117 protein-coding genes (2 of these 117 running past the window's edge) are annotated in these 115,343 nt (G+C 41.7%); 66 read left to right on the forward strand and 51 right to left on the reverse strand.

The window, feature by feature from the left end; genetic code table 11:
* From LDO37_RS29365 to LDO37_RS29400, 8 genes are all read right to left on the reverse strand, one after another.
* Positions 1-938: the 5' portion of a methyl-accepting chemotaxis protein gene (locus tag LDO37_RS29365; RefSeq protein ID WP_126607544.1), read on the reverse strand. It extends 934 nt beyond the left edge of the window; 938 of the gene's 1,872 nt are visible here — the first part of the coding sequence; it begins with the start codon at positions 936-938; the stop codon falls past the left edge of the window.
* Between the two features lie 453 nt (positions 939-1,391).
* Entirely contained in the window at positions 1,392-3,221 is a 1,830-nt protein-coding gene (locus LDO37_RS29370; protein WP_224056095.1) for a polysaccharide lyase family 7 protein, read from the reverse strand.
* A 305-nt stretch (positions 3,222-3,526) separates the two neighbouring features.
* Entirely contained in the window at positions 3,527-5,017 is a 1,491-nt protein-coding gene (locus LDO37_RS29375; protein ID WP_126607457.1) for a tripartite tricarboxylate transporter permease, read from the reverse strand.
* Positions 5,018-5,026: 9 nt separating this feature from the next.
* Positions 5,027-5,470 carry a tripartite tricarboxylate transporter TctB family protein gene (locus LDO37_RS29380; RefSeq protein WP_126607456.1) on the reverse strand — a complete coding sequence of 148 codons (444 nt, stop codon included), beginning with the start codon at positions 5,468-5,470 and terminating at the stop codon, positions 5,027-5,029.
* Positions 5,471-5,532: 62 nt separating this feature from the next.
* Entirely contained in the window at positions 5,533-6,459 is a 927-nt protein-coding gene (locus LDO37_RS29385) for a tripartite tricarboxylate transporter substrate binding protein (protein ID WP_126607455.1), read from the reverse strand.
* Between the two features lie 21 nt (positions 6,460-6,480).
* The gene (locus LDO37_RS29390) at positions 6,481-6,954 is read right to left on the reverse strand and encodes a hypothetical protein (protein ID WP_126607454.1); all 474 of its coding nucleotides are present in this window, start codon (positions 6,952-6,954) and stop codon (positions 6,481-6,483) included.
* Positions 6,955-7,311: 357 nt separating this feature from the next.
* Positions 7,312-9,495 (reverse strand): heparinase II/III domain-containing protein, encoded by a 2,184-nt coding sequence (locus tag LDO37_RS29395; RefSeq protein WP_126607453.1) that lies wholly within the window; start codon positions 9,493-9,495, stop codon positions 7,312-7,314.
* A 2-nt stretch (positions 9,496-9,497) separates the two neighbouring features.
* A complete protein-coding gene (locus LDO37_RS29400) occupies positions 9,498-11,666 on the reverse strand; it encodes a heparinase II/III domain-containing protein (RefSeq protein ID WP_126607452.1) in 2,169 nt (722 codons plus the stop codon).
* 372 nt (positions 11,667-12,038) lie between these two features.
* Here LDO37_RS29400 and LDO37_RS29405 point away from each other — a divergent pair, with 372 nt between their 5' ends.
* From LDO37_RS29405 to LDO37_RS29415, 3 genes are all read left to right on the forward strand, one after another.
* Positions 12,039-12,374 (forward strand): cupin domain-containing protein, encoded by a 336-nt coding sequence (locus tag LDO37_RS29405; RefSeq protein ID WP_118120545.1) that lies wholly within the window; start codon positions 12,039-12,041, stop codon positions 12,372-12,374.
* A gap of 12 nt (positions 12,375-12,386) precedes the next feature.
* Positions 12,387-13,319, forward strand: coding sequence for a 2-dehydro-3-deoxygluconokinase (locus tag LDO37_RS29410; RefSeq protein WP_126607451.1), 933 nt, complete (start codon positions 12,387-12,389; stop codon positions 13,317-13,319).
* 88 nt (positions 13,320-13,407) lie between these two features.
* Positions 13,408-14,031, forward strand: coding sequence for a bifunctional 4-hydroxy-2-oxoglutarate aldolase/2-dehydro-3-deoxy-phosphogluconate aldolase (locus LDO37_RS29415; protein ID WP_126607450.1), 624 nt, complete (start codon positions 13,408-13,410; stop codon positions 14,029-14,031).
* Between the two features lie 328 nt (positions 14,032-14,359).
* On the opposite strand, the gene LDO37_RS29420 is transcribed toward LDO37_RS29415, so the two are convergent.
* A complete protein-coding gene (locus LDO37_RS29420) occupies positions 14,360-15,241 on the reverse strand; it encodes an NAD(P)-dependent oxidoreductase (RefSeq protein WP_126607449.1) in 882 nt (293 codons plus the stop codon).
* Between the two features lie 304 nt (positions 15,242-15,545).
* Between LDO37_RS29420 and LDO37_RS29425 the strand changes: the two genes are divergently transcribed.
* Positions 15,546-16,013, forward strand: coding sequence for a YhcH/YjgK/YiaL family protein (locus LDO37_RS29425; protein WP_126607448.1), 468 nt, complete (start codon positions 15,546-15,548; stop codon positions 16,011-16,013).
* A gap of 72 nt (positions 16,014-16,085) precedes the next feature.
* Here the strand turns inward: LDO37_RS29425 and fbp are convergent, their stop codons facing one another.
* On the reverse strand, positions 16,086-17,096 hold the full coding sequence (fbp, locus tag LDO37_RS29430; RefSeq protein WP_126607447.1) for a class 1 fructose-bisphosphatase: 1,011 nt from the start codon (positions 17,094-17,096) through the stop codon (positions 16,086-16,088).
* Positions 17,097-17,262: 166 nt separating this feature from the next.
* The gene (locus LDO37_RS29435) at positions 17,263-18,018 is read right to left on the reverse strand and encodes an SDR family NAD(P)-dependent oxidoreductase (protein WP_126607446.1); all 756 of its coding nucleotides are present in this window, start codon (positions 18,016-18,018) and stop codon (positions 17,263-17,265) included.
* Positions 18,019-18,449: 431 nt separating this feature from the next.
* Here LDO37_RS29435 and LDO37_RS29440 point away from each other — a divergent pair, with 431 nt between their 5' ends.
* Entirely contained in the window at positions 18,450-20,531 is a 2,082-nt protein-coding gene (locus LDO37_RS29440) for a DUF4962 domain-containing protein (protein WP_126607445.1), read from the forward strand.
* An 82-nt stretch (positions 20,532-20,613) separates the two neighbouring features.
* On the opposite strand, the gene LDO37_RS29445 is transcribed toward LDO37_RS29440, so the two are convergent.
* The 3 genes from LDO37_RS29445 to LDO37_RS29455 all read right to left on the reverse strand — a co-directional run bounded on the left by LDO37_RS29445 (position 20,614) and on the right by LDO37_RS29455 (position 22,977).
* Entirely contained in the window at positions 20,614-20,856 is a 243-nt protein-coding gene (locus LDO37_RS29445) for a PAS factor family protein (protein ID WP_126607444.1), read from the reverse strand.
* Between the two features lie 674 nt (positions 20,857-21,530).
* Entirely contained in the window at positions 21,531-21,803 is a 273-nt protein-coding gene (locus LDO37_RS29450; RefSeq protein ID WP_126607443.1) for a hypothetical protein, read from the reverse strand.
* 52 nt (positions 21,804-21,855) lie between these two features.
* Complete coding sequence (locus tag LDO37_RS29455; protein ID WP_126607442.1) at positions 21,856-22,977, reverse strand: hypothetical protein; 1,122 nt, start codon at positions 22,975-22,977, stop codon at positions 21,856-21,858.
* Positions 22,978-23,063: 86 nt separating this feature from the next.
* Between LDO37_RS29455 and LDO37_RS29460 the strand changes: the two genes are divergently transcribed.
* The 4 genes from LDO37_RS29460 to LDO37_RS29475 all read left to right on the forward strand — a co-directional run bounded on the left by LDO37_RS29460 (position 23,064) and on the right by LDO37_RS29475 (position 24,932).
* Positions 23,064-23,411 carry a hypothetical protein gene (locus LDO37_RS29460; protein ID WP_126607441.1) on the forward strand — a complete coding sequence of 116 codons (348 nt, stop codon included), beginning with the start codon at positions 23,064-23,066 and terminating at the stop codon, positions 23,409-23,411.
* Between the two features lie 191 nt (positions 23,412-23,602).
* Positions 23,603-23,875 (forward strand): hypothetical protein, encoded by a 273-nt coding sequence (locus tag LDO37_RS29465; protein WP_126607440.1) that lies wholly within the window; start codon positions 23,603-23,605, stop codon positions 23,873-23,875.
* A gap of 2 nt (positions 23,876-23,877) precedes the next feature.
* Entirely contained in the window at positions 23,878-24,105 is a 228-nt protein-coding gene (locus LDO37_RS29470; RefSeq protein ID WP_126607439.1) for a hypothetical protein, read from the forward strand.
* 89 nt (positions 24,106-24,194) lie between these two features.
* Entirely contained in the window at positions 24,195-24,932 is a 738-nt protein-coding gene (locus tag LDO37_RS29475; protein ID WP_126607438.1) for a 3'-5' exonuclease family protein, read from the forward strand.
* Positions 24,933-24,988: 56 nt separating this feature from the next.
* Here LDO37_RS29475 and LDO37_RS29480 read toward each other — a convergent pair whose 3' ends face one another.
* Complete coding sequence (locus LDO37_RS29480) at positions 24,989-26,038, reverse strand: hypothetical protein (protein WP_126607437.1); 1,050 nt, start codon at positions 26,036-26,038, stop codon at positions 24,989-24,991.
* A gap of 107 nt (positions 26,039-26,145) precedes the next feature.
* Between LDO37_RS29480 and LDO37_RS29485 the strand changes: the two genes are divergently transcribed.
* Positions 26,146-26,787 (forward strand): hypothetical protein, encoded by a 642-nt coding sequence (locus LDO37_RS29485; RefSeq protein WP_126607436.1) that lies wholly within the window; start codon positions 26,146-26,148, stop codon positions 26,785-26,787.
* Between the two features lie 120 nt (positions 26,788-26,907).
* Here LDO37_RS29485 and LDO37_RS29490 read toward each other — a convergent pair whose 3' ends face one another.
* The gene (locus LDO37_RS29490) at positions 26,908-27,723 is read right to left on the reverse strand and encodes a hypothetical protein (RefSeq protein ID WP_126607435.1); all 816 of its coding nucleotides are present in this window, start codon (positions 27,721-27,723) and stop codon (positions 26,908-26,910) included.
* Positions 27,724-27,883: 160 nt separating this feature from the next.
* On the opposite strand from LDO37_RS29490, the gene LDO37_RS29495 reads away from it, so the two are divergent.
* From LDO37_RS29495 to LDO37_RS29505, 3 genes are read left to right on the forward strand one after another with little or no spacing between them, the layout of a single operon-like run.
* The gene (locus LDO37_RS29495) at positions 27,884-28,831 is read left to right on the forward strand and encodes an SPFH domain-containing protein (protein ID WP_126607432.1); all 948 of its coding nucleotides are present in this window, start codon (positions 27,884-27,886) and stop codon (positions 28,829-28,831) included.
* A gap of 8 nt (positions 28,832-28,839) precedes the next feature.
* Positions 28,840-29,424 carry an NfeD family protein gene (locus tag LDO37_RS29500; protein ID WP_126607431.1) on the forward strand — a complete coding sequence of 195 codons (585 nt, stop codon included), beginning with the start codon at positions 28,840-28,842 and terminating at the stop codon, positions 29,422-29,424.
* A 2-nt stretch (positions 29,425-29,426) separates the two neighbouring features.
* Positions 29,427-29,630 (forward strand): hypothetical protein, encoded by a 204-nt coding sequence (locus tag LDO37_RS29505; RefSeq protein WP_022614977.1) that lies wholly within the window; start codon positions 29,427-29,429, stop codon positions 29,628-29,630.
* Between the two features lie 81 nt (positions 29,631-29,711).
* On the opposite strand, the gene LDO37_RS29510 is transcribed toward LDO37_RS29505, so the two are convergent.
* A complete protein-coding gene (locus tag LDO37_RS29510; protein WP_126607430.1) occupies positions 29,712-30,287 on the reverse strand; it encodes a hypothetical protein in 576 nt (191 codons plus the stop codon).
* A gap of 259 nt (positions 30,288-30,546) precedes the next feature.
* On the opposite strand from LDO37_RS29510, the gene LDO37_RS29515 reads away from it, so the two are divergent.
* Both LDO37_RS29515 and ppl read left to right on the forward strand, forming a co-directional pair.
* Entirely contained in the window at positions 30,547-31,011 is a 465-nt protein-coding gene (locus LDO37_RS29515; RefSeq protein WP_126607428.1) for a hypothetical protein, read from the forward strand.
* Positions 31,012-31,364: 353 nt separating this feature from the next.
* Positions 31,365-34,073, forward strand: a complete 2,709-nt coding sequence (ppl, locus tag LDO37_RS29520; protein ID WP_126607427.1) for an anti-phage protein Ppl — start codon at positions 31,365-31,367, stop codon at positions 34,071-34,073.
* 116 nt (positions 34,074-34,189) lie between these two features.
* Here ppl and LDO37_RS29525 read toward each other — a convergent pair whose 3' ends face one another.
* The 9 genes from LDO37_RS29525 to traF all read right to left on the reverse strand — a co-directional run bounded on the left by LDO37_RS29525 (position 34,190) and on the right by traF (position 45,999).
* Positions 34,190-35,455 (reverse strand): hypothetical protein, encoded by a 1,266-nt coding sequence (locus tag LDO37_RS29525; protein ID WP_126607425.1) that lies wholly within the window; start codon positions 35,453-35,455, stop codon positions 34,190-34,192.
* Positions 35,442-36,446 carry a hypothetical protein gene (locus LDO37_RS29530; RefSeq protein ID WP_126607424.1) on the reverse strand — a complete coding sequence of 335 codons (1,005 nt, stop codon included), beginning with the start codon at positions 36,444-36,446 and terminating at the stop codon, positions 35,442-35,444. The genes LDO37_RS29525 and LDO37_RS29530 overlap by 14 nt, the downstream gene beginning before the upstream one ends.
* A complete protein-coding gene (locus LDO37_RS29535) occupies positions 36,433-37,668 on the reverse strand; it encodes a hypothetical protein (RefSeq protein ID WP_126607423.1) in 1,236 nt (411 codons plus the stop codon). The genes LDO37_RS29530 and LDO37_RS29535 overlap by 14 nt, the downstream gene beginning before the upstream one ends.
* A 59-nt stretch (positions 37,669-37,727) precedes the next feature.
* A complete protein-coding gene (locus LDO37_RS29540; protein WP_126607421.1) occupies positions 37,728-38,192 on the reverse strand; it encodes a hypothetical protein in 465 nt (154 codons plus the stop codon).
* A 60-nt stretch (positions 38,193-38,252) separates the two neighbouring features.
* The gene (locus LDO37_RS29545) at positions 38,253-38,747 is read right to left on the reverse strand and encodes a hypothetical protein (RefSeq protein WP_126607419.1); all 495 of its coding nucleotides are present in this window, start codon (positions 38,745-38,747) and stop codon (positions 38,253-38,255) included.
* Positions 38,744-39,364, reverse strand: coding sequence for a hypothetical protein (locus tag LDO37_RS29550; protein WP_126607418.1), 621 nt, complete (start codon positions 39,362-39,364; stop codon positions 38,744-38,746). The genes LDO37_RS29545 and LDO37_RS29550 overlap by 4 nt, the downstream gene beginning before the upstream one ends.
* A gap of 163 nt (positions 39,365-39,527) precedes the next feature.
* A complete protein-coding gene (locus LDO37_RS29555) occupies positions 39,528-43,490 on the reverse strand; it encodes a conjugal transfer protein TraG N-terminal domain-containing protein (RefSeq protein WP_126607417.1) in 3,963 nt (1,320 codons plus the stop codon).
* A gap of 12 nt (positions 43,491-43,502) precedes the next feature.
* Positions 43,503-44,969, reverse strand: a complete 1,467-nt coding sequence (locus tag LDO37_RS29560; RefSeq protein WP_185829774.1) for a conjugal transfer protein TraH — start codon at positions 44,967-44,969, stop codon at positions 43,503-43,505.
* Entirely contained in the window at positions 44,959-45,999 is a 1,041-nt protein-coding gene (gene traF / locus LDO37_RS29565; RefSeq protein WP_126607415.1) for a conjugal transfer protein TraF, read from the reverse strand. Before traF ends, LDO37_RS29560 begins: the two co-directional genes overlap by 11 nt.
* 133 nt (positions 46,000-46,132) lie before the next feature.
* Here traF and LDO37_RS29570 point away from each other — a divergent pair, with 133 nt between their 5' ends.
* The 3 genes from LDO37_RS29570 to LDO37_RS29580 all read left to right on the forward strand — a co-directional run bounded on the left by LDO37_RS29570 (position 46,133) and on the right by LDO37_RS29580 (position 49,228).
* Complete coding sequence (locus LDO37_RS29570; RefSeq protein WP_126607413.1) at positions 46,133-47,719, forward strand: hypothetical protein; 1,587 nt, start codon at positions 46,133-46,135, stop codon at positions 47,717-47,719.
* Positions 47,720-47,796: 77 nt separating this feature from the next.
* On the forward strand, positions 47,797-48,840 hold the full coding sequence (locus LDO37_RS29575; protein WP_126607412.1) for a ParM/StbA family protein: 1,044 nt from the start codon (positions 47,797-47,799) through the stop codon (positions 48,838-48,840).
* Positions 48,841-48,856: 16 nt separating this feature from the next.
* Positions 48,857-49,228: a hypothetical protein gene (locus LDO37_RS29580; protein ID WP_126607410.1), complete on the forward strand. Its 372-nt coding sequence runs from the start codon at positions 48,857-48,859 to the stop codon at positions 49,226-49,228.
* On the opposite strand, the gene LDO37_RS29585 is transcribed toward LDO37_RS29580, so the two are convergent.
* The 5 genes from LDO37_RS29585 to LDO37_RS29605 form a co-directional block, all read right to left on the reverse strand.
* Positions 49,225-49,815, reverse strand: coding sequence for a hypothetical protein (locus tag LDO37_RS29585; protein WP_126607408.1), 591 nt, complete (start codon positions 49,813-49,815; stop codon positions 49,225-49,227). The genes LDO37_RS29580 and LDO37_RS29585 overlap by 4 nt on opposite strands.
* Positions 49,816-50,057: 242 nt before the next feature.
* The gene (gene traL, locus LDO37_RS29590; protein ID WP_022614994.1) at positions 50,058-50,339 is read right to left on the reverse strand and encodes a type IV conjugative transfer system protein TraL; all 282 of its coding nucleotides are present in this window, start codon (positions 50,337-50,339) and stop codon (positions 50,058-50,060) included.
* A 9-nt stretch (positions 50,340-50,348) separates the two neighbouring features.
* Positions 50,349-50,966 carry a hypothetical protein gene (locus LDO37_RS29595; RefSeq protein WP_126607407.1) on the reverse strand — a complete coding sequence of 206 codons (618 nt, stop codon included), beginning with the start codon at positions 50,964-50,966 and terminating at the stop codon, positions 50,349-50,351.
* Between the two features lie 10 nt (positions 50,967-50,976).
* Positions 50,977-51,789 carry a transglycosylase SLT domain-containing protein gene (locus LDO37_RS29600; RefSeq protein ID WP_126607406.1) on the reverse strand — a complete coding sequence of 271 codons (813 nt, stop codon included), beginning with the start codon at positions 51,787-51,789 and terminating at the stop codon, positions 50,977-50,979.
* Positions 51,782-52,207, reverse strand: a complete 426-nt coding sequence (locus LDO37_RS29605) for a hypothetical protein (protein ID WP_126607404.1) — start codon at positions 52,205-52,207, stop codon at positions 51,782-51,784. Before LDO37_RS29605 ends, LDO37_RS29600 begins: the two co-directional genes overlap by 8 nt.
* Before the next feature lie 102 nt (positions 52,208-52,309).
* Here LDO37_RS29605 and LDO37_RS29610 point away from each other — a divergent pair, with 102 nt between their 5' ends.
* The 18 genes from LDO37_RS29610 (at position 52,310) to LDO37_RS29690 (ending at position 63,170) form a co-directional block, all read left to right on the forward strand.
* Positions 52,310-54,040, forward strand: a complete 1,731-nt coding sequence (locus LDO37_RS29610) for a 3'-5' exonuclease (protein WP_126607403.1) — start codon at positions 52,310-52,312, stop codon at positions 54,038-54,040.
* 57 nt (positions 54,041-54,097) lie between these two features.
* Positions 54,098-55,195: a hypothetical protein gene (locus LDO37_RS29615; RefSeq protein ID WP_126607402.1), complete on the forward strand. Its 1,098-nt coding sequence runs from the start codon at positions 54,098-54,100 to the stop codon at positions 55,193-55,195.
* A 175-nt stretch (positions 55,196-55,370) separates the two neighbouring features.
* On the forward strand, positions 55,371-56,009 hold the full coding sequence (locus tag LDO37_RS29620; protein ID WP_126607401.1) for a DUF4400 domain-containing protein: 639 nt from the start codon (positions 55,371-55,373) through the stop codon (positions 56,007-56,009).
* A gap of 11 nt (positions 56,010-56,020) precedes the next feature.
* Positions 56,021-56,731 (forward strand): DsbA family protein, encoded by a 711-nt coding sequence (locus LDO37_RS29625; RefSeq protein WP_126607400.1) that lies wholly within the window; start codon positions 56,021-56,023, stop codon positions 56,729-56,731.
* An 11-nt stretch (positions 56,732-56,742) separates the two neighbouring features.
* Positions 56,743-57,135: a hypothetical protein gene (locus tag LDO37_RS29630; RefSeq protein ID WP_126607399.1), complete on the forward strand. Its 393-nt coding sequence runs from the start codon at positions 56,743-56,745 to the stop codon at positions 57,133-57,135.
* Positions 57,136-57,204: 69 nt separating this feature from the next.
* A complete protein-coding gene (locus tag LDO37_RS29635; RefSeq protein ID WP_126607398.1) occupies positions 57,205-58,047 on the forward strand; it encodes a thioredoxin domain-containing protein in 843 nt (280 codons plus the stop codon).
* A gap of 219 nt (positions 58,048-58,266) precedes the next feature.
* Positions 58,267-58,620 carry a hypothetical protein gene (locus LDO37_RS29640; RefSeq protein ID WP_126607397.1) on the forward strand — a complete coding sequence of 118 codons (354 nt, stop codon included), beginning with the start codon at positions 58,267-58,269 and terminating at the stop codon, positions 58,618-58,620.
* Positions 58,601-58,774 carry a hypothetical protein gene (locus LDO37_RS29645; RefSeq protein WP_172622618.1) on the forward strand — a complete coding sequence of 58 codons (174 nt, stop codon included), beginning with the start codon at positions 58,601-58,603 and terminating at the stop codon, positions 58,772-58,774. The genes LDO37_RS29640 and LDO37_RS29645 overlap by 20 nt, the downstream gene beginning before the upstream one ends.
* Positions 58,775-58,783: 9 nt before the next feature.
* Positions 58,784-59,182 carry a hypothetical protein gene (locus tag LDO37_RS29650; protein WP_126607396.1) on the forward strand — a complete coding sequence of 133 codons (399 nt, stop codon included), beginning with the start codon at positions 58,784-58,786 and terminating at the stop codon, positions 59,180-59,182.
* Positions 59,183-59,195: 13 nt separating this feature from the next.
* The gene (locus LDO37_RS29655; protein ID WP_126607395.1) at positions 59,196-59,417 is read left to right on the forward strand and encodes a 2Fe-2S iron-sulfur cluster-binding protein; all 222 of its coding nucleotides are present in this window, start codon (positions 59,196-59,198) and stop codon (positions 59,415-59,417) included.
* A gap of 15 nt (positions 59,418-59,432) precedes the next feature.
* Complete coding sequence (locus LDO37_RS29660) at positions 59,433-59,933, forward strand: hypothetical protein (RefSeq protein ID WP_126607394.1); 501 nt, start codon at positions 59,433-59,435, stop codon at positions 59,931-59,933.
* 45 nt (positions 59,934-59,978) lie between these two features.
* Positions 59,979-60,203: a hypothetical protein gene (locus LDO37_RS29665; RefSeq protein ID WP_126607393.1), complete on the forward strand. Its 225-nt coding sequence runs from the start codon at positions 59,979-59,981 to the stop codon at positions 60,201-60,203.
* Positions 60,197-60,787, forward strand: a complete 591-nt coding sequence (locus LDO37_RS29670) for a hypothetical protein (protein ID WP_126607392.1) — start codon at positions 60,197-60,199, stop codon at positions 60,785-60,787. Before LDO37_RS29665 ends, LDO37_RS29670 begins: the two co-directional genes overlap by 7 nt.
* Positions 60,788-61,084: 297 nt before the next feature.
* Complete coding sequence (locus tag LDO37_RS30260; protein WP_263422466.1) at positions 61,085-61,216, forward strand: hypothetical protein; 132 nt, start codon at positions 61,085-61,087, stop codon at positions 61,214-61,216.
* Positions 61,217-61,307: 91 nt separating this feature from the next.
* Entirely contained in the window at positions 61,308-61,493 is a 186-nt protein-coding gene (locus tag LDO37_RS29675) for a hypothetical protein (RefSeq protein WP_126606179.1), read from the forward strand.
* A 25-nt stretch (positions 61,494-61,518) separates the two neighbouring features.
* Positions 61,519-62,004 carry a hypothetical protein gene (locus tag LDO37_RS29680; protein WP_126606180.1) on the forward strand — a complete coding sequence of 162 codons (486 nt, stop codon included), beginning with the start codon at positions 61,519-61,521 and terminating at the stop codon, positions 62,002-62,004.
* Positions 62,005-62,092: 88 nt separating this feature from the next.
* Positions 62,093-62,281 (forward strand): hypothetical protein, encoded by a 189-nt coding sequence (locus LDO37_RS29685; protein WP_126606181.1) that lies wholly within the window; start codon positions 62,093-62,095, stop codon positions 62,279-62,281.
* A gap of 46 nt (positions 62,282-62,327) precedes the next feature.
* A complete protein-coding gene (locus LDO37_RS29690; RefSeq protein WP_126606182.1) occupies positions 62,328-63,170 on the forward strand; it encodes a CPBP family intramembrane glutamic endopeptidase in 843 nt (280 codons plus the stop codon).
* A 378-nt stretch (positions 63,171-63,548) separates the two neighbouring features.
* On the opposite strand, the gene LDO37_RS29695 is transcribed toward LDO37_RS29690, so the two are convergent.
* From LDO37_RS29695 to priA, 7 genes are all read right to left on the reverse strand, one after another.
* Positions 63,549-63,845, reverse strand: coding sequence for a hypothetical protein (locus LDO37_RS29695; RefSeq protein WP_126606131.1), 297 nt, complete (start codon positions 63,843-63,845; stop codon positions 63,549-63,551).
* Positions 63,846-64,700: 855 nt separating this feature from the next.
* Positions 64,701-65,216, reverse strand: coding sequence for a hypothetical protein (locus tag LDO37_RS29700; protein ID WP_126606132.1), 516 nt, complete (start codon positions 65,214-65,216; stop codon positions 64,701-64,703).
* Between the two features lie 57 nt (positions 65,217-65,273).
* Positions 65,274-65,798 (reverse strand): outer membrane beta-barrel protein, encoded by a 525-nt coding sequence (locus LDO37_RS29705; RefSeq protein ID WP_126606133.1) that lies wholly within the window; start codon positions 65,796-65,798, stop codon positions 65,274-65,276.
* Positions 65,799-65,863: 65 nt separating this feature from the next.
* Entirely contained in the window at positions 65,864-66,673 is an 810-nt protein-coding gene (locus tag LDO37_RS29710) for a hypothetical protein (protein WP_224056089.1), read from the reverse strand.
* Complete coding sequence (locus tag LDO37_RS29715) at positions 66,670-67,416, reverse strand: hypothetical protein (protein ID WP_126606135.1); 747 nt, start codon at positions 67,414-67,416, stop codon at positions 66,670-66,672. Before LDO37_RS29715 ends, LDO37_RS29710 begins: the two co-directional genes overlap by 4 nt.
* Before the next feature lie 3 nt (positions 67,417-67,419).
* The gene (locus tag LDO37_RS29720; RefSeq protein ID WP_126606136.1) at positions 67,420-67,959 is read right to left on the reverse strand and encodes a hypothetical protein; all 540 of its coding nucleotides are present in this window, start codon (positions 67,957-67,959) and stop codon (positions 67,420-67,422) included.
* 108 nt (positions 67,960-68,067) lie between these two features.
* A complete protein-coding gene (priA, locus tag LDO37_RS29725; protein ID WP_126606137.1) occupies positions 68,068-70,296 on the reverse strand; it encodes a replication restart helicase PriA in 2,229 nt (742 codons plus the stop codon).
* 100 nt (positions 70,297-70,396) lie between these two features.
* Here priA and LDO37_RS29730 point away from each other — a divergent pair, with 100 nt between their 5' ends.
* The 10 genes from LDO37_RS29730 (at position 70,397) to LDO37_RS29775 (ending at position 80,413) form a co-directional block, all read left to right on the forward strand.
* Positions 70,397-70,759: a hypothetical protein gene (locus tag LDO37_RS29730; RefSeq protein ID WP_126606138.1), complete on the forward strand. Its 363-nt coding sequence runs from the start codon at positions 70,397-70,399 to the stop codon at positions 70,757-70,759.
* Complete coding sequence (locus LDO37_RS29735) at positions 70,752-71,399, forward strand: hypothetical protein (RefSeq protein WP_126606139.1); 648 nt, start codon at positions 70,752-70,754, stop codon at positions 71,397-71,399. The genes LDO37_RS29730 and LDO37_RS29735 overlap by 8 nt, the downstream gene beginning before the upstream one ends.
* 56 nt (positions 71,400-71,455) lie before the next feature.
* On the forward strand, positions 71,456-72,526 hold the full coding sequence (locus LDO37_RS29740) for a beta clamp domain-containing protein (protein ID WP_126606140.1): 1,071 nt from the start codon (positions 71,456-71,458) through the stop codon (positions 72,524-72,526).
* Between the two features lie 149 nt (positions 72,527-72,675).
* Complete coding sequence (locus tag LDO37_RS29745; RefSeq protein WP_126606141.1) at positions 72,676-72,864, forward strand: hypothetical protein; 189 nt, start codon at positions 72,676-72,678, stop codon at positions 72,862-72,864.
* A gap of 44 nt (positions 72,865-72,908) precedes the next feature.
* On the forward strand, positions 72,909-73,448 hold the full coding sequence (locus tag LDO37_RS29750; protein WP_126606142.1) for a hypothetical protein: 540 nt from the start codon (positions 72,909-72,911) through the stop codon (positions 73,446-73,448).
* A 148-nt stretch (positions 73,449-73,596) separates the two neighbouring features.
* The gene (locus tag LDO37_RS29755; RefSeq protein ID WP_126606143.1) at positions 73,597-76,935 is read left to right on the forward strand and encodes an ATP-binding protein; all 3,339 of its coding nucleotides are present in this window, start codon (positions 73,597-73,599) and stop codon (positions 76,933-76,935) included.
* A gap of 75 nt (positions 76,936-77,010) precedes the next feature.
* A complete protein-coding gene (locus LDO37_RS29760) occupies positions 77,011-77,580 on the forward strand; it encodes a TraE/TraK family type IV conjugative transfer system protein (protein WP_126606144.1) in 570 nt (189 codons plus the stop codon).
* Entirely contained in the window at positions 77,570-78,340 is a 771-nt protein-coding gene (locus tag LDO37_RS29765; protein ID WP_126606145.1) for a hypothetical protein, read from the forward strand. The genes LDO37_RS29760 and LDO37_RS29765 overlap by 11 nt, the downstream gene beginning before the upstream one ends.
* Positions 78,337-79,755: a TraB/VirB10 family protein gene (locus LDO37_RS29770; RefSeq protein ID WP_126606146.1), complete on the forward strand. Its 1,419-nt coding sequence runs from the start codon at positions 78,337-78,339 to the stop codon at positions 79,753-79,755. Before LDO37_RS29765 ends, LDO37_RS29770 begins: the two co-directional genes overlap by 4 nt.
* A 4-nt stretch (positions 79,756-79,759) precedes the next feature.
* Positions 79,760-80,413 (forward strand): hypothetical protein, encoded by a 654-nt coding sequence (locus LDO37_RS29775; protein ID WP_126606147.1) that lies wholly within the window; start codon positions 79,760-79,762, stop codon positions 80,411-80,413.
* Positions 80,414-80,481: 68 nt separating this feature from the next.
* On the opposite strand, the gene LDO37_RS29780 is transcribed toward LDO37_RS29775, so the two are convergent.
* Positions 80,482-81,561 (reverse strand): DUF7146 domain-containing protein, encoded by a 1,080-nt coding sequence (locus tag LDO37_RS29780; RefSeq protein WP_126606148.1) that lies wholly within the window; start codon positions 81,559-81,561, stop codon positions 80,482-80,484.
* The gene (locus LDO37_RS29785; RefSeq protein ID WP_126606149.1) at positions 81,558-82,451 is read right to left on the reverse strand and encodes a hypothetical protein; all 894 of its coding nucleotides are present in this window, start codon (positions 82,449-82,451) and stop codon (positions 81,558-81,560) included. The genes LDO37_RS29780 and LDO37_RS29785 overlap by 4 nt, the downstream gene beginning before the upstream one ends.
* Before the next feature lie 260 nt (positions 82,452-82,711).
* Between LDO37_RS29785 and LDO37_RS29790 the strand changes: the two genes are divergently transcribed.
* From LDO37_RS29790 to lepB, 18 genes are all read left to right on the forward strand, one after another.
* Positions 82,712-84,304, forward strand: a complete 1,593-nt coding sequence (locus tag LDO37_RS29790; protein WP_126606150.1) for a hypothetical protein — start codon at positions 82,712-82,714, stop codon at positions 84,302-84,304.
* Positions 84,267-84,539 carry a hypothetical protein gene (locus tag LDO37_RS29795; RefSeq protein ID WP_126606151.1) on the forward strand — a complete coding sequence of 91 codons (273 nt, stop codon included), beginning with the start codon at positions 84,267-84,269 and terminating at the stop codon, positions 84,537-84,539. The genes LDO37_RS29790 and LDO37_RS29795 overlap by 38 nt, the downstream gene beginning before the upstream one ends.
* A complete protein-coding gene (locus tag LDO37_RS29800; protein ID WP_126606152.1) occupies positions 84,536-85,033 on the forward strand; it encodes a hypothetical protein in 498 nt (165 codons plus the stop codon). The genes LDO37_RS29795 and LDO37_RS29800 overlap by 4 nt, the downstream gene beginning before the upstream one ends.
* Positions 85,034-85,199: 166 nt before the next feature.
* Positions 85,200-86,540, forward strand: coding sequence for a hypothetical protein (locus LDO37_RS29805; RefSeq protein ID WP_126606153.1), 1,341 nt, complete (start codon positions 85,200-85,202; stop codon positions 86,538-86,540).
* A 10-nt stretch (positions 86,541-86,550) separates the two neighbouring features.
* The gene (locus LDO37_RS29810) at positions 86,551-87,456 is read left to right on the forward strand and encodes a PD-(D/E)XK nuclease family protein (RefSeq protein WP_126606154.1); all 906 of its coding nucleotides are present in this window, start codon (positions 86,551-86,553) and stop codon (positions 87,454-87,456) included.
* A gap of 84 nt (positions 87,457-87,540) precedes the next feature.
* Positions 87,541-88,536, forward strand: coding sequence for an AAA family ATPase (locus LDO37_RS29815; RefSeq protein WP_126606155.1), 996 nt, complete (start codon positions 87,541-87,543; stop codon positions 88,534-88,536).
* Positions 88,533-89,129, forward strand: coding sequence for a hypothetical protein (locus LDO37_RS29820; protein ID WP_126606156.1), 597 nt, complete (start codon positions 88,533-88,535; stop codon positions 89,127-89,129). Before LDO37_RS29815 ends, LDO37_RS29820 begins: the two co-directional genes overlap by 4 nt.
* Positions 89,130-89,206: 77 nt before the next feature.
* Positions 89,207-90,256 carry a DUF3150 domain-containing protein gene (locus LDO37_RS29825; protein WP_126606157.1) on the forward strand — a complete coding sequence of 350 codons (1,050 nt, stop codon included), beginning with the start codon at positions 89,207-89,209 and terminating at the stop codon, positions 90,254-90,256.
* Positions 90,257-90,329: 73 nt separating this feature from the next.
* Positions 90,330-92,012, forward strand: coding sequence for a vWA domain-containing protein (locus LDO37_RS29830; protein WP_126606158.1), 1,683 nt, complete (start codon positions 90,330-90,332; stop codon positions 92,010-92,012).
* A gap of 13 nt (positions 92,013-92,025) precedes the next feature.
* Positions 92,026-92,610 (forward strand): hypothetical protein, encoded by a 585-nt coding sequence (locus LDO37_RS29835; RefSeq protein ID WP_126606159.1) that lies wholly within the window; start codon positions 92,026-92,028, stop codon positions 92,608-92,610.
* Positions 92,607-92,999, forward strand: a complete 393-nt coding sequence (locus LDO37_RS29840) for a hypothetical protein (protein ID WP_126606160.1) — start codon at positions 92,607-92,609, stop codon at positions 92,997-92,999. The genes LDO37_RS29835 and LDO37_RS29840 overlap by 4 nt, the downstream gene beginning before the upstream one ends.
* Positions 92,989-93,816, forward strand: coding sequence for a hypothetical protein (locus LDO37_RS29845; RefSeq protein WP_126606161.1), 828 nt, complete (start codon positions 92,989-92,991; stop codon positions 93,814-93,816). The genes LDO37_RS29840 and LDO37_RS29845 overlap by 11 nt, the downstream gene beginning before the upstream one ends.
* A 124-nt stretch (positions 93,817-93,940) precedes the next feature.
* A complete protein-coding gene (locus tag LDO37_RS29850; protein WP_126606162.1) occupies positions 93,941-96,001 on the forward strand; it encodes a TraI domain-containing protein in 2,061 nt (686 codons plus the stop codon).
* A 5-nt stretch (positions 96,002-96,006) separates the two neighbouring features.
* Positions 96,007-97,977, forward strand: coding sequence for a conjugative transfer system coupling protein TraD (gene traD, locus LDO37_RS29855; RefSeq protein WP_126606163.1), 1,971 nt, complete (start codon positions 96,007-96,009; stop codon positions 97,975-97,977).
* Complete coding sequence (locus LDO37_RS29860; protein ID WP_126606164.1) at positions 97,977-99,056, forward strand: hypothetical protein; 1,080 nt, start codon at positions 97,977-97,979, stop codon at positions 99,054-99,056. The genes traD and LDO37_RS29860 overlap by 1 nt, the downstream gene beginning before the upstream one ends.
* Positions 99,037-100,029 carry a hypothetical protein gene (locus tag LDO37_RS29865; RefSeq protein WP_126606165.1) on the forward strand — a complete coding sequence of 331 codons (993 nt, stop codon included), beginning with the start codon at positions 99,037-99,039 and terminating at the stop codon, positions 100,027-100,029. The genes LDO37_RS29860 and LDO37_RS29865 overlap by 20 nt, the downstream gene beginning before the upstream one ends.
* Before the next feature lie 10 nt (positions 100,030-100,039).
* Positions 100,040-100,411, forward strand: a complete 372-nt coding sequence (locus LDO37_RS29870) for a hypothetical protein (protein WP_126606166.1) — start codon at positions 100,040-100,042, stop codon at positions 100,409-100,411.
* On the forward strand, positions 100,411-101,091 hold the full coding sequence (gene lepB, locus LDO37_RS29875) for a signal peptidase I (RefSeq protein WP_126606167.1): 681 nt from the start codon (positions 100,411-100,413) through the stop codon (positions 101,089-101,091). Before LDO37_RS29870 ends, lepB begins: the two co-directional genes overlap by 1 nt.
* 165 nt (positions 101,092-101,256) lie before the next feature.
* Here lepB and LDO37_RS29880 read toward each other — a convergent pair whose 3' ends face one another.
* From LDO37_RS29880 to LDO37_RS29920, 9 genes are all read right to left on the reverse strand, one after another.
* Positions 101,257-102,483: a hypothetical protein gene (locus LDO37_RS29880; protein WP_126606168.1), complete on the reverse strand. Its 1,227-nt coding sequence runs from the start codon at positions 102,481-102,483 to the stop codon at positions 101,257-101,259.
* Positions 102,484-102,514: 31 nt separating this feature from the next.
* Positions 102,515-102,988, reverse strand: coding sequence for an ECF-type sigma factor (locus tag LDO37_RS29885; protein ID WP_126606169.1), 474 nt, complete (start codon positions 102,986-102,988; stop codon positions 102,515-102,517).
* 313 nt (positions 102,989-103,301) lie between these two features.
* Positions 103,302-104,504 carry a TraU family protein gene (locus LDO37_RS29890; protein WP_126606170.1) on the reverse strand — a complete coding sequence of 401 codons (1,203 nt, stop codon included), beginning with the start codon at positions 104,502-104,504 and terminating at the stop codon, positions 103,302-103,304.
* The gene (locus LDO37_RS29895) at positions 104,501-105,805 is read right to left on the reverse strand and encodes a TrbC family F-type conjugative pilus assembly protein (RefSeq protein WP_126606171.1); all 1,305 of its coding nucleotides are present in this window, start codon (positions 105,803-105,805) and stop codon (positions 104,501-104,503) included. The genes LDO37_RS29890 and LDO37_RS29895 overlap by 4 nt, the downstream gene beginning before the upstream one ends.
* An 11-nt stretch (positions 105,806-105,816) precedes the next feature.
* Positions 105,817-106,338 (reverse strand): S26 family signal peptidase, encoded by a 522-nt coding sequence (locus LDO37_RS29900; protein WP_126606172.1) that lies wholly within the window; start codon positions 106,336-106,338, stop codon positions 105,817-105,819.
* A gap of 2 nt (positions 106,339-106,340) precedes the next feature.
* On the reverse strand, positions 106,341-106,760 hold the full coding sequence (locus LDO37_RS29905; protein WP_126606173.1) for a hypothetical protein: 420 nt from the start codon (positions 106,758-106,760) through the stop codon (positions 106,341-106,343).
* Between the two features lie 125 nt (positions 106,761-106,885).
* A complete protein-coding gene (locus LDO37_RS29910) occupies positions 106,886-109,417 on the reverse strand; it encodes a TraC family protein (RefSeq protein ID WP_126606174.1) in 2,532 nt (843 codons plus the stop codon).
* Between the two features lie 74 nt (positions 109,418-109,491).
* Positions 109,492-109,824 (reverse strand): TraA family conjugative transfer protein, encoded by a 333-nt coding sequence (gene traA / locus LDO37_RS29915; RefSeq protein WP_126606175.1) that lies wholly within the window; start codon positions 109,822-109,824, stop codon positions 109,492-109,494.
* A gap of 28 nt (positions 109,825-109,852) precedes the next feature.
* Positions 109,853-110,338 (reverse strand): hypothetical protein, encoded by a 486-nt coding sequence (locus LDO37_RS29920; protein ID WP_022615063.1) that lies wholly within the window; start codon positions 110,336-110,338, stop codon positions 109,853-109,855.
* Between the two features lie 417 nt (positions 110,339-110,755).
* Between LDO37_RS29920 and LDO37_RS29925 the strand changes: the two genes are divergently transcribed.
* Entirely contained in the window at positions 110,756-111,712 is a 957-nt protein-coding gene (locus LDO37_RS29925) for a hypothetical protein (RefSeq protein ID WP_126606176.1), read from the forward strand.
* Between the two features lie 92 nt (positions 111,713-111,804).
* Here the strand turns inward: LDO37_RS29925 and LDO37_RS29930 are convergent, their stop codons facing one another.
* Positions 111,805-112,506 (reverse strand): hypothetical protein, encoded by a 702-nt coding sequence (locus LDO37_RS29930; RefSeq protein WP_126606177.1) that lies wholly within the window; start codon positions 112,504-112,506, stop codon positions 111,805-111,807.
* A gap of 223 nt (positions 112,507-112,729) precedes the next feature.
* On the reverse strand, positions 112,730-114,352 hold the full coding sequence (locus tag LDO37_RS29935; protein WP_126606178.1) for a hypothetical protein: 1,623 nt from the start codon (positions 114,350-114,352) through the stop codon (positions 112,730-112,732).
* An 860-nt stretch (positions 114,353-115,212) separates the two neighbouring features.
* Here LDO37_RS29935 and LDO37_RS29940 point away from each other — a divergent pair.
* Positions 115,213-115,343 carry the start of a hypothetical protein gene (locus LDO37_RS29940; RefSeq protein WP_126609576.1) on the forward strand. 421 nt of this gene lie beyond the right edge of the window, so the window shows 131 of its 552 coding nt (coding positions 1-131); the start codon lies at positions 115,213-115,215; its stop codon lies off the right edge, out of view.

The following is a 115,343-nucleotide window of genomic DNA, read 5'->3' on the forward strand; positions in this document are numbered from 1 at the left end:
CCATCGCCACGCGAAAGATCATGGACGACTTTTTTCAAAGAAAGAATAGGTTGGTACAGTTTGTTCAATACAAAAATCATCAAGATAATTGATGCGATAATAGTGCAAAAGATAACGGTGCGAGCATGAGACATCACCTTGTCTAACTTGGCTAATGCAACATTCGGATCCATCGCAGAAATCATAAACCACTGTTTTTTGGCCCCAATGTGTACGATTTTCGCCATCAGCAATACATTTTGGCCATTTAAGGTTCCGTTAATAAATTGTTCCGGATGCTGCGTAGCCTCATCTGCATTGATGCTTGCTTCAAGCGAAGAAAACTCAGTTTGAGCTTCAATACCTTCTATAGTCGAGGCGACAATCATCCCTCTGTCGTCGACTAAGATTCCTTTAGCCTGGTGGATTTTTTCTAGTTCCAGAAGTTGGGTTTCTAATTCATCAAAGCGAATATCTGCCATGATCACTTTATCCGAGTACGCATACATTACGCCCATCATCGGGGTGTTGGTGCTGCGGGTGAAAAAAACATCGCTGAATGAGAGCCCCATATGCTGTTTGGCCTGTTTGTACCAAGGCCGTGTGGTTGGATTGTATTTTTCGGGTATACCAATACCGTTAGGGAAAGATTCAGAAGGTCGAGAAGTATATGTCCGACCATCGTCATGCCCGATGACGATTTTGTCGATGCCACCAAGTGAGGCTGCATAGTGCATCAATACTTGATTTTCGGTTGTGTATTGGTTTGCAGAGATCTCCGTCGCGACTGCATTGACGGTATCTATAGTGCGCAGCACATCATTCTCAATTTTCCTTGCTTCGAGGGTAAGTGAGTGCTTGATTTCATTAAGGACGTTCTGCTGGATTTGTTCTTTGGCTAATTCTAAAGAGAACCAGTTCGATCCAATCAATGACAGCGAACTTACAATTGTAACCAATAAGATGAGTTTGGTTTTAAACCCAAGGTGAAAAGCGTACTTTTTGTTATTCATAATTCCATTCACATAGCAAATTTTGACGACTTAACAGGCTTGCTTTCGAGGCAATGTTCTTCCCGCAATAATGTGAATTGTATGATTTATTGAATTTGTGTTTTGTGATGCTGTTTGTTTTGTATGATTTATTGTTGTGACGTGACCGTCATATTAGTGAGTTTTTATAACCAGATTGAATAGCTGTAACAACGATTTGTATTGTTTTTTATATCAAAAATGGCAGTTAGAGTTGAATCTAATGTGAAAATTAGTACGTTTCATATGCTGATTTGTAGTATTAGTTGATGGCATTTTACGGGGTAAGCCACGAGAAAATAAACTTCCCGTGGCGGTAGTGCGAGCTTTGTTTGTTACTTTTACGGAAGTAGTAAATTTAACACTTAGAGGTAGAAATGATTATTGGTGACGGGTGCTCAATGCACTAAAGCTCACATCAAATTGCTGGCCTTTATATGAGTCACTCGGTTTGAACTGCGGGTAAATACCTGCTTTGAAGTAGAAAGCAATGTCTGGCGATGCCCAATCCTCAGTTAGTGTGTAGGAGCCGCCGTCAGTGGTGTCTGAGTATGTCTCTCCCCATTTCAATGTATGTGCAACCATATTGTTACCATCTTCATCATAGGTTGCTAAAAATAGCCCTTCCTGATCGGCACGAATCGTATATTGCCATTCTTCATGTGCTGCGTAAGTACCAAGCTTGACACTGAACGAGTTACAGTCAGTACAGTCTTTATCATTATTGAGTGCATAGTTATCGTTCATAATGACTCGGACTGGTTTATTATCGCCTTCCCAAAGTAACTTCACGAGTGCCTGGCTTATTTCCCAACCATGTATCTGACCCAGCACGACTTTTGGAAGCTGACCGCTGATTTCTGGGTAGTCGTTGATTTTGAGCGTTGCTTGGATGGTATGCGATGTCGCACCAGTACGGCTATCGTTGATGTACCAGCTTGTATCTTCATCACTGGTGCTACAATCTGGGTCTTCAGTGCTAATGTAAAGCTCCCGCAACTCTGAGCGAATGTAGCTAGAGTTGGCTGTTGAGGTGCCGTAACCCATATCCGCTCGGAAATGCATACTGCCGTCGATAACGTTAAAGTATGACAAGTCAGTTGTATCATCGTAGACATTGCTATCACTAGATAGAAGATCTTTGCTTGAGTTACAACGTTCGGGCTCTAATTCGGCAGCACCGTCTCCACCCGTCCCATACCAAGAATCTTTACTTGCTGGGATCGTTAATTTCCAGTCGTCAATGTTCCATGCGATTGAATCTGTGTATTCGATTTTGCTTAGGCTCAATTGTTTAAATTGCACCTCCGCCTCGCCATTTTCAAATTGGTTGTAGACGCCAGCTTTAAAGTAGCTCAGAAGATGCTGCCAGTAAGAGACATCAACATCCACCTTTTGCTCATCGTTGACCTTAATGGTTAATGCATTTTCACCGATTTTCACTTCGAATCGAGTAAAGTTGTCGAGGTCAGCTTCACCTAAATCATAACGATCGTATGATGTGGCGTAACAATCTGATGAGCTCGAAGATAAGCTACAATCTAAGGCATTGTTTTTAACAACTGCCCAGTAGTGGCCAGTGATGCTGTTTCTCTCTTGTTCCCAAACCACACGTAACAAAGGGTGAGGGATTGAGTTAGTGCCAGAAGTGTCAGTACCCTTGTTGTGAATTTGCAGGAAAGTTACTTCATCGTGATCTGCTGGTGAGCTGGCCATTGCTAGGTCGATTTCAGGTAAACGCACTTCTGCAAACAAAGTCCGGCTTATGCCCGCCTCAGATATGTCAAAATTTTCCAGCTCACGAACTTCGGAGCGCATTTTGTAATTCGACATCTTAAATACGAGGTAACTGGTGTCACTTTCTGCATAAAAATGGTCAGTTTTGTAACCAGAAAATGCTCCATTTTTAACTTCGCTGGTCTTATTACCTTCGGTACCGTCAGGGTTTGATACTTGCAGGTCTGAATTGTCTAAAATGTCTTGAAATTTCGTTATTGAATACGGTGCTATAGTATCAGGTGTATCAGGTGTATCAGGTGTATCAGGTGTATCAGGTGTATCAGGTGTATCAGGTGTATCAGGTGTATCAGGTGTATCAGGCGTATCAGGAACGGTGGTATCTGGATCTGAACTTGCTGAAGAGCCGCTGCCGCCACATCCAACTAGTCCAAGCCCCAAAAGACTTAACAAAATGAGTTCTGCTGATTTCATATTATTTTTATCGCTTATTTAGTGAGTTGCAAAAAGGTTTTTATATCGGTATTCAAAGAGTTACTTATTGGAGAGGCCAATGAGAATTACAAGTTAATTTGTAATACAATAGCATTTTATTTTGTGTGGGAATAGCGCGGTAGTGAAAGAGATAATAAAAGTGTTAGTTAAATCTCAATACAGCGCAGTTACAGCGGATGATGAAGAGTTGTCTGAAGTTATTGGTAGTCAGTAAGCAGCAGATGAAACAAGGGGTAAGCCTGATTTTCATCAAGCTCACCCCTCAATAGTTATTAAAACGTTACTTAAGATACTTCCTTGGGTTTAGCCTTGTTTTTCATTTTGATTGTTGAGAATACGGAAAAGATCGCCAGTGCAACAAACCCTAGCGCAATAGGCCGTTCATAGAGAAATGACCAAGAATTGTCATACATTAGTAGTGCTTTTCTTAGGTTTGTTTCAGCCATCGGGCCCAGAATGATGGCTAAGAGAATAGGTGATGAAGGGATATCCATCTTACCTAAAATAAATCCTAATACACCGAATGCAATTGCAATCCCAACATCAAACATCGAGTTATTAATAGCATAAGCGCCAACAACCGAAAGGAAGATGATGATAGGGATCATCAATAGTTTTGGTACTTCGATAATTCGGCAAAAAAAGCGAATACCAATCAGGCCGACAATGAGCATCACAACATTAGCAACCAGCATGGAACTGAAAACCCCGTACACAACATCTGGGTTTTGTGCGAAAAGTAGTGGCCCTGGTGTGAGTCCCTGAACGATTAGCGCGCCTAATAAAACTGCCGCAACAGCGTCGCCCGGTACGCCAAGTGTGAGCAGTGGAACCAATGAACCACCAGTGACGCCGTTATTTCCTGCTTCTGCAGCAGCTAAGCCTTTTACTGATCCTTGGCCAAATTCGTCTGGATTTTTAGATGCGCGTTTGGCTTCGTTGTAGCAAACGAAAGCGGATATATCTGCACCGGCACCAGGTACGGAGCCGATAGAAGTGCCGAGTAGGCCGCTCTTGATAGCGGTTGGCATCATCTCTTTAAGATCATGCTTACTCAATAACTTATGGTCGAACTCAGGAATCTTAGCGCGTTTTTCACTGAGCAACTTTTCTATTTGATTAATGGCCTCAGATAACGCGAACAGCCCGATAAGAACCGGGATTACGTTTATGCCGCTGTACAAATCCATAACCCCAAACGTGAAGCGTGGCACGCTGCTTATCGGATCAAGACCAACGGTTGAGACTAACAACCCAATGGTACCTGCCAACAAGCCTTTGAGGATATTTTGCGCTGATACGCTTGCGATGATAGTCAGTCCAAAAAGAGCTAGAGCAAAATATTCTGGAGCGTTAAAGCGTAATGCAAAGTTGGCAAGTAGTGGCGCGATAGCGATGAGTACAATCGTACTGATCAACCCACCGACAAAAGAAGCGACCGCAGAAATACTCAGTGCTCGTGCAGCCTGGCCTTTGGCTGCGAGTGTATGGCCATCAAGTACGGTTGCTGCTGATGCAGGGGTTCCCGGTGTTTTGAGCAGTATTGCAGCAATAGACCCTCCGTAAATACCACCGATATAGACACCAATTAACATGACTAATGCAGGAGTGGATTCCATACCGAATGTGAAAGGCAGTAAAATTGCTACGCCCATTGTTGCAGTAAGCCCGGGCAAAGCACCAAGGACAATGCCGCCTATGACACCAAAAATGAGAACAGGCAGAACTGAGGGGCTAAAAGCGGTGAAAAGGCCGTTAATCAAATGCTCTAACATCGTGCCTCCTTAGTAGAACTGACCATCTGGCAGTGCGATGTAAAATACCTCGCCAAACAGATAGTAAATAGAGAAAACAAACACCCAGGCAATGATGTAGTAAAGCGGTCTTTTCACTTTGAAATACATCAGGTATGCAGTAAAAGCAACTAGGCTCGCATACAGATAGCCAATTGCGCTAATAAGTAGTGCATAGAAGCAAAGAAAAATAACGCCAAATAGAGCCATTTTGGAAAAAATCGGAAGTGTATTTGTGGCTGTTTTTTTAAGTTTGTGCTGAATTATCAGAGCAATACAAATGACTATTTGCATTATCACTATAACGGTAGGAAAGAACTGAGCATTGACGCTCGCATCTTGGAATCTTGGTTGCTCAAAATGAGCAATTACCGGGAGGATTAGCGCACTAAGCGCAATGATTAGGCAAGGGAAGATCACGTTACGGCTGACCATAATGGCACCTCGATACATCAAAAAATGGGAGTACGAATGTAGTACTCCCAATTTAGTTTAAATCAGTTTATTAGCGTGCTTAGCGCTTTAGTATCTTGCTCGACAAACTTAGTAAATTCTTCTGCATTCATGTTATGAATAGTCATTGCGCCTTTCTCCATGAATTGTTTGAATTCAGTTGACGCCATCGCCTCATCAAATGCTTTACCCAGAATCTCGATGATTTCATCAGGTGTATTTTTTGGGGCTCCAATACCACGCCATGTACCGGTAACAACATCTACACCCTGTTCTTTAAGCGTCGGTACATCTGGTATGTAAGAAATACGCTCTTCAGACATCACGCCAAGTGCTTTTAACTGGCCTGAACGCAATTGGGAAATAGCTTCACCCGGGGTAACCATCGTCACATCGGTATGTTTGCCTAATACAGACGGAATCGCTTCAGAAGCACCATTGTAAGGGATCGCATTCAGTTTGATTTTTTGGTCTTTCTCTAGTGCCATCAAATAGAAATTAGGTGCCGCAGTAGAGGCAAACTTAACGATGCCATCACCTTTTTTCGCTTCAGCGATCAGATCATTGATAGTGTTATATGGGCTGTCCTTATGTACTAAAACCACTGCCGGGTCCAAGTTGACGAGCCGGATTAGTTTGAAATCTTTCGCATCGTGCTGCATCAATCCCATTTGAGGCAGAGACGCAATTTCGCGAGTAACAACGGTGAGTGTATAGCCATCTGGGCGTTGCTGAGCACCAAAACTCATTCCGACTGCTCCCGCTCCGCCTGTGCGGTTCATTACCGCAATATTTTGACCAAGGATATCTTTTGCAGAGTTAGCTAAAGTTCGACCAACTGCATCTGTACCGCCGCCGGCACCAAAAGGAACAACGAGGCGAATATTTTTACTAGGGTAGTCAGCAGCGACAGAAGTTGCAGAAACGAGAATACCTGCCGAGAAGAGTAGAGACTTAAGACGTTTATTCATAGTATCGACCTTTTGTTTCATTTAGTTTTTAAAAGATTGGGTAGGGTTGTCGGTTTTATTTTTTTGATATTCACTCATGCAGAGTTGCTCGAACGCAACGGCAATCCAGCCTGAAATAAGCATGTCATACCATTGCTCTACACCACTACAGGCGACGACGATATCTCCGTGGACAAATGAGCCAAAGAACAGTAAATCGCCTTCTCGCAGAGAAGAGGTTTGGGTAGTTTGGTTATGAATATTTGGTCTGGCGTTACGCCATGCTTGCTGAGCTTTGTTTCTGGCAAACTCGTCGAATGGAATTGTCCATTCCTCGGGAGTACCTAAAGAGGTCTGAAAAAGAATCGCTTGGTCAAAAGAGCACTCCCAAGGCTTTAGCCTGGGATCCATTATGACAATATGTAATTCCTTTCTGTTGGTTCGTTCAAACAGCTTTTTTACTGAAGGGAGCACTAACTCGACAGCGTCCTTCGCAATTTCGATATGGCTTTTCATTATTAATTTTCCTTGTTCGTACAGAACTTCATTTGATATATTATTGTATGATAAATGTTTTTGGTATGTAGAGTTTGGTAATCTGGTGTGTAGATCACTCATCCGCATATAGAATAGTGCGAGGCATCTAATTTAGAGAGTCAAAAGCGATGAAGTGCGAGGTGTTGGCCAAGTTTTTGAATAAGAATAATTTGAAAAATATTATTTAATACCACAGAGTGATGCATAAAGTTGCTTGATGTTATGATTTGATTGTCTCAGCTTGTTCTAGGGCAGGCAGATAAAAAAAACCGGACATGACGTCCGGCTTTGTCTTATTTCCCGATGTTTTTACATTAATTAGTCCGTATATACGAGCTAGCTAATTTGTGCGAATGCGCCTTCCCAAGTGTAAGTCACACCACCGAACTCTACGCTGTGCGTCGTGTTCTGTTTATCTTCATCCAGGTTACAAACCGCGAAGTGGTAAGCGTTGCCTGTCGTGGTTTGTAGACGGATTACCGTGGCGACCTCGTTGCTACCAACAACCGTGACCGATTCAATTAAGCCACGTGCGCCAACGGAGGCTTCGATAGATTCATTAAAGTAACCGTGTGTTTCCAACACAGAAGCAAATACGTGATTCTGTCCTGACTGGCGAATGATCAGTGCAGGCTCACTCTTTAGGTTGAAGTCTGGATCGTTCGCGCCTGTGCGAGTGAAGAAGATTTCTCCTCCATTGGTAGCGCTTGTGATCAATGAGTAATAGCTGCTGTCGTGTAACCAGCTTACTAGTGAACTCGTTCTTTCTGATGAATAAGGGACTTTTCCGGAACCCAAGTTCCACAAATGCTGGTAACCGTTACCTTCACCCATAGGGCGCAGTGTGCTCTCGATATCGTATTCGAAATCAGTTCGCATGATCTGGCCAGAGTAGTGCACGGGTAAATCGTACTGATGTTCTTGCTCTGCTTCGATACGGTAAATATCGATGACCAGTGGTTTCTCGAATTCAGGCAGCTCAGCCAGAATGATGCTGCGTTGCATGTCTACGTTATCATAGTAGCCAGATATGCGCGCGCTCATGCCTTGTAGCTTTTCATCATCTACGTTAAAGAAGTGCTTTGAACCAAACTTTGATTCTGCACGCGCTGTGTCGAAGTTATTTTGGGTCTTTTGGTCAACGGTTACTGTGTTGTGAGCAACTGTCTGTTTACAGTAAGACTTGTTCTCTGGAATGTAACGACCGCCAAATTTAGGCTCTACGTTTACCCAGCGACCAAAACCGTAATCGTGCAGTACTTCATGGCCTCGGTTAAACACGCTGAGGTGTAGACCGTCATAGTGGCCGTGATCCAATGCCGAGTGGTACTGATGGTCTGAGCCGTGCTGACCGAACCAGATCAGTGCCATGGTGTCATCATTTTGTTCGTCGCGGTGACGAAGAATACTCACGCCGCCTTTTTCACCGAGTGGTCCATCTGTTACGAACAGGCTACCCCAGTTGAATGGTTTAATATCATCAGCGGCTTCTACTGCGTCAGAGAGAGTTTTTCCTGAGATATGAACCCAGACGTTTTGCTGGTGGTCTGCCATTCCAAGTAACGTTTCAGACTGTTCATAACGGTGGAAACAGACCGATGTTGCCATGATCACGCCTTCATCATTAATAGAAATCGTCTTTGATGAATCGTTGAGTGCAGGCAGGGTACCGTCTGGGAATGCGGTTTTAAATACCGCATAAGACGTCGTTTTGATGACTGAATCGTTAAATTCGTAGATCTTAAGTTCTGGCTGACGACGTTCAATCGCTTCTGCGAACAGGTAAATTGGACGCAGTGAAAAGCGGTGATAGTACGGGCCTTCCATGTAGTAGCCATCTGGCGAGAACAGCTGGTCTAGCTGAGCAAGGAAACCTCCGCTGACTTTGTCTAGCTTCAAACCGTAAAGGGCTTTGTCTACGGATTCCTGATCGTTAATCGCGTAACCACAGATACCGACTGCTGCTACCGCCCACAAGCCGTGGTTGTGAACGATGTCGAAGTCATGCCCGTAAGTCACCACAAACAGGTCAATCATCTGTTTGAACAGATCGTTTTCGATCAGTGATTTCTGATCTTCTGCTAATGTGTGGTAAATACAGCTGTACGCACATGATGCATACAGCATCCACATGTTTTCGTTAAGGGTCTGATGGAAGATCTTACCCGGAGGGTTGGTATCGCGGCTGGTGTTGCTTTCTAGCGTTGGATAGATCTTTGCGTACGCAGTTAACATTTCCACAATGTAGTCACGGTATTTTTGCTCACCAGTAATTAGGAACAGGCGACCTGCCAGATCAATGTGGATGTAGTTCTGTTTGTGGCGGTTATGCTCGTAACCACCACCTTCACCATGTCCCGGAACTTCGACTCCAACTTCTGCCATGTAAGCATCGGTTTGTTTGATGTCATGTTCTAACGCTTTTCCTAACAGGCTATCCGTGCCGAGTGCTTTGCTAAGCTCCGCAGCTTCTTCAAAGTTTAATAGCAGTGGCTGGTAAGACTGGGTTTGATGGCTCATTGTTACTTCTCCTGCTCGAATGCATGGCTTTCTACTTCGGTCACTTCTAGCGAGTAGAAACCATTCCAGCTGTATGTTTTACCGTTAAGTTCCACTTGGTGTGGGGTTTGGTCATTCGCACCCAGCACATTGCTGATCATCAAAGTTACCAGTGACTTTTCAGTTGTGATCTCTATGATACTACCAATGGCACTGTAGCCGACGATGCGGATATCTTTTACTTTTCCACGTGCGTTGACTGACTGTTCAAACTCTTCGTTGAAGTAACCATGTGTTTCCAATACAGAAGCAAATAGGCTGGAACCGCCCTTGCTACGAAGGATGAATGCAGGTTCACTGCGTAAGTTAAAGCTAGGGTCATTTGCGCCAGTACGAGTGAAGATCACTTCGTTGTCGCTGTTGGAGCTGGTGCCTAACCAAGTGTAGTAGGTGTTATTTTGTAGCCAGCTAACCAGTGCAGTGTCTTGCACTTGACCACTCGCCACTTTCCAAAGGTGTTGGTAACCGAAGTTATCACCAAGTGTGGTTAGTTCAGCATAACTTTGATAGTCAAAGTTAGTACGCACTATTTGCCCATCATATTGATGCGAGTAGTCATATTGGTGTTCGCCTTCTCCGTGAATACGGTACAAGTCCAGCAGTAAAGGGGCTTCTAGCTCTTCGATATTGAGCATGAATACACTGCGTTGCATTTCAGTATTTGGGTAGTGATCACTGGCAAATGCGCTCATGCCATTGATATCAGTATCTTCAACTTTGAAGAAGTGAGGTAAACCGTGTACTGAATCAGCACGATCGACATCAAAGCCATTCTGGCATTGTTCATCGATAGTAATCGCGTTGTGAGCGATGGTTTGACGTGCGTAGGACTTATTTTCGTCTAGGTAGCGGCCGCCAAATTTTGGCTCTACGTTTACCCAGCGACAGAAGCCGTATTCACGCAGCACTTCTTGACCGCGGTTAAAGAAAGTAATACCGAGGGTATCGAAGTTGCCATGGCCCATACCGTGTTGACCGTAGTTCATGACTAGCTGGGAGACATCACCGGTTTTGTCCTGCATACGGATAAAACCTTGTGCGCCGTTGTTGCCTTCTGGGCCTTCGTTCAGTTCAACGCTTGGCCAGAAAGGCATACCAATTTCACGCTCCGCGGATGCACTGTCATAAGCCTCCGAAAGCTCTAGACCGCAAGGATGCATCCATACTGCATCTTGGATTTTCGCCATACCCAGGATATTGTCGTTTAATCCGTAGTGCTTGCTATAAACACTTACTGCCACCTGAACACCCATATCCGTAATACCCATAGTGCGTGAAGCATCATTCAATGCCGGGAACTCGCCGTTAGGGTAAGCAGTAGATAGTAATGCTTGTACGGTATTACCAATTACCTTGCCTTTGTAATTGAAAATGTCGACTTCAGGCATATGGCGGTGAATCACCTCTGCGAATACACAAAGTGGACGTATAGCATAACGATGGTAGTACGGGCCTTCCATGTAGTAACCAGAGGGGGCAAACAGTTGAGAAATTTGCGCAAGGAAACCACCCGTATCGTTACGGTCAATACCATAAACGGACATTTCCAGATATTCACGCTTGCCGATGGCTAAGCCGCAAATACCGACAGCTGCTACTGCCCAGATACCGTGGTTGTGAATACGGTCAAAGTCGTGTGCGTATTTTACGGTGAACATTTCCAGCATGGGTTCGAAGACACGTTCTACAACAGCATTACGTTCTTCTTCGGTCATTTCAGATGCTACGTAAGAATAGGCGAGGCTGGTAAACATTAACCAGCAATGTTCGTTCAGGATCTGGTGGAAAAGGCGCCCCGTTGGGTTAGTGTTTTTCTGGACATGAAAATCGAACTTAAGATATTTGTCTGCGTAAAGGGCAAGCAAGTCTTTTACAAACTGAGCGTACTTTTGTTCTTGAGTGATTAAGAACAAGCGGCCAGCTAAGTTCATGTAAGTATAGTTTTGTTTATGACGATTGTGCTCGTAGCCACCTGCCTCACCATGTCCGGGGACATCTAGTGGTAAACGCATGAACGCGTCTACCTGTTTGCGGTGTGCTTCTATCGTTTTGCCCATCAAGCTTGGCTTTCCGACTTCTTTTCTCAAAAGTTCGATTTCAGCTTCAGTCAACAAAATCGGTTGTGTCGTCATTTCTTTACCACCATCAAATGAAGTGTATTTGTAATTCCAGTTCACTATAAAGTAATACAATATTAGGTTTATTTGTAGGGCTTATAGTAAAAAGGTAGATTAAAATCACGTAGTGATATTTAACCTGTTGTTTTTTATATCTATTGATTGCTGTTGTTTGAAGTTGTTATTACTTATTTGGTTTCTTACAAGGTGATAGGTAGTCATTTTCGTATGATGGATATCACATAAATTTAGATATATTGTATTACAAATTGGGGTGCTGGGATATGCTCATGTCAAATCACAGCTGATCACTTCACTCTAAGTATTCCTTTTGGTCTAAAGAGTAGGGTGGGATTGGCGTCCATAGAAACTTTTAGGAGTATGACAATGAATTCTTTCTTTGTATTAGACGAACACCCTTGGGAAGAGCTTGGTGGTGGTATTAAACGTAAAATCGTAGCGTACACTGATGATCTGATGGCCGTACATTTATGTTTCGATAAAGGTGCAATCGGTGCGCCTCACACCCATGAAATCCACGACCAAATTGGTTATGTGGTTCGCGGAAGCTTTGAAGCGGAGATCGAAGGTGAGAAAAAAATCCTTAAAGAGGGAGACGCCTACTTTGCACGTAAACATATGATGCATGGCGCCGTAGCTTTAGAACAAGACAGCATTCTTCTGGATATCTTCAACCCTGCGCGTGAAGACTTCCTTAAATAACAAGGTAGGCAAATGAAAAACTTGAATATCGCGGTTATTGGCGAATGTATGGTTGAGTTGCAAAACAAGGAAGGGCAGATTCAACAAACATTTGGCGGTGATACATTAAATACCGCTCTTTATCTGGCTCGCTTAACAAAAAATCATCCCGTCAAGACTAGCTATGTGACGGCATTAGGTAATGACCCTTTTAGTAAGCAAATGCTATCAGCTTGGCAACAGGAAGGCATTGACACAAGTCTTGTACTAAAAGTTGATGAAAAACAACCGGGTATTTACTACATCGAAACCGATGATACTGGTGAGCGTTACTTCCATTACTGGCGCAATGACGCTGCCGCTAAGTTTTTGTTTGAGCAGAACGAATCTCCAGCTTTAGTTGATAGTTTGTTTTCGTATGATGCAGTCTACCTAAGCGGTATTACGTTAGCGATCTTAACTGAAGAAGGCAAAATGCAGCTGTTTGACTTCCTGACGCGCTTTAAAGCTCAGGGGGGCCAGGTAATTTTCGATAATAACTATCGTCCTAAATTGTGGCAGAACCAACTATCTGCGATGTCCTGGTACCTTAAGGTTCTTCAGTTTACGGATATCGCCCTATTAACTTTTGAAGATGAACAATCGCTGTTTGGTGACCGGGATCTTGAACAATGTATCGAGAGGACATCGGCAGCCGGAGTTAAAGAAATCATAATCAAGCGGGGCAGTAAAGACTGCCTGGTTATTGCTGACGGCGAAGCGAAGTATGTTGCTCCGGATAAAGTAGATAATGTTGTTGATACTACGGCAGCAGGTGATTCATTTAGTGCTGGCTTTCTGGCGAAGCGACTTACCGGTGGTAGTGCGGTTGATGCTGCGTATTCAGGCCACTGTATGGCTGGTACGGTAATTCAGCACAAAGGTGCGATCATTCCACATGAAGTGATGCCAACGCTTCATTTGTAATTTCATTTGTAATTTAGTTGCGGCCAGATGTGTGAAACCTTCTGGCCGTAGTCACTTATTAAACTCTGTTAACGACGAGTAAATTTTTATGACGACCTTAAACGAACAATTAGCTAACTTAAAAGTCATTCCTGTTATTGCAATCAACAATGTAGAAGATGCGATTCCACTTGGTCGTACTCTAGTTGAGAATGGCATGCCTTGTGCGGAAATTACGTTCCGTACTGATTGCGCAGCTGACGCTATTCGAGCGATGCGTGAAGCATTCCCTGATATGCTGATTGGAGCGGGCACTATTCTTACAAACGAACAAGTCGATCAAGCGGTTGATGCAGGTGTGGACTTTATTGTTAGCCCTGGTTTTAACCCTCGTACCGTTCAGTACTGTCTTGACCAAAATGTCGCGATTGTTCCGGGTGTAAATAACCCAAGCCTTGTTGAACAGGCGATGGAAATGGGTCTTCGCACTTTGAAGTTCTTCCCTGCTGAGCCTTCAGGCGGTGTGAACATGCTTAAAGCTTTAACCGCGGTTTACCCGGTTAAGTTCATGCCTACTGGCGGCGTGAGTTTAAGTAACGTAGATGAATACCTATCAATTCCTTCTGTACTTGCGTGTGGTGGCACTTGGATGGTTCCGACAAAACTGATTGATGAAGGTAAATGGGATGAACTAGGTAAACTGGTTCGTGACGCGGTGGCTCACGTAGCATAAGCATCTCTCCTCCCGATAAAAACTAGCGAAAAGAAATGAAAACGAGCTTTATGGCTCGTTTTTTTTATCTGTATATGGGATTGCTTCGAGGAGTTTACCCGCTGATATCGGCTGGAGTTTATGGTTGCTTGTGTCAGTCAGGAGGTTTGATATGTGATTTCTATTCGAATGAAAAACTAAGAAAGAGAAATATTCACTCAACATGATATCAGTTCAATGGAGAAGGTTGAAAAGGGAAGGCTGCACTAACTGAAAGGAAAGAAAAGGCCTTGTTCTGAGAACAAGGCCTTTGGAATACTATTTAACGTTAAATTCAGTTAACGCTTAATTAAGCTTCAAGTTCAGCGAAGTAATCGAAGATAACCGGTACGTCGTTTTGACCAAGACCTTGATCAACAGCAGCTTGTAGGCTCTTAGATGTGCCTTCTGCGATAAGAGACGTTGTACCTAGCTCTTCACATAGGGCAAGGAAGTAACCAAGATCTTTGTTTGCGTTAGCAACAGAGAATCCTAGTTTTTCTTCGCCGTCTACAGCGTAAAACTTACAGAACTGCATGAACGGAGAGTTAGAAGGACCTGCTGACATGATGTCGAACAGTTGCTGACCGTCAACACCTGCACGTTTAGCAACAGCAAACGCCTGAGACATAGTCGCAACAGTTGTCATACCCATGAAGTTGTTCACAAGCTTAGTTACATGGCCTGAACCTAGTGCACCTAGGTGGAATACATTTTCACCTTGCTCGTCCAGTACTGGTTTAACTTTATTGAAAGTCTCTATGTCACCAGCTGCCATGATGTTTAGTAGACCATCTTTAGCATGAGCAGGAGTACGGCCAAGAGGCGCATCGATCATGCCAGCGCCTTTTGCTGCTAGATCAGCGCCGATCTTCTTCGTAGAAGCTGGGATTGATGTACCGAAGTCGATTAATGTTTTTCCTTCAGACATGCCTGCCAAGATACCAGTGTCACCGTACACTACTTTTTCAACAACTTCTGAAGTTGTTAGGCAAAGCATCACGATGTCACTTTTTTCAGCTAGCTCCTTACCAGAAGCCGCTTCAGAAGCGTTACCACGAGCCAAAACTGCAGCAACGGCATCTTTGTTAAGATCCATTACGTTAACTTCGTAACCACGGTTTTGTAGGTTTTCAACCATATTACCGCCCATCAAGCCTAGGCCAATGAAACCAATGACAGGTTTAGTCATCTTGAACTCCAAATATCTTATTGTATGATTATATGTGTTAATTGATGATAATCACTACTACAATTTTTGCAATCAGAAATTATAAGCAATAGGGCTTAGGGCACAGTTTTTTCTTAAACTGAGAGATATGTTAATAGTGTGTTGTTTCAAATCATGGCTTTATATGTAGAGTTGAATCAATTTCATCCAAGTAAATGCTCAAAAAAGATAGCAGGTAAACTTACTTTGTTTGTGGGTAATGTCTCTTTATGTCGATTTCATTATTAATACAATAGTTCTTTATTTAATCAATGAATGGTCATTTATGTATATTGGAAATTTAACTCAACTGGACTTCACCCTATCTCTTTCTCCAAAGCTAAGAGAAATTATTCTTGATGTGAAAGAGAGAATTCGATTTCCTCTGCCAACCGGTAAGTATTCAATTTCCGGCGATGATGTGTTTTTTATGGTTGTGGATGATAAGACTCAGCTATTAGAGTCTCGTCGTTCGGAAATTCATCGTAACTATCTAGATGTTCAAATTTTGCTAGAAGGCGAAGAGGTGTTTGGTTACAGCACACTGCAATTTGAGATCATAGAAGAAGACCTACTTGATGATAAAGATGTCGCGTTCAGCGAGAAGGTTATCAATGAACAATTTGTCAAAGTGACATCAAATGAGTTTGTGATTTTTTACCCGGGTCAGCCGCACCGACCGTTAGTCGCAGTTGATTCAAAGCCTGCAACCGTTAAAAAAGTGATTGTTAAGATCCACAAAGATTTTCTGTAGGTTTACTTCGTCAGAGTTTAATAAAAGCCCTCACGTTGAGGGCTTTTAAAATCCGTAGTTAACACATAAATCTTAATCTGGATGGTTGGCCAGAAACTCTTCCAGTTTTTTAACCATCTCTGTTGAGCCAACAAAGAAGGGCACGCGCTGATGAAGCTCCGTCGGCTTAAGATCCATGATTCGATTAGCGCCGTCTGAAGCCAGTCCTCCGGCTTGCTCCATCAAGAAAGCTATCGGGTTACATTCATAAAGAAGGCGTAGTTTTCCTTTTGGGTGGGTAAGTGTTCCCGGGTAGAGATAGATACCGCCTTTCAGTAGGTTGCGGTGAAAGTCGGATACCAGTGAACCGAGGTATCTAGATGTATAAGGGCGCCCTTCTTGGGGAGCGATATCCTGGCAGTATTTAATGTATTTTTTTACACCGAGGGGGAAGCGGGTGTAATAGCCTTCATTCACCGAATAACAATGACCATCTTTTGGGGTCTTGATGTTTTCATGGGAAAGATAGAACGTGCCTAATGAAGGATCATAGGTGAAACCGTTAACGCCATTTCCTGTTGTGTAAACTAGCATCGTTGACGAACCATAAATCACATATCCGGCAGCCACCTGTTTGTTACCCGGCTGCAGAAAGTCATCCTGAGTAGGAAGTGAGCCTGTCGGTGATATTCGACGGTAGATAGAAAAAACAGTCCCGACTGAAACATTCACGTCTATATTGGATGAGCCATCAAGAGGGTCAATGAGAACGACATATTTGGCATTTGTATTCAGCTGTTTACTAAAAATGACCACATCGTCTTCTTCTTCACTGGCAACGCCGCATACCTGTCCTCGCACTTCCAATGCGGCTTTGAACTTCTCGTTTGCATAAACATCAAGTTTTTGTTGGGTTTCGCCCTGAATATTCTCGCTACCAATCGCGCCGGTAATATCACCTAAACCTGCTTTGTTAATCTCACGGTTTACGATTTTCGCCGCGAGACTGATTGATGAGAGCAGTGATGACAACTCTCCATTTGCAGCAGGAAAATCTGCTTGTTTTTCAACGATGAATTCTCCTAAAGGACGCAATGCGGACATGGTGTTTCCTTAATCATGTAATAAAGAGGAGCTTATAAGTTGTGCTGTTGTACTGGTTATTGGGAAGACTGTTTCCGAGTACAAGTGACGGCATGAATGTTGTGGGCTATAAATTAAAGCCGCAGCTAAGTTGCTGCGGCTTTGAAGATTTCGAGCCTTGGTTAGGTTAGATACCTAGGGCCTGACCACCACCAATTTGCAGTGTTTCTGCAGTAATGAATGAAGCATCTTTACTTACCAGGAAAGAGATAGCAGAAGCCACTTCTTCTGGTTGACCCAAACGACCAAGCATGATGCTGTCTGCCCAAGATGCGAATACTTCAGGCTTAGTTGCTTTGATTTGAGCATGGAATGGTGTATCGATAGTTCCCGGAGATACTGCATTAACACGAATGCCTGCAGGAGCCAACTCTTTAGCTAAAGCACGGGTTAACGTATGAACAGCTGCTTTTGAAGTGCCGTAAATACCCGCTCCTGGGCCACCTGCATTCCAAGCAGCGTTTGAAGTGAAGTTTATGATTGACGCGTTATCAGAATTTTTCAGGAACGGAATTGCTGCACGTGATACGAAGAAAGCACTATCAAGATTTAGCGCCATAACTTTACGGAAAAATTCTGTTTCCATACCTTCAATTGGGCTGCGGCCGCCAAGACCACCTGCGTTATTAACGATAACGTCTATTTTGCCGTATTTTTCACCGATAGCATTGATGTTTTCATTGACTGCATGTTCATCAGTCACGTCAAAACCATAGTATTCAGCTTTAATCCCATCATCATAAAGTTGAGCGACACACTCGGCACCTTTTGCATCTTCGATACCATTAAGAATGACGATGTACCCATCTTGACCAAGGCGTTTCGCCACTTGGAAACCGATGCCGCCTGTACCACCGGAGATAAATGCAATTTTAGTAGACATAATGGTGTTCTCTCATGTTTGTTGAATTTGTGAGGAATCTTCTCACTGATACTTAGAGTATTATTGTAATACAAATTAATTTGATAAATAGAAGAACGTCAGTAATGAGATATAAGTCACGTACTTTCTTGGCGTACTGGCAAATACCAGTGGTAATGCCATAGATGCTCTCTCCGAACTTGTTAGTGTGTATCGAATCAGATCACAGACACAATGGGCTGATGACTACTATGACGCTATAAGTACAGTCTAGGTCAAATTGAAGTAGGTATTGAATGAACGGAATACCGGATGGGAGAGTTGTCTGGCTTTAAGATTCAGGTCACGGAAATGACAAAAAAAGGCCATTTGAGAGTTTAATGGTTTATTTGTACTACAATAAGATCTATATTCTGAGCTATTCCTCTACTATTTACACAAAGAGAGTTCAAATGAGCAACCAAAAGTCTCTTGACGCTATTAGAAAGATAAAGCTGGAGAATGATACATCAGCTGGAAACCTTGTTGACTTATTGCCTATCGAAGTACAAAAACGCGACTTCGATCTGTCATTTCTAGATACCTTGAGTGAAGCTCGTCCACGCCTGCTAGTCCAAGCTGAGCAGCTTGAAGAATTCAAAGCGAAAGTACAGGCTGATGAGTCTTACTGTATGTTCGACGATTTCTACAATAACTCGACGGTTAAGTTTCTTGAAACTGAACCTTATGAAGAGCCGAAGCCTTACCCGGAAGAGACAGTTGGAAAAGCTTCTCTATGGCGTCCTTACTGGCGTCAAATGTATGTTGATTGCCAGATAGCGCTTAACGCGACACGTAACTTGGCTATTGCCGGAATCGTTAAAGAAGATGAAGCGCTGATTGCTAAAGCCAAAGCATGGACTCTGAAGCTGTCGACTTATGATCCTGAAGGCGTCACGTCTCGTGGTTACAATGACGAAGCTGCGTTTCGTGTTATTGCGGCTATGGCATGGGGTTACGATTGGTTACATGCTTACTTTACCGATGAAGAGCGGCAGCAAGTTCAAAATGCATTAGTGACCCGCCTGGACGAAATCATGCACCACCTGAAAGTGACGGTTGACCTACTTAGCAACCCGCTGAACAGTCACGGTGTTCGTTCTATTTCTTCAGCTATCATCCCAACATGTATCGCGCTTTATCATGATCACCCGAAAGCGGGTGAGTACATCGCATACGCGTTAGAATATTATGCAGTGCACTACCCACCATGGGGCGGAGAAGATGGCGGCTGGGCAGAAGGTCCTGATTACTGGAATACGCAAACGGCTTTCCTAGGTGAAGCTTTCGACCTATTAAAAGCGTACTGTGGCGTAGACATGTTCAATAAAACGTTCTACGAAAACACCGGCGATTTCCCACTATACTGTATGCCCGTTCACTCTAAGCGTGCGAGTTTCTGTGACCAGTCATCCATCGGTGATTTCCCTGGTCTGAAGCTGGCTTACAATATCAAGCATTACGCAGGTGTTAACCAGAAGCCAGAGTACGTTTGGTATTACAATCAACTAAAAGGTCGTGATACAGAAGCTCACACTAAATTCTACAACTATGGCTGGTGGGATTTTGGCTACGACGATCTTCGTTTCAACATTCTTTGGGATGCGCCTGAGGAGCAAGCGCCGTCAAATGACCCGTTGTTGAAAGTATTCCCGATTACAGGTTGGGCTGCATTCCACAATAAGATGACTGAACGTGATAACCACATCCATATGGTGTTCAAGTGCTCTCCGTTTGGTTCTATCAGTCATTCACATGGTGACCAGAACGCATTTACGCTACATGCCTTCGGTGAAACTTTAGCGGCGATCACCGGCTATTACGGCGGCTTCGGCGTAGATATGCACACGAAATGGCGTCGCCAAACGTTCTCTAAAAACTTGCCTCTATTTGGTGGTAAAGGCCAATATGGAGAGAACAAAAATACAGGCTACGAAAACCACCAAGATCGTTTCTGTATTGAAGCGGGCGGTAATATCACAGACTACGATACTGAATCTGATGTGAAGATGGTAGAAGGTGATGCAACGGCTTCTTATAAGTACTTTGTTCCTGAGATCGAATCTTACAAGCGTAAGATCTGGTTTGTTCAAGGCAAAGTTTTTGTAATGCAAGACAAGGCGACGCTTTCTGAAGAGAAAGACATGACGTGGTTGATGCATACCACGTTTGCTAATGAAGTGGCGGATAAGTCATTCACTGTCCGGGGTGAAGTCGCGCACCTAGACGTGAACTTTATTAACGAATCCGCTGGTAACATCGCTTCTGTTAAGAACGTTGAAGGCTTCGGTGAAGTTGATCCGTATGAATACAAAGAGTTAGAAATCCACCGTCATGTTGAAGTGGAATTCAAGCCATCCAAAGAGCACAACATCTTAACTCTTCTGGTTCCTAATAAGAACGAGGGTGAGCAAGTTGAAGTTTCTTATAAGCTGGAAGGTAACGTCTTACTTCTGACAGTAGATGGTGAAGCCGTAGAAATTGATTTGTCTTAATCGACTGTTTCTTAGAAATAAATAACCCAGCTTCGGCTGGGTTTTTCTATTTATGCTGTTTTGAATACAGTAAATTGTGTATTTAAAGAGAAGACTGCGGGGTGTTCAGAACTTCTAAAGCTAAGTCTACAGTCTGTTTGAGATTATCACTTCCTAATCGACCTGCACTTACAGGACCAAGTATGTGGTTGTACAGAGCAAGTTGCTTTTCAAAAGGGAGACTTAGTTGTTCATATAGCGTTTGACGAATTTGTGCATGTTGTTCAGGATCGTTTTCGATAAGGTGCTGTAATGTTGAATAAATTATCGCACGAGTGTGTTCCATGGTCGCCTTTAGTGTAGTTAGTTGGGGGTATGCTCATTATACTCAACGAATAGTATCTTAATGCGATATAAGTCATACAATACTACATTGATTGTTTTGTGCTCTTTCTTAGGCCGTGTGCTTAATATTTTTTCTATTTTAGATCGATAATGAGAAAGTTTGAGGATTTGTTATACCTAAAATAATCCATGATTTATTAATTTAGAAAATCACTAACAAACATTCTGTCTAAAAGCGTGTTACAGAGTCGGTTTGATAGATGTGATTTTAACTGATGGTAATTTTGAAGCACGAAGACATGTAAAACTGAAAGAATGTTTCTTACACTCAAACTGCTAAGGCACCTCTGATTCTTAGTAAGTGACACTTTATGGTAACCAAAAATGTCACTATATGGTTCTTACAATCATGTAAGACTCTGATTTTTAGATAGTAGGGATGTCAGTTTATAGTCCTAGCCACACCTGCCGAATAGGCAGATATATACAAAGCCCGATCTTATTGGATTGGGCTTTGTTGCGTCTTTAGGCCATCGAACAATTTACAATGTTCAAATCACGTACTTCCAAATTTATGCCAATACTCGCCACTGATTTAGACATGATTCAATTACCAATATCTTGTGCTCAATGGGATAGGGGCAAAGAAAGCCTCTTACGGTTACCACAATAAGTTTATAGGTCAAAATACAAGCTTGCTAGCAGCCAGACACCAAGGAAGTACCCAAAGTCATACCAGCCACCAGCATTGTAAATCGCGTAAATCGCAACCTCTTCCCAAAGCATACTGCCGAGCATTGAAAACGGAAGTATAAACCCATGCCATAGACCGGTCCAAAAGCCCACTTTTTCCATCTCAACAGCAGCTTCGAGACTTACATGGTCAGCACATCCTGATATAACCATTACAAAAATAGAGACTAGAATAACGCGCATTCTACATTTCATACTAATTCACCAAATCGACAATAAATGATTGTTTGTGCTTATAAATATTCCATCACTGGTGGGGATTTGACTGGTAATCATCTATTGATACGACTTGAATGGAAGTGAGCCTAATTAGCCGTTCTCGTTTTGCCACCTTGCCAATGTAGACGTTCATGAATGCCTGGTTAATCATCTTCTCGCTTGGTGTTACCTTGCAGGTAGATGTGAAGGGCAATAATGCGTCATTCAAAGCTTCAATATGCTTCTGAACTAATGAGAATCGTGCATTACGATACAAGATCCGCGTTTCTTCTATGCACGTTGATAACTCCTCACTTACCAATTCAATCTTTCGTAAGGCTTCAGTCAGCTTTTTTGAACACAATTCCAATCCGCTTGGCTCATTGGGTTTAAACTCAAGCAAGCTTGAAGCAATGGCTTCTTGTGTATCAGTAAATAGTGTTGAGATTTTATCCGAGATTTCGCGAAATTTTAGGCATTTAAACTCCGCGTTAAATTGAACAATGAAGTCGTTACATGCTCCGAATTCAGATAACACTTTCTCTATATCATCATGTGCGCCTTTCGTAGAAAAAACCGACGAAATACTCGTCCCGCGCTGCGGTGCCATCATATCCAGCGATTGAGCCACACCAGTGAGACTAGATGATGGCTGCGCATCCACAATGCTGCGTAGAGCGTTCCCTAGCAAGTGTTTCAATCTGATTAGTCCATAGAGCGATTGCATCAGATTAGCCGACTCATCTTGCTCAGTAGATGTATTCTGGTCATTGAAAGCCGGTATCAAGCAATGCTCAACGGCAGACTCCACAATGTCATGCAACTCGAGCTTTTTCTGGGTTATTTGTTGCCCATATTTATTGATAATGCCTCTTTGAATTTGCTTTGCAGTGTTTCTTTTTCTTGAATACTCTAAATATATGAATGGCTTGATAAAGAATGGCTTTGATTGAAATTCCCATTTAATAGCTAGAAGCTCTGAATTAAGGTCATCTACACACCCCTCATATGCTTGGAGCTCATCTCGTAGAATTATTTGTTTTTTGTTGTACTCCGACGCGAGGTGCTTTAAGAATTTTCTGCCATTTCTGTCCATGCCGTCTTGTTGAGAACAGCCGAAATCAACTCTCTGATTTGATGAGTTGTTTACGTCCGAGTTTAAGTTATTCATCTGATCACCTTCGTTAACATTTACCCCCATAAGCGAAAAGCTTTTCGCTTATGGGTGGGTAATCAAGAACTAAGGAGAGAGATTTAATGGCTACTTTGCAGATTTTTTGGCTAATAGTGTTCACATTATCTACCATCGGATTTTCATGGCTTTATGCTTTCAATGAGAACGACGATCATTTGATTGCAGCTTGCATAAGTATGATTCTGACATTTGTGATTGGTTGGGATAATGGGGTAAGTGCGGTTTTTTATTATTGGTGCGCAGTCTTACCCGATCATGACACTATCTACAATCAAATCACGGCTTTAGTCTTAACGCTCATTCTTGCTATTACCGCTGTAATTCTCACTCTATTCAGCCCATTTTTCTTCATGGATTCAGATGGAAAAATTGCGCGAAGTAATTTCCTTAAACTTTTCAGCAAGAAGTAGCTGCCTATAATTCGAAATGTACTGTTGACACTGCGTTTCGATGGCACTAATTTATTAAATAACCCACCGAATTAGCCTACTGGCCATAAACGAGCAAACAAGCGCATGCTTGGTTTTTTTGCGCCAGTAGCAATCCTGAATGAAATTCTTAACCCGCCAATCTTGGCCATTATTCATCAGGAGAAAACCCTATGCCTAACCCAATACCATCACTCAATGATAAGAGAGTGATATCCCACTACCTTCAAAACTTACCTTTACACGGATACGTTCTTAACCAATCGCTTGAGTTAGAAACCTGCCCACAAATTGAGAAGGCTTCTTTCATCTCAACATCTCGCCTTTCCTTTGAGACGCTGACAAAATCGCCATATTGCACTGACGATTCGTTTTCAAACTGTATGGACAAGTTCTCATTAGCAGAGCTCGGAATTAACAGTCTTACTATGGAATTGGAGGAGTAGTTATGTTTAACCGACTTGATCAGGTTGCAAAGCAAGGCTTCTTGTACGCAATTGGTGAAAAGCACGACTGCCTAATTGAAACTGAAATGGAGCTGTTAGCATTTAACGCTGGAATAACCGATGCAAATAAGCGCCATGGTTTGTCTGTTGACAGAATGACTGGTATTCCAAAGATATACGTAAGTGGCGAAATGACTAATCGAAACTCAGTAAAGATTTGTTCTTTGTAAGCTGAATACTGACACAACTCAATAAAGTCCCGCGAGGATTAAGCGTCCTCAAGGATGGTTAACCTCGCTTATTCAAAGTGAGAAACACAATGAGTACATCTAACACAACCCAAAAATACAACGAAGATCAGTTATGGACTGACGTAGAGACTGGTGGACTTGCCGATATGACAACCTTACCAACAGGCGAGCGAGTTTATGGTGCACTTCATCACCCACTACTGGAAGTCGGTATTTTACTGCCGCGACAATTCGATAACGGAATTATCTCGTTGAATAACAGTGTATGCCCTAGCTTTAATTTGGGTATTAAAGTGACAGAGGAAATGCTGACACGCTTTGATCCCTGGGCTCTAAAACAGCACACAAAGTCAGGACTGCTAGAGAGACTCAAAACTGGTGAGGGTTTTGATTATTTTGCAGAAGATAACCTTGACGCCGAAGCCGCTATTCTCGATTTCTTGCATTCAAATAATGTGAAGGAATTTAATCGAGAAGAGGGGACCGGAGCCATCGCGTTGGGCAATAACATCTCGTTTGACATGCAATTCTTCGATGCACAGCTCCCTCGAGTTCGCGCATATATGCATTATAGAAAAGCCGATGTTAGCTCAATCAATGTTATGGCACGAACTCGCCTTTGGAAACACGTTCAATTAAACGGTGTTGATAAGGCGCTGAACCACACTGCGCTCGAAGATATTCGAGAGTCAGTTTTGGAGATGAACGCTTATACCTCTCAAATTAATAATTTGCTTTGGTATAAACAACAGGCCAATGAGTTAGGTATTGTCTCTGATATGGACAAATGCCTATCTGACGCCTAAGTAAAGAGAACCCCTAAAGCCCAATTTAACGGACTTTAAAGGGGTTCCCTTTCAATTTATTTCGATTTTATTTGGTAGGTAGGCTCTTGCTTGTAATCCGAAGCAAGGTGTTTTTCTCTCATTTTCGTTGCGTAAGCATACGTTGAGACATAGAAGATGGTTAAGTCATCTTCTGATACTTTGGCTTTGGCCTCTTTAATATCTTTCAAGAACGTATTTTTAGTCGTAGATAACACATCAAAGAGGGTTATCTTTTTCGCGCGTTGAAGCGCCTTTTTAACGTCACCATCTACGAACTTGAGTGTCGTGGCAGGGGTGTTCTTTAAGTCTTGAATAAACAACAAGATGTTTGGGTCGACGTATTTACGTAGCTTCAAAAATTGCTGGTGGATAAGATCATTCATTGGCTTACCCGGGTATTCTTTAGACAGCTCCTCACAAGCTGGGAGCAGGCCCGTTCCTGTTTCAGTTATTTGAACATCAACAGAGATGCCATTACTGCCATAAATTTTAAAATGAAAGGGCAGGTTATCGATGAGTCGAGTACCGTCAAAGGTCAACGAATCATAACGCAGACTTTCCCAATACAGCTTTAACTCATATTTAAGCTTACTTTTGCCTTTCCCTTTCAATGCACCAATTACCACTCCTGAGCTGAGTTGAGATTGCTCTTTTAGTGTCCTGTTGGACTCAACGAGCTCACGGTTTTTTTGAGAAAGTTGATTGATGATAATCGTAGAGTCCTGGATCTCTTTTTTATGGGCAGAAATCGTTTTGTTCCATGATTCATCAATGGCTTCTACAGATGAGAATCGACTCTTGAACGTGTCGAGTTCTTCTCTCAATCGTTTTGCTGAATCCCGTGATTTTTCTAGATCACGAATGGCTTTATCTAATTCATCCGACTTTTGTTTAAGCACATTCAGCTCAAGCTTAGAAATTTGGTGAGCTTGTTCTTCATCAACAAAATTTAACGCCAGTTGCTCAACCTCACTATACATCGATAAGAAAGAATTAAAGGAGTGTTTGGCTGCAGCTAAATTGCCCTCTTCAATCAATGATAGAGTAGCAACCAAGTGGCTAGAAATTTTATGAAAATCAATCATTTTTACAAAACAGTCAGCTGAAATTTACCCTGATTTTACTCCATTTAATAACCGATTTCTTGGTTTTTTAACCCGCCGATTATGGCTATTATTCATGGAGAAAACCAATGAACACACCACTAACACAATACAGCGTATCCGGTAATTCTGGTCGAATTATTGATAACCACTGTAACCAATTCAATAGGGAGTTCGACCAACCTAGAAAGAAGCAATCTAAACAGATTAAGCCAAAGCCTCTGGCTGCGAATAATCTAGGTATGATCAACAAAGCCATTAGCAATCTTGATGCGATTGGCATCCCTATCAAAAATATGTATTTTTTGCGAGGCGCAGCGTACTACCAGCTCTTATCAGAAGTGATTAACTGGGCAGCCAAGGTTTTCGAACCTGGTATGTATCGCTACAAGCCATATGCGATAGCACATGCAATCAAGATGGGAGCACAAGCTAGCTGGGGAAAAGACGCAAACGGAAATGAAGTTCTGTACGTTAATTCAACCGAAGCTGGCGTATCAACGTTTCATGACCCTAGCGGTGTATTGAAACAGTTCTTATCTGAGCTTGAAGATAAAAACTTCAAAATTGGTAATGAGTGGCCTCACCCTTGGAGCGGCGTTCCAAGACAGAGTCTTTCATTTATCATGCTCACTTACCCGAACGTGCTCAAAGCTGTTTCTAACTTAACCCAACCGGGCCGAGTTGCGACAGAAGAGGAAATTGAAAAACTCATCCCTTTCCTTGATTAAAAAGAAACCTTCGTTTTTAGAACAAATCTCTCACCGGATTTGCGTCTAAATTCGAAGGTTTTTTCGTTTCTAGCTACCTGTATGTTTCGAACGACAGATAGTTAACCGCTTAACAGCGTTTTAGTGAGTCACTTTTAAGTAAGGGAAAGTGTAGTTCAAGTCAGTCCCACGCTCAGAAGGAGTGTTGGCGTCATCTGCAAGCCAGTTAGACGTTAGCATTTGCCAGTCATTCGCATCAGCGATGAGGTAGTATCGTTGAACCCCAGAAGTGTAGGCAAAATCTAACGTCTCAAAGAGCGTAATGGTCATATCAAACACCTCGTGACCATTATTGGCTGTAGCTGTATTACTAATACGATACCCACCTGAAACTTCGCGTTTGATGAACGTATCCTGATTACAACCGCCTAAGTTCTTTGGGTAGGACTTAATCGTTGCACGCAAAACCAGAAAATCTTGAACATCGAAATTCACGTTGTCAGGCATTTGGTAATCGGAAAATTGAATTTCAATGTCAACATCGTAATCGGCATCGAAGCTCTTACAGCCAGTAGTCCATACGCCACCCTGAAGATCACTTAAGAGTTCAATTCTTTCTTGTCTGGTCATCGGAACGGGTTTAACACGGTCATCAGTAAAGCCACTTTCTTGCTCATCGGCATAGGTGTCAGTTGAGTAGAAAGCTGGGTCATCAAAGTCTTGAACATTTAAGTCCGTATTTGGCGGCATCTCAAACTCGACTGGTGGTGTTGGCGTAACCTTAGGTGTGTCAGGCTCAATATTACCATCATTTTCGGTTACTGCGTCTGACCCTTCGTCTACACCGGTATCTTGCGTATCAGTGCTGACACTCGTATTGCCTGTTGAACCGGAGTCACCACCACCACAGCCAAATAATACGCTCATTAAGATGAGCAACCCTGCGTACTTCGTCATATCGAATTTCCTTATTAATGTTTATCTAGCGGCGGTTATAGGTCACCGCTGAGGTTTCTTTACTAACAAGCGAATTATTCAATGACTTTCTAAGCCGACAATTTTTTCCAAAAGCTTTTCGCTTATAGAGGCGAACCAACCACATTTAAGGAAAAGCAAAATGAATCACTATGAAACATTGGTTATTGGAATACTGGTATTTGTTGTTTCAGCCGTAATATTGAAACAGTGCATCGTTATCGTTCCAGAGGGCTCACGTTTTGTTGTCGAGAAACTGGGTAAGTTCTCCCGCGTTATCCAACCGGGCTTAACATTACTGATCCCATTCTTGGAACGAGTTGCGTATCGCCCAACCGTCAAGGCGCAGGTCGTCGAATTGGCCGAGGTAGAGTGTTTCTCGAAAGATAATTCGTTGCTGCAAATCAGCAGCCAATACGTGTTTAAATTCATTGAAGTCGAAAAAGCGATATACAAAGCAGAAAACGTAGAGCTGTTGCTTGAGAACTACTGCAAAACTCACCTTCGTGACGTAAGCGGTACGATGAAGCTAGATGAACTCCTATCATCACGTTCAGAAATTAAAGTCAAAATTGAAACTGAGCTTTCAGCTATTGCAGAGAAATATGGCTGTGAATTGGAATCGTATGAAATTCTAAATATCACTCCAACTGAAGCCACCATCAGTAGTATGGAAAAGCTTGTCGAAGCTGATCGTCTTGCTCGTACCATTCGCATTAAAGCCGAGGCAGAAAAAGATGCAGAAATCAAACAGGCTCAAGGGCAAAAAGAAGCAGAAGTCTTAGCTGCAGAAGCTGAAAAACAATCCGATATATTGCGCTCAGAGGGTGAACTAGAAGCCGCCAAAAATGACGCAAAAGCCATCCGTGAACGTGGCCAGGCTGAAGCTGACGCCAACAAAATGATCAGTGAATCGGTTAAAGAGTCGGGAGCAGAAGGGTTACATTTGAAGATTGCCAATGACTACACAACGGCACTTCAAACCATCGGCGCGGCAGACTCAAGTAAGACAATCATGATGCCGGTCGATAGTTCAAATCTGGTTGGCTCAATCGCCGGTATTGCCGAGCTACTCAATACAAAGTCATAAGGTGATGTATGGATATTTTTGACCTATTTCTCGGTGAACCAACCATTTGGTTTGCTTTCGGCGCTCTCTTATTGACGATTGACCTAATGCTAATTGGAGCACCTGTTTTTTTGTTTATGGCTCTTTCAGCATTCGCAATGGTACTGGTATCAATGGTGTTCCCAAATATCAGCTTTGCAGTCTCAGCGGTATTGTTCAGTGTCTTTTGCTTTTTGTCTTATGTTTTGGTCCAAGACTTTGTTCGCAAACGCAAGCCTATAAAAAACGTCTGCTATTCAAACGAAAATATGCTGAATAGCCAATTTACTTTACTCGATGACTTAGAAGCTGGCGTTAAAAAACGCATAAAGATAAACCACATACATTACACAGTAGTGTCTAATGTCGACCAAGAACGTGGACGAAAGCTCATGGTTTACAAGGTCGATAATGGCATACTCCACGTAAGCTCTAATATTCCAAGTCATGAATTTCCTCGTGAAAACGAGAGGCGTGAAGAAAAACGTCAGGAACCAGTACCGTCACCTCACTATGACGACTCTCCCTCAACGGCGAATACATCAGTAGATACTTCTTGTGGGGGCGGTGAGTAGTCATGGATCGACTTGTTCCCAGTGTTATAGGTAGTCGTCGAGAAGTCTTTGAGCACTTAACAGAGCTAGGCATGATTGATGACGTGATTAAACTTAGCAAAGCTCTGGGAACTCAGTATCGAGGCATTAGTGTAGAGGAACAAAGACCAGACGGTTCGACTAAGCGAACCTCTTATGAAGTCGTCCATACTGAGCGTAAGAGGTAACAATCAATACACCTGTCAGTCGCATAAACTCTAGGTTAATGGGCCTGACAGGTAGCGAAATTGAAGAACGAAGGAAATCTTCTAAATTCCGTACTTTCGAATCCCGTCACTGACAAACTTTCTGTGATCCGCAATGAAGCTTTTAGACTCTTTTATATACTCAAGAAAAAACGCACTTTTCGAGCTTTTGGACAATAGAACTTCATCGTATTTTTTATGGTGTACAAATTGTCCTGGGGAAGATGTGATATCCAAAATGAACTCATGGCCATTTATATGGTGAACGTTAAGCCATACATGAAAAACGTCCTTCAAATAGTAGTAGGCTAGTCTTCCCTTTTCTTGACATGATAAATCAGGGTCATCGATTTTCTCTCTGATGTCTTTGGCTAGAGTGCCGCCCTCTACTCCTATTACAATGAATGCGTGCTTAATCCAAGCGTAATTATCAGTTACGTATTTTCTTAAAATCAAATGAATTGGTAGGCAGTTTAAGTTGAATGCAGACTGTACATTTGGATGACAGCTCTTATAAAAACAAGGCTCGTTAGTCCCTAGTTTAGAAATCGCAGTCCAATTTTGTATCTCTGCCAACAAATGTTTGTTAATCTCATTTATATCATTGTTTATTTGGATAAAACTGCTACTTCTTGCCATAAGTTGTCCTTTTAAGTCTGAGTGAACGCATAATACTACACCCCTTGCATAGAGAGATATTACAGAGTAATTCACACTTCCCGACGAGCTACAACTATCCAAGCTAATTATTGAACTCAATTGAGATAACCAGAATAGATCTTCCAGAAGATTTGGTTTATCCATCTAGTGAGATCATCTTAACTCGGTAGCATCTGGTAGCAATGTTGTTTAACCTTGCTATTGATAGTTCTGAATCACCTTTTACAAGGAGTGAATAGTGAATAACAAAGATCCAATTGATTTCCTTTTTAGTGATACATCAAGGGAAATTCTCTTTAAGCTTGTAGACAAAAAACATCCTAAAGAATTAGCTTCCGGTACGGATGATGTGTTTGAGCCTACGATTTCGGCAGTGTTCGTCCTGTTTGATGAACTTATGAATAAAAGCACTCCTGATTTATATCACTCTGAGTGGTTGTTGATTACGGAAGCACTAACTAACAAATACACCCCATATAGGCTCATGAACTCACTGAATGGTATGAAGCGAGAGCTAGTAATGTCGTTGGAAGATTTGGGGGGTAAAGAGTTGTTTAATATCGATAGCTTTGAGTTATCGAAAAAAATTGCAGGCTTCAGTGATATTGAAATCTGCGCCGTCTATTATCAAATCCATCAGAATCTAATTGCAAATAAGTACAGGCGAGACTTTTCTCTTCCGAGCATTAACTCTGATTTCTAGCAAGTATCTCTAGACGCATTCTAGTGACATACTGCATGTATAAACGCATGGGCGACGTACAATCTTCAAACTCTAACATACGGTGAAAGTTGGGCGATTGTACGGGCTTTCACATTTCGGCTCTATTCAAAGCACATCTAGCGCTATTCTCTTAGCAGTTTAAGGTCTTTACATGCTGTTACTTTCTGATGTTGGCGAAAGCTTTAAGTTTCAATCTAGCCATAGCAGCGGCAAGCATGTTCAAAACTTAGTCAATCGTCAAATAAATCAATGAATTAGATAGATTGAGTAATAACTCGGGGTTATGCTTCTTTTTTCAGTTTATCTTATTGCGTATTCTATCGAGGTATTTGATGAAACCAGTTGGCAGTAGTTGGTTCAAAGTCGATTTTCATTGTCATTCGCCAGGCTCGGATGATTACCCAAAGCCCCTGAGCTCTATCGATGCTACAAACGGTTGTACACCACGAGAGTGGTTACTGGCTCAGATGAGTAATGAGATCGATTGCGTTGTCTTGAGTGACCATAATACTGGTATCTGGATAGATAAAGTCATGGAAGAACTCACCGAACTAAGAAAGTCTCACCATGAAAGCGACGTCATTGGCTTCCGGGAAATTACAATCATCCCTGCAGTAGAATTAACCGCGTGGGGAAATTGTCATGTACTCGGGCTATTTGACGAAAATACGAAATCAGAACATATCAGTCACGTAGTAGGAGCCTGCGGCCTCGACAGCACTAATGACAAAGGAAATCATCAAACCATTCTTCGCTCCGGGGTACCTCAAGTTATCAGTGAGATTAAACGCGCTGGTGGTATTGCCATTCTTGCTCACATTGATAAACCGAAAGGGATCTTCAGTAACACTAACCAAGATGAAGTGAGAGCTGCCTTCAAAGCACAGCCTGACGCTGTAGAGCTTATCGGCAATGAAAGTGACCTTAATGGCTTCAAGAAAGGACTGGTTGATGATTTAGCTATGGTGAAAGGAACAGACTCTCACTGTAGAGAAGATATGGGGCGCAGCTACACTTGGGTAAAAATGGTCTCGCCTTCATTTTCCGGCATCAAAGTAGCACTGACTGACCCAGAACATTGCATTATCAGAGATGCTGAGCCACCGCGCAGCCCAGCGAATAAGCTGACAAAGTTAACTCTAAAAACCCGTATGTGTCTCGATAATGATGACGCTCCGATCTCCGTTGAGCTTAGCCCATGGTATACCGCGATAGTAGGTAGTCGAGGTTCCGGTAAATCAACAATTATTGAAGCCATTCGTTTAGCTTCTCGCCGTGATACTCGAATTAACGAGCCAAAGCTTCCAATTGAGATTGAACAACGGCTAATCGACTTCCGAAATGTCAAGGAGGGAGCGGTTACTGAAGATTCAAGTATCGTTCTTGATTACAGCAAAGATGGTCACCCATACAAGTTACATTGGAGTCCTTGTTCAACAAAGCTAGAAAGATTTGACCCAGAAACAGGTAATTGGTTGGATGACGAGACCTTTGATATTAATCGCTTTCCAGTCTCAATTTACTCTCAGAAAATGCTTTTCGACATCGCAACGAAACCTAACGCATTTCTGAAAGTGATTGATGACAGTGAAACAGTTAACGTCTCTAACTGGAAAAAAGAACAGGACCGTTTATTACTTGAGTACAAATCTCTTTCTTTAAAAGTCAGGGAACTCGATAAGCAGCTAGATGAAATACCACGTATACGCGGCGCGTTGACTGATGTTGATAATAAACTTCTTAAACTGAAAAGCTGTGGCTTGTCTGAGGCTCAGGAGCAACAAAGTAAATTCCAAGGCTTGTTGAGCAAAGCCGACAATCCAATTAAGACAATGCAAAACAATCTGTCCGATATCAGTGAAGTAGTGTCGAACAGAGAAAGGGTTGTCTTATCAGAAGAAGCCGGTGAGTTATTGGAATGGCAGAAAGCTGTATGTAAGGTTCAAGATGATTTGTTTGATGGTATAGGTGAGCATCTTGCTCAAGCTAAAAAATCAATCGAAGCACTCAAAAAACAACCGTTTTACTCCGAACTTGAGGAAAAGGTCGCCGCCCTAACTCATGAGATGTCAAAAGTTCTTGAAGAGCTAAATGATGCCGAGATCAGTCCAGACGAATTATCTGAACTTCTAAGCAAAAAAGAAGAATTAAACACAGAACTTCTACAAGAAGAATCATTGAAAGATCAGCGTCTGGAAGTTGATAATAAACGCCAAGCGATTTTCAAAAAGCTAACAGATCATAGGTTAGAGTTATCCAACAAAAGAACGGACTTCATTAAAGCGTTAGGGTTAACCGATCTTGACATAAAGATTCTTCCATTGGCTTGTGATTCAGAAGAGCTTATATCAGGGTACCAACGCGCATCCGGGATAGATAAATTCAATATGCATATTTTGGATATTGAACGCGACAGCACGCTTCTTTTTGAACTCAATAACATTGACCGATTCAATCCAAATAACACATCTAAGCGGCTTGAAGTGTTGAAGCAGGTTAAGCAATACCATCGTGATGTAAAAGACGACAAACCGAATTCATCATATTGCGTGCATGGCTCACTAACCAAGAAGATTGAGCAGTTGTCGGAAGAACAACTCGATATCTTAGAGTGTTGGTTCCCAGAGGATGGCATTGAGATTCGCTTTCAGGATGAAATAGGGAATAAGCGCCCACTTGATAAAGCTTCGCCAGGGCAGAAATCTGCATCGATGTTGAACTTCTTACTGTCCTATGGCACAGACCCACTTATCCTGGATCAACCGGAAGATGATCTTGATTGTGCCATGCTCGCCTCAACCGTTATACCAGGAATTTCACAGAACAAACGCAGAAGGCAGTTAGTTATCGTGACCCACTCAGCTCCACTGGTCGTAAATGGTGATGCTGAACAGATAGTCGGAATGAAGCAGGTTAAAATGCGCCTTGTTCCCAATATTGCCGGTGGGATTCAGGACCAAGCAGTTAAAGATTTTGTTTGTGACCAAATGGAAGGTGGAAAAACAGCATTCAGAAGCCGATTCAAACGTATCATTGGTTAAATAAGTTTATGACTTAAAAGCATTGTTCTAATCAAAACTCGCATAATAGAGTGAATTTACGTCCAGCGGTGACTTTGAGTAACCGTTGGACGATTAATCCATCCACATTACTATGGTTATTCTCTAACCAGCTTAAGACCTTTATTCGCTTTCATGTCCACTTTATCGCCTAGTACATGCTGTATCACTTCACTAGGCCAGCTCAGTAAATTCACCGTAGATTTAACTTCGCCATTTTGGATAAACGTTCCTTTCGATTCAGTAAAGCCAATGGAATTTAGAACAAACATCAGTGAATCATAGTCAATTGCAGAACTCTCTCGCTCATTGATGTTCTTTAGAGCAATGTTCGCAACGATCGGGTGCACACTAAACCAATACTCGCCTACCTTGTGAAACATCGCACCTTTGGTATTCAGTGGATTTTTATGGCTCTCATACTGCAGCTTAATCTGCTCGATGAACAACTCAAAAACCGGCACTTCATTGCTTGAACCTGCACCATCTGGCTCTCCATGCGACTCTCTAGGGTGCAATGCTAGTTCTTCTGCACTATCAGGGGTCAATGCCTCTAATATCTCTTCAGGAGCCTCTGAGAGCTCCTCTCTTTGCCTCTTACTTTGAGAAACTGTAGGTATCGACTTCTGCAATGAAGCGGCGACGTCATCAGGATTAACGGCGGCCCCAAATTTTAGATGATTTTGGTATGATTCAAAATCTTCAGGTGATCGCTCAAACAAATGGGCAATTGCTTTTTCCCAAAAGAAAGGAACGGGGTAGGGAGCACTAAATAGAGTGGCGCGTATAGCTCGGCGCATCGATGCGCTGATAGGGTTATCTAAATTCGAATAAGGGCTAAATGCGTCTAAGATAGCTTTGTAAATGGCCGGGTCTGTTCTTTCATCAATGAATAGTTTGTGAAATAAACCCAATCCAACCATTGCACCACAAATTGAACGGTTTGAATTAGCAATGTAGACGCCACGTTTACTGAACGAGCGAATACTTTCAGATGCAGGGTTCCACGATCGGTAGGGCTCACTTCTTAGACTATGATTGGCAATCAGAAAACCTATCGGAAACACATGAATGAATTGCCATAACGCTAGATTCCATTCTACATTTTGGTTTCTCGTATCGCTCTCTGACCAAAATTTTGAGGAGCTGAACTCAAAACTTGAGAAGGCTTTTCCTCCAACCCAGTTAACCAATTGGCGATGGTTTAAAACTGTCTTGTTATCGAAGACGTTCTGCTCAGCCAAATCATTGATGTGATCAAGCGCCTCAATCTGACAAGGAATGAACTCTCTAGCCCAGACCGCCTCTTGCACTGGCCATAATTGCTTTGGTACCGACTTGAATGGATCATTAGATTTGGCCATGATTATCTCCTTCTGAGATGACTAGGCTGTTCCTTAAAGCCTGCATCGTGCTTGAAAACATTTGGTAGCAATTAGCCCCAGACTCCAATAGGCATTCAAAGTCCACAAGATGAACTTCTTCGTCAGGTAAATCTTCAATGATTCGCAACGTCTGACGCCAAATACTTTCGCCATGCTCGGGTTCATGTAGTGCCACTTGAGAAACGGTAAAAATTCGACTTATTGCAAATGGGTCAGCTGAAAAAAACTTTTGTCTGGCTAGAGAAGAGAAGTCATTGCTGAACGGAACTCGTAAGCACTCTTCCTCAGATTGCTGTACTTGATACCATTGATCTACTATCAGCTTTCGATTGAGCTGAGAATGACGGCCTATGTCCATGGAATTGACTTCAAGGCTCGCTTTAACTATCAGCCCAAGCAATGCACCATAAGAGTCTGACAACAAAGACATCGATGTATTACGCTCATAGTTTCGATTTAAGGCAAACAAACCAAGCTCAAAGATGTCCATCCATAAAAGTGAGCTGCTTGATACGTAGTTAGGTTTCCTGCTAGAGAAGATGGATTGAAAACTAGGGCTGATAATGTTGATAGGTTTGATGTTCAACTTCTTATCAAACTCTGTCCCAACTCCAAGCCGCTTTTTTAAATCCAACATGGTGCCTGTAAGATACTTATCGGGGATAAGATCAAGGTTATTGGGCTGACCGCGCAGGTCGATTTCTTCATGAATTTTATGAAATTGGTTTTGAACTATACGGTTTACTGGCCTTGTGCTTCCGTTCGCTCTTACGATGTTATGGTGATAGGCACGAGGTTCAATCATGGCCAACTCATCAAACCAAATCGAAGCTTCTTTTAAATGACTATTCATGAACAGGTATTCGATTCCGTTCCTAGTGTCATTCGCGGCACCGCGGTCGGCTTCAACTTCGAGTCGAATGCATTGGTCCCAGTGACCTCCTAAGTAGCTCATCTTATTTAGAGACATACGCGCCTCCAAATTTATCGTCTTCAATGACTCGATCAAACCTATCAACCAATGAAGACTTGGATAATTTAATCGTTTGGAACTTACCAAGCTTTCCAAGTGGCTTAAAGGTGATGGTGTTAAACACATCCGAATCTAGTTGAAATTGGTCATCTTTAACCAGACCTACTGAAACATCATCAACAAAGATCTCGACACTATCGAACCAAGGCCAACTTATCCATTGCACTGTTAGCTTGTCCTTGTTGAACACTGGCTGCTGAACACGAAAGGCTTGCGTATCAACGAAAACAAGGTCATTTGAACCGCGGAAAAACTGGTCAATGAGCTTTCGTCGCTTTTCCGAAGTCAAAAAATAGTTATGCCAATTATCAACCCACATTTTACCTGACGTACTCAGAATGAAGCCTAACTTCTCCATTTCTGGGTAGTAATATCGAATCTGGTTTTCTAAAAATCGAATATCAAGGTAATGATTCTCTGAGACATAAGTCATCATTGACTTAGCCACACCCGCAGTTTTTGAAATCTGAGATCGTTCACGCTCTTCAAAAGGGATATTCATTGGCATTTCGATCATGGTGGTCTGGAAAACAGAAAGCACCATGGCAAACATATCGAGCGTAATTCTTTGCTCGATGCCGTTGAGTCGTTTCCACTGATTTATCGTGCTAGGAGCTAGCAGGTCGCTGAACTCTTCCACAGCGTTATTATGGGCGAGTAGGGCAACCGAAGTAGTGCTTTCGTTACAGACAACAGACTTAGAGAAAAATGGTCTTGGGATATCGAGGTAGCAAATGAACTCGCCTGGCTGCCCAATAAGAAATTGAAGGCCACCTTTACTTAAACGAAACACTAAAGTTAGGTTCGGTTGATCAAATTGCTCTTCAAAAGTGAAGTCTATCTTCTTGTTTTTCTGGAGGGCTCCTCTATCAATACGCTTTACTTCATTGGTGTGGTTATTAAGAAGATACACTTCATACTCTTGAGTTTCATAGTTGGTATCAAACGTCACAGAGGCGTTGTAGATAATGTTAGCAGGCTGCGCCGCATCCATAACACCAACAAGGTTGAAGACATCATTAACACCTTCTTTTACCGCTCTCTCAGTTGGTACTTCTTGGTTCAACTCTCCCTCAGTCACCGCTGATTTATCAACATCAGAAAAACAACCACTCAATGCCAGGCTGACAAACAAAGCGTAGGTCAATTTTTTAATCATGCTTATCGCTCCTTTAATAGATACCTATATAGGCGAAAAGCATTTTTGAATTGAACGTTTCAGATCTCTTGAATGTAAAGTCTGCCCTCAGCTACAACTAAGTCGTATTCTTGGTTGGATTTGGGGGTAAAGAGAGGACGATCTGGCAAGTCATATACAAAGCCCTTGTCAGTGAAAGGGTTGTAGGTTAAACGATCATGAGTTTTCAGAACTCGTTTGAACTCGGTATCGGACAAACTGACGCTAAGTAAATCCCCCTTTGCGAAACAATGAACATTTCTAACACCTGAGCGGGTGACACGCTCACGTCCGGGATGGCTGATTTTGACTGGGTCAAAACTCCGTAGGCGTACTTTGTCAGCATAGCCAAGAACCAAGCCTTTACAGTTGCTGCTGTTCGACTTGATGCTAATCCTTGCATTGTTAAGGTTTCGGTAAACAAGGACGCTGTCACCCAAGATGATTCGACGTCCTTTAATACCTTCGATTGAGTCTGGTCGCACATGACCACTAAACATATCCATAATCACCTCTATATACTCGTTATATAGCTAGATGATTAACGGATAAGTGCAGCTGACAAGTTATTGAGTAACTAACATAGAATGAATGTCATTTGACGTATTAATTTGAATGCTAGAAGAAATCAAACGATTTTCGACACCAACATTATTAGTCGGAGCAAGAGTGTCGAAACCATCAAAAAACATCGGTAAGTCATCAAGCCACTGCTGATACTCTGTCGGCTCAAATTGAACGAGGTATGCTTTAAGTTCGTGAGAGTCCGACCAGTAAAACTCGATCTGACGTATGCCTGCATAAGCAAGAGTGCTGACACCAGTGTTGGTAGCATAGCTTACGTTACTAACAAGTTGACTTAGCGGTTCCGCAGTCAGCGATCGCTTACTCTTAAATGAAGTAACTTCTAGGTCGAGTTCCTTTTTCGTCATGCCGATATAAATGCCATACCACTTATACTGAGTCTCATGGGTTTTAAAGATGTCACTGTTTCTTGGGTTCGCGTTAGCAGACGCCCCAATAACCAACGCCATGACACAACCTAGAATTACTCTGATCACTGAAATACCTCATTAACCATTTCCCGCTTTTCAAAAATCTCGGCGGATTTTTTTAATTCTTGCTGATATCTGAATTCATTTTCAGCCTCAGCAGTAATCGGTAAGTTCAATTTCATCTGATATATGTGATCCCTAGAGATACCCATTGGAATTGAATGAAATCTACGGGTCATCAATTCGTCATATTTACCAGTAGAGGTTAGATAGGGATTGAATACCTCAAGAAACGTGGCCTTGTTCTTAATAAGAAACCTAACTTCTCCAATTCTTCCTGGGTATTTTTGTGATTCCTTACAGATCATATCGTAAAGGCCAACTTCTTTATAAGCTGAGTGAAAATGTCTAAAAGACCGTACATTTGTAGAAGCCCCAGCACTGCCGGTTTCATCAGAGTCCAAAGAATCATTGATATTAGGGAATTTAGCCTTTAAATCGGATATTGGCATGCCCGGGTAAACGCCAAGCAAGCGTCCCTGCATTAATACTTCCAGTTGTTCAGCTGTCATTTCATTGTTGTAAGGATTGCTTAGCTTTAGGTCTTCAACAGAACTAATGTACTTTTCTGCAGATACAGTTGTCGACAGCACTAACAAACCAAGTGTCATTAATCCCTTCATCACTTGCCTCTACTCTCACTGGATATTTACCTGATATGTAGTTATTCAGCGGAAATTTGAATTTTGTCCCAAGTATTTTAGAGTAGCTTAAAAATCAAACACATACAAAAACACCATTCCAACAGAAATTCATATTTCTATCGAAATGGTGTTTTTCAGCCAATTATTTAGATTCTAAGTGATTCAAGAAACGGACGTGTTGGCCGTACAACTGATCGCCAGAGTCCTTGTACAATTGAGAAAGCTGGTTTTTATCAACTATAAAGTTACCAGATTTGTCCTGGCTTACTAGACTATTGTCTGGTTTGCCAAGGTAATCTCCTTCCCTATGAGAGAAATAACCAGTTTTATACTCACCGACTTTTTCCTCTCCAAGCATCGCCAATACTTGCTTAGTGTTACCGGCTTGCAACTGTTGGGTTAATTCATTAGCCATCATTTCAACAGCTAAATTCTCTCCACCATGTTTGCCACTAACATTAACCATGTTGCCGGCCATTGCAGTTACACCAGCAGCTGTACCTGCAGTTCTAGCAATGTCACCTGCTCCTTTCAGGTTTCGGCCACCGAAAGTATCAATTCCGGCCCCAACAACATTACCTGCTGCAGATGCGCCAATTGCAAAGTAGCCGGCACCACCACCAGCACCACCAACTTCATACATCGTTTGCATAAAGGCTTTTTCACCACCTACTTGAGCTTTTAACTCCTGATAACGTTCAAGCCCGCTATTCCTTTCATTAGCCCAATTCTCTTTTGATTGCCCTGCCGGACGTCGAAGTTCGTGTCCCTTATTAAGAGACTGAACAACTAATTGATCTGCAAGCTGCGGATTTGAGTCAAAAAGCTCATACACGCCACGGGCTTCATTTGCGCTAGTAAAATCAAAACCGGTCTTACCCCAAATAGCATCCCAAGCTAAGCCTGAATGGTTGGTGTTGGCATCTACATGCTCTTGATGATCTCGAACTGCACCTTGGGTATTGTAAGCTTCTCCAGCTACTTTGCTGCTGTCGGAAGCATTTTGACTAAACTTATCCATCATTTTCAATTTGTCTAATGCTTCCTGTGAGTTAGAAGCTGAAGGATCTATTGAGCCAAGACGCTGAGCCGTTTGATGAATGCCCATTAGTTCAGACTGTTTAAGCGCACGTTGCTGTTCAGACATATTGCCTGACTTTAGCTCTTCTATAATACCGGAGCCTCTACCTACTAAATTTTCCAGAAGGGCTGTGCGTGTTTGGTCAAGTAGCTGATTCACCCCTTTTCCATCAGTAGGTGTTGGAAGTGTCCTGCCGCTATCACCCGTAAATCGACTAATTAGGGCATTGGCATAGTCACCGACGTCAGAAATTTGTTGAGAATTAGACCAAGGTTTTTTTAATTCTCGCTGAGTCGTAGCCGCACTGGAATCATTGGCAGGGGCTGTAAATGTTGTCATGCCGCTATTAACACCATCAATAACGTCCTTGCCACTCTTAAATTGTTGATTTCCGTTGCCATCAGTATATTTAAGTGGATTTGCACTGTCTTGAGGTGTCCCGTACACATCAGATACCATGTTGTTGTATGCGTTTCTCATCACTTCTTGAGCTACATTCGAATCCAACCCAGCGATAGGGTTGTTAACTAGGCTATTCATCGTTTCACCAATAGTTTTCATTGAAGCAATAAACTCACTGACACCGGTTGAGGTACCAATCGCCTGGTTGTTTGCTTGAGCATAAGACTTGGCGTTCTCAGAAGCTCGGTCAATTAACCCACTAATTTGAGACGGGTTAACCCCAATTTCATTAGCAGCACTTTGTATCAGTTGGTTACGATAGGCCGCAAAGTCATGTGCACTGCCTGTGTGTTGCGGCATCGATGCGACAAATTGCTGCCACATGTTTTCACCAGTACCTCCGCGGCTATATGCCAACGATTGGTTGTGTGCCTGTTGAGCACTTTCTGTTTTTTGGTACTGCTCGGCTTCTTTGTACGCCGTAGATGCCGAGTTAGCTTCAGACACAAGGGATTGTTCAGTTTCATCACTCATTTGACCGTTACTAATTAAATTAGAACTTTGAGTGGCGACTTGGTTAAGTACTGCAGAGTCAACCGAAGCGCTATCTGTAGTGTTTGCCCCATGTTGTTTTAAGAATGCATCCATTTCTGATTGAGTTTGAGCCATAGTTCCCGGCTTAGGGTCTAATTTAGCCCCGATTAACCTTGCAAAATCTGCAGTATCATTCTCAGAAAGATTCATACCTAAACTTGAAGCTACTTGAGAAGCGAACGACTTACTAATTGTACTGCCATCAGAAGACATAACACTTCTTAATCCATTGCTGTTCTCGCTGTAGGCATTTGACTGCATGTAATTTGAAAGTTTTTGTATTGCAGACCCAACTTCTTTACTTGCAGTCTGCATGCCGTTGTATTGTGAACTCACACCGTTCGCGCTACTGACCACGCCTTGAATGCCAAATCCTTGAAGCGCAGGTAGCGCCGAATTTGGTGTGCCATGAGCAATACCACCAACTGTTTGAGAAAGCTGACTCTTCATTTCAACGTTAGGAGCGTTTGAACCAATTTGTGGTACCTGGTTATCCACGCTTCTACCAACGTCACCTTTTGGTGTCGCTACAGAAGAAAGCTGCGTCATCGCAAACATTGAGCCTGTCAGTACCGCATAAGTGATTAGAGGTACGCTTGCCATAAGGTTAGAACCGACCGTTACTGCATCCTGAGCGGCAGCAACGTACAGTTCTACCTTGTCCAAGCTAAGTCCAGAGTAGTTCTGAATCAGATTCAAATAGTGAACGTAATTTGAAGTCGACCAATAGTTGATGATTATTGAGATTGTTTGCCACGAATAAATCCATAGCCCAAATAGTATGTAACTTCCCAAAAACTCAATGCCTTTGGCCCCTTTCGCAACCATGACGACACCGATTAGAGGAAACAGTGCGTAGAATACGAACATTAAGCCCGTCATTGCAGAAAATGACCATTTAAGGAAGTTTTCGCCCTTGACTGCAGCTTCCATTCTCGCGGTTTCGATATTCTGGGACATCACCATGCTATATGAGTTTAAGGTGGTGTCAGACAAAGAAGAGGCGTGCTCAAGCATAGACGCTCTTACTTTCAGCCAGTTCTGAATTTGAAGCTCCTGAGCGAAGCCCAATGTTCCAACAACCTTGTCTAGTTCATCGTTAAATACGTTACCGACATTGCCAGAGTTAGTTACTGTTGAGCCATCCAATAGAGACTGGTTACTATTTTTAATTAAGCCTGCGAATTTAGCAGTGTTAAGCGCCGGTCCACTTTGCACATAATTACGAACAGAGCCTACTAAGGTCGAATCGCCATTAAGCTCATCGGCTAAATCATGGCAATTCATAATGGTGACATTGTCATTGTTGTCGACTCTTTTTGCGGCAAGGTTAGCGACCTTACTTGTGTCAAAGAGGTAGTCTAAAGGATCTGTTGTGGTGTACATCTCACGCCAATTGATCCCCGGATAACCCGAAATTCCTCTTGATCGACCAATACAATACTTTGCATAAAAGTACATATTTGTATCGATTCGACGATCACGGACATACCCAATTTCTCGCAAAGAGAGGATGGCCAATAACGGACTTAGAAAACCCGTATTAGTTAGACCTGAGTGCCCCTTTAATGCAACCGATGAAAATGCAACGCCTCCAACCGTTCCTGAAGAAAGATCATTTTGCAATGAAGCGTTAAGCGTTCGACTGATGTTTGACAGGGCATGACCTATGGTTGCTACCCCCAAAGGCACATCATCAATGGCAACCCATGATGATGAGGGGGCGCTGGTGGCCAGATCAGCTACATACACAGTTTCGACCGTTGGAATCCAAAGTACCAGATACACAGCTAGACCGTATGTGGCTTTATGAGGCTCAAATTTACCAACGGACATGTACGACACGACATTGGTCATCAAAGCAAAGATAGAAGCAAGCGCGACAGCGGTACCCACACCACGCTCAACACCAGATTCATCTATGAAGGCATTTGTCGTTCCAGAAATAGGATTGAAGAGTGCCGACAATGCCGCAAACATATCGGCAAAAATCTGCATGTCACCATAAATATAAATAATATAATCCATAACCGTCGCCCCTTAGAAGTTCGCTTCACTAAGCTCACGGCTTGTGTTGTATTTTAAGAGAGTCTCTTTATAAATATCCGACTCCAAGAGCTTGGTCATGGCATCATCGCGGCGTTTAGCGCTATCTTTCGATAACTCGAGCAGTTTTACCATCGTGCTTTTTAAATCCATTTGAACGTCGGAGTCATCGAAGCTACGACTTAGTTCAACAGGAATTTCAGAAATACGGTTGTAAGTAGCTAGATAGAATTGGTGTCCCACATCGTAACGGACAACATCAGCGATATTTTTAAACATATGTTTGGTAGCCGTAGAATTAGGGTTTGGGGCGAACAGCATCGCGCTGGCAACGTTGACATCGATAAAATTCATCAACTTAACCTGAGCGTTGCTCATACCCGCGCTATTGTAGTTACCGGTAGTGTTCGCATCGATAAGTCGGTTGTAAATTGAATTAGTATCATCAAGCACTAGATCCTTAACGACCTTACCAAGAGGGGTTATCGAACCGGCATTGGTTATCTCAGTTGGGTTAATACAATTAAACGTCGTGCCATCATCGGCTGTACGCGACCCCTGACAGGTCCATGCTTTGTTTGTAGAAGTATCGATAGGGTCAACACCGTAAACAAGTGAACTGAACATTTCAGGTAACAAGATTGGACCAAGAAATTCAGTTTTCTCGGGCGTGATGATCTTAGTGCCGATCAGGTTCATTACAAACTCGCGGTCAGTCATGGTTGGAGCACCGAGCATGTCTTGAACAAAAGGAATCTTTCTTTCGTTGCCAAAAATCTCGAGCACTTCATACACTAAATTACCAATCATTGGCACGTTAGTATGGTCATCGGCGTCCGCCGCATTGTTTAGCGCTTCCTGGCTGTCATTTTGCTCGTTGTACTCACACTCAGATATGTCTTCTGAGACGCCTAGATTACCCAGCACGTTACATCGGGCATCTTTGAACTGATCGGTTAGCTTGCCACCAAGGTCTTGCGCAATTGCACAGCTATTGGCGACTTTGGATGCCAATTCATCTATCTGATTTTTAACCTCTTGAATACCCGACCAGCAAGGTGGGCACAGAGCTCGAATCGACTGACCTAGTGCGTAAGTCAATGTTCCTGATGTGATGTTTCTCAATACTTGAATTAAATCGTCTAGAGACATCATTGAAAAAGTACCGCCGATGATGTCTAACGATGAACAACTTGAATCAACGCTAGGAGGTGTAAAGCTAATCGGCGTCAGCGTAAAGTGTGGAATTCTTACCCGCACTCGGCCGAGATCAGCGCCAGGCCTAAGGGGATCTAACAAAGAGTTAGGGGTAACTGAGGCAGGCGACGTAAAATGAACGCTACCTACGGCACTAAGAATGTTGTCTAAATCGTTAGCTACGGCTGCTTGAGCTGAATTTGTTTGGAGGCAAAAAGCCAATGCGCATGAAAGCGCACCAAAGCGTATTGGTTTACTCTTCATGATTTTCATCCTCTGAATCTATTGTGTATCCCATGGTTCCAGCCGGATTCGCAATGGCATCCATAGCATGGTTAATGAGCTTGATCGGGTTGTCTGAAATGTCTTTCGGTAGATGTTCGAACTGAGCTTGAGACACGAGGCCTCGTTCCTGCGGGAAGATCTTGTAGAACCACTCATCATCTAAAACTTTCTGCTCTAAAGAGACGGTTACCAAAGTTCTTTCGAGCGTAGAGAGGGCCATGACACCTTGAGTTATGATGTAGTGCTGATTGCCTTCAGGGACGACCATTGACAAGGTAGGCCAATGCTTGATTTGATAGTTTTTTGAGTGGTAAACATCACGCACCACCGGAATTGAAGGGTCGAGATCAACAATTCGATTGCCATTGATGTTCCTTGCGATAACCCTGATTTCCCACCCGTGACGTTTCTTTAATAGGTTCAGGGCCTTAATCATTTGATGACAGAAAATGCATTTCCCGTCATAGAAGTAAAATATCCCAGCCTTCTTGGTAAGCTCTTTCAGAGCTAATTGGTAGTTCTTCTTCTTGTACTTAAACATCAAGCTCTTACCGTAACCATTCATTGGGATACGCATATTGTCTTGAAGAATGGGATCGTTAGCGGCAATTCGAACTTTTGTGCGCGCGAATGTTTCTGACTTATCGAGCATCATTCGTTCGGTCACAAGCAGAGCTCGGATATTTTCTTTGGTAGGGTTATCGATGGCTGCTTTTTCAATGCGCTCATAGTTTGCGGAGAACCACGCCGTAGAAAACAACTCTGGTAATTCTTCCTCGCTTTGAGTGCTTGATGAAGATGTTGAGGGCAGGGAAGCAGTCGGCTCCTCCGATTCCTTTTCGGGCTCTTCTACTTCATCAGGGTACTCATTGTAGAAATGCCAGCCTAAGTTAGACTCGCCATGCACTTCAATTGGCTCAGGCCGGCCATCTCTTTTCACCGTTTCTTGTGAGTGAGCCAACTGCAATCCAAGTGGAAGCATTACAATAAATGGGATCAGACATCGCATATCCAGGTCCTTTTTAGTTCAGTACCTAAAAAAGCGAACGTTTTTGCGTTGTTGAGCAACGATAAATTGAGGCAAAGTTGTCGGCTAAAAATCTTGGGGTAAGTTTTGTTTACCTAAATGGAGGGAACCGTAAATGAAACGATTTTTAATTTTTGGAGCGATTACGCTTTTGATTGGATGTGCTAGCAGCGGATTAATTGACTATGGAAACAACGCAGAAGAGTTCTATTATTCAGAGAATTTTGACCCGTCTGTGTATCGTAAAAATGGTACTGGCACATACGAGACTGTAACGACAACAATTAACCCTAACGTCATCATGCCATTGAGCATGAAAAAGCTAGGGCGAAACCCGAATCATTACTGGCCATTGGCCACATCAGAAATTCACAGTGATATTCGAAATCTCTTTTCAGTCCAAATTATGCATTGGTATGTGGACTTCTATGATTTCAGGCCGCCAATCAACTGGGAAAGGTCGCCGAACTATAAGCCTTTCGCCAATTACGGCTCACGCCTTAGCATTGCCGATGAGCTTAAAGTTGCGGATTCGTCTGGACCAAACAGCAGATTCGACGCGAATTCTTTTGATGATCGGACTCTACTTCTCTATCTGAAAGCCTTAGAAATGAAATTTGAGGGTCAAAATGCCTTAATTGATTACCATGCGAACGAATGCTTTGCAGGCTTTCCACCAGCTGATAAAAAGCGTTCAGGACTGAATCTTCCTGCATCCAATTCGACTTGTGAAGCCCTGTTTCAGTCGCTCAAAAAGTATATCCCCGTGGTAACTGGTCAGTTTAATGAACCAACATTAGACAATATTACTTTCGGCCCAGTATATGCGGATTTTAAACTGGTGAATGGACTTGATGAGTTTTCGCAGATCAAAGCGTTCTTTGAAGACAGCCGCGTGAGTGATTCTGACAAGAAACAACTAGCAAAGCGATACCTTGAACAGCTAAGCCCAAACGCAGCAATCAACTATAAGTCGTTCAGTAAAACTGGGTTTTCACCTGTTCGTCTTGGCAGTGACAACTTTACCTATGTTGTCAGCACGAACCCTAAGTATCTGTATGACAGTGACCCTGCACGAGTGCTGCACTTTAATTACTTTGATACCGCAGTCTCCCATGACTTTCTTCAATACGCGTTACTTGGGTTAGAAAAAGTCTCTCCGGTTCGTTACAGCAATCATTACAATCTCTTTTACGCCAATATGTTGGGTGGAACTCAGTACCACACTGTCGCTCCGCAGTACCCTGATACAATGTACGCTCGCAATATATACCCATCACCACTCATTACGTGCTTACATAATCGTAGGGACCAATCGGTGAGTCTTCCTAAAGTGTCACGAATGACCTATTACTGCGAACGTAACGACCCGACCGCATGGGAATTGATACCTGACCCATATAACAAACCATTACCGGAAGTGGTGGATAAATCAGAGCACATCACTGGATTAACCGTTCACCTCAATACGAGGCTTAGCCAACCACGTCCTGAAGACAATTTCGCGACTACGTTTTACAAGGTCAATTCAAGTGCGCCTAATGGTGTAAAGAAAGCTTTGATTGAAAGACAAATCCCTAATGCATTTGTCGGTCGCGTGATTCAAGTAGATGGGACAGTTTATGGATACGTGCACCATCAAGGTACGGCTTACTACATTACTCTTGATGAGCTTACCCAGTTTTTAATGGGGTACATCTAAGCAAATATTCTTCATCGTTGCTGAAAAACAGTTTTCGCTTTTGTAGGGGAAGACAACAGAACTGAGGAAAGTAAACTATGAAGATTGCTCAAGATATTGGCAGCGGATTGACTAAATATACGACTGGCAAACTAAAGGGGTTCTTCCCATCCCTTGTTGGATGCGTTGATGAAGTTGATACTGTAAGTAGCACGCTTGGGCTTCATCCAGCACACGCCTTTCGTTACAAAGAAAAGATCTACCTAACTGGTGATGTGGCCGGGGCAAAGGTTGATCATAAAGCGCTGCTGAACACTCAAACGGATGATTTTGCCTTAACCGATGGTAATCTAGTTTTAGTGTTGAGCAGCATTCTTGCAGCGTGTCTTGATAATAAAAACAATGAATTTGGAAGCTCTGTAGAAGAAAAGATTCGAGCATTATCAAGCCTAGACGAGCCATTAAAAATCAGCACCTGCCTGGGCTTGCCTATTGCCAAATTTGCTGACAATCAAAATGCCTACAACAAAAAGATCAAAGGCGTACACACCGTACACCTACTAACTGGTGAAGAGATTCAATTCGATATCCAGGACATTCTTGTACTCCCTCAATGCGCTGCAACCATCTACACATTACAAGCTATGAGCCCAAAGATTGATTGGTCTAAACGCCACGTGGGATTGATTGACGTTGGTACCCACACTTTGGGGTTAGCTTGCTTCTTTTCAGGTAACTTCGTGCCAGACGAGTCCGACGGATTCTCTCATGCCGGTATGTACCACATGGCGACGAAGACTCGACAATCACTTGAGACATTTACTCATTCTCCTCTACGAATCGATCGCATTCTAAACGGATTTAGAATGGGCGAAATGATGCTCAACGGTAATAACGTAGATCTGGTTAATTTTGTTGAAAGTCTCGACCCATTACGTGAAGACGTTAAGAAGTACCTCACTGATGTCTGGAACCTTGGCGGTGACCGAGAGGTTGTCATTGTTGGCGGCGGTTCATCATACTTCGCTCCTGCGATTAAGAAGATGATTCCTCATGCGATTTTGCTTGAGCCTGACTTAAATAAAAACATTTTTGCGGTAGTCGATGGTATGTATCAACACTTCGAGGCTTCGCATGGCTAGATCAAGAAACAATGTCATGAAAATTGATATAGGTGGTCAGCAAGACGTCATGAGCGACGCCGAAGCAGATTTAATTAATGCAATGACGATGACAGATCGTGCTCACTTTACTCTGATTGGAATGAGGCTTCGAAAGTTTTGTGAGAAGTCGCAGATAAACTATAAGGAATTGGAATTCTTAGTCAGCTTAAGTGGCGATTTAGATGAGAAGGCAAGGAATCAGTTGAATCAGGCAGTAAAGGCTTGCATCGTTTCAGCCCTGTCACTTGACGCTAATTCAGCAGATTCGAGCCATATTGAGCAACCGAAAGTAATCACGGAAATTGAAGAGATAGTTGAATCCGACCAAAACGACAGGCCAACCACCTCTCCTAAATTCTCAATCTAAGAGTATCTGAACGCGCCTTTATCTACTAAATACCGACTGTCCACATTGACCTTTGATAGCTGTCTAATATGGCGGTCGGTACCGCACACTGGAAAATACACATCACTCAAGACAAAACACTTAACCGTCTCAGAACGGTGAAGTGGGTCTTCATCTTCTAGCTTACTGATGACCATGACCGTTGCTGTTCCATACTTAGAAACCAAATCATAAATGCCACCTAGCTTTACTCGGCTATGACCATTGCTGTTGCACGACCATCGGTATTCAATAGGAACAGTCATTCCATCTTCTTCGTTGACTGTTATACAGTTATTGAATCGGGCTACAAATAGAGCAATCATTTTCCCAACAGAAAAGTTCGGCGCTTCCTGAAATGGCTCATCGAAAGACATGTATTTGCCGCTATCTCTGATGCATTGAATAACTGCTATTTCCGAGTCCATAAGGTAGCGGTCTTCAAATTGGTCAACTAACTCCGCTGGCACTGGCAACTCACAATTAATCGTCTTATCAGGGGTAACCAGATAGGTAAGGTCTTCTTTTCGCTCTAAAGTGCAGTGATCAAGTGCCAAGTTTGAAATCATACTATTTTACTCATTGTGGTGGGTTCTATTGTATTCGAGTGAAATGGTTGATTTTGTCCCAAAAAATACAAGGCACGATTTAGGTCATTGAATTTATAGCAATTAATAATCAACATTCTCGTCAGAAATTCAAAATTCAGACATAAAAACAACATTCAGATAAAGAGACACTGAAACACCACAAATAAAAAAAGCAGCTCCCGACAGCTGCTTTGAACTTCAATCAATTCACGAGCGTATGACTAAACCATCCAATCTCGCTTGTAATTGAAGTCGAGCCAAAATCCCTTAAATGGCATTAGCCCGTAAAAGTGCATAAAGTGGAGCAACAATCCGCGCGCTTGCCCCTGCTTGAATCGGCCAAATAAGTAAGCCGAACCAAACCCGATGATCGACATAGTTATGAGCTGCTTAGTAAGAATCCCAAATGAGATGAGCAACAACACGATTAATGCTTCATCAATTTCCCATAAGGCAATCTGAGGCAGTTCATCAACGTATCGAGGAATGATCACTGGTTCCATTTTCTACTCCTATTTATCTAAGGTATTACCACACACGACCGATGCCTTAGAGCAAGCAATCAGTTCTGGAAACGCTTCACAAGTTTCAGATAACTTCTCGTTGCCCTCACAGAATGGATGCGAGCCAGCATCTTTCTCACACTCTAAGGTTAAGTCCTGCTTGATCTCACAGGTGTCCGATTTGCAGCTGTAGCGCTCAACAAATGCGTCATTACAAAAAGTACCGCTACAGACTTTCACTTCACCTATAACGCTTCCTGCGTCATTCACAATCGGGCGACATTCATTCCCTTCAACTAGCTCTGTATCCCCATCAACAAACAGTTCTCCAGTGCTAGGCTCAAGTATTCCTACAAGGCTTTTCGCCTCATCAAGTGAGATAGAGTTAGCTTCACCTTTCCAAATAACATATTGTTTTGTGGTTTCGATGATCACGAAATCACTATCAGCCGATACGTCCTTCATAATGATTTCAGGGCGTTCTCGCTGATAAGGACTGTTTGGATACGGAATAAAATTCTCCGTTAATAGCGAGCTATTCAGCTCCCGTTCGATTGAATTAGAGCCTGTTGAGCAACCAGTTATAGTGCCAACAATGGCCAGTAGAAATACGGATAGATATCTCATGAGTCATTCCTTAGTTTTTGATGATTGATATAGTGCGTTTTTCTTTCATAACGGGGCTGTCATACTGCTGGTAATGCTTCTTCAATAAATCTAAGGAAGACAACTCTTTATCGAGGCTCCTGTAGTTCATTGCGACAGTGCTCTTTTTGACAGGTCGTTTGGAAGGGGTGAACGAAAATCGCGATGGTTTACCTGTTACCCATGAGGCAAACTTTCGACCATATTTATGTGAAAGCTCCATAACTTGTTGGCTGTATAACAAACCTTTATCGTTTACTTTTCCGCGTCGATAGCAAGACAAGGTGCCTTTAAGGGTCTTAAATCGTTTTTTGCAGTCTAAAAGGACTCCTGCTGCAGCTTCTGAGTTTATTTTTGGGTCATATAAATCAACCGGCTTATCGGCTCGCCACCGGTTGTATCGATAAGATATTTGAAATAGCCCGATACCCAGATTTGTATGGCCATCGTCAATTAAGCTTTCAAGCTTTTGGACTTTCTCATTGTCATTTAAACGGAAAAGCCCGACATGCTTCTTTTGGCCAACTTTGACGTCCTTACCGATGGCTAAAGCGTTTGGAGTAGGGGTAAAAGACTTGGTTTTTCGGTCATAGTTCCCTGATTCTCGTAGTGCTAATCCATACAGAACTTCAATAGGGATCCCCGTCTTTTGAGACATCTCAATCCAATCACTTGAACTGAGGCCTGATAACATTCGTTGCTTTTTGGGATCTTCAATTGGGGCATTGCTTGGACTACTTAGTGCTCCAAAACTGATCAGGCCGCATAACATTGCAGTCAAATGGACAAGTCTTACATTAGCCATGCTCTTCTACCTTTTTACTGTACGAGTGAAATACAAGGGCAAGAAAACCACCGCATATAAATAGCGTCATGCCAGTACCGATTAGTGAACCGATTAGATAGGGAACTAACGCATGACCAATCAGAATTTCAGCCATGCCTTGGGAGTAGTTCACTTTCAACAGCGGGTCATGCACTTCAAAGCTCATGTAGGACGGATCCAAGAAGAAGCCTGATAGCAAACTGTTAAGGAAGCCAACCCATGCCGGGCTAGTCAGTACCTCAATGTCAAAGAACTGATGAAAGTTGTTTTCGGTGTCGATTTCACTTTTGACTAGGTAGAAGTCAGCTAAACTCGAATTCGTGTTCCACATCCCGTACGCAACAACCAAAATCGCTAGATATATCCAAAACCACCTTTGGAGATAGTTTGTGTCCATAAAACATTCCTCTTTTTTCTCTTAGCACTACAAGCGAAATACTTATTTGCTTGTCGGCTAAAAAAAATGAGCGATAACTGAATCAAATATCGGAGGACCAAAATGAAGAAATTGCTACTAGGTGGACCTGGTTCGGGGAAAACAACGCATTTGGTTAATGCAACGGTTCAAGCTAAGTCGAACCAACAGAAATGTTTGTTTTTGAGCTATAACGTTCGAAATGTTTTAGCAGCACAACAAAGAGCAGGGCTATCACAGAAAGATTGTCGAAGCATTTACGCACTTACACTTGCGATCTACAGAGATATTGCAATCGCACGACATATGCCAGTAAGAGAACTCATTGATGAAGGGGTATGCCGTTTTCTAGCGCGAAAAGCCATCGTTGAGGCGAAAAAGCATATTTTCCTAAATAACGTTCGAGCTAATATGCGCATGGCTCAAGAATTAGTTGAGCTAACAGAGCGCTACATACACAAGACAAATGAAATCCCAGTCGATACCGATACCATCATTGCTAACGCAAAGGCTTGCGGCTTAAATGACCGTTACGGATATGAATTGTATAAGGTATTACCGACGTACATGGAAACAGTTAGGCGTGAAGGCGCAATTTTGTTCTGCGAAATGCTTTGCATTGTTGTACAGACTCATAAGCGATACCCAACATTTATTGAGCGTATCACCTCAGAGGTTTCTCTAGTGATGGTCGATGAAATACAAGATCTGACTTCCCTTGAGTTTGAATTGATAAAAGGGATCATAAATTCAGTATCTAGCGATATCATATTGGCTGGTGATTTCAATCAATGCGTAACCCAATATCGAGGTGCAAATCCCAACCAACTATTTGAAAGCATTACAGAACTAGGCTTTGAGGTTGAACAGCTAACTAGCAGCTATAGATTTGGTTCTCATATTGGTCATTTTGCCTCTGTTTACCAACAGCACAGACATAGTGTTTGTTGTCAGAGTGACCGTTATACGCGATTGAACATTCTTCATGAAGGCGTCAAACTGAAAGAGACAAGTCGTAGTAACTCTAAAGCCTTGCTTGCTCGCACAAAAGAGCAAAGCCTTGTATATCAATTTTGGCTTGAATCCCAAGGTATGAATGTAATCGTTAATGATGGCTACTACTGGAAAGAGTCTCAGGTATTCCAAGCGCTGTTAGGCTGGGCTGTGATGGTAACAGACTTTGATGTTGACCAACTACCTTACTTGAAGGCGAAATCAATGATTCGGACATTGCTGTATTACCCTTACCGCAGTGCTAACGATGAAGTCATCAATGTCTTAACCAATGAAGATCCAAAGACAGCATTCAACGGTTTGACAGCGGCCTCGGAGCTCGGAGCGAGTTCATTAGGTGGTTTACCTTACTTCCTCTTAAAAGCCAAAAGTCAGTTACAACCAAATTGCACCTTTCACGAGTTTTTATCGGTCATCATGAAAAATCAGCATTTCCATGTTGAAGTAAACGCGCGCCGTAAATCATACTCACCTCTTGCTCACCTACATACCCTAATGGAAGGTTCAGACTTTAAGCTCACGGATTTTATTTCTCTCATGGCTGCTTTGACCATTAATCCAAATGCTCAGCAAGTGGAAGTCATGACTTTACATAGCAGCAAAGGGTTGGAGTTCGATGATGTGATACTCGCTGGTCTTCACAAGTCATGCATACCTCTACCTACTGATACGATTGAGGAGGCAGAATCACTGTTCTATGTGGGAATGACCAGAGCAAAACATAACTTAACCCTCATCGTACCGAAGCAAGGCTGTACACCATTAATTCAGAAGATGATTAAGGTTGGAAAGATAGCCTAATCGCAAAACTCCTTTTCGCTTGTATTGAGTACATTACAGCAAAAGGAGTTAGAGATTATGTCTGAATCTCAAGCGAAGGTTGATAACAACCAATTAGGTGACAGTAAGAGTGCACCCCAAAATAACAAGCAAGTTAAAGATACAACCTCTAACGGTAAACAGAATCGCAAGCCGGCCAACAAGCCCGCCAATGATAAACGAAAACCGAAGAACACTAATCGTAAGAACAACAAGTCGAATAACAGCCGTAGCAATAAAAACCGAGGCCGCGGTAATCAAGAGCAATTTCGTACAAGTGCTTACCAATTAGCAGTTCTTCCAGAAAAAGCCGAGTATTTTGCTCCTGATGAGTTCAACACTCCGATGAAAGTAGGTGTCGCTCTAAAGGTAAACACTAACGACATCAAATCTTGGCTCAATGAACGCTATCATCGATTCGCAAACTTCTACGGTTATGGCGTTGGTGGCTTAGTTAGAGCAGGGGCAGGGGCTCAAGTACGCCGCTATGATGCTTTTATAGACCGCGTATTATCTCAATCCGAATACATCCTAAATAACACTCTAGCCATTACTCAACCCATTGTTGACGAATACTTAGAGCAGTTCTTCTGCGAGAATATGGGGGGCGAGAAAGAGGTCCGTAAGATCTGTTTCAGCAACCACTACCATCTCCGCTACCTGCGAATTCTAGAGCAATTGGATGCTTTACTAACCCACATCAACTTCCTCTGTCTGGTTGGGCACATCGACACACCCGCAAAACTCTCCATGTACCACCAGTGGGCTCGTCTACCAAGAAAGATCGAGCAAAAACTTGTGATGATCAATAAAGGCATTGAAGAAGAGTTTAAATGCAAACTGACGGGCGTTGGTCGTACGCAAGATCTTGTCTTACCTGAAAACCGACTAGCAGATTTCGTTGAAAAGTTTTCGGAAAAATATGCCTCTGTCACCAATCGTAATTACGAATTATCCATCGTTACGAGCTCTCAAAATCAGGTAGACACTAAGAAAATAGATCACCTTAGTTATCAATTTTACAAAGAGTACACCAAGCAAGACAAAGAGGACTCAGGCAAGGAGGAAAAAGCCTCAGCAAAGACGGGTGGGGATAATGGCGTTTCCTCAATCAATGCACGTCTGAAGGAACTGTAATGGTACTAGAAGTCCTCTTACGCATAATGACAGCCATCTTTACCCTAAGAACGATTTATTTTTCTTTAGGTGTATTTTTTGGCTGCCTACTAACCATTAATTTTAATGGGGTCTACTTCACTGTCGCGTCTTTTCAGAGGTGGTTTGTAGACCTTGCTAAGTGGGTGTTTGGTTTATGAGTAATTTAACCTCTAGCTGGTGGGTATACCTGATACTGTGGGCTCTCCAAGTCATTTTGGTGATTCTATTTGTCAATCCCGAGCAAGTAAGAAAAGTCGTTACTGAAGAGTACCGTAAAACTGAACTATGGCTTGGAAAAGAGAACACAGAACAGCTCTACGCTAAGGCTACCGGCCAGTACAAGCAGTACATCATCAAAAGTAAGTTTAAGGAAGTGACATACGACATTTTCTTACCTCGAAATGTCGAGATGGAAAATAAGGGTATGGAACGACTTCGACAAGCGAGCTTTTGGGACTTAGTTAAGGATCGACTTGATAGCTTGTTCCTCTTGCTCAAAACAATCCTGTTTCGAGCCAAGATATTCATCAATGCTTTCTTGCTCAGCTGTCCCTATTTATTGCCAGTCATCGTTGACGGGCTAATGCGACGGGAGGTGTTAAAGATCTCTGAAGAGAACGCCTCACTCAACTTATATACCGTCTGCAAAAAAGTATTCCTTGGTTGCCTCTTCATTCCCTTCTTTATGCTGTTTTGGCCGTGGGCAATCTCTCCAATTTACCTACTCGTGTGGACTGTATTTATGGCGTTTACGTTATGGATCGTTGCTTCACACGTTCAACATCGAATTTAAAGGTGATTTAGATGAAGATATTCAAATATTTTTATTCACTATTGAGCATCGCAGCGGTAATGGCCTTTGGCTTACCAACGGCATATGCAGACTCAAACCAGTTCCAGTCTGGAATGGACTCTGATGGTCGGTTACGTAACAACGTTTATGAAACGATCGAACGTGACATCACAGAAAAGTACATAACCAATGACGCATTAGAGAAAAAGACTGTCCGTATCTTTTTCGATTTTCGATGTCCGTTTTGTTTCGCTACTCACGAATTTATTGAGTCCTGGTCTACAACACTACCTGATAATTACCGAGTTGAATTTCAACACGTCATTTCTGACGATAAAACCTCACTAATTTTGGCAAGTACCTATCGATATGCCAAAGAGCATATGACTCCACCAAACTTTCACAAGTTCCAAAAGAATATGTACAAACATATTCATAAAACTCGAACAATGGCTAATGTCGGGCGTCTAATTAGAGAGGCTCTCTCTGCATCAGGAATTGACCTACAGGAATACTTTGAGTACTTAGATAACGATGAAGAGATAGTAGAGCAGCTTGAGTTTGATCGACAATTGCAGGCGGATTACCAAATCTCACGCACACCATCAGTAGCGATTGGGGCGAAATACATCACCCATTTAGATTTTGCAGCTGGCGACCCTGACAAATTCATTACTCTTCTTAACATCGTGGTGAATATGAGCATTCATGAGTTCGAATAAGTGAGGCGAGTATGAACAAAGAGAATCCGCTCGAAAATAGGCTAATTAATCGTTCTGAACCAGTTAAGAACGCGGTTTGCTACCTCTCGCGTTCGGATCAGCCGCTCAGTATGGAAAAAATTACTGGCTTACTTTCTTTAACTCCAAATCAGAAAACAGTAGTAAGAAGAGCGTTCATGGAGCTTTCTTGTAAAGATAGCCGAGTTCAGTTCATTCCCGCTCGTCAGGCTCATTTTTACTTCACTGAACATGAATGTCCTGTTCGTTCCAAAATCGACGTGGCCGTAAAGTTGTTAAAACAGGATTTAGAGGAACTTACGTACCCTAGCAACGCCGGCGACTTTGCAGATGAAATAAACAATCTTGAGGTGAGATTGAACAAGATTTTTAATATTCAAAGGTAGAAATTTGTGGGCTGTTATTTCCAAAAACCTTTTCGCTTTTAGTGGTGGTTAAATAAGGAGAACATACCCATGAAAAAAACTACCGCTTTATTGGCTTTGACAGTGACAGCAGCTCTATCAGGTACCGCTTTTGCAAACGCTGCCGCTGTCGAGCCTGAGTCGAACACATTTACCAGCCCTGTAGTTCCCAAGACGCACACTTACGTATCACTTGAACCCGCACCAGAAGTGAAAGAAAAGATCATGAACCTGGTGGGTGAGTTTGTAACGAAAGTGACCTTCTTCGAAGGCCCATACGATCTTATTGCTATGCACATGGTAACGAAAGCAGGTCAAACGGTAGCGGGGTTCACAAACCAAGACGCCGAGTACATCATGGCTGGGTCATTGGTAGACATCAACGATCGTACACAGCATCACCTTTTAGTGTCAGATTTGGTTAAGCCTGACTTTAGCGATGTGGTCAATGGGCTTGAAGGCTTACCATTTGCTTCGGTCGGCAATGGTAGTGAGCTTATCCACGTTGTCGTGGACGTCAATTGTCCGTACTGCCACCAGACTTACGAAGACATGAATAAGCTGATTGAGACAAACCCAGGTAAATACCAAGTTCGTTATTACGCGGTTGGTTTCCTTGGCGATGACTCAACTCAAAAAGCTGAGCGATTAGCGGGTATTGCACCATCACAGCGCAATACGGCGTTTAACAACCTAATGACAGACCGATACCACAATCTTGGTGCTTACGAATTTACACCAAACGATGGCAATAAGAAGATTTACGAATTCATGCGTAAAAACGCCTTTTCCGCTGTCCCTGTGGTGATCTCAGAAGCTCATGGCAATGTTATGGTGGAAACAGGCAAACCATCAGGTGAGTTCTATCGCAAGCTTAATTCTGCTGGTCAATAATCAACAATGATCGCCATTTCTAACTCAAGCGACACGAAATCTATCGTGTCGCTTTGCATTCATAACCTGCATTGCGCTATAGTGAACGTAACCCACCGAAATAGCTATCTACGATACGCCTTAATTAGTCCATCTATGGGCTGCAATTCATTAGTGATCACTTTTAATCAGATTTTTAACCCGCCAATCAAGGCTTTTATCAATCTGGAGAAAACCCAAATGGATCACACCATCACCGTAGCCATAATCAAAGGCTTAAGTATCGTCACCGCCGCTGCTGTACCTTCAATCATTACGTATATTGTCTCTTCAAAGTATTTCAAGAAGCGAGATTACCGAAAGCTTGAAAGTCAGTACTTAATCGCTCTAAAAGACATCGAGTATTTACTTGAAGTTGAGCGCATCCACTGTCGTCGAAATATGGAAATGCTCGATCAGAGTCATCGACATAACTCAAGGAAGGCAGTTGAGATTGAAACCCAACTTAGTTGGAGTGGCAAAAATTCACAAAAACGAGTGTACCTAAAACGCGCAAAATTAGAGGAAAAGTTAAATGAAACTAAGCCCTCTTGATATTGAATACATCTACCTTACAGATAACGAACAGCTCCTCGCCGAAGAACTGGCTTTTAAGCTCGAAGAGCTAGAACCAGCACTTGAAGAGTTTGGAGTTTATCCAAACCCATCAGTAGGTGAGCCTGTATACCCAATGTATTTACCCGTTTAGGACAATCTAATGAAGAAACTAGAGCTAAAACTTGAAGACCCCAACATGCGCCTTTGGGTTGCAAGTATGGGTAAACTTCTGCACATCAACATACTGACCGACAATTCCAAAACCGAAAACAAATTGTGTTTAAGTGGCAACTATTTGTTGTATGGCGAACACAATGGACTTTTCGCACTTGGCCCTCGTCATCAATCATCACTTCCTCTAATTAGAAACCTGTCTACAGATGAAAATGAGCTGCTTCCGTTTTATATGGAAGTGTGCGGAAAATTTTTTCAACTGAGCGGGATATTTTCTAAACCTGAAGAAGCCAATAAGCAGATGGTTGCTCGAGATGATGTAGCACTTCTAACAAGCAGTAAATCAGGTTTGCATTTCATAGCAACACTGGAGGCCGCAAACTAATAGGAGGCACAGTATGGCCATAATTATCCCCCCAAATACCCTCATAAAAGATTACCTGCAAGACCAAAATATCCCGAGCAACATTCAGTGCGGAGAAGGCTTCTGTGGAGCTTGTAAACGCCGATGCAAGGGTAGTGTAACTTACACAACAGAACCAATCGCCTGGTTGAACGATAACGAAGTATTAGTTTGTTGCGCGTTAACCCAACAATCAGAGGTTGAGATAATTAGTTAGCTGAGGAAAAAACCTATGAAGGCTTATCTTATTAACATCCAATACGACTCATCAAACCTATTCTCATGGGTTGCTCTCTACTGCAAACATGATGAACTAGAGTCACTCACAGGTTTTACCAAAAACCATCTACGAGTCCACACAGCTCAACTCGATGAAAGTTCTACTGTCTACGACAAAGCCGTTTCTAACCCAGGAACGTTGTATATGTCTACTGACCAACAAAGCTGGAGTGAAACCTCTTTGCTTTACCTAAAATCATTGAAACTAGTCTACGAGTCTGAACGCTTGGTGGAAAAAGTACGAAGTAAACAAGTGATTGAAGGTGAGTTTGTTCTTTCTGAGCAGACACCGGTACCAGAATTACCTGCAGAGGTAATTTATGACCTGGCCAAGCATCTTCAAGAAGCCTCTCGTGAAATAAAACCCCTCCTTAAAGCTGAATATCTAGAAAGGTATGGCAATACAACTTTTCAAAAGATCGAAGAGATAAGTAAAGCGCCTTGGGAACTATAGATCAACCGAACTATGGCTCTTTGATAAATCAAAATGGAGAAACCAATGATTATCAACCGAATATTCAAGTTAAAGAAGCTACAAGCAGGAACTGAAAGATACGGTGACTGCGAGATATGCGACAAGCATGTTGACCGAACGTTCTTACTATCGGTTAGCAATATTGCCGTCGTTCATGGTGTAGAGCACATTCTTAACGGCCCATTACTGTTTGGCCATAAGAAGTGTCTCTCTATGGTTACGTGCGATAAAGGAGCATCAATATGCTGAACTACACGCAATATCTTGAAACGCAGCTTAGATCAGAGGATATGGGCCTCTTTAACGATAATCCGTATGGGCTATCAAATGAGTCTTTCACACAATGGCTGAATCAACAACGCATGTATAAGAGGTTTCATAACTCTTTTACACACGTTGAAGATGCATCTTTACCTGAAAGGAAATGGGGATTCTTTGTAACAACGTTCAAGAGAATCCAAAAGAAGAGTTTTCTCTCTTCACAATTTCCTAATGGATTTTTTGAAGCGGTAAATGATCAAGGACAGGTTGCATGCTTGCTACCAGAACCTGACAAAAATCGTGAAGAAAAATTTCGGATATCACTCTACGACGAACGTGGTCCTCGATATCACGAAGTTTTCCATACAAGAACCGAAGCACTCCATTCAATAGCTGGTAAATACCACTATGAACCAGGAGCGCTCGATGCACTTGTTGGAACCGAAGATTGGGATAGAGGACTTTGTACTCTTGGGTGGATTTCTGATGGATTAACGCCATTGGAAGGATACCAAAGAGACAAATCTAACCCCGAAGTAAACCGACTATTTTTTTCAGTCTTTGAACAATAAACCCCGAGCATACTGCTCATTAACCAACTCAAACCAATGGAGAAAACCGAAATGTTTGATTATCTAATAGTATATTTATACTTTATCCGTAAGATTAAAAAGATTGATTCTTTTCTTCTTGCTAATGACTACTTCCTTAACCATATCAAAAACTTAGGTGTTGCAGGTTATACCTCAGCATTCGTTTACATGATAGACAAAGGATTTGATGTCACTTTTATTGTGCTACTGCTGTCAGGCATTATTATTTCAATAGTAGCTCACATACTTAATAAGAAAATAAAGTAAGGTGTCACTATGAATGCCGTCACTGTACTTTGTCTAATCGCAGTCAGTTTTGCACTATTGATGCTGCTTATGCCATCAATTAGCAAATGGGCTGGAAATCAGTTAGAAAAGTACGACAAATCACACAATAAAGACCGCTAGTTCCTAGCAATACCCCCAGATGCACGAAATCAGCTTCCTGAAAAGGACAGTTGCGCTTTCGTGCGTCTTTTAATCATAGAAGGAGAATCCAATGATTAAGTTTAAAACCGAACAAGACTTTGAAAATGCTCTAAGTGAACTGACTGAATATGGTGATCACCCATTAGGAGAATTACCGGAATATCAGCCAAGAATAAAAGCACTTAAAAAAGCGCTTTCCGTCTATGGGTTCGACATCGAAAACTTTCGAAAAGACACACCGACAAGTAAACACTAAATCCCTTCAATTGGAGAAAACCAAGATGGATATAATCGTAACCCACTACTTAAAGACAGGCAGTAAATCTACTCACTTAACGAAATTTGTTAAGAAAATGGACCGTAATCAAGCTAAGAATCTCATCGATTCACTAGTCTCTGAATCCTATTGGTTCAAGAAGAGAGTCGATTTCATGGCTGTTCATAGCAACCACTATCGTGCACGCTTAGAAAAGCTAGTAAAGCGCTTACAGAAAATGTTAAAGCGCGACCTCTTTGAGTACGAAATGATAAATGAACTCTACGTAGAAAGGTACTTTGTGCTCTGCTACAAGCAGTTTGTACGTCTATTCGTCAACGGTACAGATTATGAGCACGTTCACGGACAAGATACGCTGAACTGTGTTTATGCCGACCCGAAACGAATGAAAATTCTGTACTACACAGAAGGTGATGTAACGGTAATGACTGCTGTTAGAAAAGCAGACTATCAACGCCAACTTCAATATACTGCAGAAGATTTTGAATAAACATTAAAGCCAGAAGCCCTTTAGCACTCGTTGCTTAAAGAGCTACTGGCTTTTTTTATTCGCTTTTAATGGTGTATGGGGAAGGAATATGAAATACATCAGGAAAAATAGAGCGTTCGAAATACTACAAATCATCAATGAAAAAGACTCGATGAGGCTCGCAGAACAGTATCTATTTCTAGGTCAATTACTGGGCATTGCCGAATTCTTGCAAGATGAAGACCTTAAATCTGATATAAATGAAGCTCAGATTTTCATAGAGAAGTTTTTGGACTAGAAACAAATATCAATTGGAAAATCAGTCGATTAAGGACAAAATAATCATGGTAGATACGTTAACGCTAGTGCACTTTTTATTACTTGGCTTTGCTGTTGTTGCTAGTTTCAGATTTCCACTCATAGCGCCGTCAATGGTACTGACTTCGATCGGGTTAGCGCACTACATCGGTCTGATTGATCTCATTGGAATTATTACACTCGTCGTTTTTTATTCATTGGCATGGTATTTACCCAAGACAGAGACTTTAAACGTTTGGTTGAGAAGGGCAGTGCATGGGTGTTTTATACTTATGTGCATCGGGCTAGCCGCGCATGCATTTCCAGGCTTTAACAAATACGTGGTTTTTCAAAATCTACAAAAATCAAATTTATCAATACCTTACAGTCTAATTTTGAGTATTGATAAGGTCCACATATTCTTTGCGGTATTAATGGCGGTTAGAACATTTCACACGTCATATGTCATCAACAATAGAGTTGCTCAGTACTTGATTTTAACAGTCATTCTACTGGGTTTGCTTCAATATGCTTCTATACCAATAGGGCTAATGAAGTTTGATTTTGGGTTACCGCAATGGACACCGATCTGGGCGTTTTCTAATTTACTGTTCACTTCAGCTGCCGAAGAAGCTTTCTTCCGACATTACCTCCAACGTCGTCTACATAAACGCATGCCACCGGCACTGGCCATCATTATTGTAGGGGTCTTATTTGGGTTAGCGCATTTTGCGGGCGGACCAATATTTATGATCTTAGCGGCTCTTGCTGGTATCGGTTACGGAACCATTTACTATTTAACTGGCGGTAAACTACTAGCAGCAATACTGATTCATTTTGGATTTAACCTGACTCATTTGATCTTGTTCAGCTATCCGTTGCCCTTATAGGGCAATGGTAGAGATACGGACGAAAAACAAACAGTTACACCGTCACAATGGAAGTTTTAGTTTTCATGCTTTGATCTAAAATCTAGTCAGATCAAGATCAAGATCGAGAGCTCATAAAAGTACGCACTAGATAAATATTTAAGCTACTGATTATAAACAACTTACAATGCGTATTACGTACCTTATGTTAAATCTTGATAAGTGATTGATATTAAATGACAAAATATTACCGACCATGCAGGCATGAAAATAAGTATCTGATTTTATTCAACATAATCAATTAAACATAAAATACGTTATCAGCATTAATTGCTTCGCATTACTGCTGACAACGCACATGAAATCTCTCTAAGATCCAATTAAGATCCAACTTAATCGTTATGCAATTCTGATTATCTTGTAACCCAACTCAGTGAAGTCTAACAAGGCTTTTCCCGGTCGTAATTCAGAAAGCCTCCTTGTTTCGAAGTCACGCCATCCATCATCAGCCGAAAAACTTTCATTAATCCATAACTGAACACAACTGCGCGTGAGTGAATCTACCTTTACTATGTAAATATTCTTGGCATTTGGGTGCAACCGAAGCAGTTCTTCAACCTTCTGCCTCTCTGATTCGCCGCTAACTCCATTCTCTAAGGCTAATATGGCCTCATCATAAAGCTCGTTTAGGTTCATTTTGGAAAACTCCTCAACAGTAGAATATAAAATTTATACTTTTTTCCAAAACCGACAAATTTCGCTAAATTTATTATTTTCAGCCAAATTCCTACCGGAAGCCATGAATAGATATTTATAAATATAGAATATTTACTGCATACAGAATGGCAACTCTAACGAAAAAAAGTTAGACCTCCAACCCTACAAGCGAAAACCTAAAAATGAATGGCCTTCAATTGCTACCTTTTACCCCTGAATTTGATGAAACATGAAACAAAAATCAATTAAACCACTGATTTATAAAAGTTAAATATTTTCCGCCCCATCTTTAAATTTGTGACCATTATCACACTGATAACTTTGTTACTTAATAAAAATCCTAGTCACTGTGGCACAGTCTCCCCTATTCACACTCGTTGAGTTACCAAAGTAGACTGGTAAGACCAGACAAAGCACCTTGGTTGTTTTATAAAGTTCTAAGTGAGGGCTTTATGGGTAATATATAAACCTAAATTATGATTCGAACACGATATTTTCAAAAATCAAATCAATCATGAATTTTGAATCAACGGCAGCACCATGCAAAATATTTTTTTAATTGCCCAGAAATGAAAAGGCCACCGAACGATCGGTGGCCTTTAGTGATTGGTTTGGGTTGTGAGTATTAGATGCCTTTCTTCTTCCCTATGTAAATGACAATACAAGGTACGCAAATAACGATTAGAAAGAAAATTAGACTGCTGAAGCCAGCTATCAATTCAAATGTAAATGAAAATAAGTGCAACAGCACCATTGTTATTACAACGACTGCGATTCCAGTAAATAGGTATATCCAAGTTGATTTGCTTGGCACAAATGGCAGCTTTAACTTCATCACAATGCCTCTTCGTTAACAGCAAGACTTATCTCAAACGTTGAGGTATTCCCGCCAGTATCGATTGACTTAAATTCTGCGTCATTATTGGGCGTGTATTGCAGCTTCAGGCTTGAATCCTGCAAGTTAACTCCCCCAAAAACGTATGTTCCTTGGTCACTAAAACCAAGATCACATGGACCAACACACAAATACTTGAGGTGACTGAATATAGGTTCTATTTGATTTGGGAATTGAACAAAGAGATACACTCGTTTTTCTTTGTGATTAGCGATTTCCTTTAATCCAGCCTCTGTTAACCACCAAATGTCAGTAACAAAGATGTCTCTATGACTGGTATGACGCACCATGTCCAGAAATATGCGCTCTTTATTGCAAATGGGAGTAACTTCAGCAATATCTTGAAACTCAAGACTTGATTTGCATAAACACATAAACTCTGAACGTCGTCCATGAGATATAACCAACCCATTTTTCGGTTTTATCTCGTTAACTACAAAAAACGGTGAAATCATAGACATAAAGCCTATGACGTCCCCGTTTTTTAGTCGATTTAGTAGTGATTTCATTTTCTAAAAATGATACTTAAATTCGAAGAAACCACTTAGGTGATCAGCCTTTGTGTCATATGACTTCACACCAAATCCTACCGCAGTTGAACGGTCTAACATGACATAGTTAATGCCTACGCCGTAGTTAAGATCCCATTCAGAATCAGAGTTACCAAATGCAGAGAAGGTGTTTTGACCAAAGCCAACGAATGGCATCAATTTCCAACGTCGATCTAAATCAAATTCTTTGGCATATCGCGCACCTGCGCTTTTGAATCGTGCTGCTGTATCATCAATGTCAGAAGGAAGAAGATAGTAGAGCTCAACGTGATGACCATCCTTAAACTCCTTACCAATTTTTAGCTCTACATGGTTCGAAGTCGCTTTGCCGCCTAGCTCTTGCTTATCATGGGAAAGTACAACGAGTTCCCCGCCTAGATATATTGAACTGCCATGCAGGTATGTTTCGTGAACTTTACCGTGAACTAAAGTAGACGTCGCAATGAGAGAGCAAGCCCCTAGAACGAGTGTTTTCATCTTTTTCATCGTGCTTTCCTTGTTGTTTAGTAGCACAACAAAAAGCGAAAACCATAAACGTGTTTGTAAGGCAACTATATAACCGGTTTGTACCGTCGCTTTCTTACTCTCTTTATCATTTTATTGCTGGTTAGTTTGGCAATCATCTCACTGAAGGAGCGACGACTTACGCCCATCTTCTCTCTCCACTGGCGAGCTGTAAGAGGCTCGGTCAAAAGAGACATCCCTTTTAGTTCCAACGCACCGACTGTGTTCCTTAACTTTTCGTTTCGAAGCACTGATACCTGGGCCTCGCACCTAACTTTCTTAATAAGTCCCATATCTTTTAGGGTGAGTAATGCACGCGGATACTCTTTGCCATTCATATTTAACTCACGTCTAAGCCATCGGTTCGAAGCAGGTTTCCTACTCACCGACAAACGACTTATCTCCCTGAATAACAATTGTTCTCCGTGGTTCAATTTTTTAAAATCAGCTCTACGGCCTGTAGCGACCCACCCAGCACTTTGATTGCCTTTTGCATCATTCTTGATCGATAGCGCTGTACCATAGACACCAGACTTTTGACATTGATGAACAAACGCTTTTTTAAGCTCATTATCATTACTCAATAGATAGCGACTAGCGTCACTGTCCCGCGTGTGAACCAAGTTCCTCACTAACTCTCCGATTAGGCAGAAATCAGCACCATTCTTACCTTTGGGGTACGAATTGAATACCTTCGTTCCAAATTTGTTAAAATCATTCACTTGAGAAGGTACTTTAGTGAAAACGAGTACCTCTGAAGGATTAAACTTGTGTTTCTCGATAAAACGTCGAACTGCATATGGAGGCATATTTTCCAAGTCTACATATACTTTGACTACGGCTTCACGCATTCTCATAAACGTTCCTCGGCAATAACCTGATTTGCTACGGCGTTTATGACCTCAACCAGCTCTTCATGGTTTACATCATGCTCAAAGTAAATAATCTTAGACCCACCCACTAAGATGCTTGGCGTTTGTTTGGGTTTAATGGCCTGGTAATTTTTAAACAATTCACCAGTTTTGCTATTGGAAAGATAATTGATTAGTTTGTGGTTGTTCACCCCTTCTTTTAAAAACCAGTCATGTAACTGGCCCAAGGTATTTATCGTTTCACCTTCTTCAATGACCATTTTGTACATTGCATTGTTCAACTTGCTTGTAAAATCAATTTGTTCACTAATCGCATGGGCTTTTAATACTGTTTCGGTCATGAATCTTGAGCTCACAACTGGAACTTGCTTAACAGCCAAATTGACATCAATTAGATCGGATATTGCTGACCACTCGTAGTGGAAAAGCCGGCATGGTGCACTATCGTAGCTAAACAGTAATCTCACTTCATTGGACTCATTGAATGGCGTCGTTATTTCCTCCACCTGAATCTTCGTTGACAACGTTAGTTGCTCAACCTTCTGTTTAGCTACGTTATTGGCCAAAAGCGTTTTGTTTTCATACTCATCAGTAAAAGAAAAACCAAAATAGGTAGAGATGACTAATGCAAGAGAGATGTATAACACTGACCAGCTAAATAGGTGTGTAGCTACTTTTGAAGTAAATGAGGCTTTCTTACGACCGTCTTTATGTTCTGGCATATCCATAACCTAGTCCTCCAACATGAGTGGATGCTGTTTGATGTTAATACCTAGCTCTACAGCCACTAATTTTGTGTGTTGATCGAGTCTATCCACCAGCACAAGGTCTATTAAGTCAGGTCGCAAAAGGGATAAAGTGAAAATGTTAAGCCTTGGAGTGTGCATTACACGGTTATGAACACTTACTTGAAGCAATGAAAGGCTTTCCTCACGAGACAGGTTGCTTGAAACAAGTAGCCAAAGGAAATCTCTAAGTTCTTGCCAACATGGTTTCTCATTGAATGACGGTACCAGGCTAACTTGGTAGCGATCTTGAAGGTAGCATTCACAAATTAGCTTAATATCCCTTTCGTTGACTCGCGCGAGATCTGCTACAAGTTCAGTGTCGTTGCAGAACTGTAGATAAACATTAAGCATTCGACTGGATTCTTGCTTGTTATCCCACACGTCAAGAGATTGCAAATCAGAGATTGCTGTATGCGCCCTTACTAAGCATTGAGTAATCAGTTGTGAGCGCATTTCCTGTTGGAATTGAATTTGAGTCTGCATTTTTCATCCTTTAGTGTTTTGTTCATTACTAAAGGCGAAAATAGATTTAGAAGAAAAAAGCCGAAATCAAACTTACTTTCGGCTTATTTCAAGGTGCTTAATGACAAATCAGCGCCTCACGTTCCGAGACTTGACGTACAAAGGGCTAAAATCCCATAACAAATTCATGTTTTGATGAGACTTCGTCTGTTTCTCTAGCTCATCAAGAGCTCCTCTGAGTGCCTTGTTTAAGTCTTTTCTATTCGAAGCGTAAATGCAGATACTCTCAGAATACATCCCAGCCCGTTTCCTAATGGATGATGGGTGAGGTTCAGATACGTTGACTGAACTGCCCTTCCTAATCAATGAGGAACCCTGCTGTAAAATGCTATCAGCCTGCTCTCGTCTAAAAGATGTAACCGTTACTGAGGCAACCGCTGCATAAGGAGGTAGATTTGATTTTCGGCGCTCTTCCATCAGAACATCGGCAATTCGTCTATAGTCTTGGGTTGCCAGTAATTTAAAGTAAGGGTTGTTGACGTCTCTCGTTTGAATTAAGACTCTCCCCGACCCGCTTCTACCTGATCGACCGCTAACCTGAATAATATTAGAACTCAGAACTTCAAGACTTCTCACATCATCAGTGCTCATCAGTTCACCATCCACATCAACCACCACGACAAGTGCAACTTTTGGAAAATGATGCCCTTTTGACAATAGCTGAGTCCCAAGAATGATCTTTGTTGAGTCTCCATTAATGGAATCAATCATGTCAGACAGGGCTTTCTTTTTGGCTGTAGAGTCAGAATCAACGCGTACAATGGCGTTTGGGTTATCTTCAATTATTTCAGGAAACAGCCCTTTTAAATCATTTTCTATTTTTTGAGTTCCTATGCCTATATTTTGGATATGCCCATGACAAGCCTTACATGTAATCTCGGGCTTTTTAGTCGATCCACAAACATGGCAATGCAATCGCTGGTCTGTTAAATGGAAGTGGTATGGTTTATCACACGACTTGCAAGTAGGAACGTACCCACAATCTTCACATTGTGATAATGGGTTTGCCCCTCTTCTGTTCAAATAAACCAGACATTGATTACCCTCACGAATAACCTGCTTCATTTGGCGGACCACCTCATCACACAAGCCAGCTCGTAGCCTTTTGCCTTTAATATCGATTAGGGAAATTGGAGCCAGTTTTGATTTGGTAGCCCGTTCATTCAAAAATAATCGTTTGTATTTCCCATCATGGCTGTTCTTTATAGATTCAAATGAGGGCGATGCACTTCCTAACACAACGGGAACCCCAGATACACTTGCTTTCAATACAGCCAGATCTCTACCATGAAATCCGAACCGCTTATCGGCGTTTTTAATACTGCTATCGTGCTCTTCATCAACGATGATAAGTCCAAGCCGCTTCGCAGGAGCAAAGACGCAGCTTCGAGTGCCGATGAGTATCGGTGAAATTCCCAACCGAAACTTATTATAGGCTTGAGCTCTTTCAGTATCGTTTAACTTACTGTGATAAACACCGATATCTACTCCACCAAATCGAGACTCGAACCTCGCTAGCAATTGTGGGGTTAAACTAATCTCCGGCACCAAAACCAATACCTGCTTGCCGGCTTTAAGCACTTTTTCTACGGCAGCAAAATACACCTCAGTTTTTCCTGAGCCCGTTACTCCATCCAACAAGAATGCCCCGTACCCCTCTTGCTCACTGATTGATTGAAAAGCACTTTGCTGCTCGTCATTCAGGCAGTGTTTATCCTTCTCGTTTACTACAAGCGTCTCAACGAAGTCAGGAACCGCGTTTTCCAATACTTTGACATATCCCTTGTCTAACATTGTTTTGAGCAGTGTAGAGCCATACAGCTTCTTAAACTCAGTTTTTAAGCATACTCTTTGACTCATAATATACTCAGCCGCCTGGCATTGTTTCTTGGCTCGCGAAGGTATCGTTGCTCCCTCCACTAAAGAAACCGTTTCAATAACTGGCGGACTCATACATTTCCCATCTCTAACCATTTTTGGTAGACCGGAAACAAATAGGTCAGCATAGCAAGCTAGGTAATATTCTTGAGCAATGCTCATTAAGCGTAGAGTTTCTTTATCTAGGAATTTGTAATCAAGCACCTCCGAGACGGTCTTAACTGCCGATCGGTGGATGTTTGGGTTTGCCATAAATACATTAGTGATAATGGCAACCCGTGTCTTATTGCTATTGCCAAATGGGACGCGAACTCTTGCTCCACGAAGCATCTCAATATTTTCGCCTTGCTTTAACTCGTACGAAAACGTGAAACAAGTACGAATGGGAACGTTTAGCATCACTTGAACGTAAATCTGCATAACTCATTTCTCCATCAATTTATTCACTAATAAGATCAGCGAAAACCTAAAGCCGACAAGCTAAACGGCTTTCGCTTATACCAAGAAAGGCAACTGAGGTATGAGCAAGATGTTCAATGAGAAAATCGCAGGAATGACTAATAAATTGCGTAGTTATTTCTTAGAGCTAAAAGAAAAGTTTGAAGAAGAGAACTGGCAAAGAATCGTTAAAAGCTGGGTCACTTCGTTCAATGGAAAAATTGAAAGAGATGTATTCAAGAAAAAGCATGAGCAAGCAGACGTGAAACTGGCGAAAGAAGAGTCAACTAGCAATCTAATTTGCCTACCTACTTCCTCAAGGCCCGAAACGACACCCTTACATGAAAGCACTCTCAGGGTCAGCGGAATGAAATTTCGCAATCGTTCAGGAATCGCTGCTGTATTCGACAAAGTAAAGACTGAAACGGAGGCATCAAATGATTAAGAAGTTCACCATATTGTTACTCATATTCATTTGGTCGTTGTTTTACGTTTCAGCCAATATCCCTAGTGTGTTATCGACACCAGAGCATGTCGTATTTACTCACATCAACAAACTGACAAAGTTCTATGCACTCAACAGTGACTACAAAGAAATATTACTACGGACTAAGTCAGCGATCTCAAATCGCGAGTGTAAAGAAGCCGGTAAACTGGACTATTGCGATGTTAAAGTGAAGTTCATCGGCCCACATCCGAGCGATCCTGCCAAATGGGTGCAGTACAATATCACAGCGTCATTGAAACAAACCAAGCACTTTGGGTGGGTGTTTGATAAACCTCTAGACGAGCGCGAGATTCTAAAAGTGGCCGGTAGCGTACCTTTAAAAGAGGCTTTGCAATTACCCGACACGATTGACACCCAACACGATAACTACTTCTGGGGTATCTCATTCTTAATTTCTTGGTTGATTTCACCTCTTCTCTTCGTGTTTTACATAGCCTCCCTACTGATGAATAAAACACTGACCATATCCGCTGCAACGGGGTTATTTCAGTTACTTCTAGCAACTTACTTGAACACCTACATTTCAGGCTATCACTTCCACGAGTTTGAAATCTATCAGCGGATAATTGGGGGGTAGTAAAGATGTTGATGAATGAGCCCTTTAATGATCTATTTTCAGTAGCAAAGAGTTTTGTGAAAGCTAATCAGCAGCTCTTAATGATTTACGATGAGCAAACAGGTGAAATCATTCTTCAATCAGAGAACTTTACATTGAAACAGCCGGCGAGAGGGGTTGTCTCTGGGGCTGGTTTTATCGTTGATGCTAGGAAGACACATCAAATAATCTCATCTTTATCGAGCCCATCAATCACTACGGAAGTACTGGGTAACTGGGTCACTCTTTCAAATGGACAATCACGCTATAAAATCCAAAAACTGTCAGCGCGAAAACCTATACATGTAGAACAGAGCTTTGATTCGAACTTTTCACTAAGACCCGAAGATATTCGTGTTCTTGAGGGCATGAGCCGATGTGCAAATCAGCATGATTTTCGCCAGGCAATGCAGTCAGTCATTATAGAAAGTCGAGACAACTATTTGTCCTTCATAACCACTAACGGTCACGTATTGGTAGTTGGTGAAAGAGAGAATACTGGAAGTGTTTTTACTTCTCCCTTAGTTATGCCTAAACAGTTGCCAAGCGGAATGAACAGGATGATAGGTGATAGAGATGAACTTAACGTTCACATGAACCCTAATATCATTAAGTTAGAATCTGGGACTATGAGTGCTTATCTTTCTCGTTTATCTACAGCAGTTCCTAATTGGCGCCCTTTTCTTAGACTACCTTATGAATGCATGGGTTTAGCGCCTGAACAGCTGCAAAGACACTGCAAGCTAGCGATGAGTGTTGTTGATAAGGGTGAAACCCAAAACAAACTAACCATCCCAGTTAGAATGACCTCAATTCAAGAGACACTGGTCCTAGAGTTGACGTCAGACATTAAGCATTTTGACGAACTGTTAAGAGCAAAAATCGACAGCTCTAAAACGACTTCCTCGATCATTGACATCGAAGCGCCTGGGTTATCTGAATTCACATTGGTCATAAACCCAATATATCTGAATGAAGCATTGACTCATTTGGAGTCTCAATCAAAGGGCGGTGAAATTGCCATTCATATAAATCGGAATGAACAGCTATTAAGGTTACAAAGCGACCAAAACCTAAATTACTTCATCAAAGTCAGATTAAAGCGCTGACTCACTTCCTCAACATTTGAGTGTTTTTTAGGGGGAATTTTTTTAATCAATGTTTTCAACAACTTAAACGCAGCCAACAATGCAAAAACTTTTCGCTTATTAGTAGTGCCAGAGGCAAAGGCCATCATTTATTCGAAAAGGAAAACATTATGAAGAAATCAAAACTAACACTCGTAGCTGCTGTTGTTGCAACAATCCTATCAGGCGCTTCAGTGGCCAATTCAGATAACTTTGAATACAAAGACCTTCAAGCACTTGATACTGCAAAGACACCTGCAGTAGAAATCTTAGATAAAACTGAAGAGTCAGTTTGGTCACGTCATCGTCGCCGCTTCTAAGTTACGGGAGCCCATCATGCTATACGCTGGTGGGCTCAACATTTATGTTCAAAATTTCCACAAAGTTAGAAAGATACTTAGATAAGGCGTTTACCGTCAATCTAGACAAAACGCATTTCTCTGATACTAATTGCACTCGTTTTGAAGAGAATATGTGCGGTATTCCTGCAAGGCTCTATCTGAACGAGGAGCTGTTTATTCAAACTCAAATGCAATACGGTCAACACATCGATGTGATTTACATCGAAGTAGCGCGGCACCAGCCTAGACTTGAAGAGTATGTAACGAGAACTTCCCCATCTTACATCGGACAACGATATCTAATGGACGGTACATTAGGGCACTTTCAGCGTTTGTTTGATATGGACTGCTTGGATCCAATACCACCTAGAAACATTATGGAACATGTTGATTCAGAGGATTTTGATGTTGTTTTACATGAACTTATGATTTGGAATCAGGAACATGTTGCTGAAATTGATTTATTTATTATGAAGAGCTTTACTACGTCACCCACTGCAATATTCGAGAGAGACTACGTAGGTCTGAGAGTAAAAATTGTAGACGGTATCATCGATTGTTAGGCATCGTGCTCAAAAAATGACACTCTCCCGCCAATCTCTTGACAAGCAGTAATCATTCATTACTATTCCATTAACATTACCATCACATTACCTGTAAAACTCATGTCTTAGGCGATTTGACAATCACTTAATTACTCAAGGAAGGGTCGTGATCAGCAGTCTTTATACGAATCTAATCATTCGTTGCGTTTTAGCCAGCATACTAGTCATGATGGCAACTAGCCTACTGGTTACTTTCGTCATAAAGGAAAATGTTGATAATAATATCGATTACCAAAAAGGATATGTCACTCGCGACATTCTTAATATCTATTTTGACAAGTCATTTTATCTTACCGGTGATGATATAAGCCTTAGAGACGAGTTCTACAATCGTATTCGTAACAAAATTCAATCGAGCTTCCCTCTCGTCGAATCCATCATGATCGCAGATGAGAATTTGATAGAGATTGCAACGTTAAACAACACTCGAAAAAATCCAAATTCCATCAAGCCTATACACCAGCATCTAATAAATCAGTGCTCCAACGTCGATACCAAGACGGAATTTGGTACGAAAATGTACTGCATTGACCTTAAGTACCTCTTTAAACAAGACTCCTATAACTCACCAGAATCCCTACTTTCTATTTCGGACACATCAGCAATAGACAGGTTGAGTGACAGTTGGCAGTCCATTGCTGGCGAACAGTACATATTCATTCAGTACAAATCGAGCTCATACGTCGATTGGTTGTTCTCGGCATCCACATTCTTTGTCTCCTTAATTGCAATGATGTTAGCGGTTGTTGTCATTGTCATTGTTTACCTGCAATGCAACCTAATACCTCAATTTAAAAACTTTTTTGAGCAGGCGAAACAGCTTACTTTAGGCAAGAAATCCTACGATAAGACAAACTACAAAGAACTGAACTCTCTTCTAGAACAACTTTGTCTTGCTGTAGATGACCAAGAAGCGCTTAGAAGAAGTACCAGTGACGCGGCCGCAGCAAGTATGATCCATGACTCCAAAACGTTCTTATTAACCATTCTGCCTACTTTAGAGTCACTCATTGATATCATTGAAAGTCGAGACTTAAAGGATAAAGCTGAAAATTCAGAAAATATTCGTAAAGCCCTCCTGGTTATCAAGCTTATCAAACAACAGACTATCGACTCTGACATGGTGACCAGATATACGTTATTGGATAAGACATCAAAAGCCTACCGCCCGTTAACGCATGCTAATGAACCCGAAGTCTCGCTTCTGTCTCTGATTGATTCACTTCTAGAGTGGGTAAATTTCAAAAACTCCACCTCCAACATGCAAGTTTTGGTAGTGCCGGATGTACGGATGCATTCTTCATATAGAGTTAACCAGTTCTTCGTTAGAAAATGTCTACAATCACTCATTTTTAATGCCATCAAATACTCAACGCCAGATGATGGCCAAGCTGACAGCCGAATCATTGTGCTTAAAGTAAGCTCAAACTCTATCAAAGATTGCTCACACAATGCTCGCGTCACTTTCCAAGTGATTGATCAAGGTACCGGCGTTTCAGAAGAAGTTGCAGTTAAGCTCTTTAAAGAGAAATTAACCGATGTAGTACTGAATGAGAACGTGACGAAAGGACTTGGTGTTGACCTTTACTACTTAAATGAGACAGCAAAAGAAACTCGCGATGAACTACGCTACGTTCCTTCATCAAACCAAAGAGGCGCAATTTTTGAGTACGTTATCCCTTGCGCAGAACATAACGGATTCAGTGAGTTTTCAAGACCTAGTGACGCCAAAATCTCAATATCCATGCAAGAAGGATTGCTCAAAGATACACTGGTTGATTTCATAACATTGTCCAGTTACGAGATTGTAAAGAATGACATTTGCGATGTTCTTGTAACCGACGATCCCAATAAAGCCCGTGGGTTTGAGAATGTCTTACTGGTAGAGCCCAATAGCGACACCCTGTTCAACCTCAAAGGGAATGATCAATGGGTTTCTCTAGAACCTCACTCAGCACTGGCTGATTTTCTCAAGTTTCTAAGTACCGTTGAGCCAACTAAACACTGCCATGCACCTGCATTCAACCTTGAAGCAAGAAAAGGCACCATATTATTGGTAGATGACACAAAAGAGATTTGTAGCGCCAACAAAAAAACATTAAAAACATTTGGGTTTAACGTTGTCGATTTCAATCGGACAGCCGAAGCCCTTTCTTGTTTTAAAGCCAATCCACAGCAATTCGATTTTTACGTGTTGGATTTTCTTCTCAACGGCAATGATTTTAATGGCAGTTATCTATTGAATGAGCTTCATAAAATTACCGATGAACATGGGCTCGCTCGTAAACCAGCCATTGCCTTGTCTGCACATCCTCAAGATTATATCGAGATCACCGACAAGGACCATGGACACATTTTCGATTACTACGTCCTAAAAAACCTTATCCGCGAAGATTTAGCGCCAACGATCGCTAATCTCATTCACGAACATCGCCTCAACATTCGATTTAATCCAAACGTCTTGAGTGCAGATGTATTTTATTCCCAGAGTATCGGAGCTGAACTCAAGGCCATTCGCGAGAAAATTTTCATAGCAGGTAACACCAACAACACGAATGAATTGGTTAAGGTACTAAAAGATCTTCAAGACCTCACACACCTAACAAAACTAGGCTCTCTAACTAACAATAAAGTTAAGTCGTGGATTTTCAACATCCAAAACTCAGGGCCAATTTGGAATAACCTCGATGACATTTTAACTTGCTTGGATGAAGAGATTGAGATTGAAGCTCACCATCGTGGTGAGATTGAACTTCAAAAGTATCAAGAGGCAGACGACTCTGCTTCAGCATGCGTTTACATCCCAACCTACAATCCAACTGAGATGGATAAAAATCACCTGCTTTGCGTGCACCAAACATTAGCGTATATGACCCAAGAGAACGTCTTTGTTTCAGCGCTTTCAAGCACTAATCTTTATGCAAATATTTCTGAAAAGACTCGAAAAGACCTTGATATCTCTCTTAAAGATTACGAGCAAGCAGCCCGATTAGCTTACGAGGGTAACCCTGACCCATTAATTTCCCACTTCAAGAGAATATCGATATACCTACAAATCCAGGAAGTGCCTTGTTTGCGAAGTGATGACAAGATTTTAGTCAAAAACCTACTTCAAGAAGTGACCGAATACTTAGATGCAGAGATAAAGCAGCCTGAGAGCCTTATTACCCTACTTCATCGTACGCCTAAGAAGCTGATCAGTGATATCACTCAAGATATTGTTGATCGCGATTACCTAATAAAACAACTTGAAAGCCATGTCGACCAATTGGTTTTCGAGCTGTCTACGCGCGCAACCTCATACCTAGCTAAAGTGGACGGCACACAAACAGCCACTCAACACTTTTCTACAATGCCTAAGACAACGAGTTCAAATATTAGGCAACCCCTATCCCTACCTCCTGAAATATTGGCATTTGAAGAGCCGCCAAAACCACTAAAATAACTCATAGCCTACATAACAAAACTCCTTTCAGGTTTTCGCTATTAGCCATACGAACACTGAAATCGGAGTATCGTTATGTTCTTAAATCGATGGCTTCGAGATCGCAATGATGCGCTTTCGATAGCTAACAAGGTTACGACCGTGATTGTAATTCAGACAATATTGCTTGGTGGCGCAATACTGTCAGCTTCACGGAATCATGACCGAATTGTTCTAACACCACCTTATCTTGATGAACGGGTCACCATGTCATACGACGCCGCAGCATCGGGATTTCATAAAAAATATGCCCTCTATGCTGCTGTGTTAATGGGCAACATTACCCCTCGTAGTGTCTCTGTCATTGTTGACAGCCTTGGAGACATGTTCGAACCCCAACTCTACGCAAAGCTCCGAAGTAACTTATTCGCTCAGGCAAAAGAGCTGCGCTCCAAACAAAGCTCTATTCGATTCGTCCCGGACAAGATTGTTTATGACGTGAACACGGGCAAAACCTTCATTAGCGGTGAACAAACAATTATTGCTGCATCAACTTCAGAAAAAACCCGGAGAGTTACTTATGAATTCCGAATCAAGATTGACAACTATCAGCCAAGCATTTCTTACTTCGACTTCTATGCTGACGAAGACCGTCTTGAGTCTTAGTATCGTTTTGGCTTCGGGAAATGCAATTGCACAGAAAAGCATTACTGAAAAACAAATCCAGAACCCTACACAAATGACCGACGTTTTAATCGACAGTGGTCGAACAGAAGTCGTCGTTGCAAGCTGGCATGATATGAACGTCATCCACACTCCATTCACGAACCCGAAGCTAATTAAGGACGTGGATATCGAGTTTACGGTTGACGGTAGTAGCGTCTACTTTCGACCGGATGAAAAGTCCAAACCCTTTGGTCTCTTCATTAGTGAAAGGGATGACGAAAAATCACCGAAACTCAAGCTCAACATCATATCAACAGATCTCCCAGTCGGCGCGCAGCTGAACCTAGTGCTTAACGATGATGAATGGGAGCTTGATCAAGTAGTCAATGAAACTGGTCGCCCTGATGAATACATTGAACCCATGCTTAAAGCGTTTGAGCAGTTAGGTAAGCATTTTCCGAATGTACCACCAGGTATGAAGTCTATCGATGTTTTGGATAACGAGCCCAAGTTCTACGGCAATACACTTCTTATCCTTGAAAAACGTATCCGAACCCCTCTGTTCGTCATCGACCAGTACACAGCCTCTAACAGAGCCAATGTTCCAGTCACTCTTTCTGCTGATGATTTTTTGTCAGCTGGCGCAGACGAAACCACGGACATATCTGAGTCCGTAAACAACGCTGTGTCTTTTTACCCGAAAAAGTCTCTGAACCCCGGCGAATCGACCAATGTGTTTTTGATGAGGGCTAGAAAATGAGTTTAAAAGAAAAATACAATCAACTAGACAATAAATCTCGCACCTATGTTCTTTGGGGTGGTATTGGCATGGGGATTTTGGCTGTTCTCTTCTTACTCAAGCCAGAAAAGGAAGAGGTCGTTCAGCCAGTTCAACAAAACCTTGAAGTGACACCGTTCATGGCTTCGGCTGATGACGTCGATATTGAATCCTTAAATGTTCGACAACAAAGTACGGAGCGCGATGTACGAAACATTCAAGCTGGCGTTACCCAAGTGAACAAGAAGTTGACTGAAATTGAGTCAATGCTAAGTTCAGAAGACCGACTACAGACCGCCCCTGAAATCCTGTATGAGCTACAACGAAAAAACAATCAACGCGATCAGCAGATTGAAGAGTTACGTCAATTGATCGTTGAACAACAGTCAGTAGTGGTAGTGCCCGAAACAACGGTTGTGACTGATACAGATCTTGAAGCTGATTCACTCGATTTCATTGATGAAACCGATGCGGCGACTGAAGATGACAGTGACACTTTCAACTTCGATCAGACTCCAGGTCAAAATCAGCCGACATTGCATGACAATCAAAGCGCGTACTCCAACCTTCCGACTGACCCACTAGAACTCCTCAGACAAAGCCACAAGGAAGCTGAGACATCCGATTCACTCAGTAACGACAATATGTACATTACCGATGAACCGGAACCTCCTTATAGCAATAATGGCTTTGAAAATGGCCAGGTTCAGCCAACAAAAAGAACGATTTCAATCATTCAATCATCTAAGCCACCAGCGCCCAAGAAAAGTAATGAGCCGGAATTTGTTGGTAAGCGAATTAACGCGGGATCACTTGTACCCCTTACACTTCTTACCGGTGTCGATGCTCCTACAGGTAAACGTGCTGCAGATAAGCTTACAGCAACGTTTGTAATTACTGGGGAAGCTCGATTACCAGACGGCACAGAGCTTAATTTAGATCCTTGTCGTGTATTAAGTGATGTACAAGCTCATAAAACCGAAGCGCGTGCTTACTTTAGACCTTACAAACTATCTTGTAAGTTTGAATTTGGTGACTTAGATATGCCTCTTACTGGTTCTATTAGTGGTCCAGATGGTGCACTCGGAATAAAAGGGCATTTGGTTAACCCTGCAGGCAAAGCCGTACTCTTCTCTACGATGACATCAGGTATCGACCTTGCTGCAGCCTGGTTAGATAGTGAGATTGATACGATTGAATTGGCTGGTGGGGATACGCTTAATTCTGGTGGCGGCGCAGTTGCATCAAGCACAGCTCCACTTCGTGAATACTACTTAGAAGAAGCAAAAGAGCTTCAACCATATGTACAAGTCCGCCCTCTCGTGAAAGCTTCAATGGTTGTCTTAGACACTTTGACATTAGAGCTGCTCGAAAAGGCCCAAAAAGGAAAAGGATAATCAAATGAAGATACTCATTCTTATCTCTAGCATCCTTTTTAGCTCGCACTTATGGGCAAATAAGGACAAATTGATGCCATCAGAGATTCTATTGCTCAATCAAATTGCCTACCCAAGTCTTGGGCTTGAAGTGATAAACATTGACGATGAAGGCTTGTTAATGCGGTCAGATAACTCGCGCTTTTTTGTTAAAGGCGTAGTGTCTGACCTTTGGGACGGCGTGAATGAACCCTTAATGCCTCAACCTGATATACCAGATATTCCTGACCCATTAAGTGCTCGTGATTATGCGATGGTTTATGGTGAAGGTGATCAATTTATCAGGCTGTTCCTAACGCCTAGCTGCAAAGGATGTATGATTTCACTAGATACGCTCAGCTACATCTTTGACCCTTTCAAACATCGAATTGAACTGGTTTGGCTGTTTAATAATGGCGAAGATAAGAAAACGGTACAGCACCTACTTTGCCGCTCCCCAGAGCTAAAAGATATTGGCGCCGTTATTAGTGAATCCTTGAACGCGAGTGATGCGCCTTGCTTCGACCACCGTTTAGCCATAGGTGACCTCCTAGCAAGACAGCAAAAGGTTTACGCACTGCCCTACTACACAACCCAATCAGGCCATTTCATTCAACCAATCACTTCTAACCCGTTTTAATGGTACGCTGTACTTATTTGAGCAAAAAAAAAGGCCAGACAAAATGTTTGGCTTTTTTTAATTACGTATCATATCTCAAATCCACATTGTTCAAATTCATGAACAGTGAATTGACCTCTTTTATGACCATCAAGCAAATCAAGAAAGTCTAAAGACTTCTCTCCATCTACATAAAGGCGCTCAGGAGGTAGATAAATATCTACATCAACTTTAGGGCGTTTGATACTAAGGTCAGCATGCTTTGTGACTACAACCTTTTGGCCAGTGCCAGAACGGTCATAGTCTCCATACAGCTCGAAGCGTTTACAACATTTAGGCGGTTCGAATCGGTTGATTCCGTTTGCTGTTAATGTGGAAAACACGTTTCGACCAAGCTCGATTAACGCTAATGCGGTTTCCGGGCCTTCTGCAACACCAACGGTTTCATCGTAACGACCGAAAGGAATGCAATAACCTTCTTCTGCCATTTGACCTTTGGTTAAGGTCGGGCAGCCACGTTTAGCTTGAGGAACTTTTGCTTTACCTTGAACTGGATCTAAGTAAATTTTCCACCAGTTTATGTGTTGGCCATTCTCATTGAAGACCTTAAACGCAAGAACTGGAAATTCACCTTTGGTGATAACGCCATCCGTTTTGTCATAGAAGCTAACACGAGGAACAAAATACGTTGTCTCATGCATTGCGTTTATGACATTACGGTTGTTAACGTCTATACCACGATCACTTAGATACCTAAGTCCAAGAGCGGATCTGGCATCGAAAATTTCAATTGAATTATCACTAATGTAATCAAATTCTTTTCGTGCAAAATCGCGCTCTACAGGTACTGCTTGCTGATCAACACTAACATCGTACTTCGACGCTAATTCTTCAATTTTCTTGAGTAGTTTCCTACCTTTGAGTTGAGAAAAAGCGTCAGCAACGCGAACACCATTAAACAAACTGGTATCGCATTTTCGACATTTCAGAGCGTGATCAGCTTCTTTCTTTGGAACCATGTACAAATCGGGTTTCCCACAATTTGGACAAACACCATTGGGTTCCAAAATATCTCTGTGGTAACAAGTGTCAACAATCTCTTTCAAGATTGATGGCCATTTACCACGAGCAAGATCAGTAACAGACTTGGCATAATCGACATAACTCATGCTGTAGCTCCTAGTGAATTGCGGTTAGCAAAATGACTAGCAAGTTCTTCATGAATGTCTTTTTTCACTAAGCCCTCTAAACCATTACTCTCATCAACCGAAGTTGATTCGTCTGAATCGTTAATATCGTCCATTGCTGGGGATACCATGCGTTCCATAACTGGTTGAGGTTTATACATCTTAACTTTAGCCAAATCAGCTTCAGTTAAGTCAGGGTGAGTGACCGATAAAGCATCAGAAACTTTTTGAGCAGCTTCGTTGCGAATTTCAGAGTCATCCTTTACAGAGACAAACTGATAATCAGCAGCAATAACAGCTTCAGCTTCTTCTGCAGTCATTTTACCTTTAAGAATTAGCTCCAAAATTTGGCGCTCCATCTTAATGGCTGTTGCAAAACGTTCTTCACAAGATCGCTTGTGTAGAGCCGTTTTTTCTTGCTCAAGGTTACGGTGCATATGAGTGATTTCACGTTGAAGATCCTGATTAACAGAAGTCTTATGGCGTTCAATATCACGATGCAAAGCAGTTTTTTCCTGCTCCATTTCTTGACGCATCTTGAGTCGGCTTTTTTCATCTTCAAGTTCATGCTCTTTCTCTGTAATAGAGCGAGCTTTGAACTGACTAATAAAAGCAACAACGATGAAAAGGACAAAACCAAAGCCAATAAACATTAGCATAGCGTCCTCTCGATGAGCATCAATTGATGATGCGTGTTGAGAAGCCAATGACTGTTGAATCATTTGAAGTTGCAAAGCTTCAGATTGTTCGTAAGTCAGTTGGTTCGATTGAACTGCTGCTGCAAATTCAGCATCAACTTTTTTCTTCCACGCAAGGTCACGTAGGGTTTGCTCATGGTTACGCAAATCTTGCGTATGTTGTAATAGAGACATGATGTACTCTCCTAAAAATTGTGCAAAAGCACATTGGGTAATAGCCTAAAGCGGCGGGTTAAACACTCGGAGAGACTGTGCTCATACGAATGAATAGCGCTGCTCGCAACACATTCGTATGATCACAAGAATGAGTGCGCTGACAATTTTTAGGAGGTGAAGTGGAACTTCACTAGTTCGGTGGGTTAATTAAACTATAACAGCGAACAAAAATTGAGCAAGGGGTTTTCGCTAGTAATCATTAAACAGGAGATCAATCTATGTTTCGATTACTTTGCTTTTTCCTCATTGCTATTAGTGCAAGGGTACACGCCGAGGAATTACTGAGAGCTCAACATACCCTTTTACCTTTTCCGACAACAATCACATTGTTTACTTCAGTGGATGAACCGGCTTCACTCATGGTGAAAAAACCTAGAAGTGAATCGTTCGAGTTTGTTACTACGGTTTCCCCATTATCAAAGTATCAATACTATGAACCGTCAAGGTCTGGCAATTACTACTTTCGACTAGTGAGGGAAGGTAAAACTCTTGGCAAAGTTAGAGTTAGAAGTGTATCCAAGCCAACTGCAAACTTCGATTTACCCGATGAACTCTTTACCCACGCTACCTACCCTATTCGTCTGAATACGAATTGTAAGCAATGCAAAGTTTCCGTTCATATTGAGTACATGGATCAAGAGGTATTCAGAACTGATCAGAAAGAATTTCAATTTAAACCCAAGAATGAGGGAGTTTATCAACTGTACGCGGCTGTACTTGTTACTGACCCAGAAACCGGTCTTGATTCGTTACCTTTGTCAGCTGAAAAACGCGTTAGCTTCAATGTGAGAAAGCCGTACTCAATTTCTGCATTTATCAATTATCCAAACAATGCAAAGGCTGGTGACATTCTTAATCTAAGTTTGATTGTTCCTGGTCTTACAAATAACAAAGAGTGCTTTATGAAGGTGGATGGCAAACCACTGTATGGTTGCTCTACACAATTGAACACTTCTGATTGGTCAGGAAAATATAGACTGTATCTTGAAGCTCAAGTGACCTCGAAATACTCATACCACATTCCAACCACTTCGCACCTAGATCTGCGAGATCCGATGATGGACCAAGATTTCATAAACATTGAATATTTGGGCGAAAATAAGTATTTAATCGATACTGAACTCGGTGACCGATTAGAGCTGGAAACAAACGATGAGGCTGCCAAATACACGAAATTTGGCTCTGCCATCCTTCTAGAAAGAAACCTCTTTAGGCACTACATCTTTCGTTCTTACAAAGACAATATTCAGCTTTCCAAGTCTGGCATCTATGAAAAGTCCTCAAAGGATTTGGATATAAACCTTACTGTCAATTCAGACAAAAACTCCTTTATTGCTCCGTTTACGATTGAACTGAACATTGATGTTAGCAAGTTCGACAAAAACAATATCCGCAATGTTGAGCTTTATCATAATGACAAGCCTTTACTTGTAAGACGTTCAAGAATTGCCTATCAAATTTCAGAGGCGGGTAACCACGAATTTGATTTAGTCCTAACCACAAAACAAGGCATAAAGTTCAGAGATTCTGAAAAAATCTTTGTAGAAGGTAACGTTAAACCCACATGCGAAATTCAAACAAACCTAGAAGATGGTTATTTCAATGCTCGCTGTCAGGATGCCGATGGCTTCATTCAATCTGTCGAGTGGTTTGTTAATGGACACAGTGTTTCCAACAGAAGAAAGCTATCAATACCTTCGAGTCGATTCGGAATTCCGCCAATAATTCGATTTGAAGTTATCGACAACTTAAACGCAATCAGGAACTACACCTATGAACATGAAAAGATCAAGTGGACGAAAGAACCGTAAGTACTTAACCCCTAAAAACCAAAAAGTACCGTTCAAAAAGTTGGTTTCTGTCACCTCAATCGCCAATGAACTGGCAGGAATCCAATACCACAATGACCAAGAAAACCAGATGGCCATCAAAGAAGGAAATAGAGTGCATTTGGTACATACACTCCACAATGATGTTTTGGCCATCGTTCTGCTACTGATTGTGTTTGCGGTTTTCTCTGTAATTATTTTGAAGGTGATCTCATGACCAATTCGAATCTAACTGACTTTGTTCTTTGGCTTGAGTCGTTATTGCTGACGGAACAATTTGTGCTTTTCTTAATGGGGTTATCTTTGGCAATCGGACTTTATAATCATTTTCATATAAGGCTTAAGTATCGGGCGCCCTTATTATCGAAAATAGTCATAAAAGATGTTGGCCTTATCAAAAAGAAAAAGTATCTCGTTGACGGAAATGTGGTCGGTTGCCCTGACCTCCTTTTTGTCAGTTTTTTGCGAGTGACAGTTATAGAGCTCAAATCGCGCAACTATTACACCAGTGAAGACCAAATTACTTGCCGCCGAAGTGAAAAGGAGCGTATCCAAGCACTGATCTATGGCGGCATGGCTTCAAAGATTTTTCGAAAAAAAGTGGACGTTAGAATCCAATACCGAAACATGCAGCGAGTGATTGATGTTGATATTAATGAATATAATCAATGCCTTAAAGAATACAGAATAAAAAATAGACAAAATAAATGACAAGCAATCATCTCTTAGATTATGATTGTATTAACCCGCCGTTTCTCGTGGCAACTATCGTACCCATATACGACTTACCAACAAATGCCCTGCCAAGGGTGTTTTTTCATATCTCCAGTTTTTTTACCCACGCATACCGCGTTATTAACTGAAATGGAGAAAACCCATGTACGAGAAACTAAATACTGAAACTAATACCATCGAGTCTGTTTTAAATATTCACGAACGTTACTGGACTTTCTTTGAAAAGTTTCCAATGACTGAATATTTAATCGACTTTGATTTCAGTTCTCAAGATCTTAAGAACGATGTAACTATCCTTCTTTGCACAGCCAAACTTATTGACCGCAAAGATGATAAAGTTCTTCTGAAGACAACTAGCAGTCTCAACATCACTATCGAGCACGCTTGGCAGTATGTTGAATCTTACGCAGCAGCAAGACTTTTTAATCGTCTAGGTATTCAAGATATCCTTGATAGAAAACCTGCCGATAAAGAGAGCCTTAAGCAGCTTGCTTCAAAACCTAACCAAAAAACTTCCTCCCCAAAAACCACCCCGAACGTTGATGAAAATGTTGGCTTAAATTTACCTGAGATTGGTGAGCTTATTCCAAATGAAGTTAACGAGCCTGGCAATGTCGAGAGTAAGGCAGAATCAACAGAACCTACTGACGATTCAGCTCAAGCTTCCACAAATTGCCATACTTCAACAACCCCTGACTTAGAGGCCAATACAGAGAAATCTGTTGATGAAGATTCTCATGTCGAAGGGGCAGCTGAACAAAGTTCAAATTCAGAGAAATCTGTTGACGATAATGTTCAGGTAAAAGCTGAAGCGGAACAAAGTTCAAAATTAGAGAAATCTGATGATGACAATGTTCAAGATAAAGCTGAAGACAGTTCAGAGGTTATTGAATCTGACTTAACACCATCAAGTGGTGACAGTCCTAGTTCAGATGCTGAAGCTAAAAGCGTTGAAACTGATGAACCGGCTATCGAGGAAATAACTGGCCTATCACCTCAACTTGAAGAATCTACAGCGATTCTTGAAGAAGAAATGATGGAAGAGTTAGAAGAAGGCGAAATTTCAGACCTTTCGGAAGAAAGATACGCTGAGCTTGAGCTTGAAGCTATGGAGGAAATGGATTCACAACTTGATGAATCAGATCTTCAAAATGTCTCTATTGCTCTACCTACTGCGGATATGTTTGGCAAAAGTCCTATCGACGATACCGAACCCCAAAGTGAAGAGCCTTCAGAGCAAGTAGAAACTTCATTCGACATGCTAGAAGAACTATCAGCTGAAGAAGACGCAACTGCCTCAATTAACGCTGAGTCGGAACCTGCTTCAAAGGTTAAGTACGATGAAAACAATCACCCTTCAGACGTTCCTGGAACGATTTGGGGCAACGTTGTGGCTGCCGTTAAGGAGCAACACGGAAATGATTGGTTAGCTAACCTTCCAACAAATATGGAAGAAGCAATCGTAGTTCTTCAATCACGTTAAGGAGTGAACCATGAATACTCCTACACTTGATCGACCAATGTCATTCAGCTCTTACCAGTCAATGAACCTATGCGGTAGAAAGTATTACTTGTCATACGTACTTGGCTTACAGAGCAAAAAAATCTCAATCAACCTTGGATTTGGGAAAGTAGTCGACGATCTAACGTCAAACTACCTAGCAAATCTATCAGTGGGTAAGTTTTATGACCCAGTAAAACACCTAGATGATACCTGGCGAAAAGAGGTCTCTTCTAAGTCTGATTGGGATTGGGGCAAACGTTTTAATGAGGAGTCCTTTTACTGGATGGCTCATTCATTCGCAGATCAACTGCCGTACCGTTGGCAAGAAAGTGGTTTTCAAGTGCTTAAAAGTACTGACGGAACCCCCCTTGTTCAATGGCGTGTCTTTCATGACATAGGCGGTATTCGATGTCACTCAGTAATTGATGCCATCGTTTATAACCCTGCAAATGACACTGTTGGCCCACTTGATATCAAAACAACAAGTGCTGTAACACCCGTTGAATGGATGCCTCATTCTGAACAACTGGGTTTCTATGCTAATGCCATTAAAGATGACCCTCGTATTCCTTACGAGAATGTCACTCACGGTGGATTTTGGGAGTTCTTTAAAAGACAACCAAACATTCCGCATAAACCATCAAAATCCAAGCTAAAAGGCCCTACTATTGAGCCCGCGAAGTTTTTTGAATTGGACACAGCAACTTTGTCTGAACTACCTGCTCGATTAAAAGTGACACAGAATCGCATTAATCGACAAGAGTTCATCGGACAACCAAGAATGGCTTTCAATACGCCATGTACTATGTGCGACTTTGCAGAATATTGTCTAAAAGGCGATAAGTCGATTTTGCAAAAACGTCCTTCACGTGTCATCGCACAACAACCCGCATAACCTTTTAAAACCCACCAGCAATAAGCCTCTTTAACAATTACGTTAAGTCGTGAGGCCTTTGCATACTCAAAATTGGAGAAAACCATGAGTGCACTAAAAACTAAAGTTGTAAGACTAACTGACCTACCTGGCTGTTCTATGCTTGATAAGAACATCGAACTAATGGCCTTTGAACCAAATCCACACGCGCTTAAACCTAAGAAGCATTTCGTGATGGACACGCAGCTTTTTGAAGAATCAGCTGATCAAATTGGTCAACGTTTACTAGGTATTACAGATGATGGTCTTCATTACTCTGGCCCCGTTGGATGCGGTAAATCGACAACAGTGCGTCAAATTCTTGCTTACCTAAACTACCCAACGCAAGTTGAAGTAGGTCATGAGGATCTTGAATACGATGCTTTATGTGGACGATTAGACCCAGTAGCCGGTGTAATGGGATTCGTAGACGGACCATTGAAGACTGCTTACGAGAAAGGGCAAGCGTTTCTTTTCGAAGAGCGTGAGAAAGCCCCTGCTCGTACGAATGTCGCGTTGAACACCATCCTAGATGGAGCGCCGATGCACGTCAGTCAAATTGGTCGTGGCCACCGAATAAATAAAGAACATGGCTTCCTATTTATCTCGACTGGTAACGCTGCTGGTGGTGTCGATCTACATGGCAATCACCCGACAGCTCATCAACAGGACACTTCGACTGAAGACCGCTTTGACATTATACAAGTGGATTACTGTAGTCACGGTGTAGAAGCTAAGATGATTAACACATTCAATGCCCCAGACGGCATGGTTGATAATATTGTCGAAGCCGCAAACATTTGTCGTTCTGTTCATGTAAGCACTACACGAGAAAAGCATGCTGATGCACCTGATATCCAATTTACCTTGCCGATCACTTATCGTGGTACGCAACGTATCTTGAGAAATTTGATGTATAAGCGCCCTCGCTTCTCAAACACCAATGAGTTGATAGATAACGTTCTACAATCCAGTCTAAACCTCAAGTCAATCATGCCTGAGGAAGAAACAGCGATCATTGAAGTATTCAAAAGCCAACTTATGAAAAAAGGGGGTTTATGATGGATCTTCATTCACTGTACTTGTTAGACGGAGTTCCACATCTAGTTTCGGAAGATGGATTGATTCACTGGAAAGCTACACCTTTTAGCTATGCCCTGAAACCAATTCAACCCGTTAAACCTGATGTCGAATTTGAAACGAAGAACTTTGTCGGAAAGGTAAGAGTTGAAGAAAATCGAATGATCTGCAAAGGGAACTTCTCTTCAGTGGCTCAGACGCTTTACTTCGAATTTCACGAAGGCAAGTTTGGGACGTTTCTACACATGATGAAGGAGTTAATACCCGAATCATTTGTTTCAGATGAATCGGAGCTTATCTTTTTGGATGGTTCTCGATTATCGCTAAAACACTTACCTTTTTTCCTAAACCAGTTTGATGGCCCTTATGTCTGGCTTTTGCTTTTTAAAGCTCAGAAAGAGGGATTCGCATCAATCACTGACGGAAAAACACAACTAACCCACATTGACCAATTACAGTCACCAATGAAAGAGCAAATTAAAGAGCTCACAGATTTCATTGAACTGTTTGAATTAACCGGTCATGAGTTCAACGGCGTTACTTATTCATTTGAACGCCCAAAACTCTCAATTTAACCCACCCCGAAATAGCCTCTATAACTTCACCGTTATGTCGTGAGGCTTTTCACATTCCAACAATATGGAGAAAACCCATGGAATTATTATTTGTAACTTCGGCTATTTCATTGCCAACGAACGATCGAGTTATTAAAGACACTGAAGAGTTAAGCCGTAAGGATGCTCCTAAGAGTCTTGTTAAAGGTGAAAAAGTAAAAATCTGGCCTGCGCTGAAAGATTGCAGAGACAGCATTGATACAAATTCAAATGCCTACAAAGCAATTGAAGCTATCACCCGAATAACTTCACTTAGAGCAAACGCAAACGCCTGGCTATCAAGCATTTGTTTTCCTACACCTATCGCACGTTGCGTGAACCTTGAACGAAAAGATGAAATCAATGACAAGTTTATAGCTTATGAAAATGAGTTTAAAACCTTGGTAAATGACTTCATTTCCAATTTCGATGAATTGGTAGAGTTCTGGGCTAACCTTTGCGACAACAAGTATGGTCACGATTGGGGTAATCTTGTTCGAAAGTACAAGTTAACCAAAGATAAGCTTAGAGCTAGCTTTAAGTTCAACCTACTCACTTATTCAGTAAGTAGTGAAGATGGGCTTAAAGTAATCGAGGACAATATTTCGGACTATATGTACGAAGGCTTAGTCGCTTACGTGGTTAAGTTTTTTGGCAAGAAAGGTCCAGGTGACAAGGTGCAGACATCGGCTCTAACGACGTTTGAAAATGAGTTAATTGCCTACCTAGAAAGCTATGCTTTTCTGGACTCTCAACTCGATGAGATAAAGAAAAAGGTTCAAGCCATTATGCAAAAGCTATGGCTAAACCATTGGAGCACTTCCTCGAAAAAGACCATGGTTCTTACAAAAGATCACGGCCTTTGGAAAGTTAAAGCGATGCTAGGCAGTCCACAAGCCATTGAAGCGCTAAAAGCTTCAAGTCAACCGGTTAAAGTTAGCTTTGCAAGACCAAAACTATCTGTGACCCAACCGACATCCCCAAATGCTGATCCGGTTATCGTTCCTTCAAAAGAGGATACGAAACCTACTCAGGTTGAAACAATCAATCAACCTATTGCCGAAACACCAATGAATGAAGCGATGAGTCGCTTACGCAATAGCATTTAATTAAACCACTTACATTTCCGTAAGGGAGAACTCCCTTACAGGGACGCCTCCCTTTAATTTTTGGAGACATCCCATGCGAAATTGTAAAAATGCCTTACAAGGTTCAATACAACTGATCCTTACGGCACTTGGCGGCACTTTTGGATATAAAGTTGAGTTTGGCGCTTTTCAAACAGCATCAATCAACTTTAAAGAAAAAAAGTTCTGCTTCCCTCACCTTCCTTTAGAGGTTTCTGAGAAAGATAAGCTACGTCTATTTGGATTTGTTTGGCATGAGCTATCTCATGGCAAATACACCACTCCAGAAGCTCTAGATATAGTGAACCCTCGTGCTTTTTCAATTTTCAACACACTTGAAGACGTATTCATTGAGACAAAGCACAATTCATATAGTGATTACGCAAAAATGCGTATGGAAGCATTAACCGACATCTTAATTGAGGACGGTTTGCTAGGTCAGTCATCACCAGATGATAAGCCTGCTTCCATTTTTACTAGCTTCCTACTCAACTATGGATATGCCTATGTCGTAAAGCATAAAAGTAGTATCCCATTAGCGCAGAATGACGAAAAGGTTTTTGAAGACACCTTCGGGTTACCGCTTCTTATGAAAGTAAAAGCCATCGTTAAATCATGCGCTAATTCGGCCGACTCGTTTGAGAATGCTCGAGCAGCAAACCACTTACTTGAGATTATTCAAGAGGAGGCAAAAGACCGAAGAAAGCAAGCCGAAAAGAAACAAGAAGGCGAGCCTGAAAACGGTCAAGGTCAGCAGAACAAATCCCCTAATTCCAATGGTTCAAACGAACCTAAGAATGAGACTTCACCTTTACCAAAACCCAATGCGGATAATGGTACAGATGATGGGAAGAACGCTGACGGGTCAGGTGGAGAAGGCGCTTCCGGTCACCAAAAGATCGCAGAAGCAATTGAAAACATGCTTAGTGACAAGCAACTAACGGAATCCATGGACATGCGTTCAACGCTGGAAATGAAGAACTTAGATGCAAAGCAAGGCAAAATTTTCAGTTATACACCACCAAACCCACCAAGTATCGGAAGTAATAGAGATATAACCAAATACAAAGTGTTACCGAGCTTAGCTCTACAAGTTAAGCGCTCTTTTGAATCGAAAAACAAACGTCGAATTAGAGCTACAGCAAATGGAACGCGTCTTCATAAGAAGTTTCCAATTGCTATGGCCGTCGGCAGTACATCAATTTTTCGAAACAAAACAGAAACCAAGGCCGTAAACACGCATGTGTCTATTGCCTGGGACACTTCTGGTTCAATGGAAAGTGAAAACCGCTTCATCATCTCGCAGCAAGCCATTATTTCGATGGTTGACGCGTTTGAAAAAACACGTGGTTTAACTTCTTCAGTTTGTGAGTTTAGCGGGAAATACACAAATCCGGTTACAGCTCTAAAACTTGAACACCATAAGCTTGAACAAGTAAAAGGTAACTTCCTCACTCGTGCAGCCGCAGGTACACCAACGGAATACGCACAGTACTGGTGTTTGGAACAGTGTTTGGCTTCAAAAGCTAAACGTAAGATCGTCATCATTATCACCGATGGCAAACCCAACAATTCTGAACACCTACCCACCATGAATAAGCTTTGTGCCCAAGCAGGCATTGAAGTTTATGCACTGGGTCTTAAATGCAGAGATGTCACTAAATACTGGCCTAACAGTATGAACATCAATGATATCAAAGACCTTCCCAATCAAATCAGCAATGTTGTAAAAGCCTAAATGGAGAAAACCGATGTCTTTTGTCAACGACTTGTTGGCGATGGCAAGGGCTGGTGGAATCAATCAACGTCAATTCAAAACAGAAGGTGAATTAGTAGTAGAATGGCACACAAAGTTTTATCGCTATCAAGTACGAAACTTAGTTAACCCTCACACCTCTTTGAGCAAGAAACTAGAAATAATCGACTGGCTTCTTGATGACAATGACGATCCATCAATTCCTTTCACTATCGCCTCATACGCTTACTGCAAGCGCATACCCTCAGAACAACTCACTGAAAACATCCAAGACCTACTTCGCTGTACCGGCATTCTTCGAATGCTTGAGCATACGAAACAAACACCTGCAGTTGTTAAAACTGCTCGTAAGATTGGCTCTGTTCTAAAACACGACCAGAAATCGATCGATAGATACACAAAGGTCTTATCCAAAGAACTAAACATTGACCCTAAAAAAGCTCGAAACAAGGTACTCAGCTCTATTCGAAAAGAGAAAAAAGCCGCCTCTCATGGGCAGCTTGATTTCTTTGAGAAAGAAAGAAGTCGAATGGGCTTAAAAGGTCAATTACATCCAGTATCAAAAGGGGGCACGCTATGAGTTCCTTTTTCCTTAAAGTCGCTATCGCATTACGCAATAACGGTAATTTGGGAGTAGTCGGTACCGAAACCCACGACTACAACGATATGGAAGTAATTCTTTGGAAGCTGACCAAGGGCCATACGATGGTACTTGTTCGGCGAGAAAAGGAACATCTCGAATTCAAGTTCTACACACAGTACTTCAAAGTAATTCGAAAATGGCTCCTAAACGATGAGTTGTACTTACTGCATAAATACCGGAGTGATCCGCATGATAACCAAGTTAATAAAGATGAGTTTAGCCTTTCGCAGACTCAAAAAACTAAAGAGGAAAGTCGAATCTCTCAACAAGGAACTGAATTCGTCCAAAGACGAGATCAGCAGCATCCTAAACGAGATGGCGACTGAGTTTTCTTCAGCAGGTGTAAGCCTCGATCAATATTTTAATATTGTTCAATCTGAAGAAAACTCGCCTAAAAGTGAACATGTGGATTTACCCACAACCAACCTTGATGCACCAACAAATTCAACTCTTCCAAAGAACGATATAGAGCAATGTTCACTAGTCGAGAAAATGGATGAAAACGTTGTTGAGCATTTACCACTAGAACCGGAGGTCACAGACCTAGCTACAAATCAATCACCATTAAATACCGAAGAACTTGCTGAATGTAAGACGGTAGAAGTTGTTAAAACTAAGTCTGAAAGTACTGATTCTGATTCAAATACTGAAACAGAGTCAGCCACTGAACCAGAGTCAGTCATTGAATCTGAGACAGTTACTGAATCTGAAACAGTCACTGAACCTGAGACAGTCAATGTTGAACCGGACTCAAGTGAAACCCAATCGATTTCAGAAGATCAATTATCTGAATCAAATGAAAATCTTGAGCTGTTAGATGAAATCACTGAGCAGGAGGCTGAAAGCTTACCTGAATCTGTGAGTTATTCTTATGGCGATAAAGATGAAGTTGATTTCTCACAATACAACGGCGGTCAAGATGACGCTGACTTGAGGGAAGTCATTGAAGAATATTGTAGCTCTGATTCTGAGAACGACGTCGTTAACACGACTGAACTCACTACCGCCTCAAGACACACTCCCGAGAGTGGCAGAATCATAGGCATGATTTCTGATAAAGCTACTTATGTCCATTCCGGCATGGTAGTTAAACAAAGGACGCAACGACCATCAGACGCAATTGGAGGTCTTGCTACTATCTAAACTAATAAAGCCCCTAGTTCTTAACATCCTAGTGATTGTTAAGTCCTAAGGGCTTTTTTTTATTGTTCCAAACCTCGAATTTCTTTTCGCTTATATAGGCATCAAACGAGAATTAGGTGTCTACATGGGACTAACATTAATCAGACTGAACAGAAAAATTGACGAGGTCATTAAGACACTAAAAGGCTTTTTCATCCAAGAAAAAGTCATTATTCGAGATGCGCTATACCCTACGTTCTACGCCACATATCCTTTCGACAAAAACACCGTTGAACTAATTGAAGACAACTATCGCAGCCATATTCTAAATACGCGCCAAAAGATGGATTTTTCAGATGAACAATTCAACCAGATTATTCGTCCAATTCTCCATCACGTCATCAAGTACTTCATGGCACTTCCCGCGAGTGAACGTCACCATCATACGGATATGTCTGCAAGCCTGTTCTTTCACTCTTTGCAAACGGCCAACATCGCCTTGGCCAAATACAACTCGACAACTGTCATTCCAGACCACATTAAAATAGAACACAAGAATGAGTACAAACATGCCGCTAGTGTCGCGGTATTTCTAGCAGCCTTATTCCACGATGCTGGCAAACTATATTCCGATATGTCGGTATACCCAAGCGATGAAAAAGGGCAACTTGTCAGCACTGAGCCTTGGGATCCAATTAGCCAGTCTCTTTACGATTATTGCCTAAACAATGGAGTGACGCACTACAGGGTGAAGTTTGACGTCAACCGTAAGCACAATGCTCATAATGCATTTACAACTCGTTTCGTCAGCACTATGCCAGATTTTCCTGATGACTATTCATGTTCAAGCCAAATATTAGTAATTCTTGATGGGATATTATTCGGTACTAAAGAGCCACATACAGCAACGCTCAATCGTCTTGTCAAAGAGGCTGACAGTCAATCATTAACAATGGACTTTCAGCGCTACTCTCGACCTATTCAAAGTGACAACTTAAGCGTTCTCACTTTAGATTCAATAAAGTCGTACATAGAGTATTACCCAGACTTAGCACCTACCGATCCCCGATCTATCCTCATTAGAACCAATTTAGGCGTCCACATTCCTTACCCAAGCGGTATGGAAGAACTCATTAACTTTGCTAGGGGTAACCACTCCAAGATTTCGACCAAAATAAAAGACTTGATACCTAACGCAGATAAAATGCTAAAGGTACTGAACGAGTCTGGATACTTACAGCACCATTACTTTCAGACGGTTGCCCGATCCCCTCAAGTGGTCAGGACTATTAAATTCGAGTTTAACGGCCGGTACCACAACCTTAAAGTGATCACCCTACGACCTTCGGAAGTGATCGCCCTCATCCCTACTAGGCATGTTCTGCAAGCTACATATGATGATGAAATTAGCTCGGAGTTTATCAAAGTAGCCAAGCAATCGATCGTCGACTCTCAATCACCTCAAGAAGTCTCTAACCAAAATCAACCACATAACGATGTGCATCAAACTGGAGCCTATTCATCTCAACATGATCACCGCCCTGTTGAGCCTGAACCTTTACCTCTCATCAAAAACACCATTTCAAGCAAGAGTCTTGAGGACACCCTGAAAGGCGCAGAAGAAATCAATATTGTGCTTAAAACAGATAAACCGACAGCTGAACAAGAGCAATCTAAACCAATTAGCAAGCCACCTAGAAAACAAGGTCAATCAGATAAACAAACTTCGCCAGTAAAAAGCGACTCAATTCCTGCTGATTACGAGTCGTTCATGGTTCATATCATGCCACTACATATTGAGTCTTTGCAGCCAGATTGGAAAACATCCGATGTGGTAAAAGAGCTCCACCAATCCCTATCTGATATAGAAGTCTACCGAAGTTCTCAGACCAAATTACAAGAGTTAATCCAAGAGTTTTGTATCGCGTTTTCAAAAGGATTGATTATTTACAACGAAGACACCGAGCACATTGTTTTCTTTGAAGAACAGCTCTACCTAAGCGCTGACCTAATGAATTACCTATGCCGAAACACCCCAAGTGGTTCGACATACAACATACACAATTTTCAATTGGATATTGGCAAGGAAGTAATGTTCCGATGGACCGTTATGCCTGGAACAAACAGTAAAGCTTGGTCGATTTCATCTGAAATAAGCAAAGTCATCCTTGGTGAAATCTATTTCAACATAACAGGCAAGGAGTAAATGGCGTGGATAGAAAGATTGATACCTTCTGGCGACCGGCTTACGAACTCTACTCTTCTTTTTGTTGGCTGTTCTCATTCCTAATTTGTTATTACTTAACAAGCGTTTTAGACCATGCTTTTCGACTAATGCTTATTGCAGCAATACCAGCCTTAATCATGGGATTCATGCGACTCTATCAAGGATTAAGGCATCTATATCGAAGGGGTTTACTGTTTGTCGAACCGCAACTAAAGGTTGAACTGCAGGACTTGATCCGTCTAATCGAAAAGAATATTGACGAGGCCTATATAGGTGAGGGTTATCAGTGGTTCCAAAACCATGCACAAATGGCCAGTGATTTTAAGGCCCGTAACCCTGAAAAAATTAGGCCGCCAGAAATTGTCTTAGATTTGATGAGTAAAGCTTTCCGTAACCATCCGACTCCGGTTAAAGGTGACGTATGGCTTCATGGAATCAACATTACTGAGAAACACATTTTCCTCCCATGTGCCGAGCGATATTCTCATCGGCTTATAGTAGGTACAACGGGTGCAGGCAAGGGGCGTGTCCTTACATTAGATGTAATTGGAGCAATCATTCGGGGTGAATCCGTGTGTGTTCTCGACCCTAAATTAGACGAAAACTTGCTTGACCTGATTTGGTACACATTAAAGCTACGCGGTGAAGAACATAGGCTGTATTACTTCTCCCCTGCATACCCAAGCTGTAGTGTTCGATTGAACCTACTCAAAAACTACAATCAGCCAGCTCAATTAGCTTCGCGAATTATCGAACTACTACCGCCATCATCTGGTGACGGGGCTGCGTTCATCAACTTCTGTTGGCGCGCTATCAATTTGATAGTCGAAGGGTTAGAGATGATCACCTCTATTCCAACCCTTATGAAGCTGCGTACATTTATCGAAGGTGATATCGACCACCTTTTAGTCAAGGTTGCTTACGTTTATATCAGCTCTATTCCTGAATATCGTGCGTGGGCGAATCAAATCAACCAGTCGGCTATGGATTACAAAGAAAAAGCTGCGGAAATGGCCAAATTCTATGACGAAAATTGCCGCGATAAATACCCTAACTACACACTAGCTTCGATCATTTCTATTCACGAACATGACAGAGCCTACTACGCTAAGTTGATTCAGACGATCATTCCAATTCTTGCCCAGCTAACGAGTGGCTGTTTAGAAGAATTACTTTCCCCAGAAGAAGACTTCAGAGACCCTCGCCCAATCGTAGACACACAAAAGATTTGTTCTCGTGGCGATATTTTGTACATGAATTTAGCTTCACTGGCAGATCCAACGACTGGTAGTGCAATTGGTAGTTTGGCTACTGCTGACCTAGTCAATGTAGTAGCTGATCGCTACTTCTATCAGCAAGGGAAGCGAATACCTATGAATATTTTCTGCGATGAGGCATCAGAGATCGTCACACGAAGCTCAGTACGAATCGCCAACAAATCTAGGGGTGCTGAAGTGAGCTTTACCATTCTAATTCAATCCATAAAGGATCTAGAAGAAAGACTCGGCAGTGAACCGGCCATGGTTCAAGCCTTGGGTAACTTCAACATCAAAACCGCATTACGTCTAGAGGACGACATATCGCAGGAGTTCATGAGCACGAGGTTTGGTGAAACGATGATCAAAACAATCGAGCAAAGTATGGCGACGAACACAGCCGTAGCTTCGAATGAGCTCGACTTCAATACTTCTTATGGCAAAAAGGTTAAAGACACCGCAGCGGCCTTTATGCCTAAAGACTTATTCGGTGTGCTTGCTGACCTTCATTACTTTACGACTTTGCCAGGAGGAGCTCTATACAAAGTCAGGGTTCCATACATCAGTTGCCCTAAAGAGCATCGGTTCAAAACTGTTCCGTTTGTGCATGACGCATACGGGGAGTTACCTGTTGTTGACGAGATGGGTTTAAAGAAACGTGAATACTACAAAATGATTGAAGAGGAGGAAGCCGCATAATGCTTAACCGACACATTCTTCACAAGGGCATAGACCTCACCAATAGCCGAGCCTTTACGTTTAGATATTTATTTGCACTGTTGATCATCACTGCGGCGATAAAGTCTTTCAATATTATTGCCCACCAGCAGCCGGTAGTGCCCTCACTGTTTAACTTGCCATACAATGTTACGTATTCTGCATCCTTTCCAGTAATGCATAACAACGTGATTGTAACGGTAGAATCCGGTAATCGATTAGTTATCCAATCGCGCCACAATAACGCGGAATGGCGCTCAGAACTATCCTGGAAGCCAAGTGTCATTACTACTCGTGGAAATTGCTTCGCGGTTGGCATAAACGAATACAACCCCTTAAAAGTATGCAATGAAGATAATGTTCTAAAACTGAATCGAAATAGCCTTAATGACCAATTTATAAAAATAGACCCACATCCCGTAGACCTTGAATTCCTAGATCATGCTTCATTGTATGTCGGAGGTGGGGATTACCTTTCGATGACAGTTATTGCTGGCAATAAAACTCTTGAGTATTCATCAGGCCTTATCAGTGAAGCGCTTAATGCTATGGTTTCCCTTTTTAGGGCCTGCTCATATTCAATGGGGATCCCAGGGTTGTTTCTATCCATCTTTATCGTTAGGTCGTTCAGTTTTTACCATGATATCTACCAGGCCAAACTTCATGTCTACAGAGTCCTGAATATCCCTAAGCGAGCAAAATCATGGAAGCTTGCAGTCACTACACTAGGGGTGATTGCTTGCACTGTGCTTATTATCCAAACCCTTTTTCATCTTGATTTTACTCTTCCACTAGACACTAGCTGGGTAGCAATTTCTTTTTGCTATGCCGCAATTTGTTTTCGCTTATATCTACAAGGCTCGAAGTTGATATCTATCGAAGGTGTGGCGCTCTTTGCGCTAATCACTGCGTTCTCACTCATGAAGTCGAGTATTCCAGGGTACTTTTTCCATTACTTTGGCTTTTGCTCGATTTTGATTGGGGTCGTTAGATATTTGGCTTCTCACTACTACCTTCGAACCCTGAATAGGAAGTTAAACAATGCTGAAAAAGTCCATTAGAAAAGGGAAGAGTTCCAACCATCTGCATAAAGAACTGGATGAACGCTGTTCGTTTCTAGGTAACAAGTTGGTTAAAAGTCTAAAGCCAGTATTCAAATACCAGTCGTCAATTGACCAACTCCAGTATCCCCTAAACCTACCGCTACGAATTAGCGCGCTTCTAGAAAATTTTGATTCAAGCGTCTTAAATCGAGTTGTTGTCATTGGAGCTGATCACCATGACATCTTCGATGATGCGAAATGGTTTTCCTTTATCAATTCCCTAGTAGATAACCCTCTAGAAATTGCATTTGTTGGTGATGAAGAGAAAATCTATAAGAGTTTCAAGGTTTCATCTTTTCCATTTATCGCCAATAAACTGCCATACGTTGAGAAACACATATTAAGCATTGACGAGGTCACCTCAGATGACTTGCTGGTGGTTGTCAATACGTCACCGGAAGAACTGGATGAACTCATTTCTGGACAGAGTATTCAACCTAAGCATATGGCGTTTCTTGGTGCCACATATTCCGAATCAGCTTTGATGTCTTCACTAGTTACCAATGAAGTACAACATGACTTTTTCAACGCTGCCTTAAAGATTCAGAAGCAATCGAGTAGCCACCAATACTTCTATCATGGCCATGCTTCGTTTTTTACTCCAAATGGGCCACTTCAATTTGCGACCAGAACACAGAATGATCAGGCGCTATATGAACTGATTCCATACTGCATGGACGCGGGCTTCGATCCTACCTCGAAAATTTTAGAGGTTAAGGACACCAACAAAGTCCTGCAGCTCTCCAACTTCATAGCAATTGATACCTTGGAGTCAGTCATTTCATGCTCAATGCATGAAGTGAACTGGCGCCGTCCTCTTAATTCTGGGGAGCTTGAGCAGATTAAGAAGGATATGACAAACCCATTAAGTCATCTCAGTCGAATTTTCTCGATTGTGCATGAATCACTACTTGACCTACACACACAATAAGGAGCCTACCATGGACCAGTTCACTAAAGAACGAATTGAAAAGGAAGACGCAATCAAGGCGGCTTTCAAAATTGGTTTAATCGTTGTCACAAAAGGATTCAATGGCCACCATCGAATCGTTGATAACCTCATTGGTGTTGTTACTAGAGTTGAACGCAATGATTACGTTCGCCAAATGGGTGTCAGTATCTGTTTTTCCAATAATTATTATGAAGAATTCTACGAAGAAGAACTGGCTAACAATTTCTTGATTTCTGAAAACGTCATCAATTCTGTCGCGACACATGATCTAAGTACCGATTCAAAAATCGATGAATACATCCATTCACCGTCCTTTACCCATGTGATGGAAACAGCCCATGACCTACTGGTAAATTCATAATGCTAAGCCTTTACTTATTGAGTATCAGCGTTGCTGGTACTCTTGCGTTGTTCTACCACTTTACCTATGGAAAATTTTTAGGCTCTAAGAAAATGGGGTGGGCAGGCAGTTTTCTAGCTCTAAACGCCCCTTTGACTCTTGGCTTATGGGTTACCATAGAAGTTGGTATTGACCGCATGATCGTACCCTCTAGCTCAATGCTTCCTAGTATCGCGATAGGAGATAGCTTCTTTGTTAATAAGACGGCTTACAGGTATGACTATCTGTTGGGAAGCACCCAACACAGTAAACCCGTAATAGGTGAAACCGTTGTGATGAAGTTCCCAATCAATACTGATATTCACTACGTTAAAGTATTGATTGCGAACGAACTTCAATCCGTGAAATTGGAGCAGAAAGGCATTACAGTAGACTCTCATTTTTACCCATTTGAAAAAGAGAAAGGCACAATTGAGTATCAAATTTCAAAAGAAGAAAGCGATGTATTTGATCGGTACAAGATTAACCTGAATGGTTTCGAACACACCTTCTTGAAAAAGTCCGGTGAACCAATTACCCCAATAAAGGTGATCGTTCCCTCCGGTGGTATATTTGTTCTAGGCACCAACCTCGATTACTCCGGTGACTCTAGACAAATGGGTGCCATAAGCAACTCACTACTCGTTGGTAGAGCTATATAAAAAAACGTGCTGTTCACTTCATGAACAGCACGCTCTCAATATCATTGTCTGATTCAAATACCTTTTTTTTGATAACCCTTTTGAGCCCTTTAATCTGGGTAATCAAATTCAAATCGTTACAAAAATGCCACGCGTTGCGAATCCAAATTAGAAAATTAAAAACTTCTAATCTGCATTAGTTATTAATGCCGTTAGAGCTTCTGGCGGCGCATCTAATAGGTCTAAGTGTCGCAAAGTGAACTTGGTGTTTCCCTCACCAATCAATGAATCAATCTTTCTTGTGAGCGCAGTAAGTTCAATGTAGCCGTTTCTCGTTGTTGGGTAGTGCAACGTTTTCCAAATAGGCACTTTGTTATCATCGTAGCACGTTCTAATAATCCCAAATCGACCAACGTTAGGGTCAGATATCAAAACGTTACTTGTCGGGATACTCAGGTCGTTAGGATCGACCTGTCTATTGGGCCTAATCAAATACTCGTAAGATAAATCCGGTAAATTTTGGGTTGTACCAATCTTCGAACTAATCTCACCCTCCGTATAACCATTCTGAAGTTCAGCCATTGAACCCTTGACTACATGAAGTCGATAGCCAATTACATTAATCATGTCAGAAAGGTAAAAGAAGCTTCTTAGATACTTTAAAAAGGAGTTCATTACTACATCGATGTTTTCAGAAAGCATAACTTTCTGGAACGTCATCAATGATACATAGGGCATGACAAACTCATCCCCTTTACGAGCAACCAGGTAATGAAGAGGTCTATGGACTTGATTCGTTTTTTTATGAATTAGATTCTTTAAAGTGGCAGCAAAGGGACCTAAGCCTTCGATTTGATCAACTGTTAAATCATTCGACGCCATTCCAACTACATACGAATCTACATTAGAAGGTGCGTTTCTATATTCGATTCGAATATTGCCGAGGAGTTTTCTTACAATCCAATTTACATATCGATTTTCTGTAACTGCCCTACTGCGTTCACTTACAGATTCGAAGTTAATCAAAATCGGATAGATAGCGTTACAGTAGTATTTGTGGCTATCGACATGGTAGTTTGAATCTAGGGGTTCGCAGCCCCCCTTTAATATCAAATCTACCAATGGTTTCTGATTACCAAGCCGAGCTTCCTCTTCTTGCCAGAAATCCAGGTCCTCACTCATGTAGTTATTGATGAAGTTATCCCCCATCATTACCTTACAACGAGTATGCGTCTCGCCTATCATCTTAGTCACATACTCCTCAAGAGGAATGCGTTCATTTTCGATAGCGATATAGAATTCAGGCGTACTATCTTGGTTATGGAAGTTTTCAAACTTCTCTTTATAGTCCGACCACAAGACACAATGAAGGTTTATCAATAAGCCATTTTCGGTAATCAGAAAATCTATCACTTAATGAAACTCCAATTAAATCAAGTGCTCCTCACAATGAGCACTGAGTAATGATTCTGTTTGCCGTTGATTTAGACATTGAAAGCTTTTCCGCTATCTCTCGTACTGTGTAACCTTCGAGGTATAGGCCATATGCTTCCATTTTTTGCGTATCACCACGACAATTGTTTTTTATTTGCATTAAAGCTTGGTGAAGAGAAACTAATGAAATGGCGTCGCTGGTAGTCAGTTTGTTTCCCTCTGATTGCCATTGTTCTTCGTCATCAATAGTATTAGAGTACATCGTACTTGATTGTTTTCGAATGCGCGCCGATAGATTGTTAACCTCACGCACAGTAAACAATTTTACGTGTTCAACACGAAAATCGACATTCCGAGCCATCTCTTCACTAGCCACGAGAATGCATAGTTCCATGTGCTGAGTTAGATCTTCTTTATCCCAAGCAGACAGAAACCACATTCGATTTATGTTGTTTTTGCATTCAGTTCTGAGTTTGTCGAACATAATCAACCTCCAATCTTTACAGAAAGGTTGACACGTAAAGCATAGCCGACAAGTATTCTTTTTTTTAAAAGATACTTTATTTAACAGTGTTCCGAAATAAAATTGTTAATTTTTAACTCAAAAGAAAGCAACAGATCACCAATTGAACCTGTTAAGTTCCTGTTTAAATTGAGAATGCATTTTATATAACAATCAGTTGGTTTTTTTAAAAAGAAAAAAACAAAAAAAAGAACAATTTCTTGTTCTTTAGAATGTTTCAAAAAGTCTCAACAAATAGTAATGCTCGAACTATCACTATAACTCATTGATATATTTACAAAAATGAGACACAACAATCCTTCCATTTAAAAATTGAGTAAACAGCAAAGCTACTTTGAACAGAGTCGCGCCAAACACCCCAAGTGAAAGTATGATCGCCTATATCATGGCAACAGGTTTCATTTATCGAGTGCATTTCAACTCTATTCCAAGCATTTGGATTGGATGGATCTGAATCGTCACTCGGCGGGTTAGTAATTTCACTACCTGTATTGTTACAAGCAGTAGGGTCCTGACAGAAAACGCTCTTCGCCTCGCCTTCTGGCTGCGGCCACATCTGCTGTACTCTATACATCGATTTTTTCAATGTCGTCATTGGTTGTGGTTTGCATACTGCGTCGTTACCCATCGTTCTATCTTGAAAACCCATACGAGTTAAAAAATAAAGAGCTCTAGATACCGCTAATGACTTGTTCCTAACTTTATCGTCCGTTCCGCCAACATCGCGAGTTAAAGGGTACATAGGCCCCCAACAACCTGCCGTCCAAAAAGACTCATCCATAGGCTGATCAGCAGTCGTAACGGTACAGTCCATCATCATAGCCAAATCGGTCAAAGGTGTGGCAAACAATACGCTCTCAGGCGATATGTACATTGCAAGTTCGGAGTCATACCATGGAGCTAAGGTTTCTGACATCCATGTGACTGACATAAAGCCAGATTTATCATAGGAGCAGCCCGGAGCTTCAAACAGCTCTAACGCCTCAGTCACTGGAAACGTATATTGATGCCAAGAATAGGAAGCTTTGGATACCGACCCCCCTTCCCTCGCGCTTGATTCACTTCCTTCATTCCCCTGGTTATATTTACTAACCATTCCAGAGAAATCCCCAAAGCGGGCGCCAGCCAAACTAGGAAAGCAATAGGGTTTGGCTACAACTTCAAATAGCATGCTTGGGTACCACATCGATGTTGTGATGCCCACTTGAGGTAGTTCCCCTTTGAGTATGTCACCGCTACAAGCACAAAACATATCATCTGCAGCGTCGTCTGGCGCGTAATTTGAATCGCCAAATATCTTCACTCCACCAATGTAGATTGGGAACATACAAGACCAGCAAAAATCCGAAATTAAGTTTTGAAATATTTCGGCATCTGGACAATCAAAGTCTTCAAAATTGGCCGTTGTACTGGCATAGGAAGGACTGATAGAAAATGCATACAGTACTGCCGATAATATAAAGCTAAGAATCTTCATTTAATCGTCTCCTTTTCTTCAATTGGAGGTAGTGTGGTAAGACGTATGGATAAGCCTTCTTGTCTTGCCACCACTGGCACTTCAATAAGCTTGAAGCGCTTGATAATGAGAGGGTCGATATTTCTAATTTCACCGTATTTCGAAACCAAGTTCGGAATTTGATTATCATAATCAGGTTGATTAACAGTTAGTGCTGTTATGCCTGAACAATCCTCAACTAGTTTATCTACGGCTCTCAAGTGGTCGCTATTGGAAAAATCAGCAACAACGTAGCATTTGGATAGAGGTTGGATCTCAAGAGGATTAATCCACTGACCTTGTTTAGCGAAAGTCTGCCCCCTTAGTACGATATCTTTCTTGATTTGGTAGCGAGGGTCGATAAGAAGCGATTGTGGTTCAGAGGCCACTTTTAACCCAGACTCATACCGATTCGTTAAAATCTGTTTAGTCTGTTCAAGCATCCACTTTTCCCAGTCAACTTTTCCTGCTCTTTCTTTCATTAGAGCGATCAAGTCGGGCTCTTCTATGTCATAAACTTTCCCAAGTCTTTTAAGAACTTTATCATCTTTAAAATGCTCTTCAGCTGCAGAAAGAGAGACATTGCCGCTAGTTCGCTGCCACTCATCATTTGAGTTTTTGATGATAAACGTAGGTACCTCTGTAACATTCAATTTGTTGAACAACGTAGGGTCAACCATTAGGCGGCCGACAATCGATTTATCAATCGAAATGAAGTGACGTAGAGTTTCAGCGTATCGCATAGGCTCGGCGCCTCGAATTACAAACGAAATTCTTCTTTTTGATTGAGCTACTTCATAGATTAGAGATTCAAGATCGTTCTTAGGGATAGACTTTGAAATAAAAATGAAGCCTGAAATATCGCCGTATTTACCAGTCTTTTGTTTTTTTACAATCGCTTTGTCGAGCAAGCGGCCTGCTTTATGAGCTAGCTTCCAGAAGTCTTTAGACAATGGCTCGTTAAACGATGTGAATTGCTTTAAGTCTTCGACGTCTTTGGCTTTTATTGGGCTTACATTCTTTCCAGGTAAGGCATCCTTCACAATGCTGCTTGCTAGGCTATCTACTTCTTTGATTCGAGTTTCTTGAGAGATGATTTCAGCTGCTTGCTCTAATCCCTTCCGATATTTTTCATCAGAAGGATCTAACTCCATCTCGCCAACAGTGCACTTACGTTCACCATCAACCACGATACAAGCCGATACCTGTTCAAGATTCGGCTCATTAGCAGATAGATAAAACGAGGTGAAAAAGCATACAAGAAACAATATGTATTTTGGCATATCATTTACCTTTAAATTAATGGAGTAGCGTGTTCCACGAACTCTGAGTGTTTTACAGGACCGACATATCGTGAGTCAGAAGCAGCCTTGTAAGACCCCATAACCCAATACTCGCCAGCACCAATTAGAATTTTTTGGGTATCAGCTAGGTAGGCACTAAATCCCGCAGGATCTTTTGAATGGTATTCACCCATGACTTTATTGTTCACGTAGATGTAATTCCCTCTCCTAGAGACAATGTCCCCTTCGACCCCAACTACGATTTTCAATAATTTGTTCGATGTCGTTTCTCTAAACCCACCAGACAAATTACTGTGGTCAATACTGACCATGTCACCTTTCGAAATTGTTTGTCTTAGTGGCTCAAACAAACTCAGTGAAAACGGTAAGCACTTAACGAGTGTCTGGGTATCTATCGCTATCGAACGACCTGACTTTGCGAACTGATTCAAGCCAAACAAGAAAACCAGGCCTAGTGCAATACCTATAAAAAGTCGAACTGCTAAGGCCCAATTAATCTGGACATTACCCATAGCTATTTCCCGCTTTGAATTTTGAGCTGATTAATCGCTTCACTTAGTTCAGTGTTCGATAAGTCCAAACCTAACTTATTGCCCACTTCATTCGTGATTTCAGAGTTCTCGGGGAAGTTCACTACTTGCGATTTAGAGAGGATGAAATCGTTGCCGCCAATTTCATTGATAGCAATAAACATATCAGCCGCTGCCTTTTGACCGAATAGCTGCACTGTTTCAGGATTGATTACACCTTGATTCTTGAATTTTTCTTCAATGGATAGAATCTGTGCGCCAGTGATTTTTTTGATATCTACTAACTTGATCTCAGGCTGCTCTTTCAGCATCGAGTCTGTAGTAATTATTGCGGACCCCGCGCCGCTCACAACACCGATGATTGCACATAAAGCTAGTTGGCCAAGATTGATCGACTTAGACATAATGAGACCTCCATTTTTTGTATCTCGCTACCTATAAGCGAAAACCAAAAACGAAAAAGCCGGACGATTAGGAGAGAGAGTGATCGCCCGACTTTGATTATTTCGAAATCTGTCTTAATTAGATGTTAAGCCGCATTATCGAGGGAGCCCTCAGCTTTCATGTAGCTGTATATTGCATCACCTACTGACATACCCTGGTCAATGAATCGATCTATTCCACTTTGCTCTTTTGCATGAGTTGTCGTTAACAACTGCGTGAATCGATCTAAGATGTAGCGACAAATGCCGTAACCGCGACCTGAAGTATAAATAAACGCTTCAGAGTACTTACCCATGACCGTAGTGACGGTTTTTAACTGCTGGTAGTCATGATCCCCAATTGAAAGGACTCTGTTGTGTTCAAGCACTTTAAACGTCGATTCTTTTTGCTTAAGGATTATGATATTTGCAGAATTTTGAATAATTGGACTATTCCCATCAGGGGCTAAATCAAGCGGGCTTTGGGTGATGATGATTATACTTGAGTTAAGTTTTCGGAAGAGTCGGAACGAACCAATAATGTATTTCTGAATTCGCTCACTATTCTCAATATCTGACCCTTCAGAACCCAAGAATCGCCATGCCTCATCAACAATAAGTGCTTTCATGATAGAGCGATCGGCAAGGTAGTAATCGCGATTCATCTTGATGATAAGCATCATGAGAACGATTGTCTGAAGCTCAGGTAAATCACGAAGGTCATCAAGTTCTAACACAGACCAATCACCAGACATTGTTAAGTTGGACTTACCATCAAAGAATCGTCCATATAGTCCGTGACGTGTAAATGCGAAAAACTGGTGACCCATTTTATGGATTTGAGAAAGGTGATAATCATCTAGCTCCATATTCAATATGACGTCATCGCTATCAGAAATCTTTTCATTTTTCGCACAACCTAATGCTTCGGCAAGATCGGTGATAGTCATTTCATTGCCGAATTTTTGGAATACACGCATGGTGTATTTCTCTAACATTCGAATTTGAAAGTCCGTTAACCCTTCTTTCGGAGCACACATTTGTTCAAGTACACCTAACAATGGGGGCATTTCTTTTACAATGTCTTTGATATCAGAAAAAGGGTTAATGACTAATCGGCTGGCGCCTGAGAACTCAATGAATTCCCCCTTAACCATCTTTGTTAGTTTTAAATAGGAACGACCGCTATCAATAATGCGAATCATCGTTCCTCGACTCCAAAGGTTAAACACAATGCCTTGAGAGAATACGGACTTACCTGCGCCTGAGTCTCCTGAAATAAATCCGTTCATGTTTGTTTCCGAATCAAACGGACACCACAGCTGAACCTGGCCTCTTCGAGAAAAGAAGATTTCATTGGCACCAATGCCATTCCCTTTCCAATCGCCTACAACCGGCAATACGTGAGCGGCCATTTTGGAAGTCATTGTATGGAATCGTCGAGATAGTCCAACCATCTCAACACTGCAGTTAAAAGGAAGCTGCTGCTGAAAAGCAGGCCCGTTAAACATCACATCTTCTTTCAGGTTGAAGTTACAAACCTCAAACCAGTTTTTGGCCTGACGAGCTTGTTCAGTGGCCTCTTTATCGTCTTTGCCAAATAGAAGGATGTTTGTCCAACACTGTACGACCTTGCCGCCTTTCTGAACCTCAGTTAGTAAGTGCTGATACCCTTGGTCTTTCAATTTTAAAATGGGAGAGAAGCGCGCCAGGTTGCTGGTGGACTGATAGCTCAGCGAGTTAGCATTTTTTGTGATGCTACCAATTTTTGAATGCTGCTCTGGATAGTAAATCGTGGTCGATAACATAAAGGGACAAGTAATTTGGTTTTGTGAACCATTCTTGTCTCCCAAAACATTAGACATAACAGGCAGCAATGTCTGCTCTGGGTAAAAATGAACAGAAAGAGATTTAATGTGACGATCATTCAGAATGACTTTGTCACGCTGAATTTCAAGTTCATCTTCATAGCTAAAGATTTGCTCATTAAGTGTACGATTTGGGTCGTAATCAACATTTGGGTACTCACCAATATTCACGAGCGAGCGCACAACCCCAAGGTAATCTTTTTGATCTAAGCGTTGAGGTAATAGGTTTAATGAATCAAGTGTCTGTTCAAGTGAATAACATTGAGTTTGAGCAAATGAAATGTCATCTTCAGTCGGAAGATACGCACAAGGCAATTTAATAGTAGCGATTACGAACTTATCATTGAGAGTAAGCTTGGTCTCATCTTTCGTTCGCTCTTTCGTGAATTTCTCCAAGAACGCAATTCGGTTCTCAACAAAGATTTTAACGAGCTTAGCTTTATCAGGGTCACTTGTGTCATTAATTACGTTTTCACGGGCTGTACGATAATGACGTAGTAGTGGTTGAATGAGCGGACTAGAGATTAAGTGGAAGGAAATGAAGGTGCCTTGGGGATAATCAGTTGCAAGGCTACTCTCAAGTATTTTGATTGTTGATTCACCTACCCCAGATACTGGGTTACAAATCCACATCGCACCAAGATGACTGTTTTTGTCATTATTGTGGATATAAAACAGTTTCTTATCTTGTTCAAAAGACCGCACTTCCATCATGTTTGCGATCTCATTGCGCTCAAGTAGTTTTTTAGCTTTTGCGTTGTACTCTTTCATCGTCTCTCTCCTAATTTACAAAAACGACAAATTGCAGCCTCATTTAGAGACTGCAATTCGCACATCACTTAGGATTAAAGTGCTGCTGTTGCTTCACCAGCGACACCTTGGATGATGTCTGAACCGTACTGAACGATTGCAGCGATAGCGATACCGATTACTACAGCCACGATTGACTGGTTCATGATACCTGCGCCTAAGCCAACCATTAGAGCTGCGATCGAGATTAGAACGCCTAGAGGACCGTCAAGCCAAGCAATCAGCATAGCCAATAGGTTGTCTAGTTCCGCAGTACCGTCTGTAGCACCTGAAGAAGTACCAACTGCGTAAGCTACTGCCGCGTTACCCGCTACTGTTACTGGAGCTAGTGCTAGCATGATTTTTTTTGCATTTGTCATAAGTTTCATAAGGAAATCTTCCATGTTAGATAATTGATTACTTGACGACCGAGAATGGCGATGAAGCTTCAAACTTCACTGCATCCTTAACGCCGAATGACCAACGGTTTTTTGGAGCGATTTCGATGAGATGAGTCGATGGATAATTAAGGTATCCAGCCTTGCTTTGCCAGGCAGCTACAACCACATACATGACAGAAGGTGTCTGTAAGACGGGCTTAGGCTCATGAAGTGGTTGAGTCATGGTTGACCCAACTGGAACTGCTGGGATAACAGTGTCGTACTTCGAAATACGAGTTCCTGCTCGGTACTCGCTTTCAGAAATGCTGCTATCACCATGCTGGCTTACGTAAGCGTCCACATTGTCCGCTTCGATAACATTTAAAGCATTCTCACTGTTAGTACACACGCCTGTTACGTAATCACCGTCACAAATTGGCTCACTGGAACCTACCACAGTACAACCTGATAAGCCGATTACTGAAACTGCAATTGATGTAGAGACTAGTGTTCTAACGTTCATCGTAATTCTCCTTTTTTCCGCTAGTGACTATATAAGCGAACCAATATTCGTTGCTGACAAACCAGCCGCAGTACGGAGCAACTAAGTTCATGAAAGATAAACTATTTTAAAGTTGAACTTTTATAACTTATGTCGTACTGCAAGTCATTTTTGCACCATTATGGTGCATCTTTTGGGGCTTGAATTCTGGAAGATGTAGGACAATTGAACGCTATCTTTAACCAAAACTGAGTAAGGGAATTGGTTGGCCGATGGAGCTTTTCTGGGTTTTCCAAGTACACAGCAAAAACTAAAGGCTTCAATTACGAAGCCTTAAAATTTCAACAGTTTTATCTACGTCGAACTTTCATTATTAAAAATAAACGCCATTAAAAAAGTCCGTTAACCTGTAGTTACTCACACGAAAGGACTAGTGATATGGACCGACTCTTTACACATGCAAGACCACTCTTCATTACCCTGACGGCTCTATTTAGTTTTGGTTGTCAATCAACCTACAAAAGCGATGCCGAATATAAACAAGAAGCCCTGACTAGCTCACCGCAATTAACCGCGAAGTACGCTCGCTCAATAATGAATAACCACGCAAAGATTAACCTTGCCGATGATTTTACGATTGGCCGCGCTGAGTACCGCAATCAAGTCTTCGGTTCGATAGCTACCCAACAAGCGCAGCTCGCTGGTAAGCCAACATTCGCTAAGTTCAACATTACGCTTACTGAGGATATGTATGAGGGTGATTTCGATGCCTTTCGTGTACCATTTAACAGCGTGAAGCTTGAAGAGAAAGGCAACACCCAGGATTACGACGTTACCGTGATAATGACAAGTGGACTATGGGCTGAGCATACTTCTACTTACATGAACTTTGCAAAATGGAACGAGCTTGCACTAAAGGGCGTCACGATCGCTTCACTGAGTAGTACCAAAGAGGTCGATGCTGAAAATACCAAGAACGAAAAAACTAGCTACTTCTACAACCTCCGTACTCCAACTGGAATTTACTTACCAGAACATGCTAATGGTGAGTATTTTTCAACGGACAAACGAGAAAACGCTCAGTGGCTAGATCACTTCTTTAGAATTGGCAATGCAGGTTATGTACGTGGCCTTGAGCAATACGTAAGAGCGACGCCTAATGAAGCCAAAAGCTTGGTTGGAAAAGAGGCAACAGCCATCATTTCAATCTTGGCTGTGTTTGAAGTAGGCAAAACAGGACAAATCGTTGTTATTGGAAACCCAATCAACAGCCTCCTACTTGACCCTGACGGGCACGAAAGCAGTGGTCACATTGAAAAACTGTATTTCTGGGACGACTATATGGAACAGTCAATGCTCGAGTTCACCCATACCCAAACGACACCTTATTTGTAAAAAATCAAATTAATGGAACTGGCTCTCTATATCTTAGGGCCTTTACATATACGTTTTAAAATAGGCCAAGGCTGCTATCTTGGCCTAATCATTCAGTCACAACGAGAAACCTCCTTGTAACCCAAATTTTTCAGTCTTTGAATATCAATGTAGATAGATACTTTGCGACCTTTCATTTTGAATAGTGGATAGCAAACCCCAGGATAGAAAAGCCTTTTCTCTACATCAACGACAACGTATTTGTCGGCAACGCTCATAGCCATATCTGTATCACGCTTGAATTTTTGAATATCAGACAAAAATGGATTCACAGTAAGCTTGTTGTATGCCGCTTCAGAAGACCAGATTCCTTTCTTCATATTCGCCGCTTTCCTACTGATAGCTAGCAGGTCCTCCTGCATAAGAGCGTCATTAGATGTAATTGCTAGACCCTCGGCCAATAGAATTGCGTTCAGGTTTACATTTGAAGAATCATTGATAAATGCCGCTATAGTGCCATTAAAAAACTTTTGACCAGTTAGGTGCGCCTGCACCCACGGGGATTTTTTAAAATACGCCTCAATAACCGATGATGCTGCTTCATAGTAGGGTTCACCTTTAACCGGTATTCTTAGATAGGCGATTTTAACTGGGTACTCTTTACCCTCCATTAGAAGTGTAAGAGTCTGATTTGTGTTCACCGAAATGAATTTTGCATGAACGATTTTGGTATAAGTTCCGAGCTCCCTATTTTCATCATTGGCATAAGATCCCAACGGTAATAGAAGCACCAAAGATAAGAAAAATTTAAACATCAGCTTTACTCCTTTGGGTAAAGGTCAGGCACAATGCACAAAGGAAGCAACCCACAAACCAACTTGGCTGCAGGTTAAAGAATAAGTACCCAAAACTTGTCATTGGAGTGAAGATAAACAATAGAACCAGTTTTGATACATCAGAATAGGAAGGTGTGTTTTTAATCTTGATAGCCATAAAGGTACTCCGCCATTAAAGAAGTACCTATACAAGCGAAAAGGGTTACTGCATTTCTCTTACTATCGTTTCGAACTTTTTCAACAAGGCTTCATCCAATCCATGACTATCATCTTTCACACACGCCTTTAAATGTCTTTTGAAGCTGGCCATATTTTGATTGCTAGATTCAGCCAGTAGCTTAGTAAGAATGACTCTTTCACGTCTTTTTAATTTTGCCAATAACTCAGTAACGATACTGTACTCATCAGTACTACCTTGAACCACTTCATCTTCAAACTCAAACTCAGAGCTTAATTCAAATCCATTCGTCAAATGAAGATCCAAAGACTCGGTACCGAAATTCTCTTCTACATGGTTGTCTACATCCCTTTCTTTAATCCCTGTGATCTCATTAATGGCAATAAGCTTCTTCAGCGTTTCTTTCGCGGAATGCATCGATATGAATTCCCCACTCGCTCTACCTTTATCGATGATCGAATTAAGTAAACGTGACAGTTTTTGTTTTTTATTGTCGATTGATTTGTCGACAGCTGAAGTCTCAGCTTTCAATCTTTCCTTGATAGTACGCTTGATGTACATATCGGCAAATTGGATCAGCTCATACTTAGTGTTCCACTGGTCAAGAATAATCAACACCTCTTCAAGACAAGCAGCCCTTAACGACTCAGTAAGCTCATCTGATTTGCGGTTAGCTGGCACAATCTTGGAGATCTCTTTGGTGATTTTGTAAGGTAGGTTACTAAGTGCTAAATCCTTAAAGTCCTTTACGCTCTTATTCAGGCAATAAACTTTGTAAAGCGTTTCAAGAATCGACTTGTTAAAGATGTTTGCTCGTTTGCTTTTCTCACGATTAGAGAGGGGAATTCCTAAGCTTTGTAATGCATTTATGTAATCCCTGTTCTCTGCCAGTTTTACCTCGATCAAATTAGAAATCTCAACGGCCTTGCGCTTACTCTTTCTCGATAGGATCAAATGAAAAGCTTTATCTAACGTAAGTTCACTTACATTTGCATAAATGTCACGCCTCTGAGTTGATTCGTAAACAACTTTAAACTCTCTGAAAACTTCATGAATCGTAGTTTCGACAAATTCGCATACACAATTCATAACCGCTTGATGAAGAACGCAGTATGATCGTTTAGGGGTTATTTGACACATCAAATCAGCAAGGTTGGTATTTCTTTGCATGATAGTTTCGTAAGCAGTCAATCCACTTACAAAGGTCACCTTGTTCCAGCCCTTGTACACTTCGTAGGTCATTGAATTAGTGTCATTCAAATAGGAACAAATTGCATTGAATCTACCAGCGGATAGCTCTTTATCCCGTTCACTGGCATTCCGCCCCATTGACTTGCGTTCAAATCGAGGATCTTGGTAATTAAAGTCATGAATAATCCCAGAGAGCTTTCTTGGCTGACTTTTAGCAATTTTAAAGTTAAAGCTAAGCCCTCTCAAAATATCCACTTCAGTTGCTGACACGCTTTCTTCAAGAATGTGAATACCGTTTGTGTATTCGACAATCTTCTTTACCATGAGGTTTTGGTAAAGAGGTATTGAGCATAAAGCCTTTCTCAAATCATAGTTTTCGATCTGAAAATTATAAGATGCCTCAATAAACTCTTCTGTACAGCTATCCTTTTTTCCTTTTCTTAGGATTTCATCCATACCAGCCTAGCCCTAGCCAATTTGTGACTTTTCTGTATAGCACAATATCTCATAAAACTAGCATCAACCTTTTTATTATTTGAGCTGAAAATCATTTTTCAGACAAAAGTCGCAGTTTTATTTATGCGCTATTAATGAATATTTACCAAAAGTGATTCCTGTAAATTTAGAGCGAATGTCTAACGATAACAGCCAGTTAAAAAGGCTTTGATCGAAATTTCAGGTTCCATTTTGGGGCAAAATTGGGTCCAATTTGAGTCCAAATTGGGTCTCATCAGTGACACAATTTGGTCCCAATTCAGACCTGTTTACGGTCTGTTTTGGGTCTGTTTTGGGTCGAAATCCGTTCAGGGTCCAATTTGGGTCCAAATTGGACCTAGTTTGGGTCTGTATTGGTGCTGAATCCGGTCCGTTCTGGGTCCAATTCAGACCCAAATAAGTCACAAAAACAACAATCTCATAGAAATTAAGACCAAAAGACAGATTTTCAACAAATAAAATAGAGCATTTCTGGCATTCAGGACACAAATAATTTTATTTTCAAAAATTATTTTCAAAACTTTTGACTACAAAACAGCGTTCTCATGGAAGATTTGCTCCACTCATGAAAAACAGAAGGCTTGCAAAAAAGAATACTTCACGAACACAGACAAATCAACAACTTACATCATCAATCACTATAGCCAACATAACCATTTTTGTTGGAAAATGATTTTGAATTCTTTGCAAAACCGTTGGCTAATGGATAGATTAAGTAGCCAACGAAATCAATTTCGTTGGAAAAATTGAAATTTTATGGGTTTAAAATATTATTCTACTGTAATAACATAAAAATCACACTTTACCTTTGGAGGCTTGAAATGACTAATGCTCCTAGTGACTTTGCAATAGTTCAACGCGAAAAACTCTTGATTTCGTATCAAGCTCTGAAGGGACTCGTTCTGAAGAATAATGAACTTTGTGTTTTCTATTCGAAGAGAATGCAGGATGA

Source organism: Vibrio penaeicida, from assembly GCF_019977755.1.
Lineage (GTDB): Bacteria > Pseudomonadota > Gammaproteobacteria > Enterobacterales > Vibrionaceae > Vibrio > Vibrio penaeicida.

Coding starts and splice junctions, on each gene's coding strand:
- LDO37_RS29870 (WP_126606166.1), top strand. CDS start 100,040: ATGGACCAGTTCACTAAAGAACGAATTGAAAAGGAAGACGCAATCAAG.
- LDO37_RS30260 (WP_263422466.1), top strand. CDS start 61,085: ATGAATGCCGTCACTGTACTTTGTCTAATCGCAGTCAGTTTTGCACTA.
- traL (WP_022614994.1), bottom strand. CDS start 50,339: ATGGAACCAGTGATCATTCCTCGATACGTTGATGAACTGCCTCAGATT.
- LDO37_RS29475 (WP_126607438.1), top strand. CDS start 24,195: ATGAGTACATCTAACACAACCCAAAAATACAACGAAGATCAGTTATGG.
- LDO37_RS29495 (WP_126607432.1), top strand. CDS start 27,884: ATGAATCACTATGAAACATTGGTTATTGGAATACTGGTATTTGTTGTT.
- LDO37_RS29455 (WP_126607442.1), bottom strand. CDS start 22,977: ATGAATAACTTAAACTCGGACGTAAACAACTCATCAAATCAGAGAGTT.
- priA (WP_126606137.1), bottom strand. CDS start 70,296: ATGCAGATTTACGTTCAAGTGATGCTAAACGTTCCCATTCGTACTTGT.
- LDO37_RS29640 (WP_126607397.1), top strand. CDS start 58,267: ATGGATCACACCATCACCGTAGCCATAATCAAAGGCTTAAGTATCGTC.
- LDO37_RS29550 (WP_126607418.1), bottom strand. CDS start 39,364: ATGAAGGGATTAATGACACTTGGTTTGTTAGTGCTGTCGACAACTGTA.
- LDO37_RS29750 (WP_126606142.1), top strand. CDS start 72,909: ATGTTCAAAATTTCCACAAAGTTAGAAAGATACTTAGATAAGGCGTTT.
- LDO37_RS29685 (WP_126606181.1), top strand. CDS start 62,093: ATGAAATACATCAGGAAAAATAGAGCGTTCGAAATACTACAAATCATC.
- LDO37_RS29370 (WP_224056095.1), bottom strand. CDS start 3,221: ATGAAATCAGCAGAACTCATTTTGTTAAGTCTTTTGGGGCTTGGACTA.
- LDO37_RS29420 (WP_126607449.1), bottom strand. CDS start 15,241: ATGACTAAACCTGTCATTGGTTTCATTGGCCTAGGCTTGATGGGCGGT.
- LDO37_RS29935 (WP_126606178.1), bottom strand. CDS start 114,352: ATGGATGAAATCCTAAGAAAAGGAAAAAAGGATAGCTGTACAGAAGAG.
- LDO37_RS29465 (WP_126607440.1), top strand. CDS start 23,603: ATGCCTAACCCAATACCATCACTCAATGATAAGAGAGTGATATCCCAC.
- LDO37_RS29715 (WP_126606135.1), bottom strand. CDS start 67,416: ATGGATATGCCAGAACATAAAGACGGTCGTAAGAAAGCCTCATTTACT.
- LDO37_RS29735 (WP_126606139.1), top strand. CDS start 70,752: ATGATTAAGAAGTTCACCATATTGTTACTCATATTCATTTGGTCGTTG.
- LDO37_RS29510 (WP_126607430.1), bottom strand. CDS start 30,287: ATGGCAAGAAGTAGCAGTTTTATCCAAATAAACAATGATATAAATGAG.
- LDO37_RS29690 (WP_126606182.1), top strand. CDS start 62,328: ATGGTAGATACGTTAACGCTAGTGCACTTTTTATTACTTGGCTTTGCT.
- LDO37_RS29885 (WP_126606169.1), bottom strand. CDS start 102,988: ATGTTCGACAAACTCAGAACTGAATGCAAAAACAACATAAATCGAATG.
- LDO37_RS29575 (WP_126607412.1), top strand. CDS start 47,797: ATGAAGATTGCTCAAGATATTGGCAGCGGATTGACTAAATATACGACT.
- LDO37_RS29500 (WP_126607431.1), top strand. CDS start 28,840: ATGGATATTTTTGACCTATTTCTCGGTGAACCAACCATTTGGTTTGCT.
- traA (WP_126606175.1), bottom strand. CDS start 109,824: ATGAAACTTATGACAAATGCAAAAAAAATCATGCTAGCACTAGCTCCA.
- LDO37_RS29805 (WP_126606153.1), top strand. CDS start 85,200: ATGTACGAGAAACTAAATACTGAAACTAATACCATCGAGTCTGTTTTA.
- LDO37_RS29405 (WP_118120545.1), top strand. CDS start 12,039: ATGAATTCTTTCTTTGTATTAGACGAACACCCTTGGGAAGAGCTTGGT.
- LDO37_RS29920 (WP_022615063.1), bottom strand. CDS start 110,338: ATGAACGTTAGAACACTAGTCTCTACATCAATTGCAGTTTCAGTAATC.
- LDO37_RS29610 (WP_126607403.1), top strand. CDS start 52,310: ATGAAGAAATTGCTACTAGGTGGACCTGGTTCGGGGAAAACAACGCAT.
- LDO37_RS29580 (WP_126607410.1), top strand. CDS start 48,857: ATGAAAATTGATATAGGTGGTCAGCAAGACGTCATGAGCGACGCCGAA.
- LDO37_RS29605 (WP_126607404.1), bottom strand. CDS start 52,207: ATGGACACAAACTATCTCCAAAGGTGGTTTTGGATATATCTAGCGATT.
- LDO37_RS29450 (WP_126607443.1), bottom strand. CDS start 21,803: ATGAAATGTAGAATGCGCGTTATTCTAGTCTCTATTTTTGTAATGGTT.
- LDO37_RS29900 (WP_126606172.1), bottom strand. CDS start 106,338: ATGGGTAATGTCCAGATTAATTGGGCCTTAGCAGTTCGACTTTTTATA.
- LDO37_RS29675 (WP_126606179.1), top strand. CDS start 61,308: ATGATTAAGTTTAAAACCGAACAAGACTTTGAAAATGCTCTAAGTGAA.
- LDO37_RS29705 (WP_126606133.1), bottom strand. CDS start 65,798: ATGAAAAAGATGAAAACACTCGTTCTAGGGGCTTGCTCTCTCATTGCG.
- LDO37_RS29890 (WP_126606170.1), bottom strand. CDS start 104,504: ATGAAGATTCTTAGCTTTATATTATCGGCAGTACTGTATGCATTTTCT.
- LDO37_RS29800 (WP_126606152.1), top strand. CDS start 84,536: ATGACCAATTCGAATCTAACTGACTTTGTTCTTTGGCTTGAGTCGTTA.
- LDO37_RS29535 (WP_126607423.1), bottom strand. CDS start 37,668: ATGATTAAAAAATTGACCTACGCTTTGTTTGTCAGCCTGGCATTGAGT.
- LDO37_RS29375 (WP_126607457.1), bottom strand. CDS start 5,017: ATGTTAGAGCATTTGATTAACGGCCTTTTCACCGCTTTTAGCCCCTCA.
- LDO37_RS29670 (WP_126607392.1), top strand. CDS start 60,197: ATGCTGAACTACACGCAATATCTTGAAACGCAGCTTAGATCAGAGGAT.
- LDO37_RS29840 (WP_126606160.1), top strand. CDS start 92,607: ATGAGTTCCTTTTTCCTTAAAGTCGCTATCGCATTACGCAATAACGGT.
- LDO37_RS29460 (WP_126607441.1), top strand. CDS start 23,064: ATGGCTACTTTGCAGATTTTTTGGCTAATAGTGTTCACATTATCTACC.
- LDO37_RS29665 (WP_126607393.1), top strand. CDS start 59,979: ATGATTATCAACCGAATATTCAAGTTAAAGAAGCTACAAGCAGGAACT.
- LDO37_RS29470 (WP_126607439.1), top strand. CDS start 23,878: ATGTTTAACCGACTTGATCAGGTTGCAAAGCAAGGCTTCTTGTACGCA.
- LDO37_RS29720 (WP_126606136.1), bottom strand. CDS start 67,959: ATGCAGACTCAAATTCAATTCCAACAGGAAATGCGCTCACAACTGATT.
- LDO37_RS29530 (WP_126607424.1), bottom strand. CDS start 36,446: ATGTCTCTAAATAAGATGAGCTACTTAGGAGGTCACTGGGACCAATGC.
- LDO37_RS29560 (WP_185829774.1), bottom strand. CDS start 44,969: ATGAAGAGTAAACCAATACGCTTTGGTGCGCTTTCATGCGCATTGGCT.
- LDO37_RS29395 (WP_126607453.1), bottom strand. CDS start 9,495: ATGAGCCATCAAACCCAGTCTTACCAGCCACTGCTATTAAACTTTGAA.
- LDO37_RS29865 (WP_126606165.1), top strand. CDS start 99,037: ATGCTGAAAAAGTCCATTAGAAAAGGGAAGAGTTCCAACCATCTGCAT.
- LDO37_RS29910 (WP_126606174.1), bottom strand. CDS start 109,417: ATGAAAGAGTACAACGCAAAAGCTAAAAAACTACTTGAGCGCAATGAG.
- LDO37_RS29385 (WP_126607455.1), bottom strand. CDS start 6,459: ATGAATAAACGTCTTAAGTCTCTACTCTTCTCGGCAGGTATTCTCGTT.
- LDO37_RS29790 (WP_126606150.1), top strand. CDS start 82,712: ATGTTTCGATTACTTTGCTTTTTCCTCATTGCTATTAGTGCAAGGGTA.
- LDO37_RS29525 (WP_126607425.1), bottom strand. CDS start 35,455: ATGGCCAAATCTAATGATCCATTCAAGTCGGTACCAAAGCAATTATGG.
- LDO37_RS29440 (WP_126607445.1), top strand. CDS start 18,450: ATGAGCAACCAAAAGTCTCTTGACGCTATTAGAAAGATAAAGCTGGAG.
- LDO37_RS29785 (WP_126606149.1), bottom strand. CDS start 82,451: ATGTCTCTATTACAACATACGCAAGATTTGCGTAACCATGAGCAAACC.
- ppl (WP_126607427.1), top strand. CDS start 31,365: ATGAAACCAGTTGGCAGTAGTTGGTTCAAAGTCGATTTTCATTGTCAT.
- LDO37_RS29485 (WP_126607436.1), top strand. CDS start 26,146: ATGAACACACCACTAACACAATACAGCGTATCCGGTAATTCTGGTCGA.
- LDO37_RS29925 (WP_126606176.1), top strand. CDS start 110,756: ATGGACCGACTCTTTACACATGCAAGACCACTCTTCATTACCCTGACG.
- LDO37_RS29775 (WP_126606147.1), top strand. CDS start 79,760: ATGAAGATACTCATTCTTATCTCTAGCATCCTTTTTAGCTCGCACTTA.
- LDO37_RS29860 (WP_126606164.1), top strand. CDS start 97,977: ATGCTTAACCGACACATTCTTCACAAGGGCATAGACCTCACCAATAGC.
- LDO37_RS29760 (WP_126606144.1), top strand. CDS start 77,011: ATGTTCTTAAATCGATGGCTTCGAGATCGCAATGATGCGCTTTCGATA.
- LDO37_RS29930 (WP_126606177.1), bottom strand. CDS start 112,506: ATGTTTAAATTTTTCTTATCTTTGGTGCTTCTATTACCGTTGGGATCT.
- LDO37_RS29710 (WP_224056089.1), bottom strand. CDS start 66,673: ATGAGAATGCGTGAAGCCGTAGTCAAAGTATATGTAGACTTGGAAAAT.
- LDO37_RS29745 (WP_126606141.1), top strand. CDS start 72,676: ATGAAGAAATCAAAACTAACACTCGTAGCTGCTGTTGTTGCAACAATC.
- LDO37_RS29695 (WP_126606131.1), bottom strand. CDS start 63,845: ATGAACCTAAACGAGCTTTATGATGAGGCCATATTAGCCTTAGAGAAT.
- LDO37_RS29660 (WP_126607394.1), top strand. CDS start 59,433: ATGAAGGCTTATCTTATTAACATCCAATACGACTCATCAAACCTATTC.
- LDO37_RS29830 (WP_126606158.1), top strand. CDS start 90,330: ATGCGAAATTGTAAAAATGCCTTACAAGGTTCAATACAACTGATCCTT.
- LDO37_RS29835 (WP_126606159.1), top strand. CDS start 92,026: ATGTCTTTTGTCAACGACTTGTTGGCGATGGCAAGGGCTGGTGGAATC.
- LDO37_RS29400 (WP_126607452.1), bottom strand. CDS start 11,666: ATGACGACACAACCGATTTTGTTGACTGAAGCTGAAATCGAACTTTTG.
- LDO37_RS29895 (WP_126606171.1), bottom strand. CDS start 105,805: ATGCCAAAATACATATTGTTTCTTGTATGCTTTTTCACCTCGTTTTAT.
- LDO37_RS29480 (WP_126607437.1), bottom strand. CDS start 26,038: ATGATTGATTTTCATAAAATTTCTAGCCACTTGGTTGCTACTCTATCA.
- LDO37_RS29625 (WP_126607400.1), top strand. CDS start 56,021: ATGAAGATATTCAAATATTTTTATTCACTATTGAGCATCGCAGCGGTA.
- LDO37_RS29585 (WP_126607408.1), bottom strand. CDS start 49,815: ATGATTTCAAACTTGGCACTTGATCACTGCACTTTAGAGCGAAAAGAA.
- LDO37_RS29555 (WP_126607417.1), bottom strand. CDS start 43,490: ATGGATTATATTATTTATATTTATGGTGACATGCAGATTTTTGCCGAT.
- LDO37_RS29650 (WP_126607396.1), top strand. CDS start 58,784: ATGAAGAAACTAGAGCTAAAACTTGAAGACCCCAACATGCGCCTTTGG.
- LDO37_RS29645 (WP_172622618.1), top strand. CDS start 58,601: ATGAAACTAAGCCCTCTTGATATTGAATACATCTACCTTACAGATAAC.
- LDO37_RS29845 (WP_126606161.1), top strand. CDS start 92,989: ATGGCGACTGAGTTTTCTTCAGCAGGTGTAAGCCTCGATCAATATTTT.
- LDO37_RS29630 (WP_126607399.1), top strand. CDS start 56,743: ATGAACAAAGAGAATCCGCTCGAAAATAGGCTAATTAATCGTTCTGAA.
- LDO37_RS29655 (WP_126607395.1), top strand. CDS start 59,196: ATGGCCATAATTATCCCCCCAAATACCCTCATAAAAGATTACCTGCAA.
- LDO37_RS29595 (WP_126607407.1), bottom strand. CDS start 50,966: ATGAGATATCTATCCGTATTTCTACTGGCCATTGTTGGCACTATAACT.
- fbp (WP_126607447.1), bottom strand. CDS start 17,096: ATGTCCGCATTGCGTCCTTTAGGAGAATTCATCGTTGAAAAACAAGCA.
- LDO37_RS29425 (WP_126607448.1), top strand. CDS start 15,546: ATGTATATTGGAAATTTAACTCAACTGGACTTCACCCTATCTCTTTCT.
- LDO37_RS29410 (WP_126607451.1), top strand. CDS start 12,387: ATGAAAAACTTGAATATCGCGGTTATTGGCGAATGTATGGTTGAGTTG.
- LDO37_RS29505 (WP_022614977.1), top strand. CDS start 29,427: ATGGATCGACTTGTTCCCAGTGTTATAGGTAGTCGTCGAGAAGTCTTT.
- LDO37_RS29635 (WP_126607398.1), top strand. CDS start 57,205: ATGAAAAAAACTACCGCTTTATTGGCTTTGACAGTGACAGCAGCTCTA.
- lepB (WP_126606167.1), top strand. CDS start 100,411: ATGCTAAGCCTTTACTTATTGAGTATCAGCGTTGCTGGTACTCTTGCG.
- LDO37_RS29600 (WP_126607406.1), bottom strand. CDS start 51,789: ATGGCTAATGTAAGACTTGTCCATTTGACTGCAATGTTATGCGGCCTG.
- traF (WP_126607415.1), bottom strand. CDS start 45,999: ATGCGATGTCTGATCCCATTTATTGTAATGCTTCCACTTGGATTGCAG.
- LDO37_RS29810 (WP_126606154.1), top strand. CDS start 86,551: ATGAATACTCCTACACTTGATCGACCAATGTCATTCAGCTCTTACCAG.
- LDO37_RS29680 (WP_126606180.1), top strand. CDS start 61,519: ATGGATATAATCGTAACCCACTACTTAAAGACAGGCAGTAAATCTACT.
- LDO37_RS29570 (WP_126607413.1), top strand. CDS start 46,133: ATGAAACGATTTTTAATTTTTGGAGCGATTACGCTTTTGATTGGATGT.
- LDO37_RS29445 (WP_126607444.1), bottom strand. CDS start 20,856: ATGGAACACACTCGTGCGATAATTTATTCAACATTACAGCACCTTATC.
- LDO37_RS29700 (WP_126606132.1), bottom strand. CDS start 65,216: ATGATTTCACCGTTTTTTGTAGTTAACGAGATAAAACCGAAAAATGGG.
- LDO37_RS29820 (WP_126606156.1), top strand. CDS start 88,533: ATGATGGATCTTCATTCACTGTACTTGTTAGACGGAGTTCCACATCTA.
- LDO37_RS29490 (WP_126607435.1), bottom strand. CDS start 27,723: ATGACGAAGTACGCAGGGTTGCTCATCTTAATGAGCGTATTATTTGGC.
- LDO37_RS29770 (WP_126606146.1), top strand. CDS start 78,337: ATGAGTTTAAAAGAAAAATACAATCAACTAGACAATAAATCTCGCACC.
- LDO37_RS29825 (WP_126606157.1), top strand. CDS start 89,207: ATGGAATTATTATTTGTAACTTCGGCTATTTCATTGCCAACGAACGAT.
- LDO37_RS29795 (WP_126606151.1), top strand. CDS start 84,267: ATGAACATGAAAAGATCAAGTGGACGAAAGAACCGTAAGTACTTAACC.
- LDO37_RS29435 (WP_126607446.1), bottom strand. CDS start 18,018: ATGTCTACTAAAATTGCATTTATCTCCGGTGGTACAGGCGGCATCGGT.
- LDO37_RS29415 (WP_126607450.1), top strand. CDS start 13,408: ATGACGACCTTAAACGAACAATTAGCTAACTTAAAAGTCATTCCTGTT.
- LDO37_RS29390 (WP_126607454.1), bottom strand. CDS start 6,954: ATGAAAAGCCATATCGAAATTGCGAAGGACGCTGTCGAGTTAGTGCTC.
- LDO37_RS29615 (WP_126607402.1), top strand. CDS start 54,098: ATGTCTGAATCTCAAGCGAAGGTTGATAACAACCAATTAGGTGACAGT.
- LDO37_RS29905 (WP_126606173.1), bottom strand. CDS start 106,760: ATGTCTAAGTCGATCAATCTTGGCCAACTAGCTTTATGTGCAATCATC.
- LDO37_RS29850 (WP_126606162.1), top strand. CDS start 93,941: ATGGGACTAACATTAATCAGACTGAACAGAAAAATTGACGAGGTCATT.
- LDO37_RS29815 (WP_126606155.1), top strand. CDS start 87,541: ATGAGTGCACTAAAAACTAAAGTTGTAAGACTAACTGACCTACCTGGC.
- LDO37_RS29620 (WP_126607401.1), top strand. CDS start 55,371: ATGAGTAATTTAACCTCTAGCTGGTGGGTATACCTGATACTGTGGGCT.
- LDO37_RS29540 (WP_126607421.1), bottom strand. CDS start 38,192: ATGGATATGTTTAGTGGTCATGTGCGACCAGACTCAATCGAAGGTATT.
- LDO37_RS29380 (WP_126607456.1), bottom strand. CDS start 5,470: ATGGTCAGCCGTAACGTGATCTTCCCTTGCCTAATCATTGCGCTTAGT.
- LDO37_RS29780 (WP_126606148.1), bottom strand. CDS start 81,561: ATGAGTTATGTCGATTATGCCAAGTCTGTTACTGATCTTGCTCGTGGT.
- LDO37_RS29730 (WP_126606138.1), top strand. CDS start 70,397: ATGAGCAAGATGTTCAATGAGAAAATCGCAGGAATGACTAATAAATTG.